Below are 115,343 nucleotides of genomic sequence, written 5' to 3' on the forward strand. Positions count from 1 at the left end.
GTCCCGCGAGGACGCTCGGCCCGGCGACTCAGCGAACGAAGTAGATCGTGGCGAACAACCCGATCCAGACGATGTCGACGAAGTGCCAGTAGTACGAGACGACGATCGCGGCGGTGGCCTGCGCGGGCGTGAACTTGCTGACCTTGGTGCGGATCAGCAGGAAGACGAACGCGATCAGGCCGCCGATGACGTGCAGGCCGTGGAAGCCGGTGGTGATGTAGAACACCGAGCCGTACGCGCTGCTCGAGATCGACGTGCCCTCGTGCACCAGGTGGTAGTACTCGTAGCCCTGGCCGGCGACGAAGAACGCGCCCATCAGGAGAGTGATGAAGTACCAGCGGCGCAGCCCGAACACGTCGCCCTTCTCCGCCGCGAACACGCCCATCTGGCAGGTGAACGACGAAGCCACCAGCACGGCCGTGACCGGCACGGCGAGCTTGAGGTTCAGCTCGGTCGGTTCCGGCGGCCAGTTCCCGTTGGCCTGGGCACGCGCCACGAAGTACATCGCGAACAGGCCGGCGAAGAACATCAGCTCGCTCGACAGCCAGATGATGGTACCGACGCTGACCATGTTGGGCCGGTTCAGCGAGTGCACACGCTGGGTAATGGCCGATCCTGGGGTCCCTACTGCGGTCGTCACAGGGGTAAGTATGACTCGTCGTAGTACGACGCGAGTACCCGGGTACGAAACTTGCCCGCCCGTGTCGGAATCGGCGGGCGGCGACCGGCTCTCGACGACGCGCCCCAGCTGCGGCGACGCCAGCATGACAGGCCAGGATGAGGAGAACCTGAGACGAGGAGAAGACGTGGCTGGGCGGATGTGGCGACGGCTGTTCGGGCGCGGCGGACCGGCCCCGCTCGACCCGGACCGGACGGACCTGGTGGTGCTCACCGAGAGCTTCGACGACGCCGAGGCGTGCTCGGCCGCGCTGGCGCGGGCGACCGGGCTGGACGCGGCGACACCGGCGGTGCTGCGCCATCACCTGCGGGTGCCCGCCGGACAGGTCGAGCGGGTGTGCGCGATCGCCGCCCAGGACGGCTACTCCCCCGCCGCCGCGCCCGCCGGACCCGGCCCCGACGGCCTGGTGCCGCTGCGGCTGCACCGCGTGCAGCCGATCGACGCGCTGCACTGTTCGCAGGAACGGTCGCGGATGGCCGGGCTGGCCCAGCGCCACGACGGGCACGCCGACGGCTGGCAGGTGCTGGCGCCCGCGCCGCCGGGGTGAGCCGGAGCGGCGGATATCCCACGACCGCGCGGGGGCGCGCCCACTAGGCTGCTGCACGGGACCGGCGCGCGGCGCCGGTGGAGACCCGACGTCGAGGCGCATGCGATTCCCGTGACGCGCGGGCGGGCATGCCGGAAGGATCTGGAGAGATGAGCGGTCAGCGACCGGAAGCGCACGCCACTGCCGATCACGAAGGTCGCGCGCGCAGCTGGCCGCAGGTGCTCGGCGCCCTCGCCGACGGCCGCGACCTGTCCGCCGCCGACACCGCGTGGGCGATGAACGAGATCATGTCCGACAACGCGACCTCGGCCCAGATCGCGGCCTTCGGCGTCGCGATCAAGATCAAGGGCCCGACGCCCGAGGAGCTCGGCGGCCTGGCCACCGGCATGTTCGAGCACGCGCGGCTGGTGAGCATCGACGGCGACGCGGTCGACATCGTCGGCACCGGCGGGGACCGCTCCGGGTCGGTGAACATCTCCACGATGTCGTCGATCGTGGTCGCGGCGGCGGGGGTGCCGGTGGTCAAACACGGCAACCGGGCCGCCTCGTCCAAGAGCGGCGGCGCCGATGTGCTCGAAGCGCTGGGCGTGCGCCTCAACCTCGGGCCCGAGGCCGTGGCGCGGTGCGTGCGCGAGGTCGGGATCGGTTTCTGTTTCGCGCCCGTCTTCCATCCGGCGCTGCGGTTCGCCGGCGCGGCGCGGCGCGAGATCGGCATCCCGACCGTGTTCAACATCCTCGGTCCGCTCACCAACCCCGCGCGCCCGCGCGCGGGGCTCGTCGGCTGCGCCTTCCCCGAACTGCTCGAGGTGGTGGCGGGCGTGTTCGCCGAGCGCGGGGCCAGCGCCCTGGTGGTGCGCGGCGCCGACGGGCTCGACGAGATCACCACCTCCGACGTCACCGACACCTGGGTGGTCTCCGGCGGGCGGATGCGCCGCACCACCATCGACCCGACCAGGCTCGGCATCGCCCGCGTGGACCTGGACGCGCTGCGCGGCGGCGACGCCGAGGTCAACGCCGGGGTGGCGCGGTCGGTGTTCGCCGGTACCGCGGGCGCGGTCCGCGACGCGGTGCTGGTGAACTCGGCGGCCGCGATCGTCGCCTACGACCTGTCGCGCGGGGTGGGCGATCCCGACGCCGACGTGCACGACGCCCTCGCCGCCGGCATGGCGCGCGCCGCGGCCGCCATCGACGGCGGCCAGGCCGCGGCGCTGCTGGAGCGCTGGGCGAAACTGTCCAACACCCTCGGCGACCGCTAGCGGTCGCTCACCCGCCGGTGCTCATTGCCCGGTGTTCACTCCCCGAGCGAGAAGCCGGCCTCGACGTCGGCGCGCGAATAGGACTTGAACGCGATGTGCGTGGTGGTGCGCTGCACACCGGGGGTCTTGTCGATCCGGCCGGTGACCACCTCGGCGATCTGCTCGTGGTCGCGCACCCGCACGATCGCGATCAGATCGACGTCGCCGGCGCAGGAGTAGACCTCGGCCACGCCCTCGGTGTCGGCCACGGCCTGCGCGGTTTCCGGGATGCGGGCGTTGTCGGCGTGGATCAGCACGATCGCGGTAATCATGGGGATCAGCCTAAGCGTTCGGCGTAGTCCGCCCCGTCGGGTCGGGCGCGCGCCGCCGCCTCGGCGGCGGCGACCCAGCCGGACCAGCGGCCCGCCCCGCAGCGCGGTTCGTGATAGCCGTGGCTGGTACGCACGATGCGCACGCCGGGCCGCTCCAGCCACCGGGCGATGAGGCCGACCTCCTCCGGTGGCGCGCCGAGCAGCGGCGGGCCCACCATCTCCGGGAGACCGGCCACCTCGTCATCCGGCACGCCGACACCGGCCACGCCGTCGGGCACCACCGTCTCGGCGGCGGCGACGATCTGCTCGACCACCGGCATCGGCGGGGTGCCGCGCGCGGCCACCCCCGCGCCGGCCAGCCTGCCGTACCGGACGACGGCGAACTCCCACCCGCCCGCGCCGTCGGGGTGGGCGGCGATCAGTTCGGCGATGCGGGCCAGCGCGGCCAGCCGCTGGGTGCGGCGCAGCGCCCGCACCACCGCGACCATGCGGTCGCGCAGCCGGGCGGCGGCCTCGAAATGCTCCGCGGCGGCGGCACTGTCGATGCGCGCGCGCATGGTGTGCAGCACGGCGTCGCAACGACCCGCCACCAGATCCCGCACAGCCGCGGGCGCGGGCGCGTATTCGGCCGCGCTGCACGGTGTTTCGCGGGCCGCCGGGCAGCCGCCGACCACCGCGGGCGGACAGTCGTGCACCGCCGACCGCGCCAGCCTGGTGGTGCAGGTGCGCAGCCCGGCGTGCTCGGCCAGCGTCGCGGCCACGTCGACGGTGTCCTGGCGAGAGGTGAAGGGACCCAGCGCATCCGGGGTGGGCGTGCGCACCACCGCGAGGCGCGGGAAGGCTTCGTCGGTCAGGGTGATCCACCAGACGCGCTTGGGAAATTTCGAGCGCCGGTTGTAGGGCGGCGCGTGCGCGACGAGCAGGCGCAGCTCGCGCACGCCCGCCTCCAGGCCGTGCGCGCACACCACGTGGTCGACCCGGGTGGCGAGCGCGACCATCTCCTTCATCCGCCCGCGGGTCTCGGAGCCGGTGAAGTAGGTGCGCACGCGGCGGCGCAGGTTCACCGCCGTCCCTATATAGAGGACTTCGTCGGACGGTCCACGGAACAGGTAGACGCCGGGGGCGGTCGGCAGCCCTGCCGCGAAGGATCGTTTGGCGCGCTGCCCGGCGCTCACGTCGGGCAGGTAGTCCATCAGCTCGGTGAGACTGTGCACGCCCTGGTTGCCCACCCGGGCGATGAGCGCGTGCAACACGTCGACGGTGGCGCGGGCGTCGTCGAGGGCGCGGTGGGTCGGTTGCGTGCTCGCGCCGAGCAGCCGGGCCAGCGACGCCAGCCGCACCGAGGGCGCCTCGTCGCGGCCCAGTACCCGGCGCGCCAGCTTCACCGTGCACAGCACCGGCGCGTCCGGCCAGGGCAGTGCGCAGCGGGCGGCGGCGGCCCGCAGGAACGCGGTGTCGAAGCGGGCGTTGTGCGCGACCAGCACCGCGCCTGCGGCGAACTCGAGGAATCCGGGCAGCACCGCCTCGATCCGGGGAGCCGCGTAGACCAGGGCCGTGGTGATGCCGGTGACCTGCACGACCGCGGGCGGGATCGCCCGGCCCGGATTGACGAGGGTGGCGAACTCGCCGAGCACCTCTCCCCCGCGCACCTTGACCGCGCCGATCTCGGTGATGGCGTCGCCCTCGGGGCTGGTGCCGGTGGTCTCCAGGTCGACGACGACGAAGGTGGTGTCGTAGAGCGGAGTGTCCAACTCGTCGAAGGCGAGCTGCCGCGCGGCGCGGGAGGGCTCGGGGGCGGGCACGGTCGGCAGCGTAGGCCGACGGTCCGACAGGTCCGTGCCGGCCGCAGCCGGCGAGGTTTGTCCGGAATCACCACGGTGACATTTCCGCCGTATTCGCGCGGATGATCTAGAAAAACCAAAAAGTGATCCGGTTCATATTTTTTCCGCCGAACTATCGGTATCCGGGCGTGTCGGCCACGGCCGGGCGGCACTCTTGCGCCGCCGACCGCCGTGGGATCCCGGACTTGTACGCTTGTCCAGAACGACACTCCGCAACCCGGCGCCGCGATGCTCGTGACCTGGGGAAATGTCGAAGAACCGACCGGACGGACGGATACTTCCCATCCACACGAGCGCAGCCGGCGACGTCGGTGGGGCGCCGGGGAAACCGGTGATTTATCGTTTCGTGATCGTTGTGAGATCTCTCGCAGATATGCGCGCGGCCGGCCAGTGGCAGCGCCCGATTCCCGAGTTCGCGGCTTTACAAACCGCCGTGATGCTTTCGTAACCTTTTCGAGACCTCACGGAGTCCGTCGCCCCGAACCGGTGCGACACCACGCAGTCCGCCGCACCACCGGGTGTGGCGTCGTGGGGCAGATAGGAAGTAACCGCATCATGGCGAACAACACCGTCAAGCGACAGGCGCAGCGTGTCGTTGCTGCCGGAGCCGTCGGCGCTGCCACCATCGGCGCGTTCCTCCTCCCCGCCGCGCCCGCTTCGGCTCAGCCGGTCACCATTCCCGGCGTCGGCACCTTCGAGGTGCCCAACGAGATCCCGATCCCGGCCGAGATCCCCGGCATCCAGCTCGGCCAGCCCGGCCCGCCGCCGTTCGTCGCGCCGCAGAAGACCGTCGGCGAGCTCGCCCTGGACGCGGCGCTGAGCAAGATCGGCTCGCCCTACGTCTACGGCGCCGCGGGCCCGAACGCCTTCGACTGCTCCGGCCTCGTGCAGTGGTCCTACCGCCAGGCCGGCCTCGAGCTACCGCGCACCAGCGGCGCCCAGCTGTCCGCGGGCAGCCCGGTGTCGCTGGACGACCTGCGCCCCGGCGACCTGGTCTCCTTCTACGGCGGCGGCCACTCCGGCCTGTACGCCGGTGACGGCAACGTCGTGCACGCCGCCACCTCCGGCAGCCCCGTGCACATCGCCTCGATCTCCTCGATGCCGGTCGCGGGCGCGCGCCGCTTCTGATCGGCACGCGCCGCCCGCGCGAGGGCACCCGCTCGGGTACCGTCGCGCGGGCGGTGCGTCGTGACCGGCTCGCGACCCCCTGGACACCGGTCGCGACCGTTTCGTAACCTGATCGAGACCAAAAGTGGATGCGGAGCAGAAGGAGAACGGCAGGCCGTGGTAGCTGATCACCGACCGCACCGCACCAGGCGGCTGCTCGGCGGCATCCTCGCCGCGGGTGTGCTGGCCACGGGAGTCTGCGCGAGCGGCCCCGCGATCGCCGATCCGGTGGCGCTGCCCGCCACGGCGAGCGAGGCGGTGCAGCGGATGATCGAGCTGTCCCGCCAGTCCGAACAGCTCAATCAGCAGGCGCTCGGCGCCCAGGCCGATCTCGACGCCAAGCTCGCCGCCCAGCAGGCCGCCGAGGCCGAACTGGCCACCCGCACCGCCGCGGTGGAGGCAGCTCGCGCGGAGGTCCGCCGCTTCCAGCCGGTGATCGACCGCACCGCCATCGCCGCCTATCAGGGCGCCCGCACCAACCGCATGTTCGCGGTCCTGGTGAGCGACTCACCGCAGCAGCTGCTCGACCAGATGTCCACCCTGGACGTGCTCTCCGCGCAGACCAGCGAGGAACTGCGCCGCTTCAAGAAGGCCGACGACGCGGCCGTCGCGGCCGAATCCGCGGCCAGAGCCGCCGCCGACACCGCGCGCGCCGCGGCCGCCGAGGCCGAGCGCGTGCGCGCCGATCTCGAACGCAAGCGCAGCGAACTCGGCGGCGCGATCGCGCAGGTGGTCCAGGCGTGGGGCGCGCTGTCCACCCGGGACAAGTCCGCGCTCGCGGGTTCGCCGTTCCCGCCCGGCTTCGACCGCGACACCCTGCTGCAGGGCCTGGTCCCCGGCAGCGGCACCAGTGCGCTGGCCGCCGGGCTCACCCGCGTCGGCGATCCGTACGTGTGGGGCGCGACCGGGCCGCACCAGTTCGACTGCTCCGGGCTGGTGCAGTGGGCGTTCAAGCAGGTCGGCAAGGATGTGCCGCGCACCAGCTCCGCGCAGGCGAGCTACGGCACGCCGGTCGCCAAGGAGGATCTGCAACCCGGCGACGTGGTGTTCTTCTACCCGGACATCTCCCATGTGGGTATCTACGCGGGCAACGGCCTGATGCTGCACGCCTCCACCTTCGGGGTGCCGGTCGCGGTCGCGCCGATGGATTCCACGCCGTATCACTCGGCCCGGCGATACTGAACTCCGTGAACGATTGGCGGCGGGCGCTGTCGTGGTGTTCGGCCCGTGGGCGCGCCCATTTCCTGCTCACCGTGCTCACGGTCGCGCTGTTGACGGGCGCCTGTTGCGCGCTGGTCCTGCTGCCCCGCGGGGCGGGCGCGGACACCGCGCGCCCGGTGGCGGGCGAGGTCGTCGGCAGCCGGAGCACCGACCCGCGGGTCGCCGAAGTCGAGCGGATCATGGCGCCGTTCGGTGCCGTGGAGGTACGCACCGCCGCGGGCGGCGGGCTGGTGCTGGCCCATCCCGGGCAGGCGGAGGCGGCGGCGACGCTGGCCGCCGAACTGCCCGCCGCCACCGCCGCCGTCACCGACCTGTGGGGCCCGGACTGGTCGCGCGAGGCCGTCGTCGTGGCCGCGGCCAACCCGTCGGAGTTCGCCGCGCTGCTGCGCGCCCCCGATCTGCTGCCCGCCGAGGTCGCCGCGGCCTCGGTGGCCGACCCGTTCCGCCCCGGCACCCGCCCCACCGGGCAGCGCGTGGTGTTCGCCCCGGACGCGGGCACGCGCCTGTCCCCCGCCGAGCTGCGCACCCTGCTGCGGCACGAGCTCACCCACGTGGCCGCCCGCGCACAGACCGTCGACGGCGCGCCGCAGTGGATGCTCGAGGGCTTCGCCGAGTACGCCGCACACCGCGGCCTCGGCTCGTCGTTCGCGGCGATCGCGCCGACCGTCCTGGCCGCGGCCCAGCGCGGCGACCTGCCCGCCGATCTGCCCGCCGACGCGGCCTTCACCGGCGCCGGTGCGGTACTCGCCTATGAGCAGGCATGGACGGTGTCGGCGTTCGTCGCCGACCGCTACGGCGAGGACCGGCTGGTCCGGCTGTACCGGGCCGTGGCCGCGGGCCGGTTGGACACCGCGGGCGAGGACCGGGTGCTGCGCGAGGTGCTCGGCACCGACCGGACCGCGTTCGTCGCGCGCTGGCGGGAGTGGGTCGCCGATCGTGCCCGCTGAGCTCGACCACCGCGGCGGCGCGGGGCGGGCCGGGGGCGGTGGGCACGGCACCAAGTAGGTTGGTCGGTATGGCCCGAACTCTGCTGGTTACCAATGATTTCCCGCCGCGGCCGGGCGGTATCCAGTCGTATCTGCAGGCACTGGCCGGACAGGTGCCCTCCGACGAACTGGTCGTCTACGCGCCGCGCTGGCGCGGTGACTCGCACGTGAAGTTCGACGCCGAGCAGAAGTTCCGGGTGGTCCGGCATCCCACCACGCTCATGCTGCCCACCCCCGCCGTGCTGCGGCGCGCCGCCCGGCTGGTTCGCGCGGAGCGCTGCGACACTGTCTGGTTCGGCGCCGCAGCCCCGCTGGCCCTGCTGGCCCCCGGCCTGCGCCGCGCGGGCGCACAGCGGGTGCTGGCCAGCACGCACGGCCACGAGGTCGGCTGGTCCATGCTGCCGGTGGCCCGTCAGGCCCTGCGCGCGATCGGCGAGACCACCGACGTGGTGACCTACGTCAGCAAGTACACCCGCGGCCGGTTCGCCGCCGCCTTCGGCCCGAACGCCGCACTGGAGTACCTACCCCCCGGCGTGGACCCCGAGGTCTTCCGCCCGGATCCCGCCGCCCGCGCGGAGCTGCGCGCCCGCTACGGCCTGGGCGAACGCCCGACCATCCTGTGCCTGTCCCGGCTGGTGCCGCGCAAGGGGCAGGACGCGCTGATCGTCGCCATGCGCGAGATCCGCACCCGCGTCGACGGCGCGGTGCTGGTGATCGCGGGCAGCGGCCCCTACGAGCAGAAGCTGCGCGCGCTCGCCCAGGCCCTCGACCTCGAGCGCGACGTCGTGTTCACCGGCCGGGTGCCCTCGGCGGAACTGGCCGCCCACCACACCCTCGCCGACGTGTTCGCCATGCCCTCGCGCACCCGCGGCGCGGGCCTGGACGTGGAGGGCCTCGGCATCGTCTACCTGGAGGCCTCCGCCACGGGTGTGCCGGTGATCGCCGGACGCTCCGGCGGCGCACCGGAAACCGTGCGCGAGGGCGAGACCGGCCGCGTGGTCGACGGCCGCCGGGTCACCGAGATCGCCGACGCCGTCACCGCCATCCTGTCCGATCCCGACGCCGCGGCCGCGATGGGCGCGGCGGGCCGGGCCTGGGTGCGCGAGCGCTGGCACTGGGACACCATCGGCGCCCGGCTGCGGCACCTGCTGCGCTGACCACGGCGGCAGCTCCTGCGCCGACCACGGCGGCGGGCCCATCTACTACGCTCAGCGGAGTGAGCAGTATTCAGGTCGCGGACCAGACGTTCATCGCCGCCCCCGGCGCTGCCGTCGCCGAGGTGCTGGCCGACCGGGGCCGGTGGCGCCGGTGGTGGCCGGACCTCATGCTCGAGGTCCGAGAGGACCGGGGCGACAAGGGCATTCGCTGGCTGGTGCGCGGTCCGCTCACCGGCACCATGGAGGTGTGGCTGGAACCCTCGCTGGACGGGGTGATCCTGCACTACTTCCTGCACTGCGAGCCCGAGGGCGCACCGGCACTGCCACCGCGCAAGCTCGCCGCGCTGAACCGCGCGCGCCGGGTGGCGGGCAAGGTGATGTCGTTCGAGGTCAAGGCACTGCTCGAGGCCGGGCGTCCGGCGGGCGTCACGCCCGCGGCATGATTCGGTACCGCCGCAGGCCGCGTCCGTGCCCGGCTCGGCCTCCCGCAACGTCGCTGGAAAGGAACCGTTGACCAGATGGCCGACCGCACGCAGAGGTCGATCCTCATCGAGGCCCCCGCACGCGAGGTGATGGCCGTCATCGCCGACCTCGCGTCCTACCCGGAGTGGGTGGCGGCGGCCAAGTCCGTCGAGGTGCTCGAGACCGGCACCGACGGCCGCGCCCGCACCGCCCGGTTCGTCCTGGACGCGGGCGTGGTGAAGGACACCTACGTGTTGTCCTACACCTGGCGCCCCGACGATCTCGCGGTGAGCTGGAAACTGGTCAGCGGCGAGTTGCAGAAGGCGCAGGACGGCAGCTACGTGCTCGCCGAGAAACCCGGCGGGGTCACCGAGGTGACCTACGAACTCACCGTCGATCTGAACATCCCGATGATCGGCATGTTCAAGCGCAAGGCCGAGAAGGTCATCACCGACACGGCCCTCAAGGAACTGAAGAAACGGGTCGAAGGCTGATCGCGCCGGAGCACGGGCCGGCGCCGCGGCGCACCCGGCTCGAATTGTTCGTCGGCAAGGGCGGTGTCGGCAAGACCACCCTGGCCTGCGCGAGCGCGCTCGCCTATGCCCGCGCCGGTCAGGACGTGCTGCTGGCCTCGCTGGACCAGGCGCATTCGGTGGGCGACGCGTTCGGTTTCCGCTTCCCGCACGACCCGGGCGCCGTGGCCGGGATCGTCCGGGTGGCACCGGGGCTCGACGTGATCGAGCTGGATTCGCTCGCGCTGCTGGAGGATCGATACCGCGAGGTGGTCCGGATGCTCTCGGCGGGCGGCACGCACACCCACGACCTCGGTCTCGACCCCGGCGCGCTGGAGCCCGCCGAACTCACCGGATTGCCGGGCGTCCAGGAGTTGCTCGCACTGACCGAACTGGCCGCCTTCGCCGACGAGGACGACTGGGACGTGCTGGTGGTGGACTGCCCGCCCTCGGCGGACCTGCTGCGCATCGTCTCCGCACCGCAGACGCTGCTGGACTATCTCGACCGGCTCTGGCCGCCGCACGCGCGCGCGATGAGCGCCGCCGGCCCGGACCCGCGGCGCGCGATCCTGGCCGCCACCGTCGCGCGGATCGTCGCGGCCGTCACGCGGGTGCGCGATCTGCTCGCCGACCACGACCGCACCGGGCTGCGGCTGGTGACCGTCGCCGAACGGGTGGCGGTGGCCGAGACCCGGCGGGTGCGTTCGGCGGCCGCGCTGCTCGGGCTGCGGCTGGACGCGGTGGTCGTCAACAAGATGCTGCCCGCCACCCCCGCGCCCGCGGGCCCGCTGGAGGCGGCTCATCCCGCCGTGCACTGGTACCGCAACCGCCGCGCCGAACAGCAGGCCGTCGTCGACCGGCTGCGCGCCGAGCTCGACGACGTCCCGGTGCTGCTGGCCCAGCACAGCGGCCCCGAGCCGGTCGGCGCCGAGGCCCTGTCGCTGCTGTCCTACGAGCCGCTGGACGCCCCACCGCCGGAACACACCGCACGGGAGAACGCCCGGAAACGGGGAATACCGGACGGTGAGCCGGACACCCGCGCCGAGTCGACGCGTGTCGGCGCGCGTTCGGGCGAGCCGGTGGTTCGATGGGAGTCGGGCACGGGCGTCGACGCGGTGTACGCGCTGCGGATGCGCCTGCCCGTCGTCGACGCGGCGACGCTGCGACTGGGACGAGTGGAGGACGATTTGATCGTGGGAGCGGACGGGGTGCGGCGCCGGGTGCGCCTGGCGCCGGTGTTGCGGCGGTGCACGGTCGAGGGCGCCGAGCTGGACGCGGGCCACCTGACCGTGCGGTTCCGGCCCGACCCGGCGCTGTGGCCGGCGGAGGGCCGGTGAGATGAGCTCCGAATCGCACGGGCGCGACGCCCGTTCCGGGGGACAGCCCGATTCGTTCGCCGAGTTCGCCGAGGAACTGCGCCTGCTCGCCGAGACCGTGCTCGAGCGCGTCGAGCCGGTGCTGCGGCGCAGCGCCGCCGAGGGACAGCCGGAGTGGTCCAGTTGCAGCTGGTGCCCGGTGTGCGCGGCCGCGGCGCTCGTGCGCGGAGAACACCACGACGTGCTCGCCGCCATCGCCGACCACGGCACCGCCATCGTCACCGTGCTGCGCGAGGCGCTGGCCGGCACGCCGGTCGAGCCGGTGCTGCCCACCGAGACCGACCCGGAAACCGGTGCGCGGCACGAACATGCCCCGCGCACCGGCGAGTCCGCGCGGAGCGGCGCAGCCGGGACGCGACCGGGTTATGTCGACATCCCCGTCACCGTCAGGTCGTGACGTGACCGCCGCGGCGCCCCTCACCGTCGGCATCGATGTCGGCGGCACCAACATTCGGGCCTCCGTGGTGGATGCCGCGGGCGAGGTGCTCGACACCGTCCAGGCCCCCACCCCGCACAGCGCCCGCGCGCTCGAGGACGCTCTCGACCGTGCGGTGCGCGAACTGTGCGCGCGGCACCGCATCGCCGCGGTGGGACTGGCCGTCGCGGGGTTCGTCGACGAGCACCGCGCGGCGGTCCGCTTCGCCCCGCATCTGCCCTGGCGGGATGCGCCGGTGGCCCGCCAGCTCACCGAGCGCCTCGGCCTCCCGGTGATCCTCGAGCACGACGCCAACGCGGCGGCCTGGGCCGAATACCGGTTCGGGGCCGCGGCGGGCGGGCACAACGTCGTCCTGGTCGCCATCGGCACCGGCATCGGCGCGGCGCTGCTGGTCGGCGGCGCGCTGTATCGCGGCACGCACGGTGTCGCCCCGGAACTGGGGCACCTGCAGGTGGTCCCGAACGGCCGCGCCTGCCCGTGCGGCAAACGTGGCTGCTGGGAACGCTATTGCAGCGGCACCGCCCTGGCCGACACCGCGATCGAGCTGCTGGCCACCGATCCGTCCGAGTCGACGGTGCTGGCCAGGGAGGTGTTCAGCGATCCTGGCGCGCTCACCGGTCGCCGCGTCGCCGGGGCGGCGCAGGACGGCGATCCGGTGGCGCTGGCCGCGGTCGCCGACTTCGGCCGCTGGCTCGGCCTCGGCCTGGCCTTCGTCAGCGACATCTTCGACCCCGATCTCATCGTGGTGGCCGGTGGGGTGAGCAGCTCGGCTCCGCTGTTCCTCGACGACGCGCGCGAGGAGTACGCCCGCGCGGTGACCGGGGCCGGGCACCGCCCGCTCGCCCGCATCCGCACCACCCAGCTGGGCGAGGCCGCGGGCATGATCGGCGCCGCCGAACTGGCCAGGGCGGTGCTGTCCGAACCTGCCGCACCGCCGTCGCGCCGGGTCGGCACGGGCCGCTGAGATTCGCACACACGTTCGATCTCGGGGCGGCTGTGACACGACCCACGCCACCCGGCGCGGCGAATGTGGCCGAGGGCCCCGTCGTGGTTGGATGTGATCTCCGACCAGCGGTAAAGTCGCACGTGTCGCAGGTTGCTCACCTCTATCCCGGTCCCCCTGGGGGAAGGACGTCATGTTCTACTGGCTGCTCAAATTCGTGCTCGTGGGGCCCTTCATCCGTGTCTACAACCGCCCGACCGTCGAAGGCGTGGAGAACATTCCGTCCGACGGCCCGGCGATCCTGGCGGGTAACCATCTGTCCATCGCCGACTGGCTCTTCGCCCCGCTGCTGAGCCCGCGCCGGATCAACTACCTCGCCAAGGCCGAGTACTTCACCACCCCGGGCATCAAGGGCCGCCTGCAGAAGTTCTTCTTCAGCGGCACCGGCCAGTACCCCATCGACCGCAGCGGCGCCGACGCGGCCGAGGACGCCCTCAACGCCGCCCGCAAGCTGCTCGACCAGGGCAAGCTCGTCGGCCTCTACCCGGAGGGCACCCGCTCCCCCGACGGCAGGCTCTACAAGGGCAAGACCGGCATGGCGCGCCTGGCGCTCGAGACCGGCGTCCCGGTCATCCCGGTGGCGGTGATCGGCACCGACAAGGTCGCCCCGCCCGGACCGTTCCGGTGGCGCCGCCACAAGGTGACCGTGAAGTTCGGCGCCCCCATCGACTTCTCCCGGTACGAGGGCATGGGCGGCAACCGCTTCGTCGAACGCGCCGTCACCGACGAGGTCATGTACGAGCTGATGCGCCTGAGCGGCCAGGAGTACGTCGACGTGTACGCGCACAGCCTCAAGGGCGTGCCCTCGGGCTCCAAGCCGGAGGCACCCCGCATCCCCGACACCGCGGCGAGCTGAGCACCGACCGACCCGCGACCGGCCCCGAGAACCCGTTTCCCGGGGCCTTTTTCGTGCCCAGACGAGATGACGTTGCTCACAAGCCAAGCCGTCGGCAAGATCTTCTTCAGCCGCGGCCGCCAGACTTCCCGGCATGTTCAAGAAGTTGCTTGCCGCGGCCGGGGTCGGCGGCGCCGAGGTCGAGACCCAGCTGTTCACTCCCGGCGTGCAGCCGGGCGGGGTGGTCGACGGAGTGATCCGGTTGCGCGGTGGCCAGGTGGCCCAGGACATCTCGCAGATCGCCGTCGAGTTCGTCACCCGGGCCGAAGTCGAGTACGACGACCACGAGGGCGTGCGCGAGATCGGTTTCGGCCGGGTCGGCGTCACCGGCCCGCTGCACCTGCCCGCCGGGGCGGTGCTCGAATTCCGGTTCGGCGCACGGGCGCCGATGGAAACGCCGATCACCTTCTACAACGGCAGGCACCTGCCGGGCACCACGGTCGCGCTGCGCACGATCGTGGAGATCCGCGGCGCGACCGACGCCGCCGACACCGACCCGATCGGGGTCGGCGCGCTGCCGGCCCAGCACGTGATCCTGGCGGCGGTGGAGCGGCTGGGTTTCCCGCTGCGCAGCGCGGACGTGGAATCCGGCCGGGTGCACAACACTCCGCAGACCCTGCCCTTCTATCAGGAGATCGAATTCGGTCCCTGCCCGCACTACCCGCGACTGAACCAGCTCGAGGTCACCTTCGTGCCCACCGAGAGCGGGATGAGCGTCGTGCTCGAGGCGGACAAGCGCGGCGGCTGGCTCGGCGAGGGCCGCGACGTCTTCGACGGGCTGTGGGTGGAACACCATCGCCTCGACGGCATCGACTGGGCGGGCGAACTGCACCACCGCATCGCCCGGCTGGCCGGCTGAGCCGGTCGAGGGGACTGGCGCCGGATCCCGCATCGATGCAGGTCGTCCCGGGTCGTCCGGGGGCGCTCGGATCGGGCTCGGCTTCGAGTGCGCACAAGTGGCTCGGCTGTGGTTAAGTTTCCTGCCATGAGCACGCCGCAGACTGTCTCCGCCGAAGAATATCTCCCCCGTGACACCGCGGATGTCGTTCGCACTGTGCGGGATTCGCGAGTGCGCGCCGAGCGTCTCACCGTCCGTGGCGGTGAGGCGTTCGAGGACAGCCTGCTGGTGCCCGACCACCGCGCGGTGGTCTCGCTGCGCCGGATGAACGCGGTGCTCGACATCAACCTGGGCAGGCGCACGGTCCGGGTCCAGGCGGGCGCCAAGCTGTCCGACATCGATCGCCGACTCGGCGCGCACGGGCTCGGCCTGCCGATCGTCGGCGACCACCGCGACATCACCGCGGGCGGGTTCGCCTCGGTCGGCGGCGTCAGCAGCGCCTCGCACCGCTACGGTCTGTTCATCGACCAGATCGTCGATCTGGAGTACGTGGACCCGGACGGGCGGATCGGCACCTGCGGCCGCAACCACCACACCGAGCGCTTCCATCGCATCCTCGGCGCGGGCGGGCGCGCGGGCATCATCACCGCGCTCACCCTCGACACCGTCGAGGTCGACAAGGACCACACCTGGCTCACCACCGACGCCGACCGGTTCCTGGACTTCGACTCCTTCGTCGAGCACGCCCATGCCGAGATCGTGCGGCCGGGCAACGCGGTGCTCCAGGTGGGCCGCTGGGTCGACACCGCGCCGCTGAAGGTCGCGCGGCCGGTCGGCACCGGGCACGTGCAGCTGGGCACCGTCCGCTTCGGGCAGTGGTCGAGCCTCTACCCCACCACCCCGACCCGGTCGCTGCGGGCCCGGCGCGAGGTCGGCACCCGCACCCGCAAATCGCTGGGCGCGATCGCCTCGCACGCGGGCGGGCGGGCGGGCATGCCGGTGCGCAACGCCGCCGCGGGTGCGCTGATGTTCGCGCCGAAGGTGCTCACCCTGCGCGACGCGGAGTACCTGGCCGACACCGTCATCAGTTCCTCCGAGCGCGGCCCCGCCTACCGGGTCGGCGTGTTCGCGCCGATGTCGACCTACGCCTCGGTGTTCTACCGACTGCACGATCTGTTCGCCGGGCATCGTGAGCGCACCGGCTGCTTCACCGTCATCTCCGCGATGACCTACGGTGTGCGGTCGAAGTACCTGCGCGCGGAGGCCTCGGCGCGCAACCTGCCGGTGGAGGACCACGGCCTGATCACCTTCACCTGCCGCCTGCGGCCCTCGGCGCTGCCGTCGGAGCTGCTGCGCGACATCGTGGCGGGTATCGACGAGATCTGCGCCTCCGAGCACGCCATGCGCTACGAATCGGCCCAGTAGGGCAGCCGGACGTCACAGCGGCCGGTCCGGGCATTCCGGACCGGCCGTTCGCCGTGCTCTGCGCGTGCCCCCCGACAACGCACAGCGCCCCACCGTTTCCGATGGGGCGCTGTATGTCGGAGTGTGAACCAGCTCAGTGCTTCTCGGGTCCGAGGTGGTACTCGAAGACCAGGCCCGCGGCGGCCGCGATCACGCAGATCACGCCGACGGCGATCAGCCACGGCTCGAAGAAGGCCAGGCCGAGGGCGGCCACCGAACCGGCGCCGGCCAGCAGGATGGGCCAGAAGCTGCCGGGCGAGAAGAAGCCCAAGTCGCCCGCGCCGTCCACGATCTCGGCGTCCTCGTAGTCCTCCGGGCGCAGGTCCAGACGTCGGGCGACGAACCGGAAGTAGGTGCCGATGATCAGCGACAGACCCGCGGTCAGCACGATGGCGGTGGTGCCCGCCCATTCGACGCCGGTACGCGACTGGGCGGTGAAGAAGCCGTAGACGACGCCGACGATGATGAAGAACACCGTCAGCAGTTCGAAGATGCGCGCTTCGATCCTCATGTCAGATCAATCCTCACTCGGCCTCGGGCGCGGCCGCGCTCTTGACAGTCCGGTCGGTGTTGAACGGGCGGGTGGAGGTCGCCACCGGGGACTCGCCGATCGCCTGCAGCGCCTCGGCGTTGGTCTTGCCCGCGCGACGCTCGTCCAGGTAGCGGGTGAACTTCTCCGGCGAGACCGCCCGGACCTCGAAGTTCATCATCGAGTGGTAGGTGCCGCACATCTCCGCGCAGCGGCCGACGAAGGCGCCTTCCTTCTCGATCTCGGTGATCTGGAAGACGTTGTCGGAGTGGTTCTCCTTCGGGTTCGGCATCACGTCGCGCTTGAACAGGAACTCCGGCACCCAGAAGGCGTGGATGACGTCGGCGGCGGCGAGCTGGAACTCGATGACCTTGCCGGTCGGCAGCACCAGGACGGGGATCTCGGTGCTGGTGCCCACGGTCTCGACGGTGTCGTAGTGCAGGTAGGAGAGGATGTCGTTCTCCGGCTTGCCGTGCACCGGGCCGGGCTGCGGGTGGCCGTGCTCGGTGTCGACCCGCTCCTCGTACTCCTTCAGCTGCGCCTGCGCGGCTTCCTCACGGGCGGTGTCGATGCCGTTGAACTGGTAGCCGCCGTCCTTGAAGTCGACCTCGCGGTAACCGAACTTCCAGTTCCACTGGAAGGCGGTCACGTCGACGGTGACGTCCGGGTCGGCCACCTTCTCGTGCACGTAGTTCTGCACGACGACGGTGAAGTAGAACAGCACCGCGATGATGACGAACGGGATCGCCGTGTAGGTCAGCTCCAGCGGCACGTTGTAGCCGGTCTGGCGCGGGAACTCCGGCGAGTCCTTCTTCTTGCGGTGGAAGACGACGGTCCAGAAGGTCAGACCCCAGACCAGCACGCCCATCGCCAGCGCGGCGATGATCGACCAGGTCCACAGCTCCCGCATCCGGGTCGCCTGCGGCGTGACGCCCGAGGGCCAGCCGAACCGCAGCCAAACATTGTCGATCGAGCAGCCCGAGACGAGCATCGCGGTGATCCCCAAGGACACCGCCAGCCCGGCCCGCCGAAGGATGCGGCCCTGCCGACCCCGAACGGGTCGTGCCCCGATCTCTTCGCTCGCCTTGTGCGCCACGCTCACGCCTTCCTGGTCGCCACACATTCCGACAGTGCGCCGCCGGGGCCGCGATCCGCCCTGACGACACGTTCCAAGCACGTTTCAGACCCTCCCCGGGCGGCGGCCACGACGGACACGCGGCGCCTGAGAACGACCTGAGTACTACGCAGCGTAGACCAAACTCGCGTCCGGTATGTCGCCGGGTCGGGTTCGACACTCGCCCACCGCCGGCTCGGGGCCGTCGCTGCGGCCGTCACCAGGGTATCGCCGCAGGACAGGGTGGGCGCGGCGCGCGCGGACCGCGCGTGCGGCATACTCGGACACAGTATTTCGGCCGCGCTGCCCGCGGCATCCCCACGACCGGAGAAACGAGGTTGCCGACACGTGTGCGGACTGCTCGGATTCCTGACAGCTGACGCGGCGACATCCGAGGTGGTGGACCAGGTCTACAACGCGCTGCACTGCATGCGCCACCGTGGACCGGACGAACGTGGCACCTGGCACGACGACCACCTCGTCTTCGGGTTCAACCGCCTGTCGATCATCGACATCGAGCACTCCCACCAGCCGCTGCGCTGGGGTCCGCCGGAGAACCCGGAGCGCTACGCGCTGACCTTCAACGGCGAGATCTACAACTACCTGGAGCTGCGCGAGGAACTCGCGGCCGCGCACGCGGCCAAATTCGGCGACGCACCCATGTTCCGCACCGAGGGCGACAGCGAGGCGATCGTCGCCGCCTACCACTACTGGGGCGCCGAGGCGGTGGCCAAGCTGCGCGGCATGTTCGGCTTCGCCATCTGGGACACCCAGACCCGCGAGCTGTTCCTGGCCCGCGATCCGTTCGGTATCAAGCCGCTGTTCCTGGCCACCGGCCCCGGCGGCACGGCGTTCGGCAGCGAGAAGAAGAGCCTGCTCGACCTGCTGCCCGCGCTGCGCCTGTCCGACGACCTGGACCCCCGCGCGCTCGAGCACTACACGGTGCTGCAGTACGTGCCCGAGCCGGAAACCCTGCACAAGGGCATCCGCAGGCTCGAGTCGGGCACCTACGCGGTGGTGCGGCCGGGCGCGGCGCCGCAGGTGACCCGCTACTTCACCCCGCGCTTCCCGGTGCGCCCGTTCGCTCCCGGCTCGGCGCAGACCCGCTACAACGAGATCGCGGCCGCGCTAGAGGACTCCGTCGCCAAGCACATGCGCGCCGACGTGACCGTCGGCTCGTTCCTGTCCGGCGGCATCGACTCCACCGCGGTGGCGGCGCTGGCCATGCGGCACAACCCGAACCTGATCGCCTTCACCACCGGGTTCGAGCGCGAGGGCTACTCCGAGGTGGACGTGGCCGCCGAGAGCGCCGCGGCGATCGGGGCGCGCCACATCGTCAAGGTGGTCTCCCCCGCCGAGTTCGCCGCCGCCATCCCCGAGATCGTGTGGTACCTCGACGACCCGGTGGCCGATCCCGCGCTGGTGCCGCTGTACTTCGTGGCCAAGGAGGCACGCAAGCACGTCAAGGTGGTGCTGTCCGGCGAGGGCGCCGACGAGCTGTTCGGCGGCTACACCATCTATCGGGAGCCGTTGTCGCTCCGGCCGTTCGAGTACCTGCCCAAGGGGCTGCGCCGACTGGCCGGGCGGCTGTCGGAGCGCATCCCGGACGGTACCCGGGGCAAGAGCCTGCTGCATCGTGGTTCGCTCACCCTCGAGGAGCGCTACTACGGCAACGCGCGCAGCTTCAACGACGCCCAGCTGCGGGCGGTGCTGCGCGAGTTCCGGCCGGAGTGGACCCACCAGGACGTCACCGCCCCGATCTACGCGCAGTCGCGCGGCTGGGATCCGGTGGCCCGGATGCAGCACCTGGACCTGTTCACCTGGTTGCGCGGCGACATCCTGGTCAAGGCCGACAAGATGACGATGGCCAACTCGCTGGAGCTGCGGGTGCCGTTCCTCGACACCGAGGTGCGCCGGGTCGCCGAGCAGCTGCCCTTCGACCAGAAGATCACCAAGCACACCACCAAGTACGCGCTGCGCCAGGCGCTCGAGGGCATCGTGCCCGCGCATGTGCTGCACCGGGCCAAGCTCGGCTTCCCGGTGCCGCTGCGGCACTGGCTGCGCGGCACCGAACTCTACGACTGGGCGCACACCCAGATCGCCGAGTCGCAGACCGACCACCTGCTGGACAAGGCCGCGATCACCGCGATGCTCGTCGAGCACCGCGCGGGCCGCGCCGACCACAGCCGACGCCTGTGGACGCTGCTGGTCTTCATGGTCTGGCACGGCATCTTCGTCGAGGACCGCATCAAGCCGGACATCCAGGAACCGGTCTACCCGGTCACCCTCTGACCACGGCCGCGAAACGCCGACGCCCCGGTCCGTGCCGGATCGGGGCGTCGGCGTTTCGCGCTCAGAGCAGGGGCTTGATGTCGGCGGCGGCGTCGGGGCCGTACGCCTGGGTGAGCCGGTCGAGGGCGTCGTCCTTGTTGAGCGTCCATTCCTGGGTGCCCATCGTCTCCAGGACGAGCACGGCGACCAGCGAGCCGAGCTGGGCGGCACGCTCGAGGCTCAGGCCCGCGGTGTGGCCGGTGAGGAAGCCGGCGCGGAAGGCGTCGCCGACACCCGTCGGTTCGACCTTCTCGCGCTCGGGCACCACACCGACGCGCACTTCGCTGCCGTCGGCGTCGACCACGAGCACGCCCTCGGCGCCGAGGGTGGTCACCCGGATGCCGACCCGGGCGGCGACCTCGGCCTCGCTCAGGCCGGTCTTCTGCAGCAGCAGGCCCCACTCGTACTTGTTGGTGAACAGATAGGCGGCGCCGTCGATGAGCCGCACGGCCTGGTCGCCGTCGAGGCGGGCCAGCTGCTGGGACGGGTCGGCCGCGAACGGAATGCCCAGTTCCCGGCACTCGTCGGTGTGGCGCAGCATCGCCTCGGGGTCGTTGGCGCCGATCAGCACCAGATCGAGTTGCTTGCTCCCGGCCAGTTCGGCGATGGAGATGTCGCGGGCCTCGCTCATCGCACCCGGGTAGAACGAGGCGATCTGGGCCATGTCGTCGTCTGTGGTGCACACGAACCGGGCGGTGTGTGCCCGGTCGGAGACGTGCACGGTGGAGCAGTCCACGCCGTGCTTCTCCAGCCACGCCCGGTACTCGCCGAAATCGGCGCCGACCGCGCCCACGAGCAGCGGCGAGCGATTGAGCACGCCCATCGCGAAGGCGATGTTGCCCGCGACGCCGCCACGGCGGATCTGCAGATCGTCGACGAGGAAGCTCAGCGAGACATGGTCGAGCTGGTCGGCCAGCAGCACATCGGCGAACCGTCCGGGAAAGCGCATGAGGTGGTCGGTCGCGATGGACGCGGACACGGCGATAGACACGAGGCGGGGCCCCTTCAGCGGTAGGCGGCAGACGGTGCGGGCCCGGACGCACCGGGCCAGGCCCTCACCGTATCAACACCGGCCGCCCGGAAGGAGCCGCCTCGTGGCCGGAAACGGCCTCAGTTGAAGGAATCGCCGCAGGCGCAGGAGCCGGTGGCGTTCGGGTTGTCGATGGTGAAACCCTGCTTCTCGATGGTGTCGACGAAGTCGATCGACGCACCCTGCACGTAGGGGGCGCTCATCCGGTCGACGGCCAGGGTGACGCCGCCGAAGTCGGCGGTCAGGTCACCGTCGAGGCTGCGGTCGTCGAAGAAGAGCTGGTAGCGCAGACCGGCACAGCCGCCCGGCTGCACGGCGATCCGCAGCGCCAGGTCGTCGCGGCCTTCCTGATCCAGCAGCGCCTTGGCCTTGGCGGCAGCGGCGTCGGTCAGAGTCACACCGTGGGTGGTCGTCTCGTTCTGCACAGTCATGAACTCTCCTAAGGACAGCTGTGGTCAACCCGTGAACAGCGCACGGCTCGTGGAGTCAACGCCACTGCACGGGCTGCTATTCCCCATCTTGCCACCGTCGCGCGCGGACGCCGAGCCGGCCTCACCGGGAACCGACCACGTTGCCACGTGAGCTGTGACATCGAATAGCCTGGTGAACGTGAAGTTCTTCCGTCGCGGCCAGGCCGGCACCACCGACGCGACCGCCGAATCGACGGCGGACGCGACCGGCGGCCCGGCCGTCACCACCACGAAAACCAGTCCGACCACGACGCCCGGCAAGGGCCGCCCCACCCCCAAACGGCGTGAGGCGCAAGGCAAGCGGCGCGGCCCGGTCGCGCCCGCCCCGCTGACCGCGAAGGAGGCGCGGGCGCGACGCAAGGCCACCCGTGGCACCCGCGAGGAGCGCAAGGCCGCCGCCGCCGAGCGCAGGCTGGCCGCGCAGGAGCGGCGCGCCAGGATGCTGGCCGGCGAGGACAAGTACCTGCTGCCCCGCGATCAGGGCCCGGTGCGCGCCTTCGTGCGCGACATCGTCGACGCCCGGCGCAACCTGGTCGGCCTGTTCATGCCGATGGCACTGGTGCTGATCCTGTCGATGTTCGCCGCACCCGGCCTACAGACCATCGTGACGTTGGTCATGCTCGTGATGATGCTGTTCATGGCGATCGAGGGCGTGCTGCTGGGCAGGCTGGTCAACAACCGGGTGCTGGAGAAGTTCCCCGACACCACCGACACCGGCTTCAAGCTCGGCTGGTACGCCTTCGTGCGCGCCTCGCAGATCCGCAAGATGCGCGCGCCCAAGCCCCGCGTCGGGCCGGGCGATCCGGTCTGACCGCGCTCGATACCGCACGGCCGCTCGTCCACCCGGACGGGCGGCCGTCGCGTTGTGTCAGCGGTGATGGGTGAGGCGGCCCGCGATGGCGTCGAGTTCGGCGCGCACGCGCTGCGCGTCCCGGTCGACCACGGGAGAGGAACCGGAGAGCCCGTGCCCGAGGGCGAGCAGCAGGCCGAGGAAGCCGAGCGCCGCGAGGGTGAGAATCAAAGCCGTCATGGCAGTAATTTTGCGACCGTGCAGTTTTCACCAACAGTGGCAGCTCTGACATTGTTCGCAAATATCCGGCCAGAGCGGTTACGCTGGGAGAATGCTGTCGAAGGTCGCGGTCCCGCTGTTCGAGAAGCTGGCCATGTTCGAGTTCGGCGTGGTGTGCGAGGTGTTCGGCCTCGACCGCACCGCCGACGGCCTGCCGGGCTTCGACTTCAAGGTCTGCGGCGCCGAACCCGGCAAACCGCTGCGGTCCACCACCCCGGGCGTCACCGTCACCCCGGAATACGACCTGGCCGAACTCGCCCGAGCCGATCTGGTGGCGGTGCCCGCCGCGCCGGTCAGCGCGCTCACCGGCGACCTCGACCCCCAGCTGGTCGAGGCGGTCCGGGCGGCCGCGGACGCGGGAGCGACGGTGCTCACGGTGTGCTCGGGCGCGTTCGTGGCCGGCGCGGCCGGACTCCTGGACGGCCGCAAGTGCACCACCCACTGGCGCTACGTCGATCAGCTCGCCGCCCGCTACCCGAAGGCCACCGTCGACCCCGACGTCCTGTTCGTCGACGAGGGCGATCTGATCACCAGCGCGGGCACCGCCGCGGGCATCGATGCCTGCCTGCACCTGGTGCGCCGCGAGATCGGCAGCGCCGCCGCCAACGGCATCGCGCGCCGGATGGTGGTGCCGCCGCAGCGCGACGGCGGTCAGCGTCAGTTCATCGAACGCCCGGTCGCCGACTGCGAGGCCGACAGTCTGGGCGAGACACTGCTGTGGATGAGCGAGCACCTCGAGCTGCCGCACACCGTCGAGAGCCTGGCGGCCCGCGCCAGCATGTCGACCCGCACCTTCGCCCGCCGCTTCGCCGCCGAGACCGGCACCACCCCGGTCAAGTGGCTGACCAATCAGCGCGTGCTGCGCGCCGAGCACCTGCTCGAGGAGACCGATCTGGGCCTGGAGCAGATCGCGGCCCGCTGCGGCTTCGGGTCCGGCGCGCTGCTGCGCCACCACTTCCAGCGCCAGGTCGGCATCGCCCCCACCGAATATCGCCGCCGGTTCGGACGGCGACCCTCCTGAGCGTCCGCGCTCATTTCGGCCGCAGCGCTCATTTCAGTCGCAGCGGCAGGCCGGCGACGACCAGATACGCCTCCTCGCAGACGGCCGCGAGCGCCTGGTTGAGGGCGCCGATCTCGTCGCGGAACAGCCGTCCCGAGCGGGTCGCCGGGACGACGCCCATGCCCACCTCCGGGCTGACGATCACCAAGCGGCCCGGGTAGTCGCGCACCGCGGCCACCAGTGCGTCGGCCGCGGGGGCGACGGTGCCGCGCGGGGCGTCCCAGGCGTCGAGCGCGTCGATGCGCGCGGTCAGCCAGGTGCCGAGGTCGTCGACGAGTGTCGCCCCGGGAAAGCCCGGCTCGGCGGTGAGAACGGTTGCGGGATCGGCACTGTCGACCGTCGTCCAGTGCGCCGGGCGGCGGGCCCGGTGCCCGGCGACGCGGTCGGCGAAATCGGTGTCGGCCGGGTCGAGCACGGCGGTGGCCAGGTACCGCACCGTCGCCGATTCGCCCGCCAGGCGCTCGGCGAAGGCCGATTTCCCGGACCGCGCCCCGCCGAGCACCAGCGTCCGCCGCGTCACACCATCCGCCACGGCGAGCACGCTACCAACGCCGCGCGACCTGGTCGTGCGGGGTGCGCCGCCGGGTGCCGTGGCGCGCCCGTCCGCGCGCCGGGCAAGATTGGGCGCGACGACGCGCGGCGCGGACGCCGCTGCCCGACCCGAGAGGCTCGACTAGTGACACACGGATTCGGACCGGTTGCGCCCCCCGACGCGCGGATCCGCGCGGAGGCCGAACAGCGGCAGGCTCGCCTGACCAAACCGGCCGGGTCACTGGGCAGGCTGGAACGGCTGGGCAACTGGGTGGCGGCCTGCCAGGGCGTGTGTCCGCCCCGGCAGTTCGAGCGGGCCCGCGTGGTGGTGTTCGCCGGGGATCACGGGGTGGCCGGGCACGGCGTCTCGGCCTATCCGAGCGAGGTCACCGCGCAGATGGTCGCCAACTTCCTCGCGGGGGGCGCCGCGGTCAACGCGCTGGCCAGGGTCGCCGACGCCACCGTGCGGGTGGTCGACATCGCGGTGGACGCCGACACCGACCCGGCGGTGTCCGGCCACAAGGTCCGCCGCTCCAGCGGCCGCATCGACCGCGAGGACGCGCTCTCCGGCGAGGAGGTCGAGGCCGCGCTCGCCGCCGGTCGCGCCATCGCCGACGAGGAGATCGACGCGGGGGCCGACCTGCTGATCGCCGGGGACATGGGCATCGGCAACACCACGCCCGCGACCGTGCTGATCGCGACGCTCACCGACACCGAACCGGTCGCCGCCGTCGGCCGCGGCACCGGTGTCGACGACGCCGGGTGGATCCGCAAGGTGGCCGCCATCCGCGACGCGATGCGCCGGGCCCGGCCGGTGCACAAGGATCCCGTCGACCTGCTGCGCGTGGCCGCGAGCGCCGACATCGCGGCCACCGCCGGTTTCCTGGCCCAGGCCGCCGTGCGTCGCACTCCCGTCCTGCTCGACGGCGTGGTCGTCACCGCCGCCGCGCTGGTCGCCGAGGATCTGGCGGCCGGGGCGAGCGCCTGGTGGCTGGCCGGGCACCGCTCCACCGAGCCCGCCCACGCGCTCGCGCTGCGGCAGCTGCGGCTGGATCCGCTCATCGATATGGAGATGCGGTTGGGCGAGGGGTCCGGCGCGCTCACCGCGCTGCCGATCCTGCGCGCGGCCGTCGCCGCCCTGGCGGAGATGGCCACCTTCGACGAGGCGGGCGTCAGCACCGCCGCACCCACCGCGGCGGAATCCGCGCTGAACCTGCGCAAATGACCGCGCCGGGGCGGCGGGTGTCCTGGCCGGACGGGCTGCGGCTGGCGTTCTCCTGGCTGACCGTGCTACCCGTCCGCGGACCCGAGGAGGTCGACCGGGCCGGTGCCGCCCGGGCGATCGCGCTGGCCCCGGTGGTGGGTGTCGTGCTCGGCGCCGCGGCGGCCGGGCTCACCTGGTCGCTCGTCGCGGCGGGACTGAGCACAGGGCTCGCGGCCCTGCTCACCGTCGGCGCTCTCGCGGTGGCCACGCGCGGCATGCACCTGGACGGACTGGCCGACACCGCCGACGGCCTCGGCAGCTACGGGCCGCCGGAGCGAGCCAGGCAGATCATGAAGGGCGGCGACGTCGGGCCGTTCGGCGTCGCGGCGATCGCGTTCGCCGTCGGAGTGCCCGCACTGGCCTTCGGGACGGCCGCCGCCGAGGGGCGCTGGCTCGCGATCGGGCTCGCGGTGGCGCTCGGGCGGGTCGTCGTCGTGCTCGCCTGCCGCCGCGCCCCCGCCGCGCCCGGCACCGGCTTCGGCAGTCTCGTGGCGGCCACCCAGCATCCGGCGACCGGGGTGGTGTGGACCGTGCTCGCCGCGGTGTGCGCGGTGTTCGCCGTGCCGGGGCGGGCGTGGCTCGGGCCGCTGGTCGTGCTGGTCGCCGTCGCGGCGGCGCTCCTGCTGGTCCGGCACTGTGTGCGGCGCTTCGAGGGCCTGTCCGGTGACGTGCTCGGCGCCGCGATCGAGACCACGGTCGCCGTCGCGGCCGTCGGCTTCTCGATGGTTACGCACTGATCGATGCCGCACCCGGTGAGAACCAGCGGTCACATAAGCCCTAGATCCAACCGACCGGTATTTTATTGCCGCCGATGCGCCGACGCCGGGGTGCTGGCTCTAGGGTGAGCGTATGTCTTCCGACCGTCTCTACTTCCGGCAGCTGCTGTCCGGGCGCGATTTCGCCGTCGGCGACCCGATCGCGACGCAGATGCGAAACTTCGCCTACCTGATCGGTGATCGGGAGACCGGTGATTGCGTGGTGGTCGATCCGGCCTACGCGGCCGGCGATCTGGTCGACATCGCCGAGGCGGACGGCCTGCGGCTGACCGGCGTGCTCGCCACCCACCACCATCCCGACCACGTCGGCGGCACCATGCTCGGCTTCACCCTGCGCGGCGTGGCCGAACTGCTGGAGAAGACCAGCGTGCCCGTGCACGTGAACACCCATGAGCTTTCCTGGGTCGCCGACGTGACCGGTATCGCGCCCAGCGAACTCACCGGCCACGAGCACGGCGACACCATCGCCGTCGGCGCGATGACCATCGAGCTGCTGCACACCCCCGGCCACACGCCGGGCAGTCAGTGCTTCCTGTTCGAGGACCGGCTCATCGCCGGGGACACGCTGTTCGTGGACGGCTGCGGCCGCACCGACTTCCCGGGCGGCGACTCCGACGAGATGTTCCGCAGCCTGCGCTACCTGGCCGGGCTGAGCGGCGACCCGGTGGTCTACCCGGGGCACTGGTACTCCGAGGAACCCAGCGCCGCGCTGTCGACCGTGCGCGACAACAACTACGTCATGCGCCCGCAGACGCTCGAACAGTGGCACATGCTGATGCCGGGCTGATCCGGCCGGTGCGGTGGCGGGCAGGCCGCCACCGCACCCGGGATGCTCAGAGCCGCCGCATCCAGCCGTGGATGTCGGCGAAGGTGCCGCGCTGGATACCGGTGAGGGTTTCCCGCAGCGCCATCGTCACCTCGCCGGGCTCGCCGCCACCGATGGTGAATTCGCCCTCGGCCGAACGCACCCAGCCCACCGGGGTGATCACCGCGGCGGTGCCGCAGGCGAAGACCTCGGTGATCTCGCCCGACTGCGCCCCCGCGCGCCACTCCGCCACCGAGATCTTGCGCTCCTCCACCGGGTAGCCGGAGTCGGCGGCCAGGGTGAGCAGCGAGTCGCGGGTGATGCCGGGCAGCAGCGAACCGGACAGCTCCGGGGTCACCAGCCGCGCCTGCGAACCGGAGCCGTAGACGAAGAACAGGTTGTTGGTGCCCATCTCCTCGACGTAGCGGCGCTCGCACGCGTCCAGCCACACCACCTGGTCGCAGCCCTGCTCGGCGGCCTGCGCCTGGGCCAGCAGCGACGCCGCGTAGTTGCCCGCCACCTTCGCCTCGCCGGTACCGCCCGGGGCGGCGCGCACATACTCCGTCGACAGCCACACGCGCACCGGCTTCACCCCGCGCGGGAAGTACGCACCGGCAGGCGAGGCGAGCAGCAGGTAGGTGTACGCCGACGCGGGCTTCACGCCCAGGCCCGCCTCGGTGGCGAACATGAACGGCCGCAGGTACAGCGACTCCTCACCGCCCGCGGCGGGCACCCAGCGCTCGTCCACCTCGAGCAGCTGGCGCACCGACTCGACGAACAGCTCGTCGGGGAGTTCGGCCATCGCCATCCGGCGCGCGGAGCGGCGGAAGCGGGCGGCGTTGGCGTCGATGCGGAAGGTGGCGACACCGCCGTCGGCCTGCCGGTAGGCCTTGAGCCCCTCGAAGATCGCCTGACCGTAGTGGAACACCATGGTGGCCGGATCCATCTGCAGCGGGCCGTAGGGCTCGACCTTGGCGTTGCTCCAGCCCTGCGCCTCGGTGTACTCGATGGAGACCATGTGATCGGTGAAGTACCGCCCGAAGCCGGGTGCCGCCAGAATCTCCGCTACCCGCTGCGCCGGGAGCGGCGCGGGATGGGGAATTCGGGCGAACTGTGCGGCAACGGTCATGCCGGTGATCCTATCGGTGCCCGATTTCGGCCGTCGCGCGTGTCGGCCACGAGCCGGTTGCGACCGCCCGCTCAGGACGTGCGCGAGGGCACGAACGGCGGCTTGACGACCTCGCAGCGCAGCCGCCTGCCCCGCACGTCGACCGCCACCTCGGCGCCCGGCTCCAGACCCGCACCGGTGTCGAGCAGGGCGAGGGCGATGCCGACCTTCAGCGTCGGGGAGAAGGTGCCCGAGGTGGTCTCGCCGACGGGCTCGCCGTCACGCAGCACCGGCTGCCCCTGCCGCAGCACGCCGCGATCGATCGCCTTCAGCCCCATCAGGATTCGCCGCGGCCCCGCCGCCTTCTCCTGCTCCAGCGCCGCCTTGCCCCAGAACTGCGGCTTGCGCCAGCCGACCGCCCAGCCGGTGCGGGCCTGCACCGGCGAGATCTCCCGCGAGAGTTCGTGCCCGTGCAGCGGATACCCCATCTCGGTGCGCAGGGTGTCGCGGGCGCCGAGCCCGGCCGGTTGACCGTCGGCCGCGCGGACCTGCTCGAGCAGGGCGCGGAACACCGGCTCCGCGTCGGCCCACCGCGGCAGCACCTCGTAGCCGTGCTCGCCGGTGTAGCCGGTGCGGCAGACCCGGATCGGCCGCCCCTCCCACGCCGCGTCGGCGAACGCCATGTACTCCATCTCGGTCGGCAGCCCCAGCGCGGCGAGCACCTGCGCCGAACGCGGGCCCTGTACCGCGAACACCGCGTAGTCCCGGTGCTGATCCGTCACGGTGACACCGGCGGGTGCGGCGGCGGCCAGCTCGGCGACCACGGCGGCGGTGTTGGCGGCGTTCGGCACGAGGAAGATCTCGTCGTCGGCGACGTAGTAGGCGATCAGGTCGTCGATGACGCCGCCGTCGGCCGAACAGCACAGGGTGTACTGGGCCTTGCCGGGATGGATGCGGCCCAGATCGTTGGTGAGCGTGGCGTTCACGAACTCCGCGGCGCCGGGTCCGGCCACCGTCGCCTTCCCGAGATGGCTGACGTCGAAGAGCCCGACCGTGGTGCGCACCGCCTGGTGCTCGCCCACGGTGCCCGCGTAGGCCACCGGCATCTGCCAGCCGCCGAACTCGGCGAAGGTCGCCCCCAGCTCGCCGTGCAGGTCGTGAACAGGTCCGCGCAACAGGTCGGTCTCGGTCATCCGCCGAGCTTATCCGTTGGTCACCGTCGCTCCCGCCACGCCCGTGACCCCCGCTGCCGTGCCCGGACGGAACCACATCGGGCGCAGGACCGGCCCGTCCTCGGGCAGCGCGAGAGCCGCGCCGGTCGGTGTGAAACCGAGCCGGGCGTAGAGGGCGGCGGACCGCTCGGTGCTGGCCTCGAGGAACACCGGCTCGCCCGCCGCCGTGGCGGCCGCCAGCCGGTCGGCGATGACGGCCCCGCCCGCACCCGTCCCGCGGTGCTCGGGCACGGTGGCGATGGATTGCAGGTAGCGGTGCGGGAACTCGCGCGGATGATGGTCGGCCACCAGCGCGGTGAGCGTCGCGAGGCGAGCCAGCGGCCGCACCCCGGGGGCGGCGGCGGCCATCGCGGCGCTCTCCTCGGCCTCGGCGCGGTAGCGCTGCACCGAAGTCACCCGGTGCCACAGCGATACCGCCCAGACCGCGTCCCCGGGCCCGGCGATCCACACCTCGTCCTCGGCCACCGCCCGCTCGATGAGGCGCGGTGCGTGCTCGACCCGGAACGCCTCGACGATCTCGGCGCTCCCCGCGGTCACCCACGCCCAGACGGCCTCGTCCGCGGTCGCCGCGACATAGGCCGCCGCCACCGCCGCGACGTCCCCCGCCCGCGCCCGCCGCACCCGCAACTCCATGACCCGACCTCCCGTAGTGACCACGTGAACAGCGATAACGCCTGCCACGCTAGGCAGCGCCCGCATCGGCTTCCACGATTTCGTCACACTTGTTCGTGTGAGGAAAAGCGTGTGCCCCGTCTGCCGCCGTGCGGTACCGCAACCGCCACGCGGCCGGCCCCGCCGCTACTGTTCGCGCTCCTGCCAGGCCCGTGCCTACCGCTCCCGCCGGGCCGGACGAGCCGCGGGCACGCCCGTCGACCGGCCGCCGCGCCCCGCCCGCCTGACCCGCGTCGGGATCGCCCGCGCGGCCGTGGCACTGGCCGACCGCGACGGCATCGAGGGACTCACGCTGCGCCGCCTCGCCGGTGACCTCGGCGTCGCCACCGCCGCCCTGTACCGCCACTACCCCGACCGGGACGCCCTGCTGGGCGCGATGACCGAACTGGTCCTCGCCGAAACCGAACCACCGGAGGCGGATTCGCGCCCCGCCGACTGGCGGGCCGCCCTCACCCACGACGCGCTCACGGAGTGGCGCCGCTACCGCACCCACCCCTGGCTGCTGCCCGTCCTCGCCCGCATCCGACCACCGGCGGGCCCGGTCCTGTTCGATTCCCTGGAAGCCACCTTCGCCACCCTCGACCGCCTCGGACTGTCCGGTGCGCAGCTGCTGAACACCTACCTGGCCCTGTCCGGCCTGGTCCAAGGGCTCGCGCTGCTCTGGTACGCCGACCGCGGGCGACCGCCCGGCGCGCCGCCGCCGGAGCTGGTCGAACTCATCGATCCGGTCGCCCGGCCGACCCTGCACAAGGTCTTCGCGGGCGGCCCCGCCGAACCGGACGTCGAGCGGCTGATCGGCGACGCGGTCGACCTGCTGCTGACCGGTATCGAACACCGGCGCGAGCACGGCAGTCCGTAACGAGACCGGCGACCGCCCGGCCGACCTCCGTCAGACGCTCGCCGTGAGCGAGCCGGTCGCGGGTCGGTCCCGGTACAGCGCGAGCGCGATGTCCACCAGCCCCACCCGGTCGAGCTCGGTCACCGCATCGAGGTCGAACCACTCGGCGCGATCGGTGGAACCGCCCACCTCGTACCGCAACTCGCCGCCGACGATCTCGCCGGTGTAGACCACGCGCAGCCCGTGGAAGGCGGCGCCGTCGTCGTCGGTCAGGCGCAACGAGTCCATGCCGAGCAGCCGGGTCGGCCGGAATTCGTAGCCGGTCTCCTCGCGCACCTCGCGGATCACCGCGTCGTAGGGGTCCTCGCCGTGGTCGATCCCGCCGCCCGGCATCGTCCACCGCGGCGGGCTCCCGTCCAGCGGAACCCACCGGGCCAGCAGCACCCGCCCCGCCCGCACGCACACCGCATACGCCGCCACCCGCTGTCGCTGCGCCACCCCGGCCGTCGTCTCGGTCACGCGCTCCAGTCTCGCCCACCGCGGGCGCCCGCGCACGCCCGCCACCTGCACGCCCCCGCGCCGACCGAATAGCCTGTGCCCATGACCGCTGTTGCAGATCGCTCCCTCGGACCCGAATTGGCGCGCACCGAAACCCTCGGCCCGGACACCGACGTGCTGGTGATCGGCTTGACCTCGTCGGAGAACGGTCCCTCGATCGCGCCGGACGACATGTTCGGCGACGTGCTCACCGAGGACGTGCGCGCGGAGCTGCTCGACCAGCTCGGCGCCGTCGGCGCGAAGGGCAAGGCCGAGGAGCTGACCCGGGTGCCCGCACCCGCCGCACTCGAGGGCGTCACCAGCGTGCTCGCGGTCGGTCTCGGCGCACCGGACAAGCTCGACGCCGAGCAGCTGCGCCGCAGCGCCGGGGTCGCCGCCCGTTCGCTGACCGGCACCGAAGTGGTCGCCACCACCCTGGGCGGCATCGACATCGCCGCCGCGGCGGAGGGCTTCTACCTCGGCGCCTACACCTTCACCCCGTTCCGTTCGGCCAAGTCCGCACCCAAGCCCGACGAGCGGCCGGTCGCCAAGGTCGAGTTCCTGGTGCCCACCGCCGATTTCGGCGAGGAGGCGCTGTTCCGCGCGCAGCTGGTCGCCGAGGCCGTCGCCACCGCCCGCGATTTCGTCAACACCCCGCCGAGCCACCTCTACCCGGCGGAGTTCGCCGCGCGCACCCAGGTGCTGGCCGAGGCCGCCGGCCTCGACGTCGAGGTGCTCGACGAGAACGCGCTGGACGCGGGCGGTTACGGCGGCGTGCTCGGCGTCGGCAAGGGCTCCTCGCGCCCGCCCCGGCTGGTCCGCCTCACCTACGCGGGCGGGCCGAAGAAGGTCGCGCTGATCGGCAAGGGCGTCACCTTCGACACCGGCGGCATCTCCATCAAGCCCGCGCAGAACATGGAGAACATGACCTCGGACATGGCGGGCGCCGCCGCGGTCATCGCCACCACCCTGCTCGCCGCGCGGCTGAGCCTGCCGATCACGGTCACCGCGACCGTGCCGATGGCCGAGAACATGCCTTCGGCCACCGCGCAGCGTCCCGGCGACGTGCTCACCCAGTACGGCGGCACCACCGTCGAGGTGCTCAACACCGACGCCGAGGGCAGGCTGATCCTGGCCGACGCGATCGTGCGGGCCGGTGAGGACTCCCCCGAGTTCCTCATCGACGTCGCCACCCTCACCGGCGCCCAGATGGTCGCCCTCGGCACCCGCACGCCGGGCGTGATGGGCACCGACGAATTCCGCGACCGGGTCGCGCGCATCTCCCAGGAGGTGGGCGAGAACGGCTGGCCCATGCCGCTGCCCGCCGAACTGCGCGCCGACCTCAACTCCAAGATCGCCGACCTGGCCAACGTGACGCCGCACCGCTGGGGCGGCATGCTCTCGGCGGGACTGTTCCTCAAGGAGTTCGTGCCCGAAGGCGTGCAGTGGGCGCACCTGGACGTCGCGGGCCCGGCCTACAACACCGGCGGCCCGTTCGGCTACATCGGCAAGGGCGGCACCGGTGTTCCGGTGCGCACCCTCATCGCGGTGCTCGAGGACATCGCGGCCGAGTGAGCACCACCGGCGGCGGTCCCGGCGGGCCGCCGCCGGTCACAGATCGCGCAGTTCGTCTTCCAGCGCGCGGCGTCGCTCGATGCGCCTGCGCTCGTCGTAGTCGCGCATCCGTTGCGGGTAACCGGTCTTGGCGACGTCGTAGACCGGGATGCGCAAGTCGCTCGCCAGCCTGCGCGCGCCCGCCTCCCCCACCACGCGGCGCGTCCATTCGCCGTCGGCGGCCACCAGCACCACCGTCACGTCGGTCACCGTCGTCTTCGGCTCGACGAAACCCTCCACACCGGTGTGCGTGCGCACCCATTCGGCCAGGTAGCGCGCGTCTTCCGCGCGCGGGCCCGTCCCGCCGCCCCGGCTGACCGCGCCACGCAGGCGACCCAACAGACCCATTCGTGCCGACCTCCTCGTGCGGCGGCGGCACACCGCGCCACCGCTACCTTCCATAGTGCCAGCTCACGCTCAGATGACCGCCCTGTGCTACGCGCCACGCGGTCGAGTGCAAGGATGGTCGGCGGTACAAGAACCGCACCGATCTCCGGTGCCGCGCAGAATGTCGGCGTGGCTTCCGGGTTTTCGCCGCGACCGCGGTGACCGCCCGCTGGAAGATCAACTGTTGTAGAACCCGTCGAGCAGTCAGAGGAGTCAACGGACATGGCCTTCTCCGTCCAGATGCCGGCTCTTGGTGAGAGCGTCACCGAGGGAACGGTGACCAGGTGGCTGAAGCAGGAAGGAGACACGGTCGAGGTCGACGAGCCGCTGCTCGAGGTCTCCACCGACAAGGTCGACACCGAGATCCCGTCCCCGGCGGCGGGTGTGCTGTCGAAGATCGTCGCCCAGGAGGACGACGTGGTCGAGGTCGGCGGCGAACTCGGTGTGATCAGCGAAGCCGGTGAGGCGCCCGCCGAATCCGCCCCCGCCCCCGAAGCCCCCGCCGCCGAAGCTCCCGCCGAGGAGTCCGCGGCCGCCGAACCCGAGCCCGAGCCGGCCCAGGCCGAGCAGGCCCCCGCCCAGCAGCCCGCCGCGTCCGGCGACGCCGCCGAGGGCACCCCCGTGAAGATGCCCGAACTCGGCGAGTCGGTCACCGAGGGCACCGTCACCCGCTGGCTGAAGTCGGTCGGCGACCAGGTCGAGGTCGACGAGCCGCTGCTCGAGGTCTCCACCGACAAGGTCGACACCGAGATCCCCTCGCCGGTCGCGGGCACCCTGCTCGAGATCACCGCGCAGGAGGACGACGTCGTCGCCGTCGGCGGCCAGCTCGGCGTGATCGGCAGCGGCAAGCCCGCCGCCGCGTCGGCGCCCGCCCCGGCCCCCGCGCCGCAGACCAAGGCCGAGCCGAAGCCGGAGCCCGCACCGGAGCCGAAGCCCGAACCGAAGCCCGAGCCCGCACCGGAGCCGAAGCCCGAACCGAAGCCCGAGCCCGCACCGGAGCCGAAGCCCGCACCCGCACCCAAGGCCGAGCAGCCCGCGCCCGCCGCCCAGGCGCAGCCGCAGGCCCCCGCTCCGGCCGACTCCGGCGCCACGCCGTACGTCACCCCGCTGGTGCGCAAGCTGGCCGAGGAGCACGGTGTCGACCTGAACTCGATCAAGGGTTCCGGTGTCGGCGGCCGCATCCGCAAGCAGGACGTGCTCGCCGCGGCCGAGGCCAAGAAGGCTCCCGCCGCCGCTGCCGCGCCCGCCCCGGCCGCCGCCGCGCCCGCGGCGAAGGCGCCGTCCGCGCCCGCGCCCGCCCCGCAGCTGGCTCACCTGCGCGGCACCACGCAGAAGGCCAGCCGGATCCGGCAGATCACCGCCACCAAGACCCGGGAGTCGCTGCAGACCACCGCGCAGCTCACCCAGGTCCACGAGGCCGACGTCACCAAGATCGCCGCGCTGCGCGCGCAGGCGAAGGCGGCGTTCAAGGAGCGCGAGGGCGTCAACCTGACGTTCCTGCCGTTCTTCGCCAAGGCCGTCGTCGAGGCGCTGGGCGTGCACCCGAACGTGAACGCCTCCTACAACGAGGACACCAAGGAGATCACCTACCACGCCTCGGTGCACCTCGGCATCGCCGTCGACACCGAGCAGGGTCTGCTGTCCCCGGTGATCCACAACGCCAGCGACCTGTCGCTGGCCGGGCTGGCGCGCGCCATCGCCGACATCGCCGACCGGGCCCGCAACGGCGGCCTCAAGCCGGACGAGCTGGCCGGCGGCACGTTCACCATCACCAACATCGGCAGCCAGGGCGCGCTGTTCGACACCCCGATCCTGGTTCCGCCGCAGGCGGCCATGCTCGGCACCGGCGCGATCGTCAAGCGCCCGGTGGTGGTGACCGACGAGACCGGTGGCGAGTCCATCGGCGTGCGGTCGATGTGCTACCTGCCGCTCACCTACGATCACCGCCTCATCGACGGCGCCGACGCGGGTCGCTTCCTGACCACCATCCGGCACCGCCTCGAGGAGGCCGCGTTCGAGGCCGACCTGGGTCTGTAACTCCCGCCGATGAAGGTTGTGATCGCCGGGTCGTCCGGGCTGGTCGGGACGGCGCTGGTCGCCGCCCTGCGCCGGGACGGACACGAGGTGACCCGCCTCGTGCGCCGTCCCGTCGCGGCCCGCGACGAATTCCGTTGGGACCCCGCGCGCGCCGAGCTCGATTTGCGCGCGCTGCGGGGCGCCGACGCGGTGGTCAACCTGTGCGGCGCGAGTCTCGGACGGCGGCGCTGGACCGGCAGCTTCAAACAGGAGCTGCGCGACAGCCGCATCACACCCACCGATGTGCTGTCCGCCGAGGTGGCCGCCGCGGGCGTGCCGGTGCTGGTCAACGCCAGCGGCGTGCACTACTACGGCGGCGCCACCGGCGATCGGGTCGTCGACGAGAACTCCCCGGCGGGCACCGGTTTCCTGGCCACCCTGTGCCGGGACTGGGAGGCCGCCACCGAGCGGGCGCGCGCCGCGGGCGCGCGCACCGTGCTGCTGCGCAGTGCCGTCGTGCTCTCCCGGCACGGCGGCATGCTCGGCATGCTCACGCCGCTGTACAACCTCGGGCTCGGCGGCCGCCTCGGCAGCGGCCGCCAGTACCTGCCGTGGATCTCCCTCGACGACGAGATCGGGGCGATCGTCTTCGCCCTCACCCACGACGCCCTGCGCGGCCCGGTCAACCTGGCCGGCCCCGCCCCGGTCACCAACGCCGAGTTCAGCCGCGCGCTCGCCCGCGCCCTGCACCGCCCGTCCGCGCTGATGGTGCCCGCGTTCGCGCTGCGCGCGGTGGTGGGCGAGTTCGCCGACGAGGCGATCCTGCGCGGGCCACGGGCGATCCCGGCCGCACTGGAAGAGGCGGGGTATTCGTTCCGGCATCCCACGATCGGGACGGCGCTCACCGCGATCTTCGGGCCGGACGGACGGTAAGCGCTCGGCCGCCCGAGGCGACCCCATCCACCTCCGCACCGCACGGCGGGTTTCCCCGCGATGTCGGCGACCTCCTCCGCGCGCCACGAACGTGACCGATCCCGCATTGCCGCTCGCGCTGCCGACCGGCGATGATCGAGGAAGCGGCTGCTCGCGCCGCCCCGGCGGCGCGTCTCGCGCGAGCGAGGCCCCGCCCCCATTCCGCCGACGCCCGGAGAACCCGTTGACCGCGACGCACACCCGTCCCCCCGCCGTCATCCGCGACGCGACCGAGGACGACCTGCCCGCGATCCTCGAGCTCCACAACGCCAACATCGCCACCTCCACCGCGATCTGGGACGTCGAGCAGGTCGGTCTGGAGGATCGCCTGGCCTGGTTCGGCGACCGCACCGGCGCGGGCATGCCGATCCTGGTCGCGGAGGTGGACGGCGAGTTCGCCGGTTACGCCAGCTACGGCCGCTGGCGCCCGAAGGTCGGCTACCGCTTCACCGTGGAGAACTCCGTCTACATCGTGGACCGTTTCCAGCGCCGCGGCCTGGCCGCCGCCCTGCTCCGCGAACTGATCGACCGCGCCACCGCCTCGGGCCGGGTGCACGCGATGATCGCGGCCATCGAGTCGAGCAACACCGCCTCCATCGCCCTGCACGAGCGGTTCGGCTTCGTCGAGGTCGGCCGCCTGCCCGAGGTGGGCCGCAAGTTCGGCCGCTGGATGGACCTCACCCTGCTGCAGCTCACCCTGCCCGCGGAGGGCGACTGACGGCGGCTCGCGGCCGCCTCCGCAACCGTGTGGCGTCGACCACAGCGGGTCGTCGCCCCCGCTGAAATCACCGGGCGTAACGTCGTCCTCGTGAACGACACGCGCACCTCACGGTCCGCCCGCTTCGACACCACCCCTGTCGTCGTCGAGGATCTCGGTCTCATCGACTATCACGCCGCCTGGGAGCTGCAGCGCACCATCGCCGCCGAGCGCGCCGAGGGTGCCGGTTCCGACCGTCTGCTGTTGCTCGAGCACCCCTCCGTCTACACCGCGGGCCGCCGCACCGAGGACGCCGACCTGCCGATCGACGGCAGCCCCGTCGTCCAGGTCGACCGCGGCGGCAAGATCACCTGGCACGGCCCCGGGCAGCTCGTCGGCTACCCGATCGTGCGTCTGGCCGAGCCGGTCGACGTCGTCGACTACGTCCGCCGCCTCGAGGAGGCGCTGATCTCGGTGTGCACCGAGCTCGGCCTCACCGTCGGCCGGGTCGAAGGGCGCTCCGGCGTGTGGCTGCCCGCGACCGAGACCCTCGCCGAACGCAAGATCGCCGCCATCGGCATCCGCGTACAGCGCGGCGTGGCCTTGCACGGTATCTCGTTCAACTGCAATTCCGCCCTCGACGGTTTCCAGGCAATCGTGCCGTGCGGCATCCAGGACGCCGGCGTCACCACGCTGACCCGCGAACTGGGCCGCGAGGTCACCGTCGCCGAGGTCAAGCCGATGGTCGCCACCGCCGTGGTGCAGGCGCTCAACGGCGACCTGCCCGTCCGCGACCACGATCTCCCCCGCCCCGGCACTACCCCGGCGGCGCCGAATTCGACACGCGTAAGGTCGATGACGTGACCTCAGTCGACACCCCGACACCGCACGGCGGCACCCCCGCCCCGGCCCCCGCCACCGCGAACGGCCGCAAGCTCCTGCGCATCGAGGCGCGCAACGCGCAGACCCCGATCGAGCGCAAACCCAAGTGGATCCGCACGCGCGCCACCATGGGCCCGGAGTACTCCGAGCTCAAGGGCTTGGTCAAACGCGAAGGCCTGCACACCGTCTGCGAGGAAGCGGGCTGCCCCAACATCTTCGAATGCTGGGAAGACCGCGAGGCGACGTTCCTCATCGGCGGCGAGCAGTGCACCCGGCGCTGCGATTTCTGCCAGATCGACACCGGCAAACCGGCCGCCCTCGACCGTGACGAGCCCCGCCGCGTCGCCGAGTCCGTCCAGGCGATGGGGCTGCGCTACTCCACCATCACCGGCGTCGCCCGCGACGACCTGGAGGACGGCGGCGCCTGGCTCTACGCCGAAACCGTGCGTGCCATCAAGCGCCTCAACCCCGCCACCGGTGTCGAGCTGCTCATCCCCGACTTCAACGCCGATCCCGACCAGCTCGCCGAGGTGTTCTCCGCCCGCCCCGAGGTGCTCGCGCACAATCTCGAGACGGTGCCGCGCATCTTCAAGCGCATCCGCCCCGCCTTCCGCTACGAGCGCTCGCTCGCGGTGCTCACCGCCGCCCGCGAGGCGGGCCTGGTCACCAAGTCGAACCTGATCCTCGGCATGGGCGAGACCCCCGAAGAGGTCACCGAGGCGATGCGCGACCTGCACGAGGCGGGGTGCGACATCCTCACCATCACCCAGTACCTGCGCCCGTCGCCCCGGCACCACCCCGTCGACCGCTGGGTCAAGCCGGAGGAGTTCGTCGAGCACTCCCGCGTCGCCGAGGAGATCGGTTTCGCCGGCGTCATGGCGGGCCCGCTGGTGCGCTCCTCCTACCGCGCCGGCCGTCTCTACGCCCAGGCGATGGCGCACCACGGCCGTGAGATCCCGCCCGCGATGGCACATCTCGCGGAGGAAGGCACGGCCTCGCAGGAAGCCTCGGCGGTACTGGCCCGGTTCGGTAGCTGATTTCGCCGTGCTCGGTCGACGGCTTCTTCCGTCGACCGAGCACACCGCCCGCAAGCGACGAATCAGACCCTCCGAATACCTCATCACCGGCCCCGCCCACCGAGACCGTCGTCGCCCGCGGGCCCGGGCGCTTGCCAGCCGCGTCTGAGTCGCGCCCCGAGCCGCCCGATCCGCTCGACGTACTGCTCCGACGACAGCACCGCGATCTCGATCCCCGGCGTCGTCTGCTCGCCGCGCACATGCCGCAACGTCACCTCGTAGTGCGCCGCCACATACGCCGGATCCCGCATCCGCCGCCGCGATTCCACCACCAGCGCCCCGATCGCCGCTTCCCGCGTCGCCCCCGCCACGCTCCAGTCCTGCGACGGATACCGCGCCGAGAACGACCCGTCCGCCTCCCGAACCACCTGCGGCGCCAGCATCACCTGCACGATCGCCCCGGGCGCCGCCCGAGCCCCCGCATGCACCGGAATCTCCATCCGACCATCCGGGTGATGGGCATAGCAGGCATACCGCATCCGCGGCGGCCCACCAGCCCCGCGCACCCGGCCACCGGGCCGACCAACCAGCCCCGACCGCCCGTGGCAGTACCGCCCAGGCAACCGACGAGATTCCGACATCACCACGACTCCCCTTCCCCGCACGATCAGTTCGATACCGGGTTGGACGGCCCGTATCACGGTTCGGTTCCACCGATCCCCCACGATTCTCGAAACCCCTCTTGACGCTGAGCCTCCGCCGTAGCATCAGAAAATTAGCCACTCGCTTGCCGAGCACCCGATCCCGTCTCGAGGCACCACCATGCGCACCGCAACCACGCTCGCCCTCACCTCCGGCGCCGCCCTCGCCCTGGCCTTCACCGCGCCCCTGACCGCCACCGCCGACCCCCTCACCGACTTCCTCTGCACCAGCGGCTCCGCCCAGTTCTGCCCACCCCCACCGCCGGTCGCACCCCCGCCCCGATCCCAGGACTGCCACCCCTCCTACGACCCCTGCCTCCCCCGAGTCATCGACGTCGACTGCGCGGGCGGGTCCGGCGACGGGCCGGTGTACACCGGCCGAGTCCGCGTCATCGGCCCCGACGACTACGACCTGGATCGCGACGGCAACGGGATCGGCTGCGAAAGTTCCTGATCCACCAGCTCGTTCGCACCCCGGCCGGCCCGCGAAGACGCGGGTAGTTCACCGACCCAGAGCGAATCCGCGGCAATCGAGATCCAGCCGCCCCGACCGCTACCGTCACCACACGGAATCGGACCGGAACCTCGAAACCGACACCGCGCCGATCACGCACGGCGACCACGCCGAACGCGCCCCGACACCTGCTCGGTGCCACCACACCACCACCCGCGCCGCGCGGTGATCAGCGCACGTCTACCAGCCGCGGGCCCGACCACGGAACGTCCGGGCCGCGAGAACGAACGGGCGACGGCGGCGCGCACCGCGGACCTCACCAGATGTCCACCCAGGTCGGCCGCTCCGGAACATCGAACATCGCCGCGTTCCTCCGCACCACGACGGGAGCCGACACCCCCACACTCAGCCGATCCGCGAACCGCCGAGCGGCAGCCGCGCGAAACTGATGAAAGGAGTACTGCTTCCGCACCCGAACCTCACGTCCCGAGTCCGGATGCGAGAACCGAGCCTCCACCGTGACCTGCCACAGATCGAAATCGAACAACGCCCGCATCCGCTTACGCCGCACCTGCGACTCGACCACCGTCGCATCCGACACCGCCACCCCCACCCGCCGCAAGTACCTTCGCCGCAACCACCACGCCGCGCTCAGGACCACCGACCACGCGCCGATCCCCGCCACCGCGCTCACCGGGAGAAACAACGCCATCGCCACATCCGACCCGCTCCATCGCGCGATCGCCATACCCAGGTGCAGCACACCTGCCATGAACGCCAGCAACCCCACCACCACGACCAGCATCCACAGCAACACCATCGGGCTGATCACCTGCGTGACCCGCGCCATCCCACTCCTCTACCGACTATTGCCCCACCCGCACGACCGACATCCGCGCCCGAACATGATCCGCCGATCAGACCCGCCGTTTCATCCGTTGATGTCGCCGGAACCGGACTCCGAACCCAGCTCCGGCGGGCGCATCGGCCACGGAGGAGCGGAAATCACCTGTCCACTCCATTTGTCGACCGCCACCACCCGATAGCCGGGGTGTTCATGCCAGACGGACCCGTCCCAGAGAACTCCCTCACGGGTATACGCGCACGGGAGCCGTTCCGGCTGCCGGGCCGATGTGAGATTCCATCCGTTTTCGAATCCGAATCGAAGGTGACCGGACTTGAAGAAGACGGCCGAGAGAATGGGCGTCTCGAGGAGCTGCGCGACCTTTTGCTTGCTCCAGTACGTGATCGGATGCCGCCGCGGGTCGTCCTTGTGGAATACCGGGGACAGTCGAGCGTCGAGTCCGACAACAACGGCCAGGAACGGGTCGCAGATCAGCTCGACCCGATCGGACGCCCAACGGATCCTGCGGATGACCCGCCTCCGCAGCGGACGCACGATCCACCGATCGTCGTATTCGATCACCGGTTCATCAGTCCCGCCCATGGCGGCACCCTCCTGTCGCGCCGCGCCTGGTGCGGCCCCCCGTGGCGCGACACCCGCCGCGCAACGAACTGCGCTGTCCGTTCAGCGCATCGCGCTGATCTACGGCAACAAGGGCCCGTACGGTTTGTATCCGAGCGCCTGGATGACGGACCCTATCACCGGCGCGCACAGCAACGGATCCAGCACCGCTGCCGATCCGGTCGAGGAAGAGCCCGCCGGTACCGCGACCGGCACCGCCTGGACCGGCTCGGCAGCGGCGGCTCCGGCGGGCATCAGCAACGCGGCCGCCGACAACGCTCCTTCTCATGGACACGCTCCTCGGTGAAACACTATGCGCGACAGAGGGTATGCGCATCGACCCCACAACCCCCATCCCACCGGGCCGTCGAGACGGACCCGTCCGACCCGACGCGATGGCTTCGGCATCGAATCGCGGCCGATCAATCTCATTGCCACACAGTCGATCCCGAGCGAAATCGCCACCGCGCCGGTACCGTTGACCACGCCGGAAGGCCTCGAGGGGTGATGGGGGTTTCACGATGCCGGATATCCACCGCGAACGCCGTGTCCGCTGGGTCGAGCAACAACTCGCGCAGCTACCCGGGCTGGACGCCAAGCATCGAAGGTTCCTGTCCGTGCCGCTCATGGCGCGCGGCTGGCACCTGTTCGTCAGCCGTTCGGCTCCGTCGTCAGGGCACATCGCGGCGTTCGCGGTCGGCAGAACGGGGGCCTACGCACTCGTCTTCACCGACGACGTACCGGAACACGCTGCCCTGCGAAGCCTCCGCAAGCGCGCGGAGGAGACCTTCGGGGGGCTACTGGGCGGCCGCGCACAATTCGTGCCGCACACGGTGGAGGTCGTGTTGTTGATGCCGCGTGCCATCCGCACGGAAGCACACGACCTGTTCGTCGCCGCGGATGAGTCCACACTGCACACCGTGCTGACCGACGGCGAGCAACGCCTGTCGGCGAACAAGGTCCGCGAGGTCGCCGACGCGCTCGACCGCAGGCTCGACTGGTTCGACCGAATCTGCCCCGACGGCGCTCCGACCGCGGTCGACGTCGCCGCGGACACCCTCATCTCCGCTCGAGAACTGGCCGCGGAAGCACGCGAGGAAGCGCTGAAGCGGCCGTTCCGGGAGTGGATCACCTTCCTGGACCCGGACCAGCTGACCCTCGTCGACACGAATTTCACCGGCCCGGCCCGAATCAGCGGACCCGCGGGTACCGGAAAGACGGTGGTGGCCTTGCACCGGATGGGCAAATTCGCGAGGCACAACCCGGGCCGCCTGCTGTTCACCAGTTTCGTCAAGACCCTGCCCGCCTACCACGGTGCGGCATTCTCTCGGTTGGCGCCGCGCGCCGCGGACCGTGCGCAGTTCACCGGGCTGCACGCCTGGACCACCGCTTTCCTCAGGCGGCGCGGCGTCGGCTACAACCTGGACGAGGCGGCACGCGACTCCGCGCGCGCCAAAGCCTGGCAGGGTGCCAGAGAGGTGCTCGGCAGGGTCGAGGGCACCGACTTCGCCTACTGGACGGAGGAAATCGACCGGGTCATCAAAGGCAGGGGCATAGCGAAGCTCACCGAATATCAAAGCGTGCGGCGCACCGGCCGCGAGGGGATTCAACTGCACGGACCACGGCGCAAATACGTGTGGGAACACTGGTTCACTCCATACCAGGAGGCCATGAAAGCCAAAGGGGCGCACGACTTCAACGATGTGATCCGGCTGGCTGTCGACGAACTGCGCGCCCGTCCCCTCGACGACACCGAGGACTACGGACTGGTCGTGGTCGACGAGGTCCAGGACTTCACGCTCATGGAACTCCGCCTCGTCCACCAGATCGCGGGCGGCGGGCGCGACGCCCCGCTCCTGCTCGTCGGCGACGGACAACAGCAGGTCTACGCGGGTGGCTGGCGGCTCTCCGACGCCGGTATCCCGATATCGGGACGCGGTCGCGTACTTCGCACCAACTACCGCAACCGCCACGCGGTGCTCCAATACACCAAACGAATCGAGGCCGGCAACGTCGTCGACGATCTGGACGGCGGCCCGGGGGTCGTGCTCCGCGACAGCGAGACCACCTTGCCGGGCGGGACGGTCGTAGAGAATCAGCTACGCCGCCGTGATGTCGACGCCGAACTCGTTCGCGCTCTCACCGAATCGAACCGCCCGCTCACCGACACCGCCGTGATCGTCGGTTCGCTGAAGGACGCCGACCATTTCAAACGCATCCTCGACCGAGCCGGACTGTCCACGCTGCCCCTCGACAAGTACGACGGCACACAGGTCGATCCGATCAAGGTGGGCACCGTCCGACGCGCCAAGGGCATCGATTTCGCCGCCGTCTACTTCATCACCGAAGCGCCGGCTGATCCGGGCGGCCTCACCCCGGCAGCACGTGACCGCGCGGAGCTTCTGGCCCGGCAACGCCTCGTCGCCACCAGCCGTGCACGCGACCACTTGTGGGTGGCGTATGTATCGGGTTGACCAGGGGGCATGAGTGCCTCGACCGTGCAAGAATCGAATCGGCCGATTGGGAGGGACAGAATACGATGCCGAGCGAGGGGCAATCACCGCGGGCGTGGCTGGTCCGGTCCGGCCGCGGCGGCGAGCGTGAACGCAAAGCGCTCACCGAAGGGCTCACCATCATCGGTTGGCCCGAAATCGGTGATCTCAGCCGATATCGCACCTGGCAGGAGCTGAAGCAAGGTCTGCGCGAGGCGTATCCGGATGCGAGCCCGACCATGCTCGGCAACTGGGCGGGCCAGTTGTGGAAGTTCGAGACCGCCATCCAGGAAGGCGACTTGGTCGTGATGCCGCTCAAGACGAACTACGGCTTCGTTGCGGTCGGCCGAGTCAGCGGGGCCTACGAGTACCACGGGGACGAGCCGCCCGACTTCCGTCAGGTCCGGAAGGTCGACTGGCTGCGCACGGACATACCGTGGGAGAACATCCGCCCCGACCTACGGGCCAGTCTGGGCTCCTTGCTCACCGTCTGCGGTCTGACCCGCCACGACGCCGCCGCGCGGATCGAGCAGTTGGCCCGCGATGGCAGCGATCCCGGGTTCCACGGCGACGAAGAAGCGACCAGCTCGGCCGAGCTGTTGGAGGATGCGGCCGCACGAGACCCCTCGAATCCGCGACAGCTGACCGTTCGTAGCCTTCTGGAGCACTGGGGCGTCGAACGGCGGACCGCGGCGGCCGTGTCGATGATCAAGGCAGACCTGGCCGAGAACGGCTTGACGACGCGCCCGGCCTTCACCGAAGGCGGGCTCAGCGACGTCGTCGCCCTGGTGCCGCTCGGCAGCGAGCCCGGCGTCGACGCAGTGACGGGCGACACCGCAGACGTCGAGAATGTCACCGAGCCCGAGCCGATGTCGCGGCGCCTCGGCGACCTGCCCGCGCGCCTGGTGTCGATTCCGTCGACCGCCGACCTCACCTATGCGAAGACCGTGATGCTGCGGCATCAGTTCTCCCAGCTCGCCGTAATCGATGAGGACGGGACGTACCGCGGCGCGGTGACGTGGGAGTCGATTGGCCGAGCGCACATCGCCGGCGACCAGCCGGCGCTCGCCGACGCGACGGTCCCCGCTCCCGTCGTCGACCACGACGCGCTCCTGCTCGATCAGATCGACGTCATCTACGACCGGGGATTCATCTTCGTCCGCAGCCCGGACCGGGTCAGAGTCACCGGCATCCTCACCGCCGCGGACCTGACTCGCCAGTTCGGGACCCTCGCCCGGCCCTTCGTGCTCATCGAGGAGGCGGAGAACCGGCTTCGACGCGCCGCCGACGATCACCTCGACCTCGACGATATGAAGAACGCTGTCAAGCCGTACCAGCGATCACGCATCAAGTCGGCAGCCGACCTCACTTTCGGCAACTACGTTCATCTGCTGGCCGACCCGGATCGCTGGCACAAACTGGGCTGGCGACTGGACCGGAACCAGGTGGTGGAGCTGCTCGAACTGGTGCGCAAGGTCCGCAACGACCTCATGCACTTCGCCACCGACCCACTGTCGGAGGAGAAGTTCGCCGCGGTCCATGGGCTGCTGCAACTCCTGCGGACCGCCGAACCCAACCCGTAACTCCGCAGGCCGAGCGGTGCGGCATACAGTCCGGGCCATCGAACTCGGCGTCCGCACCGTACATGCGTCCCCCACCACGGAGGTTGGGCAATCACTCTAAGATGCTGAGACGAACAGGCGACCGGGATGCCGTGTACGGCCGGGGGCGCGGGGGTGACCGAAGCGAGGAGTTGCGCGGATGGCGCTGGTGGTGCTGGCGACCAACAACAAGTCGATGCCCAAGCTCGACGGATCGATCAAGAACAAGGTCTACGACTTCTTCGAGAAAGTCCGCGCCGATGACACCCTCCCGGGGCTGCACATCGAGCCGATCAAGGGCGCTGTCGACCCTCGCGTCCGGACCGGACGGGTCGATCTCAACTACCGAGCGATCATGTTCCGCATCGACGGCAAGTCGGTCGATACCACCTACATCTATCTCGGCACCTGGAAGCATGATGTGGCGAACAAGCTCGCCGAGAAGTCCACGCTGCGGGTGAATCCGGTGAACGGTGTCCTCGAGGGCATCGTCGGCGAGCTGGACGGGCGCGCGGACCGTAAGAAGCGGACCGTGGTGCCGGATCCGACCGGGGAACTTGCCCGCCTCGCATCCCGGCCGACGGCCGGATATCTCGGTCACATCGGGTTCACCCTGGCAGATCTGACCGATCGCCTCGGTCTGGATCCCGATGTGGCCGAACGCGCCCTTGCGGCGCCGGACCAGGACGCCGTGCTGGCTGTCGCGCAGACGACCGATGTCGCCTGGCAACAGAATGCCCTGCTGGAGCTGGCGGTCGGCCGGGCGATCGATGATATCCGCGACACCCTCGGCTTCACCGAGCAGCCGGTCGACGAGAGCCTCGACGAGAACGAACAAATCCTCGCCGCACTCGAACATCCCGCGACAAAGATGCAGTTCACCTTGGTCGACGACAACGCCGAACTGCGGCGGGTGATCGAAGAAGGGGATTTCAAGGCCTGGCGCACCTTCCTGCATCCGAATCAGCGACGCTACGTCGAGAAAAGCAATCGTGGCGCCTTCCGGCTCTCGGGTGGTGCGGGAACCGGGAAAACCGTCGTGGCACTCCATCGGGCGCGGTACCTCGCCGAGTTGAATCCCAACGCGCGAATTGTGCTGACAACCTTCAACAAGACCCTGGCATCCACCTTGGAGGCCGATCTGCGTGCGCTCGATCCGACCCTGCCGATCGCGAGCCGCCCCGGAGATCCGGGAGTGTATGTGGCAGGACTGGACAGCCTTGCCCAGGCCGTGGTCTCGAAGGCAGCCGAGCACCACTACCAGGCCGCCGCGGAGCGGGTGCTCGGCTTCGGCGCCGGTGGCAGACGACGCCGCAGGACCGGCGACGACAAGGGCTGGCCGGAAGCCGTGCGTGCTGCGGGTGACGGTCTCGATCCTCGCCTGCGGCACAGCTCGTTCCTTGCGCCGGAATATGTGGGCGTGGTCCTCGGTAACGAGATCACCACCGTGGAGCAGTACGCGCGAGTGCCGCGGGCCGGTCGGGGTGTGCGATTGTCGAGAGCGCAGCGCACCGCCGTGTGGCGGGTGATCGAGGAGTACCGCAAACTCAACAGGGTCAACGGCACGCTGAGTTATCCCGAGGTGCTGGCCGTGGCAGCGGCGTTGCTGCGGCTGCGCGCGGAGAACGAGAATCGTTACCTGGCCGATCACGTGATCGTCGACGAAGCCCAGGACCTGCACGCGACCCACTGGCGGCTACTGCGGGCCCTGGTACCGGAGAGTCCGGACGACCTGTTCATCGCCGAGGACTCCCATCAGCGCATCTACGGCCAGCCCGTGGTGCTGAACCGCTTGGGGATCAACATCCGTGGCCGGTCCAGCCGGTTGACCCTGAACTATCGAACCACCGCCCAGAACCTGCAGTTCGCCGTCGGCATTCTCGAAGGCGCGGACTACCAGGATCTGGAGGCCGAGGCGGAGACCACCGCGGGCTATACCTCCGCCCGTCTCGGGCCGAAGCCGCGCTTGATCGAATGTGCTTCCGCCGCGCAGCAGTATGAGGCCGTCGCCTCGACGGTGCAGCAGTGGCTGGACCGCGGCGACGTGCAGCCGGGCAGTGTCGCGGTGCTCACCCGTGGCCTGCACGATCGCGACGACTTCGTCGACGAGTTGCGCCGCCGCGGCATCCCCGCCGCACCGTTGGACAAGGAGCACGCCACCGACGACTCGGTCCAGGTGCTCACCATGCACCGTGCCAAGGGCATGGAGTTCCGCTGCGTCGTCCTCGCCGGGGTGGACAGCGACCATGTACCCGCCAAGGTGGCGGTTCAGGTACCCGAAGAGGAGCAGGCCGAGGCCCGCCAGCGGGAACGCTCGCTGCTGTATGTCGCGGCGAGCCGCGCCAGGGACGAGTTGGTCGTCACCTGGTGCGGGACTCGGTCGGAGCTCCTGCGCTGACCGGCGGCGCTCAACGCGCCGACAACAGCTCGCCCAGCTCGGCCGCGTTGGTGGCCTCCAGTGCGACGACGTGGAAGCCGTCTGCAGCCAAGCCGGTGTCCCGGTCGTCGTCCTCGCCGCTGACGACAACGACCTTGGCCTCGGGCCAGACGATGTCGACAGGCCAGTAGTAGCGCCCGATCTCGGTGTCCACCTCCGGTTCCGGAACGCCGTGGCGCAGCAGCTCGGCCAGTAGGTCGCGCACCGTGTCCGACGCGTGCACGGCGTTCGGAGACCAGGTGGGCTGCAGCGGTTCGGCCCGCCCGGCCAGGTCGAGCTGCTCGAAGACCTCCAGCGCACCGGCGCGGCTCAGTTGAGGATGGAACCGCTCGTTACGGTAGGAGCGCAGACAGCCGTAGCAGGAGGTCTCCGGGCCACATTCACACCGGGCCACCCGATCGGCCGCGTATTTCAGGACCTTGTCGAGCTCGGCCGCGATCTGCTTGGCCGCACCGGCACCGGCCGGGACGGTGTCGAACAACACGATGCTGCGGGCGCCGTCGGCGCTCCAGGCGAGGGTGCCGTCGATGTCGTCCCGGCTGATCTCCAGTGCCTCGGACGCCCCTTCGAGGAGCGCGTAGAGGACCGAGAGCCACTTGGATTCGGACTCCCTGTCGTAGTCGAAGTCGGAGAAGGTGAACTCGGCGACATCGGTCTCGTATTGGTGGGCCAAGGAGACCACCGACGGCTGGCCCGTGCACGGCGCACCCGTGACCGGATGATCGTGCTTGGACGCACCTGCGCCCGCGACATGCGGGTCGGCCCAGCCGCACCACGGACACAGCAGGAACCCTGCACCGGCGCCCTCGCCGATCACCATCATTCTGGCTCTGGTGCCCGCTCTGGCCCGCACCTCGACCCCACCGGCGGATTGCCAGGGGAACACATCCGAGCTCTCTCCGATGGATTGGACGTACGTCGCTCCGGACCAATTCCTTTGTGGTACTTCGGAGCGGACGTCATGCGGCCGCCGGTCGGCGACGAAGCCGAACTCGGGGAACACACATTTGCGGATCTGTCCGAACTGCTGGTCGCAGTTCGGACACAGCGCAGCAGGGTCGAGGTCGTGTCCGCATTCGAGATGCTTGCACTCCCGGCAGACCCGATAGCGCAATTCGACCAATTCCCGCTTGGGCAACTTGTGCAGGCCACGCGAGGTCCAGACCTTGCCACCGGCCACCACTTGGTTGCCCGGAGCGTAGTCGAAGATGGCTTGACCGAGGTCGCGAGCGAGTTCGAGCTTCGCTCCGAGGTCTGTATCGCAGTGCGCGGTACGCAATTCCACAGTATCGACCGGAAATCCGTACTTCGGCAGCACGTTCTTGTTGGCCAGGTAGCCGAGCAGCTGCCGCTGCCGGATCGTGCGCAGTGTCTTCTGCAGTCGCGCACTGAGTTCGAATCGGCGTTGGCTCACGGCCTCCTCGATCAGGGAGTCGAACATGGTGATGTCGGTGACGATCTCCTGCTCGGCCAGCGACAGTGACGCGCAGAGCGTGTCGACCCATCGGTCGTCGTCGACCCCGATCTCGGCAGCGGTGGTCGGTGGGAGGACCGCACGCAGCGACCGGCGGACCCGTTCGGGTACGGGAGTGAGGAACCTGCGAACCGCCGCGGCGGCGGATTCTCCGCTCTCACCCGATTCGAAGAACTCGCCGGCATGGCGCCACTCCGATCGGTCGGTGTCGTAGCGGTCGCGGAAGTAGGCGGCCAGCGCGATCGAATGGGCATGCCGTCTCCCGATGCGAGGGTTGTCGATCGGAATCCACGGGATGCGCATGACGCCCGCGATCATGGCTGACGGGTCCTGGAATTTCGAGAGGTCGTGGGAGCTGCGCTTGGCGTAGGTGACCACGAGTGCCGCCGCGGCGGCGCGTCGCCCGGCCCGGCCCGCGCGCTGGACGTAGTTGGCTGTTTTGGGTGGCATGTTGCGGAGCATCACCGCCTGCAACTCGCCGACGTCGACGCCGAGCTCGAACGTGGTCGAACACGACAGTACGTTCACCTCTCCGGTCACGAAACGGCGCTGCACGGCGGCGGCTTCCATCGCCTCCCACTGGGCGGTGTGCTCCTGAGCGCTCAACGGAACCTTGGCCAGCGTCCGATACAGCATCCGGTAGTGATTGGTGTCCGCCCCGGTGTCCGGCACTGGGTACGGGACGAGCCGGCCCGTGCACGAGCCGTGCGGGCACACTCCGCGGATGTCGTGAATCGTGAGCCGTCGGCAGATGGTGCACCGATACCAGTCGGAGGCCCGGCCGGGACGAAGCCGCAGCCGCTCGTGCGAGAGCTGATAGACGACGCCTGCACTCTTGTCGTGTTCAGCCTCGAAGTACCCCGCTTTCTCCAGGAAGTCCCAGCACGCGTCGAGGACTTTGTCCGCGGGAGCCTGCGAGCCGATCGCGGCGAGCGCCTTTCGGACCAGCAGAAAGCGATTGTTGGTGGTGCCCGGCTTGCCGCCGGGCCGCCAGCTGATGATGCGTTTGCGATGGTCGGAGTCGGCCGACCGAAGCCGGATCCGAGCGTTGCGCGGCTCGAACAGCGGGTCGGTGATGTCGACGTCGGGCAGCAATGTCAGCGCGCCTTGCAGACGTACCGTTTTCACGAGCTCCGCCAACAGCCCCCACAACTCGTCTTCGGAGAACCCCAGCCGGACCAGGCCGGACGGCAACGGCGTCTTCCGAGTGCGCAGCAGTGACACCGACAGCAGCCCCAGTCCCTCGAGCGACTGCCGCTGATCCATCGTCATCAGCTCGGCCATCACCCAGGGATTCACTTGCCGCAACTTGCTCGACCGCGTCGCATCCTCGTCGAAGTGCTGCGCCCGGTCGGCGACCATGCGTACCTCGGCCGCCAGATCCTCCACGGACAGGGGCTCTCCCGCATTGCGCGGGTCGTGCAGGGCCTCAGTGATGTACCTCCGGGTCAGCACGCTGCCGTAGGTGCTGGACAGATAGGGCGCGGCAAAGGCGGCAGCCTGCCGAGAATCGGAGAACATCAACAGCTTGCGGCCTCCGCCCACGCGATCGCCCGCCTCGCCCTCGGCGGCGGGCAGATGCTGGTACAAGGCTGTGGCGATAACGGCGGGGGCGGCGTTGACGTCGGTGTGCAGGCGGCGAACCACCTGGCGGGCGAGAGCACCGCACTCGGTACAGGTGCTCATGACCCGACGGGCCGACCGGTGCTCACGCACCGTCAGCGTGGGCCCGCCCGGGCAACGCAGCGTGCAGGCAGAGCCAAGGATGCCGCATCCGGTGCACAAGGTCTGCCGACCCGTCTCGGCCGGGTTCGCACCGTCCTCGGCCAGCGTCGCCTCGTCCTCGTCGACGACCGCCCCTGCGCCGGTGTCCGTCAGCACCAGCCAGCGAACCGCGGCGTCCTTCTTCGCGGGCCGGAAGTACGCGGCGCCGTCCTCCACGATTCGTTCTCCCGCCAGATGCACTGCTCCGCACCGTTGACAGGTGCCGAATTCGAATACCGCTCGGCCTGTCACCGGATCGATTTCGTGCCTGCTGAGAAACACCCGCGGACCGGAATCGGCGAAGCTGACGAACGCGCCCTCGGTGGCCCGGACGAACAGGTGATACCGCGCCGACAGCACCGGGTTGCCGCGTGTGTCGACCACCCTGGAACCGAGCGCGACCAGAGCCTCCAGCTTGCGCTGGGCCGCGTCGTCGTCGGGCCACAGTTTGTCGGCCAGGGTGCCCACGTCGGTTGGTCCGGCGTGCGCGTGCCGCTTCAGGTCGGCGATCCTCCGCTCGGCGTGCAGGGCATCGGCCACGTCACCGGAGGGTGCGTGTTCGCCGATGTCGGTGAGGTCGGCATCCGGTCCGGCGAGCCGGAGCAGGTCCGTGTCGGCGATGGTCCAGGTGGGCTCGTCCCGGCGCCGCATTCGGGTGGCGGTCACCAGATCCTGTCTGTCCGGGTCTTCCGGGACGAATTCGAACTCGGCGTCGAAGAGTTTGCGGGCGAAGTCGGTCGCCTCGATGCCCTGGCTCGCCTCGGAACGGCCGGAGAGCGATGCCGAGGTCGCGATGCACTGCAGCGGACGGTCGGGTGCGACGCGGTCGCGGAGTCGTCGCAGCAGCAGGGCGACCTCGCTGCCCTGCGCACCGTCGTAGACATGCGCCTCGTCCAAAACGACGAATCTCCAGGTATCGCTGTACTCGCCATCGAACAACTCGAGATCGCGCGGGCGCAGCAACAGGTATTCGAGCATTGCGTAGTTGGTCAGCAGGATGTGCGGCGGCGCCGCCCACATCTCCTCCCTGCTCAGCAATTCGTTCGGTAGTCTGTCCACGCCCGGGTGCATCTGCGCGAAGGCCGATTCCGCGTCGGCTCGCCGCTCCTTGGTCTCCCCGGTGTAGCGCCCGAAGGTGATATCCGGGGTCGCGGCGAGCAGTTCTCGCAGGCGCTTCAACTGATCGTTGGCCAGAGCGTTCATCGGGTACAGCAGCAGTGCCCGCACACCGGGACCCAGGGTTCCCCCCGCCTTCTCGGCCACCAGTGCGTCGAGGATCGGGAGCAGGAAGCTCTCGGTCTTGCCCGAGCCGGTCCCGGTGCTCACCACCAGGTTCCGCCCGGCCGCCACCTTCCGGATGGCGGTTTCCTGATGCCGGTAGAGCGGACGGTCCAGTGCCATCGTCGCGCCGAACTCCGCGAACCCCGGGTGCAGAACGCCCTCTGCGATCAGGTCGCGCAGCGCGGCGCCGGGCTCGTAGGGGGGTGTGAGTTCCAGCAACGGGCCCTTGGTGAGCAGCGGCGTGTCGTCTACTTCCCGGTCGAACGCCTCGGCCAGTTCGGGTTCACGCGGGGCGATCAGGGTCTTGAGGTACCGCTTGTAGCTTGCTTCGATCGCGGCGCTTGCCGCGAGCGGGTCCAATCGGTCGGTCACGTCGGTTCTCCGATCAGATCGGGCTCGAGGTCGTATGCCGCCAGGGCGTCGGCGATCAACAGGTCGGTGCACACCATCGCCGGACACAGCTGCGCCAGCCGCGCCCAGTCCGCGCGCAGTGCGGGCGTCAGTGGTGCGGCCAGGCGACGACGGGCCGCGAACCGGGCCACGACGGCCAGCAGCAACGACTGCATCGACATCAACATCCACGGCAGTTCGCTGGTGTCCACCCCGTCCAGCGCCTCGTTGCGGGCGACGATCTGGTCGTAGGCGAACCGCGACACCCGGCGCACGGCTGCGAGCAACGGGTGTGATCCGGTGGTCAACCGCGACCGTGCCACATCGTCCTGCCAGACCAGTCGTTGCTCGAAGGCCTCGAACATCGCAGACGCGCGGGTGTCGGTGTCGAGCAGCGCAGCGGGGACGATGTCGCACGCGGCCTTCAACTCCTGGACGCGGTGCGGGTCGAACCGGTGCAACCGCACCGCCGAGATGTCGAAGATGCCCTCCCGCGGATCACCGATCTTGCCGGCCAGCAACTGGGGAAGGCGCTCACCTCCCGCTTCGCGCAACCGGCCGACCACCTCGCGATAGGCGGCCGAACTCGGGTCGGACGCGATCATGGGAAGGTCGGCGATGTCGAGCAGGCAGCCGATCCAAGGGTCGGCCGGCACCACGGTGCGGATGAGCGAGGCGAATTCCCGCTCGGCGAGCCCGGAGCCGATGAGCAACGCGGGAAAGCGCGCCGGCGGAATCGTGGTGTAGGACAGCGCCTCCAAGGCGGAACGCGGGTCGCACGTCAGCACCTCGTACAGCGCGGCACATATCGGTTGATCCGCGCCGAGCGCGGCAAGCGCGGCCCACACCTCCGGCAGCGCGTCGCCGCCGGCCGGCGCAGGGCCGTACCCGGCGAGGAAACGGGACAGCGCCGTCCGGGTGGAGTCCGGGTCGGAGAACCAACCGTCCTGCTCGACGTGCAGGGCATCGTCACCGGGCCGCTCCGGCACGATCGTCACCGACCAGGGATCATCGACGAACACCTGCACGGTGAGCGGACCGGCAGCGATCATGTCCTGCGGCAGGGAGGCCCGGGCATCGACGAGCGTCAGCTGCTCGGGCTCGCGCCAGGGCGCGGTGTCGGCCCAGACCAGTGCGGCCAGATCGGCGCCGGACACTCCGTCGAACACCAGGATGCCGCCTTCCACCCGAGCACCCGTGCACAGCACCGGCGGCCGGATCCTGGCCAGCGTGACCCGGTGTGTCCGGCCGTCGGCCGTGTCGATCCGGGCTACCAACACCGCGACACCGAGCGCACGGGCAGTGTCGAGAAAGGTACGCGTGGACAGTTGGAAAACGTTGTCCGGCAGCACCTTCGGCACTTCTGCCTGCCGAATCCGGCCGGTGCGGTCGAGGAGCGCCACGTCGACTTCCACCTCCCCGGGCACTCGCACCGCGACCGTGGCGTGCTCGGCGAGCTGGTCGACCGACAGCGTGGCCGCGGCCGTACGCCACTGCGCCACACCGCCCACCCCGTCGACACGCAGCTCGACGTGCGGAGGACGAACGAGCAAGCGTTCGCTGTGCTCGCCGGACCGCACCCGGATCTCCGCATCGCGGACCGTGGCCGCGAATTCGAGCCGGGCGGTGTCCGTGGCCAAGGGCGAGCGGCAGGCGATGACGCAGGAGGTGGGCGCGAGACCGTCGCCCTCGGGTAGCCGGAACTCGCCGTCGTAACGCACCGCCAGTCCCTCGGCCAGGAATACCGAATGCCGCAGATCCGATCCGAGCGGGCCGCTGACCACGACGTCGAACAACCCCAGCAACCCCACGGGTACACCGTCGAACGGGTCCAGTTCGGTTGCCTCGGCACTCGACTCCCAGTCCTGCTCGGTCAGCCAGTCGACGGTGCCCGCGCGGCGGGTACGCACCCGCCACAGGCTGGGCGCACTCGTCGGCGGCAACGCGACGGCCGGCCGTTCGGGGTACACCGACAGGCCGTTGCGGGTGGTCACCCCCTCGAGGGGGGCCGCAGGTTCGAACCGGGCGGCGGCACTGGCTCGCACCTGCCGCACCGGTCCCAGATGTTGCCGACGGCGCCAGCGGATCCCGGTCGTCTCGCTCAGGTCGTATGTTCGCGCCCGCCAGTCCGGCCAGCCGATCGGTGACACTTCGTCGACGGCGTCCAGCGGCACGTCGCTGTGCACATCGATCAGCGCCGCATCGTGCGGACACACCGCGATGACGACGTCGCGCGGCAACGCCAGATGCCGCGACAAGGCGCGCCCGGAACCGTCGAACAGCAGCAGCGGGTCGTCCTTGTCCACCAGCGGGATCCGGATCATGCCGGCCACGGATTCGTGTTCCAGAACGATCTGACGGACCGGGCGCGGAACCGGAACCGGCGTCGGTGGCTGCGTCCGTTCCTCGGCACTACCCCATGCGCGTTCGGCGTACACGGTGTGCGGCGCCCCGTCGAACCGCACGCGCCACGGGCTGTCGGGCGCGGTCCCGGGGTACGGCACCTCCACGACGATCTGCTGGTCGAGCGGCGAATAGGCCACACCCGGTTGCCTGGTGCGCGCGACCGCACTCGGTTCCCGGGGTCCGGACCCCAACGGCCGTTCCTGCAGACGATCGATCAGCGCGTCCAGCAACAGGTTCGGCAACCCGGTGGTCGCCGTGTCGAGATCGAGGTCGTTGGCGGCTTCCGGGTGTTCGGCGAAGTACTCGGCGAACTCGATGATCCGGTCCACGATGTCGACGGCGACCTCGCCGCCGAACCGGAGGAAATTGCGCACCGGCACATCGAGCGGATTGAGCCGGTAGGCCATACCCGGCGCGGTCAGCCATTCGAACACCGCGGCACCGGTTGCCTCCCGACCGGCCGCGATGTGCTGGTCGATCACGTCGACCAGGTCGTCCAGGCAATGTACCGGGATGCCGGCGTGGACTGCCATCACCTGTACGTATTGATGCCCGAGTTCCGGGAACTCACGCAGCCGGAATTTGGCGAGCAATTCGCGCAGGGCATCGCGCAGCACCGACTCGAAGTCCGGGTCGCGCGGAAGGCCGAGTTCTTCCCAGAAGCTGTCCCAGTAACGGTTTCGGTCGTAGTACAGGCCGGCGTGTCCGATCAACGTGGTCAGCGTCAATGCCGGGAACTTCGTCACGATCCACTCCGGTCCCCGCGCGCGGTGATACCGGCGGATCATCTGGGCGTACAGATCGGTGCTGCGGGCGATCTCGTCGGCGTCGAGATTCAGCTCGACGAAAAGCGACACCCGGCGCAATTCCTCGGCGCGCGCGAACTCCACATCACGCGCCTGCTGGACCAAGAACGACTCCGCCATCGCACGGACCCCCTCCTCACCTCTCACCGCACCGAGCCGGACGCCGCGAACTCGCCGGATGCCTGAACATCTTCCCATCAGGAAGAACCCGCGACCACCGGACCGTCCGCTGTCCTGTCTGTCGTCCGGCGGATCCCACACGCTACTGCGCGGTTTGCGGGTCCGTGCCGGTTCGGGAACCGAACCGGACATAATTCGTGTATCACGCCGATCACGGTCGGCGACCGAGCAGGTCGTGGTGCACGGGAGGTACGCAGTGCAGGAGTCGTTGGTACATCGAATCCGCGAACTGCTCCGCGCCGAAGGCCGCTTGACGGCGCGGGAGCTGACCGAGACCATCGATGATCCGACGGTCACCCGAACGGTTGTCAACCGCCTCCTCCATGCCCGCCAAGATGTCTTCGGCAAGTCCGACGACACCCCACCGCTCTGGTCGCTGCGCGGGTCCGGCGGCGGTGGCGCATCCTCGCCCCCGGCGGGGACCATCTCGGCGCGTCAGAGCACCTCGCGCGGACCCGCCGCCGCCCCGGGGAAACGGAAGCCGGGCCCCGGCTCCCGGGGCTGGCAGGAACAAGCACTCGCCGCTTGGCGGGGACTCGGTCACCGAGCTATCGTCGAGGCGGTCGAAGGGGCGGGCAAGACCTCCCTGGGCATCGCCGCCGCCGCGGAAGCCACCCGAGCCGGGCGTCAGGTGGTGGTGCTGGTCCGGGACAGCGAGGACCAGCACCGCTGGATCGAGGCGCTGCGCGGCGCACTGCCCGACCGCAGCATCGCAGGGTCCGCTCCGCACCCGCTGCCCGCGCACGGTGACGTCACCGTAGTCACTGCCCGCGGCGCCATCCAGGACCGGATGATCGACAGGCAGGCCGACCACCCTCCGACGGTACTGATCGTCGACGACGTCCACGATTACAGCGCGGGCGCGTACGCCAAGGCTCTGCTGCCCGCCTTCCAGTGGCGACTCGCGCTCACCTGCGGCGCGGAACGCGGTGACGGCCTGATGGAGTCGGTCGTCCGGCCGTATTTCGGCGAGATCGTCGCCGGCTGCGATTACCTGCACGCTGTCCAGCACGGCCTGCTCCCCCGCATACGGCTGGCCCAGGTGCCGGTGCGGCTGACCGCGAGCGAAGAGCGGATCCTGCATACCGCCGAAGACCGGGCCGAACAGGCACTGGACACACTCGTCGGCACCTATGGCGCGCCCGACACTCGCTCAGCCGCCGAGGGATTCGCGCGAGCCCAGCTGGATGCGCGAGGGCCTGCCGCGGTCTTCGCACGACGCTACCTCGATGCGCTCGGTAAACGCAGTGAACTGCTCGCCGGATGCCAGGAGAAGCTGGCCTTGCTGCGCAACCTTCCGGTCCCCGCGTTGACTCGCACCCAAACGATCTTCTTCACCGACCGGCCCGCCACCGCCACCCGTCTCGTCCAGCTCCTGGGGCAGAGCGACCTGGAGATCGCCCGCGTCGGCGAGGATCTCGCCGCCATCACTCGCGACGAGGTCCACCGGCGGCTCCGCGAGCGCAGCCTGCACGCCGTCGTCGAGCACCGCGGACTGGATCCGGCGCTGACGGTGCCGTACGTCGGCATGGGTGTGTTCGTCTCCCCCGACCTCACCGAGCGGCAGTTGGCGCACCGGCTCGGCCGGGTGATCCACCCCGATGCCCCGCAGGCGCCGGTGGTACTGCTGGCTTTCGTCGAAGGTTCCTCCGAAGACCCCAAACATGTCGGGGCCCACCTTCGTAGGCTGAGACAGATCGCCGAGGAGGAGATCACGACCGACATCGCCGGGCTGCCCGGCCTGCTCGACCGGTGGCTTGCCCACCCCGGGCCGAACCGGCACCCCGGTGCGGTCCACCCGACACCCGCACCGGGGGCGCCGAACCCCGGTCCCGCCGCTTCCGAACCGAAAGCCGAGGCCGTGATGACAGAACTCAGCGACCAGCTCCTCGCCCAGGGTGGGATCGCTACCGCCGACGAACTCGGCGATCTCCTGGGGCTCACCGACCCCCGGGAGATGGCCGCCGCCGTCACCGCGGCCGCCGGGGCGGGCCTGCTCGACTTCCGTCCGGTCGAGGACGGCACCGAGGAACTGGTGTTGCTGGCGGCCGACGTCGGCGGCAGCGCGGATCAGCGCGGTGCCGCGCTGGAGCGGATCACGCGGTGGGCAGCGCGCTCGGCGGACCCGATCGAGGAATTCCCTGGGCTCGTCCGCGCGGTGGCTCCGCTGCGGGTGCCGCGCCACCGGCTCGTCGGCATCGCGGCGTTCCTGCGCGGCACCACCCCCGCCGGTCTGCTCTGACAGTTCGCGACAGGGCCTGTCGGCAAATCACTCGACGGTCCCTTCGCGGGCCAAGGGCAGCGCCAGCGCCAGCGCCGCGACAGCGCGGTCGGTGATCTCGGGCTGCCCCAGCGTATGCAGGGCTCGCCGCAGCAGCTCTCTGCGGTCGCCCCAACCGGTTTCGGCCGCGGCCGCCGCGATTGCCGCGGCGAGTTCCCGAATCGGCACCTGGTCTATCGCTCGGGGGCCGAGCGTGCGGCGGGCCGTGAGCGGCTGCTCCGGCGTGCGAAAGGTCCGCGCGGCGGAGTCGCCCGTCGGGACCGGATCGTCGACGAGCAGATCACCGCTGTCGACAGCCGCGTCGAGCAGTCGTTCGACCATGTCCGCGATACCGGCGTCGGCAGCCGAGCCCGCGGACCTCGAATAAGCGGCCAGTACCCGGGAGCCGGTCACCGGCCCCTCGACGTCGACGATCCGCACCAGGTCTTTGGTCACCGTGCTCGGCGACGCGACACCGGGCGCGGCGAGCGGTTCGGCGAACGCCCGATAGGGGACCACCACTTCGGCCCCGGACTCCGTGGGAGGGGGCGGTTGCTCCGCCTGTGGCACCCCGATCGGCTCGTCGATGGGCACCGCCGGCGCGTCCGCATCGGTGTGCGACGAATAGGACGCGGCCTCTTCGTCATGGTCTGCGGCCCGCGGCCGCACGGTGTCGTCCGACCGTTCTGCCACCACCGGCGCGAGCTCGGCCGCCGTGGCCGCCGAAGTCGTTTCCTCCTCGCTGACGGGCAGGAGGCCGAGTTCGTCGAAGGTGGCCCACAGCGGCGCCAACGCCGCGTCCGGGTCGCGCAGGAACTGTGACTGTCGGATGCGCACGAACGGCCATCCGCACCGTTGCAGGTCGCGCTGCCGCGCCAGGTCGGCGTCGAACGCCGTCGGACCGTCCCAGCGGTCGCCGTCGCACTGGACCGCCACCCGCGCCTGCGCGCCGGTCACGACCATGTCGATGTCGTAGCCCGTCGCGTCGTAGTGCGCGCTGACGCGATAGCCGCGTTCGACGATCCTGTTGAACACCTGCTGCTCGAACAGCGATTCGAACGGCGCGACCACGCGGTCCTCGGGTACCGGCTCCGGCCGCTCGCCGATCTGCTCGGCATCCTGCCGCCACGTCTCGAGGCAGTAATCCAGCAACCGATATCGCATGTCATCGGGATTGCGCAGGTCATCAAGAGTGACCGAGTGGAACAACCAGAGTTGGTCGCGGGCCCGGGAGACCGCGACGTTGTAGCGCTGGATCGCCTCTTCCCGGTTCTGTGCCACCAGCCGTGACTCGCCACCGCGAGCCTTGACCATCGACAGAAAGATGACGTCGCGTTCGGCGCCCTGGAAGTCGGCGGCGTCGCCGCAGCGCAGTTGCCTGCGGGTCAACTCCTCCGGCTGGAATCGCGTGAGCAGCTTGTCCCAGACGAGTTTGGCCTGCTGGACGCCGAGCAGGGAGATCACGCCGAAGGTCTTGCCGTCGTAGGCAGGATCTTCGATGCAGCGTGCGATCTGCTCCACGATCCGGTCGGCCTCGGCGACATTGGTGTTGATCTTGGGAGGATTCGTGCCGTCGGGCACATACACCGTGCGGATGGGCGGCAACCGATCGGCACCGAACATTCGCACCGGTATCAGGCGCACGTTGTGCGGCTCGTAGGCGATCTTGTTGGAGAAGCCGATGATCTCCGGCACGCAGCGCCGGTGCTCCACCAAAGTCAACCGGGCCGGGAACCGCATGGTGGCCTCGTCGAACAGGCTGCGCTTGGGTTCCTGCCAGGTGGCTCGGTATTTGTCGTCGAACAGGTACTGGCCGGCGAGCTTCTCCAGCTCCTTCTGATCGACGCCGACCGCGGACGGCGACACCTGCTTGTCGTCGCCGATCACCACGATGCGCGGCGCGAGGTACTGCAGGAACACCGATTCCAGCCCGGCTTGAGATGCCTCGTCGACCACGACCACGTCGAACATGTCCTGCTCGATGTCGAGCTGCTCGACCACGCGGTAGATCGGCATGATCCACACCGGAACCGCCGAGCGACAGCGCGCCAGCGTCTGCTTGATCTCCGCGCGTCGCCTGTTGGCATGGACGCCGGTGCCTTTGCCGAGCTTGCGGACCAACTGAACGTACTGGCGCAGATCCGCGCGCGAGCTGTGACTCAACCGTCCTGGCCCGACCGCCCGGTCCCACGCGCGTGTCACGGCCAGTTCGGTCGCCTCCGCACGCAGGCGGTCCTCGATCGAATCGAGTTCCAGGAACAGGTCGTTGACCTGCTCGTCCACCCGCTCGTCCAGCCAACGGCCCGCCGCCGCCCATCCCCATGCGGCGGGCAAGGTCGCCAGTCGCGTCTCCCACTCCGGATCGCCGATGGTCTCCAGAATCCGCGAGTGCAGAGCGGGCACGGTGGCAATCCGTGCGTCGAGGTCCCGCCGCTGGGCGTATCTGGCACGCAGCTCACGGAGTTCGGCCAGTCGCGCATGGGCGCGGTGATAAGAACGGGTGTCCGCCCGCTCGACCGTGGCGCGCAGTTCGTGCAGGTTCGCGGTGGCCCGGGGGTGATTGCCGAGGGTGGTGAGCTTGGCGAGAAGTTCATTGATGGGAGCTTGCGCGGCGTGTAACTCGTCGAGCGCTGTCACCGCATCGAATGCCTGCACCATCCGCTGCACCGAGACCGGGTCCGCCCAATCGGGTTCGGGCAGGCCGTAAGTGCGCAGCTTCGCACCGGCGGCCTGCAACTGTGTGCCGAAACCCAGGATGCCCTGCAACCGCTGATGTCGTTCCCGATGCCAGGCCAGCCGCCACCCCGGCGCGCCGGCCTGCGGCTGCGCGAGGCCCTGCCACGCGGCATCGAGCTGGTTCAGCAACCGGCTCGCTTGCTCGTACTGCCGGAACTTCTCCAGCTGCTCGGCGGTGGTAGGAATCCGGCCGTCCACACGCACGGCGTCGAACAGCGGCTTGGCGTCCTTGATGACCTTGGCCGCGGTGAGCCCCATCTTCGGCGAACCGTCGGCCTGGATCTTGAGTTCGCCCTTCTTGGCGATGTGCGCCTGCACCGCTTCGGCGAGCGCCACCAGAGGCGCGAGGTCCGTACTGGTTACGGTGACCTCGCTGATTCCGACAGCCGTGACCGCGGCCTCCGCATGGGTGAGTAGTTCCGCGATGCGCTGGGCCCTGGTCTGCCACTCCATCGGCCGTCCGGCACGGACATCGAGCAGGGCATCGCGGATCCAGGTCTCGCGGTGATCCACCAGCTCGGCCGCCGCCCGGTCCTGGCCCTGCACCAGTTCACGCAGCTCGGCACGTGTGGCCAGGGCCAACGTCACGATCCGGCGGACCCATTCGGTCTGCCCGACCTCCTGGTATTCGCGGCATCGCTGCTGGGCAGTGGCGCGGCGGGCGAACCACTCGTCCACCTGGGCCGGCGGCGGCAATTCGGCGGTGGTGACCAGCTGGGGCGCCTGTGCCTCCGGGTCGCGCAGCGAGTCGTCCAGCACCAGCTCCCGCCACAGCGTGTACTCCTGCGCGGTCGCGGGCGGCGCCTCGGCGGCGCCGGGGGCGACGAGCCCGGCGATCCAGCCGTGTCGTTCCCGGTCTGCGCGGTGCTGCGCCACGATATCGGTGAGGGTGCCACGGTACCCGGCGACGTCGTAGCCGCGCACTTCGGCTTCCCGAGCGGCGCGCAATCTGCGCAGGAGGTCGGCGCGGCGCTCCCGCAGCTCGTCGATGCGGCGTTGCGCGGCGGTGATCTGACGCTCGCATCGTGCCGGGTCGTGCTCGGCGGCGGCTTCGGAGATGCGTTCGACGGCCACTTCGAGATCGGCGAAGGAGTCCCGCGAGGTGCCGACGACGGCGACCGACAGCGGCTTGATCTCGTCGGGCAGCTTGCCGCGCACCTCCTCGAGCGCGCGATCGGTATGCGCGGTGACCAGTACTCGTTTGCCTTGTGCCAGCAGATGCGCGATCAACGCCGCGGCGGTGTGGGTCTTGCCGGTGCCGGGCGGTCCCTGCACGATCGTGTGGGCGCTCGAGTCGACATGGTCGAGGATGCGCAACTGCACCTCGTTGAGCGGCATGGGCAGGAAGCTGTCCGCACCGTCGCGCACGACAGCGCCCTCGTCGCTGGGCTTGTCCCGGCGGGGCACGTAGTCGGGATCGACAAGGTTACGAATGCCCTCCGGCACCTCGTCCTGTTGTCGGATCCGCTGGGCGATCGAGTCCAGCACGCGCACCAACCCGCGTTTCCCGCGTGAACGCAGGATCACCGCGGGCGCGTAGGCGCCGGTCGGCTCCCGTCCGGGTGCGGGCACGGTCATCTGGTCGAGATAGTCGGCGCCGTAGTGGATGCAGTTGATCACCCGCCGGACCAACGCCCCCACGGCCGACTGATCGAACGGGTCGACCGCTTCCCGGCGCGCGAACTCCTCGGCCTCGTGCAGGTGCGTGGCACTGCTGAGATGGCTGTGGTCGAGGAAGTCCATCAGTTCGACCGATACTCCGCCACCGCCGCTCTCGACCGAAACGGCAAGGGCACCGGAGTCGGTGTCGAAGTCGATTTTGACCGGAACCGTCAGCACATGCCTGCGCACGGTGGCGCCGGACGGCGGCTTCCAGCTCAGGCACCCAAGTCCCAGCACGGCCTCGGTCGTCTCCGATGCCGCACTCAGCCGGGTGTAGACGTCGTAGAGCTCGCGATAGAGGCGGTGGGCGAGCAGATCACGGCGGGCTTTCAACGACCACGGCCGCCACCTCGTCATCCAGGCATTGAATCCTTCGACCACCTCCGGGTGATCGGCCAGCGACTCCGCACCGTGGGGACCGACACGAGTCTCACGCAGTTCCGGCTCGACCTCGGGGTCGTCGAGGCGTCCCGGTGCCAGCCACTCGCGCACCCGCGCGTCGTGCAACTCGGCCGCGGGCTCGACCCGCACCTTGGCGACCACCAGGAACGGCTCGCCCGCTGCCTCCGGCTGGTAGGTCACGGCCGGATGGACCGGCAGATCCGCCAGCCAGAGCACCGTTCCGAGGTCGGCCACGTCGGCGATCTTCGTCATGCCGATGTCCTGGACACGGGCCAGATAGTGGAACAACCGCGCTCCGCGGTCGGCCAGCGGCGCGCCCCCGCCCGTCATTCCCGCCACCGCAGTCCTCCTACTGTCCGTTCCCGCAACTGTCGATCGCGCGGGTCGATCCTCCGCGCTGTGCCCGGTGTCCCGAACGCTATCGCCAACCGAGAGCCGCGTGCTACAGCGGCTGAGGTCAGGTCCATCGGCGTAGATCCCCGACAAGCTCGCGCACTTCCGATACCCGGCGATCCGATGGCCCGTACCGCGCCTCGAGTTGGGCCTGCAACCTCCGGAAGCGCTCCATCGCGTCTTCGGAATGCCCCAGCTGCAGCAGACACTCGGCGAGGCGCCGTTGGCAGAACATGACCTGGTCGTCGTAGGGCCCCCGCTCGGCGGTGAGGTCATCGATCAAGGTGCGGTAGAGATCGGCGGCCTCGTCGAACGCACCCGATTCGAACCGCAAGCCCGCCAGCTGGATCCGGGCGTCGACGATATCGGCGTCACGGGCGCCGAGCAGCGGGATGGCGGCCTGCAGGGCCGTGTGCAGGTGGCGCACCGCCGGATGATAGCGGGATTCGTCAGCCAGGCGCCTGGCCTTCTCGATGGCGCGGTGCAGGTCGCCGCGGCTGAGATCGTCCGTCGGGACGACCACCGTTTCCGCGGCGGCCGTCGGCGGGATCACCGGGTCGGGCACCGGCGCGATCATCGTCGGCGCCGTTCGGCTCGATCCGGGCGCGCTGACGGCCACGGCATACATACGAGCGGGGCTGTCGACGTCGTCGATCAGTTCGGCGATGTCGCAGGCGTGACGCATCAGTACCGCGTGCACGGCGGCCGCACCCGCCGGCCGGCTCTCGGGCTTCTTCTCCAACATGCACATGACCAGGCCGGCCATGTCCGCGGGGATACCGGGGCATTCCACGCGAATGTCCGGCGGCGGGGTCGAAACCTGCTGGGACCACACGCTGAACGCGTTGGTGCCGGTGAACACACGTTCACCGGTGAGCAACTCGTGCAGGATGAGCCCCAGGGCGTACAGGTCGGTCTGGGGGCTGATCTCGCGCGACTCGATCTGCTCCGGCGCCATGAAGGCCGGGGTTCCGATGGTCTGGCCGGTGGAGGTGTACCGGCTGCGGTCGGCATCCAGGGCGACGGCGAGTCCGAAGTCGAGCACCTTCAGCGTTCCGTTGTCACAGAGCATCAGGTTCGACGGTTTGAGGTCCCGATGGTAGATCCGATGCCGGTGGGTGGCCGCCAGTACCGCGGCGGTCTGCGCGCCGAGCGCGGCGACGATCCCGATCGGCAGCCGCCCACGGCGGACGAGCAGGTCGTCGAGGGTCACCCCGTCGACGAATTCCATCACCAGATAAGGCCGGAACGGCTCGGTGTCGGTGAGCCCGGCATCGTAGATCGCGGGCGTGCCGGGATGGCTGACGGTGGCCATCAGCTCGGCTTCCCGCAGAAAGCGTTTCGTCCACTCACTGTCGGATTCGAGATCGGCGTGGGTGAGTTTGACGGCCACCCGCCGTTTCAGGTTGCGATCGAATCCCTCGAACACCTGCCCCATACCACCGGCCCCGACCTGGCGGATGAGGTCGTAGCGTCCCCCGACCTGCACCGGTCACCTCCGTGCTTCTCGACTACCCACCCAGATCACCGGTGTCGGCCGGACGCAGCCGCGCCGTCGCCAGACCGCGGTATCCGATCCGGACCAGCGCTTCGATGGTCGCGCGACGCTGCAGCCAGTCCTCCTCGAGCTTACGCAGCCGGGCGAACGCCCGCGCATACCGGCGCTGGTCGGCCGGGGTCAGGCGCGGCAGTGCGACCTCGTAGAGATCGATGCTGCCACGGGACCCTTCGACCGCCGCGCGCAGCACACCGGCGAGGAACTCCGGGTCGAGCACCTCGGGGTCGGCGCGCACGAGTTCGATGCCGGGACCGAGCAGCACACCTTCTCCCTCCCGGAACACCCGTACGATCCGATCGGCCATCACCGCGACCACATCTCCCGGACGCACCGGCACCGCTCCCGGAGCCTGCTCATCGCCCAGGCGCGACGGCGGGCGGCCCAGCCGGACGTCCTTGGCAGTCCACATCGGGACACCGGTCTCGGCACGGACCGTCGGGGGCGACTGATGGAAGCTCACCATCCCTGCCTCGGCCAGTTCGCCGAGGGTGACAACGCCCGCCGCGGGTTCTGCCGGCGCCAGCGCGGGTGCGGTCTCCAGCGGCGATTCGGAGAGCGTTGCCAGCAGGTCCGGGTATCTGTCGAGCTCGGTGGTGCCGGGGTCGGCCGGCGTCAGATCCACGCGGTCGTCCAGCCGATCGATGACGCGGACCGCGTACCCGGCCGCATCAGGGTGTGTGGGATGGTCGCGGAACGCCCGCCACGCTGTCGCCACCCGTGTCGGGTCGCCCGCGGCATCAATGAGCAGGACATGGTCAGGACGTTCGCCGTCGGTGCCGGACAGCACCCACAGGTGCCGGTCGGCGTCCAGGCCCGCCACGAGCGCGCGCAGCACACCCTTGCGCAACGACACTCCGCGCAGCGTCCGCGCCTGCCTGCTCGTCGCGGCGGACACCGGCATCGGCACCGCGACCAGGCCCGTTTCGGAAACCTGGGTCAGGCATTGGTGCAACCACGCTTCCGCACCGTCCGCCGACGTCCAGCGCCGATCGCCGTCGTCGCCGTACAGGCCGGGGTCGTACAGGTTCGCCTCGAAAGTCTGCTCGGCGAATTCATGCCACATGCCGGATCCTCCCGCCTGGTTCGTCCGGACGGACGCTATCGCCCGTCGCTCGATCCGGCATCGCCGAACGGTTCTCCCGCACTCTCCTCCGCGTCACCGGCCGGGGCGATCCCGCCGGTCGTCAGCCCGGCCACGACCTTGTCCGCGAGGTCGTCGACCGCCGCCGCCGCCTGCGCGGCGGCGCTGCGCAACCGGAACAGTCTGCGCAGCAACGCGCCGTAACGCTGCTGCTCGGCCAAGGTCAGCACCGGGACGCGCAACCGGCCGGGATCGAAACGCATCGTCGTGGCCCGGGCCGCGGAGCTGTTGCCCGCGAGCAGGAAGCCCGCCAGGAACCAGGGATCGAGCCGATCCGTGTCCACCCGCAGGGTGTGCAGATTCGGCCCGCGCGCCGCAGCCACGTCGTCCGGTCCGGCAACCCGGACGGCGCGCCCCCCTTGCCGGTCGCCGCGCGCAGTCGCCAGCAGGACGTCACCGACCTCGATCCCCACGTCGTCACCGCTCCCCGGACCCGTCACGGCGCTCTCACCACCGGTACCGGAGTCCTCTCGCGCCGCTGACTGCGCGCGGATCCATTGCAGCCAGCCGTGACCGGCGAGTTCGGCGACTGTAACGTGCCGCCAGGTACGCGCGGCTCCCTCGAGCCAGCCGTCGAGCGACGCACGGACCGCCTCGAGTTCGTCACCGGCAGCTGCCAAGCGGTGGGCCGTCGATTCCAGCTGACCGGTGAGCGCGCCGGTGTCGACCACCAGGTGGACGTAGCGGGACGGGGTCAGATCGACCGATTCGTCGAGCACATCGATGGACCCGACCGCTGCGGCGGCGTCGGCCTCGGCGCCGGGATCCCCGCCTTCGTCGAATGCCCGCCAAGCTCGCGTCACCTGATCGGTGACAAGCTGCCAATCGGTGCTCTGTTCCCCCTCACCGATCGCGCCCATCAAGGTGGTGTCCACGAAAAGCACGTGGTCGGCCGGGCGCACATCCGGCAGCGGCCGTTGCAGCACCCAGATCTGGAGTCCCACGTGCCAGGGCAGTGCGGCACCCGGCGGTAACGCGATGACCGCGCGCAGAATGCCCGCACGTACCAGGTTGGCTCGGATCTTGCGGCCGGAGGGCCGGGCGGCCACGGCGGGCGGCAACAGCACCGCGGCGACGCCCCCGGGACGCAGATGTGCGACCGCGTGCTGCACCCAGGCCAGCTCCGATTCCATCCGCGACGGCAGCCCGTACTGCCATCGGGTGTCGAATGCCAGCTCGGCGGCGCCCCAGTCACGTTGACCGTAGGGCGGATTGGTGAGGACGACGTCGGCGGTGAGGTCGGCGAAGGCATCGGCCTGCAGGCTGTCGCCCAGGCGGATGTCGGCCTCGAGCCCGGTTTCCGCCGATACCGTCAGCCGCGCCCGTTCCACCTGCACCGGTAGCGCGTCCTGGCCGTGGAGATCGACGACGCCCCGTGCGGCGGCCGCCAGCAGCAGCGCGCCGCTCCCGCAGGCCGGGTCGAGTGCCGTACGCACCCGGGGTCCGGCCGCGGTGACGGCCAGTTCCGCCATCAGTGCCGCGATGGGATCGGGCGTGCGATGCACACCGGACGCCAGCGCCTCCTCCAGCGCGCGGTCGGCGAGCGCGTCGACCGCCGCCCGCGCGCCGTCCTCCTGGCGGACCCGCTCCAGCAGGGCGACCGCGCGTCGCGCGAACTCGGTGTCGACCTCGTCGTCCGCCTCGACCGCCCACCCGGCGTCGGCCGATCGCAAGCTCCGCATGAAGCGGGCCACCGCCTGCGGGGCGGCATCGCTGCGTAGCCAGGTCCGCAGTTCCGTCAGTGGTGCTTCCGAGGTCGCGATGTCGTGCTCGGCCAGCCAGGCGCGCACCTGCGCGAGGTCGAAGACCGGGCGAGCCTCGCTGCCGCCCACCGGCTTCGGGAAGTCGGTGTGCCTGCGGCGCCAATTGCTGACGGTGGCCCGCGTGACGCCGGCGAGCCGGGAGAGCTCGGCGGCGCTGATCGTGGACACAGTCTTGGACATGGTCCTCCTCTCCGGTCCGATTGCTCCACCCTGCTGCATCTGTGAGCAAAAATCAACTGCCGAAGACGTATTGACATTGCTTTCATAGAAAGCATACGGTGTCAAAGCAACGACGCCCACCGTGGTTGGTGGCCTCCACGGCGGCCGCGACCACTCTCGACTCTCCGGGGGAATCCCATGCTCACCACTCGCACACTCGCTTCCGTGCTCGCGCTCGGTGCCGCCGCCGCGATCGTCGCGGCGCCCACGGCCACCGCCGCTCCGTCGTCGGGATCCGCCGGCGGCTCGTCGTCGAGCGGATGCGGTCCCCGCTCCGGCTCGGACCATCTCTTCCTCGCCGAATCGCACTACGACGACGAGTCCTGTGGCGTGCAGGACGCCGCGATCCAGCTCGCGCACAGCAGCTGCCGCTGGCTCGACGCACACGGCGGCACCGCCCGCAACCGGATCACGCTCGCCGAAGAGCTCAGCGACACCGTCGACTACCCGTACCTCTTCGTGCGCGCCGCCACCCTCGCCTACTGCCCGCGCTACGCGCGCTGAACCAGGAGCCATCATGTCCAGCAACCACATCGGCCTGCGTGAACACGACGGCCTCGACCAGGCGCTGGCCGCGGCGTCCGCCGACGCCGCAGCCTCGGGCGCACGAGTCTTCCCCTGCACGGTGTTCCGCCAGGGCAGGCGCACGATGATCTCGACGTCTTTCCCGTACGCGTTCCTCGCCCGCCAGGTCGTCGCGGAATCGGTGGACAAGGGCGGCGATCCGGCCAACACCACCAATCGCCCGCTGATGACCGACCACGTGCGCAACATCAATACCTATGTGAGAGAGAACCGCGAGGACTACATCCTGCCGCCGGTGACGCTCAATGCCCGGCAGCTGCCCGCCCTGCACTTGCCGCGCGGCAACTTCAAGAACCGGCTCGGCTTCATGGTCATCGGCGACGAGGTCCGCTTCTACGTCACCGATGGCCAGCACCGCATCACCGCGATCCGCGGGCACGGCTCCGGCCGCTCGGCGATCCCGAGCCTGGTCGACCTCGACGACGGTTTCGAAGACGACAGTCTCGCGGTGCTGATCGTGGTGGAGGAGGACCTCAAGCGCATCCACCAGGACTTCGCCGACGCCGCGCAGACCAAACAGATCCCCGCGAGCCTGCTCGCCGTCTACAACACCCGCGAACCGGTCAACGGCGTCCTCGCCGACCTGGTCGAACGCACTCGCTTCTTCCGGGGGCGGGTGGATGCCACCTCCAAGACGCTGCCGAAGGCGTCGCAGGCGGTGTTCCTGCTGAACCAGGTGCGCCAGTTCGTCAAGGAGCTGCTTTTCGCCGACTACGCCCTGTCCGAGGATTCGGTGGCCCGGCAGAGTTCGCGGCTGATCGGCGACAAGCAGGCCAGGGACGAGCTGGTCGAGGACGCGATCGTCCTCGTCGAGACGCTGTCCGAGCACATGGATCCGTGGCGGGAGATCTGTTCGCTGCCCACCAGTGGCGGCCCGGCCAACCGGGTGGCGGACTTCCGCCAGCGCTATATCAACATGACCGCCACCGGCCTGGTGGTCATCGGCCGGGTCGCCTACGAGATCCGCAAGAGTACTGATCTCGCGTGGCGGCAGGACGCCTACAAGCGCTTGGCCACCGAGATCGATTGGCGCAGAGATGCCCTGATCTGGAGAGGCAGCATCGTGTCGCCGGACGGGAAGATCAGCACCCAGCGCGGGCCGGTGCGCGAGGCCGCCGACCGCGTCAAGCGACAGCTCGGCCTGGCCACCAGCGGACAGCCCGGCTGAGCGGGTGCCCGGCCGGGCGCGGCGCGGCCGGATGAGGTCGATCGGCTGGTCGCCGCGCCGAGCGGGCTGTACCTGGTGGAACTGAAGGCCTGGCACGGTGAGGTCGTCGCCACGAAGCGCGGGTGACTGCCGACCGATGCGGCGGGCGAACGTATCCAGCACGGCCGTCCGGTGCAGGTGACCTGGCACAAGTGCGGCGCGCTCGCCCGCCTGCTGGATCGGTTGGGCGAGCAGGTCTACATCCGCCCGCTCGTCGCGTTCTCCCGGCAGGGGCTGCGCCTGTTCCTCCCCGGCGGCGAGCTGCGTTGTGTGGTACCCGTCGACGCGCTCGTCAACCGGCTGTCCCGCCCGTCCCACAACGTCCGGGACCGGATGCCCGCCGAGCGCGTCGCACGGATCGCCACGGCGCTCGAGAACGCCGGAATCGTCGCACACGACGGTCCCAGCCCGCAGAATGAACCGACGGGGGGAGCCGACGGCCGATAGGGGAAACATGTCGATCCCCCCGCACGGTACTAAGTTGATCTGTTCGACCGTCCAGAGACCAGGAGCAGCCTCGATGACCTCCGCGCACCCCCGTGCCGACCTCAACGTCGCCCCCGGCTCGATCGTCGTGGTCCGCGACGAGGAATGGCTGGTGACCTCCGCGGAACAGGGTTCCGATGGCTGGCTGCTTCGGGTGCGCGGGCTCTCCGAACTGGTGGCCGACACCACGGCCACCTTCTACTCGTCCCTGGACGACATCGAGGTGCAGGACCCGGCGGCCGCCGAGATCGTGCCCGACGGTTCCTCCGGCTACCGCGATTCCCGCCTGTGGCTGGAGGCGCTGCTGCGCAAGACCCCGTTCCCCTACGGGGACCAGACGCTCACCGTGTCGACCCGGATGCTGGCCGACTCGCTGGGCTACCAGCGGGCCGCGGTGGCCAAGGCACTCGACCCGCGACTCATCCGCCCGCGCATCCTGCTCGCCGACGCGGTCGGTCTGGGGAAGACACTCGAGATCGGCATGATCCTGTCCGAGCTCGTGCGCCGTGGCCGCGGCGAGCGCATTCTCATCGTGACGCCGCGGCACGTGCTCGAACAGATGCAGCACGAGCTGTGGTGCCGCTTCGCGCTGCCGTTCGTGCGGCTCGACTCCGCGGGCATTCAGAAGGTGCGCCAGAAACTCCCTGCCACGCGTAACCCGTTCACCTACTACAAGCGCGCCATCATCTCCATCGATACCCTCAAGAGCCCTCGCTACAAAGCGCACCTCGAGCGCCAGCACTGGGACGCCGTGGTGATCGACGAGTCCCACAACCTCACCAATGTCGGCACCCAGAACAACGAGCTCGCCCGCGTGCTGGCCCCCAACACCGAGGCGCTGATCCTCGCCTCGGCCACGCCCCACAACGGCCGTGCGGAGTCCTTCTCCGAGCTGTTACGCCTGCTCGACCCGACCGCGGTGGCCCCGGACGGCTCGTTCGAGAAAACCGATGTGCAGACGCTGCTGATCCGCAGGCACCGGCATCACGACGAGGTCGCCGCCGAGGTGGGCAGCGACTGGGCCGAGCGCGCCGAGCCCGTGCACCGTCTCGTGCAGCCCTCCGCCGCCGAAGACGCGGTGGCCCGCGAACTGTCGCAGGTGTGGCTGCATCCGGCATCCGGCTCGTCCCCCTACTCCGGGGAGACCAAGGCGCTGTTCCCGTGGACGCTGGCCAAGGCGTTCCTGTCCTCCCCCGCCGCGTTGCGCGAGTCCATCGACCAGCGCCGCGCCAAGCTCACCGAGGGCGGACCGCGCACCCCGGAGGAGCGCGCCGAACTGGCCGCGCTGGACACCCTTTCCGATCTCAACGACAAGGCGTTCACCGAGGCGGCGGGCAAACAGGCGGCCCTGGTGCAGCGTTTGCGGGAGATCGGGGTCGGCCCGAAGTCCGACATGCGCGCGGTGGTCTTCGCCGAACGCATCGCGACTCTGAAGTGGCTGACCGAGCTCCTGCCACCCGCCCTGGGACTGAAGCCCGAGAACGTCGTGATGCTGCACGGCGGCCTCTCCGATGTGGAGCAGCAGGAGATCGTCGACAGTTTCAAACTGGAGACCTCGCCGATCCGCGTGCTCGTCACCGGCGATGTCGCCTCCGAGGGCGTCAACCTGCACGCCCAGTGCCACCACCTCATCCACTACGACATCCCGTGGTCGCTGATCCGCATCGAGCAGCGCAACGGCCGCATCGACCGGTACGGCCAGCGCCGCCCACCGGTCATCTCCTCGCTGATCCTCGAGCCCTCCGACCCCGACTTCTCCGGTGACCTGCGGGTGCTCTCGCGGCTGCTGGAGAAGGAGAACGAAGCGCACTCGGCGCTCGGTGACGTCGCCTCCTTGATGGGTAAGCACAGTGTGGGCGAAGAGGAATCGGCGATCCGGGACGTGCTGGCCCGCAAATCCACCCTCGACGAACAGGTACGTTCGATCGACGAGATCCTCGGCGGCGAGGACATCGATGCGTTCTTCGCCCAGCTCGACATGCTCGACGACGAGACCCCGGAGCTGCCCGAACTCCCCCATCAGAGCCTCTACCCCGACGACATCACCTTCCTCGACGAGGCATTGCGAGCCGCCTTCGACGACGTCCCGCACGCCGATCCCGCCGCGGGCGGCGTCGGCTGGACCGTCCACGCCAACCACAGCATCGCCGAGCTGGTCCCGCCACGCGACCTGCGCCAGCGTCTGAACCAGCTACCGCAGAACTACCTGCAGCACGGTCGGGTCTTGGAACGCCTCAAGCTCGCCACCTCACCCCAGGTCGGCGACGCCCAGTTGCGCGCCGCCAAACAGGGCAAGGGCGTGAACGGAACCACCTGGCCGGAGGCGCATTTCCTCGGCCCCCTGCACCCGGTGCTCGACTGGGCCTGCGACCGCGCGCTGAGCGCACTCGGCCGCAATCAGGTGTTCGCCATCCGCGGCGCCCTGCCCGCGCCCACCGTACTGCTGATGGGCACCCTCATGAACCGCCGCGGCCAGCTGGTCTCCCGCGTCTTCGCCACGGTCGTGTTCCCTGCCCCGCAGAATCCCGCGTTCTCCCTGGTGGAAACCCATCAGGATCTCGACTTCCTGCTCACCGACACGGGTTTGCGGCCCGGCACCGCCAATCCCGGCCCGCTCGACGACATCGAAGAGCTGCGCCCGCTCATCCCGCTCGCCGTCGAGCAGGCGGCCCAGTCGATGAAGATCATTCTCGACCAGCAGGAAAGCACGGCCACCGAGCGTCTGCGGGCGTGGCGCCGCCGCGCCGACCGATGGTATGCCGCCGCCGAGCAGCTCGAGCTGTTCGGCAGCCAGAAGTCCAAGGTGGACAAGCTGTCTCGCCGCATCGCCGAAGAGCAGCGGCTGGCCGAATCTCTCGCCCCCACCCAGCAGTTGGTGCGCCCGCTGCTGGTGATCGTCCCGGAAAAGGATCGGTGACCATGCCTTCTTTCGACTCCATCGTCGTCGGCGAGGACTGGATCAGCGAGCACTACTTCACCACCGATTCGGTGAAGGAGTCCTTCCACGGCAAGGTCACGGAACTGCGCAAGGCCTGGGACGCCGAGGCCAAGGAGGGCCGCCCCACCGTGCGAAGCGCCCTGCTGGCCGCCGCCCGCGACCTGCAGACCGGCCTCGCCGGCCTCACCGAGAACCCCGAGGCCGCCCCCAAGGTACACGCCCTGGTCCGCACCGTCTTCGGCTACGACGGCGAACTCACCCCCTTCACCGCCGAACGCGCCGGCACCGACCTCCACATCCCCGACGCCCAGCTCCCCGGCACCGACAGCGTCCTGTTCCTGCAAGCCCAGCCCGTCGACACCCTCGAAACCCTCCTCGACCCGGAGACGGGCCACCTCCTCATCCCCGCGATCGAAGACGGCAAACCTCTCGAGTCCGTCTCCAAAGCCGTATCCGCCGCCTTCCGCTCCGACACCCCACCCGCCTTCGTCGTCGTGCAGGCGGGCCAGTGGCACCTGCTCGCCGAGGCCGAACGCTGGGCCGAGGGCCGCTACCTCGCCGTCGACCTGCTCGTCGTCGTCGAACGCCGCCACGAGGCCCGCGGCGGCGAAATCGACCGCGCCGCAGCCATCTTCGGACACCACGCCCTGAAACCCGACGCCGACGGGAACATCTGGTGGACCGGCGTGCTGGAGGACTCGGTCAAGCACACCGTCGGCGTCTCCAAGGACTTGCGCGAAGGCATCCGCCTGTCCATCGAGATCATCGCCAACGAGGTCGTGCGCCGCCGCCGCGAACAAGGCCTGACGATGGACGGCGTCGACGCCAACGAACTCGCGAAGCACTCACTGCGGTTCCTGTATCGAATCCTGTTCCTGCTGTATGCCGAGGCATCCCCGGAATTGCAGGTGCTGCCCATCGGCGCCGCCGAATACGAGGAGGGCTACGGCCTCGACCGCCTCCGCGAACTCACCCTCACCGAACTCGTCTCCCACCGCGCCCGCACCGGCACCCACCTCTACGAGTCGCTGAAGAAACTCTTCGATCTCGTGGACAAGGGCCACACCCCCGCCGCTCGGGAGAACGTCACCGACGACCCCGCCCCCGGCCTGGAGTTCAACCCCCTCCGCGCCGACCTGTTCTCCCCCCGAGCCACCGCTCTCATCGACGAAGTCGGCCTCGGCAACGAAGCCACCCAGCAGGTCCTCGAACACCTGCTGCTCACCAAGGAGAGCAAGTCCCGTAAGGGCGCCGACCGCGGCTTCATCAGCTACGCCGAACTCGGCATCAATCAACTCGGCGCGGTGTACGAGGGGCTGATGTCCTACACCGGCTTCTTCGCCGAAGAAGACCTGTATGAAGTCGCCAAGAACGGTGACCCGGAGAAGGGCTCCTGGGTGGTCCCGGTGGACCGTGCCGACCACCTCTCCGAATCCGACTTCGTGCGCAAGGAAGACCCCGACACGCACGAACTCAAGCCGGTGGTCCACCGCAAGGGCACCTTCGTCTTCCGCCTCGCCGGCCGCGAACGCCAGCAGTCCGCCTCGTACTACACCCCGGAGGTGTTGACGAAATTCGTGGTCTCCCAGGCGTTGGAAGAGCTGCTCGATCAGGACGACCAGCGGACCACACCCGAGGAAATCCTCCAGTTCACCATCTGCGAGCCCGCCCTCGGCTCCGGTGCGTTCGCCATCGAAGCGGTGCGGCAGCTCGCGGCCGAGTACTTGAAACGCAAACAGGAAGACCTCGGCGAACTCATCCCCGCCGACAGGTACCCCGTCGAGTTGCAGAAGGTGAAGGCGCACATCGCCCTTCACCAGGTCTACGGCGTCGACCTGAACGCCACCGCCGTCGAACTCGCCGAAATCTCCCTGTGGCTCGACACCATGGTCGCCGGTTTGCAGGCCCCGTGGTTCGGCCTGCACCTGCGGCGCGGCAACTCCCTCATCGGAGCTCGACGGGCGGTGTACCAGCCCAGCCAGCTCGCGAAGAAGGCGTGGTTGAAGGCCGTGCCGACGGATGTGCCGCTCGGTGCCGAAATCGGCGCGGGAATCCACCACTTCCTGTTGCCCGCCGAGGGGTGGGGGGCGGTGGTCGATACCGCCGAGGCGAAGACGTATGCGCCGGAGAAGCGGGAAGAGCTGCGGCTGTGGCGGAACGAGGTTCGGAAGTCGCCGTCGAAGACCATCGTCAACCGGCTCGCCGGATTGGCGCAGCGGGTGGAGACGTTGTGGGAGTTGACGCTGCGACGGCTGACCATTGCGGAGTCGGCGATTCGGCGGGATCTGCATCTGTGGGGTGGGGACGCGGTAGAGCCCGGCCCCGCCGTCACCCGGGAACAGATCGAGGCGGTGCTGCACGACGAGAACGGCGCCTATCGACGGCTGCGACGGGCGATGGACGCATGGTGCGCGTTGTGGTCGTGGCCCGTCACCACCGAGGTACCTGCGCCTGACTGGGATCAGTGGGTCGGCGGGCTCGAAGCAGTGCTCGGCGTGCAACCGAAGGCCGGGAAGTTCGAGAAGCACGGGCAGATCAGCATCGCGGGCGATCTGAGCTGGTATGACCTCGACATCGCCGAGGATACCGACCGCACCTTCGCCCAAGCGCAGCCCATCGACACCGCCCTGCGGTCGTACCCCTGGCTGGAAGTCGCCGCCCGGATCGCCGGCGAGCAGGGGTTCCTGCACTGGGAGCTGGATTTCGCGCCGGTGTTCGAGGAGAAGGGCGGGTTCGACCTGCAGGTTGGTAATCCGCCCTGGGTGCGGCCGGACTGGGATGAAGCCGCGGTATTGGCCGACTTCGATCCGTGGTGGCAGTTGGCGCACAAGCCGTCGGAGGGGGTGAAAAGGGAGAAGCTCGCCGAGGCGATGGGGTCCGATGTGGTTCGGGCGGTGTATCTGAATGAGCGGGCCAAGCAGGCGGGGCAAAGTGCGCATCTGGGGTCGGGGGTCGATCGACCGGTGCTCGCCGGTCTACAGCCAGACTCATACCGCTGCTTCATGGATCGGACTTGGCGCTCGAGCGCATCGGGCGGGATCGTCTCGCTGATCCATCCCGAAAGCCATTTCACCGAAGCCCGCGCGAGCACACTCCGCCGCGAGTGCTACCACCGCCTCCGCCGACACTGGCAGTTTCGCAATGAACTCAAGGTCTTCGGGGAAATCAACCACACTCGCCTTTTCGGCGTGCACGTCTACGGCGGCAACGCACCAGTCCGCTTCCTGCAAGCCGCTGCCATCTACCAGCCCGAGGTGGTGACCCGCTCCCTGGGGCACGACTCCAGCGGTGCCGCTCCCGGCGTCAAGGACGCGGATGGCCGGTGGGATGTGCGTCCGCACGCCGAACGCATCATCGAGGTCACCGAAGACGACCTCACTGGTTGGGCACACCTGATCGACGAACCCGGAACACCGGCAACCGAAGCCCGCATGCTGTACCCGGTGAACCGCGCCAGCGCCGAAGTACTGGAGAAGATCGCCGCCGCCCCCCGCCTCTCCGAAATCGGCTTCCAATGGACCGCAGGCTGGCATGAATCCGCCGACCGCAAGCTCGGCTACTTCGAGTCCCGCTCAGCCATCCCTGCCCGTTGGTCCGACGTCATCCTGCAAGGCCCCCACCTCACCGTCGCCACCCCGCTCTACCAGCAGGGCAACCCGAGCATGCGCAGCAACGTGGACTACTCACCACTCGATCTGGAATCCCTGCCCGAAGATTTCATCCCCCGCACGAACTACCAGGTGGCACGGCCAGAGGCTGAGTATCAGACTGCCTATCCACGTTGGAACGGCGAGCCGAGCTCGAACTTCTACCGCCTGGCCTGGCGCGAGATGTGTGACACCGCCACCGTCAGGACACTGCAGTCAGCGATGCTGCCGCCCGGACCGACGCACGTCCACGCTGTTCATAGCTTCACAACCGCCGGCGACAACCGCCGATTGACGGTAATCGCCGGTATAAGCCACTCCCTCATTGCTGACTTCATGATCAAAGTCATCGGAAACGCTCACATCAACGCGTCAACATGGCTCCAGCTTCCCTGCCCAATAGGTCACCCACTCGAAGAAAACTTGACCCTCCGGACACTACGCCTCAATTGCCAGGTAGCTCAATTCTCGAGCCTGTGGAGTGAGTTGTATCGCGACGCATGGAAACATGATTCATGGTCATCGTATGATTCCAACGGTATTCTCGCCCCGATCGGTCGAATCGATGAGAGGTGGGCATCCACCACACCACTCCGCTCAGCGATTGCCCGGCGACAAGCCTTGATCGAGATCGACGCAATCGTCGCCGTCATGCTCGGAATCACCGCCGAAGAACTCCTCACCATCTACCGCACCCAATTCCCCGTCCTCCAGCGCTACGAACGCGAGGCCCGCTACGACGCCAACGGCCGCCAACTCCCGACCAAGGTCGCTTCCGAACTCCGGAAGGACCCCACTCTCGGCCGCACCGACATCACCGTCGACGGCATCACCTACGCCGCCCCCTTCACCGGCGTAGACCGCGAACGCGACATGCTGCTGGCCCACGAACACTTCACGGCGATCGCCGCAAGGGCGGCCCGATGACCTCACGGCCCGACCTGACATGGGTTACCACATCACGCGGATCGAACATATTGCCTCGATGATCGAACATGGCGTGCTGAGCGACCGCTTGGCAACTGAGCGCGGGGCTAGCTCGATCTCCATCGCTCACTCACATCTCGAGGAGAGACGCGCCAGGCGCACCCCGTGCCAGTCGACCCGTACGGCACGCTGGCGGACTACACACCGTTCTACTTCGCAGCGCGCAGCCCCATGTTGTTCGCCATCCAATGGGGAAGGTGCATGGTCACGGAAGGGCTGCGATCGGATCGTGTACTTGGCGTCGACAGTGCAACATTTGCGGCGCCGCGGACTTCAGGTACTCGGAACCGACCGGCACGCCGTCGTCCCCTACGCCCAGTTCACTGCCAATGACTCGGTCCTGACAGGCTTCGTCGACTGGGAACTGATGAAGGAGCGCTACTGGTGTGACATACCGGAGTACCCCGACCGATCTGAGCGGCGGCAGGCTGAACTCCTCGTCCACGAACGTGTCCCGTGGGATAGCATCCTGGGTGTAGCTACCCGGACCGAGCCGGTCGAGAACGAGCTACGTCACATCCTCGACACGGCTGGCGCGTCCACTCGGACCGCGGTCCGGTCACATTGGTACTTCTGAGGATGGAGGGCGTCATGATTCGAGAGGAGCACGGCAACCTCCTCCGCGCGGACGTCGATGCCTTGGTGAATACCGTCAACACTGTGGGCGTGATGGGCAAAGGAATCGCCCTCCAGTTCAAGCGCGCATACCCCGACATGTTCAAGGAGTACGAACGCGCGGCTAAAGCGAACCGCATCCACGTCGGTGAGATGTTCGTATGGGAAACCGGCGCCCTCGACGGACCCAGATTCATCGTCAACTTCCCGACCAAGAGGCATTGGCGCTCGGCGAGTCGTCTCGATGACATCGCGCTCGGTCTTCGTCACCTGGCGGCGGTCATCGATTCGCACGGGATCCGTTCGATCGCAATCCCCCCACTCGGATGCGGGAACGGCGGACTGGACTGGGCCGAGGTGGCCCCACTCATCTGGGACGCACTACGTCCGCTGGCAACCGATGTGGAGATCCTGGTTTTCCCACCCGAGGGCGCTCCACCAGCCGTGGATATGCCCACTCGAACCACGGCCCCGCGGATGACTGCCGCTCGTGCGGCGGTCGTGAAGCTCCTGAAAGCCTATGAGGAGTACTCGTTCCACGAGGCGACGCTGATCGAAGTTCAGAAACTGACCTACTTCCTGCAAGCCGCGGGCGAGAATCTTCGTTTGGACTTCGTCAAGGGCAGGTATGGTCCCTACGCAGACGACCTGCGCAAAACCCTGCGCGAGATCGAAGGCCATTTCATCGTGGGTTTCGGCGACGGGAGCGCGCAGGTGATGTCTGCGGAACCACTGCAGGTGATCGATGCCGCTGCCGGCCGTGCCGAACAGTTACTGGCGACGGACCCGCGCACAGCGGCACGCGTCGAACGAGTGATCGAGCTGACCGACGGCTTCACCAGCATGTACGGGCTGGAACTACTCGCGACAGTGCACTGGGCCGCAACTCGGGAACCTGCTCGGCGTCATGGCGACGTGGTGCGCATTGTCCAGAGCTGGACCAAGCGCAAGAAATCGCTGTTCACCGAAAACCACATCGACAATGCTCTCGATCGACTGAGCACGCACAATTGGATTCCACCGTTCGCAGCGTAAGATGGGGAATCCTCGCGGATGCAGGATGCGACTGGCCACGCGTGACGTCGCGCCGATCGGTTCGCCATGATGGTATCTGATGCGAGCAGCCTGGACGACTGCCGTTCCGACTGCGCTCATCGCATCTCGCCTCCCGAAGAGATATTCTCACCATTTCTTCCTCGCAAATTCCCACGCGGGCCACATGATTTCTGGGCTGCCAAGGGCTTGTAGTCGCGCATGATCAGAGCCTGCCGATTGCGCCTCACCCGCACACGTCGCCCGATCGCCCGCGCCGCGACCTCGATGGACAACCCGGCCTCCTGCCGCATCCCGCGCAGACACCGGCCGAGACTGCGGTGTGGAACGCCCGCCGTCCCCCGAACGTCTGCGGCGAGCTGCGGTGCCACCGCCCGCACATCCCTGTCCCGGATGCAGTGTGCTCCCGTCTGTGGAATCCGTCCGTCACCGGAACTGGAAGATAGTGAAACATGTTGTGGGAGAGATGATTTTGATCTCGCGAGCTCCCATTATGCGGATCCGCTGGAAGCAGTCCAGGCTATTCACCGCTTTCCCCCACGACTTTCCCGGGACAGACCGGAACCGCGCCGTTCCGCTGCTCCACTGGGAGCGTGATCGACGACAAACACGCTCTCGTTCAGCGCCGGCACGGAACGGGCGAGTGGATGAGTCCGCAGCGCGTACCGCTCGCCCCGCCCTGCGCGTGTTACATCGCGCTCCCCCTGCACCTGCTGACACGCTACGCCACTTCCGACACGCTGGAACCCGCCCGGGATGGGGCTGCCCGCACCGCACGCGTGGCCCCGCCGGCGAGCGGGGTGAACCTGTCCGCCTCGAACCCGCCTGCCCGGTCCGCAAATTCAGTTGAGCTGCTCGCCCTGACCCGCCAGGGATTGGCCGGTTTCCTGGTCGACGACCTCCAGCTTGCCTATTGCGGCGAGGTAGGCGTCGCGCATCGTGGTGACGATCTCGATGTGCTGGTCGATGCGGGCCAGAGCGTTGTCATCAGGATGATGGGGCGCCCCGCCGACTGCCTTCTGCTGGAACTTCACCCGTAGGTCGTTGGCGGAAGGCAAGCCGCCGTAACCGGAGAGGAATTCGAGCTGGACGATGTCGGATCTGATGTCCTCGAGTGCGAGGCGGAGTTGTTCGCAACGGCCGGAAAGGGCGTTGCCGATCTCCGTGTCCATCGTGAACTGCCCATTGATTCCTTGCTCTTTCAGCGCTCGCCAGGTCTCGAGTTGCGCGGCTGCGTCGTCGGACATTTCGGCCTCCTTGCTGAGCTACTTCGGGAGATACGGCTCGAGGTCCGTGGCGTGGTCGACAGCGATCTCGCAGTAGTCGTTGGGCACGGTGGGATTCTGCCAACCGACGGAAATCTGGAACATGCCCTGTTGTGCGGGGAGGGCGACGTAACAGATGCGACGATCGTCCGATTTGTGCTTATGGAGGAGGCCGTGCCGTTGGCCGATGGTGATCTCTCGAAGGATCTCGTGCGTCTCGTCGGCTCGAACTTCGTCAACGGTGTGACTGGTCGACAACACATCGATTCGGTACGGCCTGCCGTCCAACGGCTTCCACCCGCAAATCCGCCATGCTGACACATCGGCCGGGTTGACGATGTTGCGCTCGGTCGACGGGTCCAGACCGGTCTCGATCAACCACTCGTCGGCGATATCGGTACACGGATCGAGCAGGTTGTCCATCGCCGGCTCGGCCGCCGTGGGCGTACCCGGCTCCGAACCACCGAGACCCCCACCCGAACACGCCGTGACCAGACCCAACACGGCCACCCCCGCGATCACACCCCGTGCGGCATCGACGGCGCGCATGTCCCTCCCTGATTCCGACAGCCCAGCCCACGATATCGGACGCGGCGGCACGCCGTCGGTTCGCTGCTGTCCGCGACCTGCCAGCAAGGACTAAGGTTCGGGCTCCGACGACGAGACGATCGCCTGCTGGCCGCCGACCTCCGCACGATTCCATCCGGAACCAGCAATCCCGCGAGTGCATGCGCATGGCGATCACCCGTGCGATAGCGTCGCTACACGGCGACACCGACGCCACGGGGATCGAGCCATCAGCCTAGGAGCAGATACATGGGGGCACTCCTGCCGACCTTGCAGGCCAACCACCTGCGAGAGGGACTGACCGACTACCTCGCGACGACGTTCGCGCTCACCGATCCGGACGCCCAAGCCGCCCTGATCGACTTCGTCGAAGACCCCCGCAGCGGCATGTTCAAGGGCCCCTATGTCCGCCTCCGCCTCCCCTTCGCGCCCGCCCGCGGCAACTGGGGAATGCACCTGGACTGGCTGCCGAAGGGCTTCGTCCCCTACGGCCACCAGGCGAAGGCGTTCGAGCGGTTGTCCACGAAGTTCCAGCAGCGCCCGCAACCGACCCTCGTCACCACCGGCACCGGCTCGGGCAAGACCGAGTCGTTCCTGATTCCCATCCTCGATCACGTGCTGCGCGCCAAGAAGCAGGGCGTCGCCGGCATGAAGGCGCTGATCATCTATCCGATGAACGCGCTGGCCAACGACCAGGAGCAGCGGCTCGCGCGCCTCATCACGCAGAATCCGGAGCTGGCGGGCGTCACCGCCGGTCTCTACACCGGGGAGCAGTCCTCCGGCGGCCGGACGATGGTGTCGGCGGAGGGTCTGATCACCGATCGGCGGCTGATGCACGATTCGCCGCCCGACATCCTGCTCACCAACTACAAGATGCTCGATCATCTGCTGCTGCGGCCGGATCGGGCGGCGATGTGGCGGCAGTCGGCGGAATCGCTGCAGTACGTGGTGCTCGACGAGTTCCACACCTACGACGGTGCGCAGGGCACCGACGTGGCGATGCTGCTGCGGCGGTTGGGGCTGGCGGTGAAGTCGTACTGGACCGAGGGCACCGAGGTGAGTGCCGCGGATCGGGCGCGGCCGCTGGGGCGGATCACGCCGGTCGCGACCTCGGCGACGCTGGGTGGCAAGGGTGAGCCCTCGGCGATGCTCGACTTCGCGCATACGGTGTTCGGGGAGGCATTTTCCGACGATGCGCTGGTCGGGGAGACCCGGCTCGGGCTGGACGAATGGCTGGCGCATCGGCAGACCGAGTTGGATCGGTTGTATGTGCCGGTCGCGCCGTCGGTCGACAAAGCCGTCGAGTTCCTCGACGGGCTGAAGCAGGCGTCGGCGAGCAACGCGCATCTGACGGCGGCGGTGCTGGCGACGCTGTTCGAGCGCACCGGCGACCAGCATCCCGAACTCGACGAACTGACCTCGGAGCTGCGGCGCCTCGACGAGGAAGAACAGCTGGACCTGCTCAAGAAGCACCACCTGTTCGTCCAGCTGGTCAAGCGCTCCGCGGAGGCGGTGTCGCTGGCCGAGCTGGCCGCCGCCGTGCTGCCACCGCCGTCGGGCGGACGAGAGAATCCACGCACGCAGTGGCGCCGGCAGCACTATCTCGACTTCGTGTTCGCGGCGCTGTCGCATCTGCGCGCCGAGATCGGCCGCGCCGCACTGAACGTCGATGTGCACCTGTGGGTTCGGGAGCTCTCCCGCATCGACCGGGCTTTGGCGGCCTCGACGATGTTCCGCTGGGCCGACGACGGCGCAGCCGAAGGTACCGACATCGAGTTCCAGCCCGCGCTCTACTGCCGCCACTGCGGCCGCTCGGGGTGGGGCGTGCGGATGGCGCCGACCGGCAACTGGCTCGACCCCGATCAGGATTCGGTCCGCACCCTGCATCTCTCCGGCGACCCGAGGATTCGGGCACTGATCTCCGCCCCGCTGGAAGCCCAGCTCGACACGCCGGTCGAGGGGCTGCGCTGGATCCGGCTCGAGGACCGCGAACTCACCGACGAGATGCCCGACCCCGAAAGCCCGGAAGTGCTCGAGGGTCGCGCGCTCCCGGTGTTGGTGCTGCACGGGCCGGGCGCCGAAGAGGATTCGCAGAAGGATGTGTGCCCGGCATGCAACACCGCCGACGGCATCCGCTTCCTCGGCAGCGCCGTCGCCACCCAACTGTCGGTGGCCTTGTCGAACATGTTCGGCGACGCCGACCTCGACGCCGACGAGAAGAAGGCGCTGATGTTCACCGACAGCGTGCAGGACGCCGCCCACCGAGCGGGGTTCGTGCAGGCGCGATCGCACACCCTCAGCCTCCGTTCGACACTGCGTAACGCCCTCGGCGCCAAGGCCTCCGGGACGTCGATGCTGACGCTGACTGAGCTGTGTGAGGCGGTGCTCGACCGGGCGGGTGACGATCCCGCCCGGCGCTACCATCTGCTCGCCCCGGACATCGTGGAACGCGACGAGTTCGTCGCCTACTGGCAGAGCGACAAGCCGGCCACGGAACGCCGCAAGGCGTTGCGCAAGGTCAAGTGCCGCGTCCAGTTCGACATCGACCTGGAGTTCGGCCTGCAATCCCGGCTCGGCCGCACCCTGGAACTGACCGGCAGCGTCGTCGCCGAAGTCGCGCTCGGTTCCGGCGAGCGGGTCGCCGCGCTGGGCCGACAGGCGCTCGACGGCGCCGAGCATCAGCTGTCCTTCGCCGAGCCCGACACGACCGCGCTCAGCCAGTGGGTGCGCGGAACCGTGGAGCGGATGCGCATGCAAGGCGCCATCCGGCACACCTGGCTGGACAAGTTCGTGGAGCGTGACGCCAACCGGCGCTGGGTATGGGGCGGACGACCACGCGGCGAAGGCATGCCCGCGTTCCCGAAAGGACGCCCGGCGCCCGCTTTTCCGGCCCTCGGGGCCCGTACGATCCCGGAGGGCTTCGACCCGATCACCGCGCCTTCGTCGTGGTATGCCCGGTGGGCCGCACGGTGCCTCGGCGTTTCGCCGTTCGAGGGCGGCTTTCTGGCCCGCTCCTTGTTCACTGTGCTGGCCGAGCAGCGGATTCTCACCACCGTCACCACCGAGAAGTCACTGACCGCCTACCAGCTGAGCGAGGACGGCGTACTGGTCGGCGCGCCGGCACAGGCCGATCTGGAGGCGGGCAGGCATCTGCTGGTGTGCGGGGTGTGCCAGACGCAGAATCCCGGCAGCGCCGCCGTAGTGGATCAGCTCGAGGGCGCGCCATGCCTGCTCACCCGCTGCCCGGGCACGCTGCACCGGGCGTTCCGGGGTGAGAACTTCTATCGCAAGCTCTACGACCGGTCGGAGATGAAACGGGTCGTCGCGCGCGAGCACACCTCGCTGCTGCCGACCACCACACGGTTGACGTACGAGACGAAGTTCAAGCAGGCCGGCACCGATCCGACGGCGCCGAATGTGCTCGTCGCGACCCCCACCCTGGAGATGGGTATCGATATCGGCGACTTGTCGACGGTGATGCTCGGTTCCATGCCCCGCACCGTCGCCTCCTATCTGCAGCGCGTCGGCCGAGCCGGGCGCCTCACCGGCAACTCCCTGGTGCTGGCCTTCGTGCGCGGGCGCGGCGAGCATCTGCCCAAGCTCTACGATCCGCTATCGGTCATTTCCGGTGAGGTTCGCCCGCCCGCGACCTTCCTGTCCGCCGAGGAGATCTTGCAGCGCCAGTACGTGGCGCACATCGTGGACCGGCTGTCCCGCCGGCCCGGCGCACAGGACCCGATCGATGCGCGGGCGGTGCTCGGCAGTCTGGACGAGAACAGCTGGATGGCGCGCCTGATCCAGACCGCCGAGGCGAAATCCGACGAGCTGCTCGACGGCTTCCTCACGCAGTTCGGCGACCTGCTCGACGGCGCGGCACGCACGGCCCTGCGCGCCTGGGCCACGCCGGGAGAGAGCGGCGAGGCGAGCGGGCTGACGCAGCACTTGCGCGAGGCGGTGCACCGCTGGAACCGCGACGTCGCCGAACTCTCCGAGCGTCACACCGCCGTCGATGCCGCCATCCCGGAGTTCGAGCAGCGCGCCAACTCCCCCGCCGCCACCGACGACGACCGGCGGGCTCTGCGGTCCGCGCGCGGCACCCTGCGGCTGATCGGCAAACACATCAGCGATCTCACCAACGAACACTGGGTGGGCGTGCTGGAACGCTACGGCGTGCTGCCGAACTACACCCTCCTCGACGACTCGGTCACGTTGGACGTCGGCATCACCTGGATCGACCCGGAAACCAACGAGTACCACGGCGATACCGAGACCTATCAGCGCGGTGCCCGCGTCGCGCTCACCGAACTGGCCCCCGGCGCCACCTTCTACGCCCAGGGCCTGGCCGTGCGGATCGACGCCATCGACCTCGGTTCCGGCCAGGCGAACATCCACACCTGGCGCCTGTGCCCGACGTGCGGGTGGGCCGACATCAGCGCAGGCGGCGAGGCGCCCCGGCACCGGGGCAACTGCCCGCGCTGCGGCGAAGCGGCCATCGCGGACGTGAGCCAGCAGCTACAGGTGGTGGAGATGTCGAAGGTGTCGGCGGAGGTGCGCCGCGACGAGGCCGCGATCACCGATTCCCGCGACGAACGCCACCGCGAGGTGTATTCGGTGGTGACGGCCGCGGACGTGAACCCCGACAACATCACCCGGCGCTGGTTCGCCGCCGACCACGACTTCGGCGCGGAATACCTGCGCCACATCGACATTCGATGGCTGAACATGGGCAAACGCACCTCCCAGGGCAGCAAACGCACCATCGCCGGCATCGATGTCACCACCGGTTTGTTCCGGGTGTGCTCGGGCTGCGGTCAGCTCGACCGGGTGGCCGGACGCAACGAAGCCTACGAGCACCGCAGCTGGTGCCGGTACCGCAAAGCGACGGACGAGGCACATGTGCGCGACATCGCTCTGGCCCGCACCCTGCGTACCCAGGCGGTGCTGCTGCATGTGCCGCCCGAGCTGCGCTACGACTACTTCGCTTATCCGAGCCTGAGCGCGGCCATCCTGCTCGGCCTGCGGCAGGTGATCGGCGGCGCGCCGGAACACCTGGACGTGGTCGCGATCCCGGACGCCCTGCATGCTCCTAACCAACAGGCACTGCTCATCCACGACACCGTGCCCGGCGGTACCGGCTATCTCGCCGAGTTCGCCGATCCACGGAAGGTGTGGTCGGTGCTGGTCGCGGCCCGGGCGGTGCTACGGGACTGCTCGTGCGCCACCGAATCGCGACTGGCCTGCCACAACTGCCTGCTGCCCTTCACACCGCCGAACGAGCTGGACAAGGTTTCGCGCAAGACCGCCGTCAAGATCCTCGACAGCATCCTCGACGCCCGCGATCGTGAACCGTCGTGGCCGGAGTGGTCGCACTCGATCGAGGAGGAAGCCCCCGCGAAGCCGCCCGTCAGCAAGGAATCACCGCTCGAGCGCCGCTTTTATCAAGCGTTCCTGGACCGGTTGCGCACACTCGGGGCGACGATCAAGGAGACGCCGGGCACCTATGCCAACAAGGCGACCATCACGGTGCCCGGGCACAAGACACGCACCTGGACGCTGACCCCGCAGATGCAGATGGGCAACAGTGTGCCGGACTTCGAGCTCAAGACCAGCGATCCGGAGATTCCGGTCATCGCGATCTTCGCCGACGGGCGCCGGTACCACGCGGTTCCGGAGAACAATCGGATCGCCGACGACGCGCACAAGCGGGAGATCCTGCGCTCGGGTGGGGTGATGGTGTGGTCGTTCTCCCACGAGGACCTCGAACGGTTCGAGGCCAGGAAACCCGGTACACCGTCGTGGTATTCGACGCAGATGGCGCAGCAGATCCTCCGCATCGGCACCCTGCGCCGGGCGATCGTCGACCTGTTGCCGGCCGACCCGATCACGCAGTTGTTCCATTTCCTCACCGATCCCGACGTCGAGGAATGGGCGAAGGTCGGGCACTGGCTGCCGCTGATGTTCATGCGCGGTGAGCGGATCAAGGGGGACAGCGCCGCGCTGGCCGAGTGGGCCCTGGCCCTCCTCGACGGACGCGACCCCGAGATCCCCGACGGCAACCACGTGTGCGCGCCCTACTCCGATGGCCCGATGGCGATCATCGCGGCTATGCGGCCCGACCCGATGACCATCACTGCGGTGCTCGTCCTCGACGACCGCGACCACGCACTCGAGTCCGACAATGGCGCCGGTTGGCGGGAATGGCTGCGCCTGTCGAATTGGTTCGGCCTGCGGGACAACCACGTCGTGACCGCCCGTAGCCTGCTGGCCCACGACCCCACCGCGCCCGACCTCCGATCCGACACCGTGGCCGACGACCTGCCGCCGGAATGGCAGCGGCTCGTCGACGAGAGCATCTCCGACGCCGAACGCGCCCTCATTCGCGACCTCTCCGGGGCCGGCGTGCCACTGCCCGCCCAGGGCTTCGAGACCGACGACGGTGAGGTTGTCGATCTGGCGTGGCCCGGTGCGCGTGTCGGTGTGCTCTTCGACCGCGGTGCGATCGCCACGAATACATTGACCGATCAGGGGTGGACGGTCTGCCCGCCGGAGATGACGCCGATCATCGCGGCACTGACTGCGAACGGAGTGATGTGATGGCCAACATCGTCATGACGAATCAGAGCGACTCGCTCGACAAGGTGGACGGGTCGTTGGTGCCGCGGGTCTTCAGTTTCCTCGCCAAACTCCAGGCCGACGACACCGCACCCGGCCTGCACATCGAACCGATCAAGGGCGCGGTGGACCGGCGGGTGCGCACCGGACGAGTCGATCTCAACCACCGGGCCGTGCTGTTCCGGGTCGACCCGAAGGAAGGCGGCACCACCTACGTCTACATGGGGACGTGGAAGCACGACGTGGCAAATTCTCTTGCCGAACGGGCCATTCTGCGCGTCAACCCCGTCAACGGCATCCTCGAGGGCGCCTTCACCGATCCCGTCGAGGTGCCCGCTCCCGTACCGGGGAAGCGCACCGCCGATGCCGCGCAGGCACCGCAGCAGCGCGGGTTCCTCGCGGAAGCGGGTTTCACCCTCGAAGAGCTGACCGACCAGCTCGGACTGGATGCCACCCTGGCAGGCCGCGCCCTCGCGGCCGCCGACGATTTCGAACTCAACGACATCGCCGCGAGCGCCGTCGGCTGGCAGGCCGACGCGTTGCTCGAACTGGGCTGCGGTACCAGCATCGACGACATCCGCGACAAATACCGTTTCACCGAAGCGCCGGTCGATACCACCGTGGACGAGGACGACCGGATCATCGAGGCGCTCGAGCGTCCGGCTTCGAAGATGCAGTTCACCTACATCGAAGGCAGCGAGGAACTCCGCCGGGTCATCGAAGGTGGCGATTTCGCGGCGTGGCGTGTCTTCCTACATCCCGAGCAGCGCGAATACGCCGAGAAGGACTACAGCGGCCCGTTTCGCCTCTCCGGAGGCGCGGGCACTGGGAAGACCGTGGTGGCGATCCATCGCGCCCGAAACCTGCTGCGCCGCAACCCCAGCGCCCGCATCGTCCTGACGACCTTCAACAAGACACTCGCGAAGAACCTGGAAACCGACCTGCGGGCACTCGATCCCGGCATCAAAATCGCCAAGCGCTTGGGCGAGCCGGGTATCTACGTCGAAGGCATCGACAAGCTCGCCAACGACGTGGTGCGCCAGGCCGAGGACATCGGGTCGGCAACCGAGGCTGTGCTCGGGACACGCACGGAGGTGCCCGTCGCCCGCACCAAGAAGGACCAGGTGTGGCGCGAGCTTGTGCACTCGATCGACAGCGGTCTCGAACCGCGGCTGGCCTCGGCCTGGTTCCTCGACACCGAGTACACCTCGGTCGTGCTCGCCAACAAGGTCACCACACTCGAGCAGTACGCGCGGGTCGCGCGAGCTGGTCGGGGCGTGCGGTTATCCCGTCCGCAGCGGATCGCGATCTGGAAGCTGGTGGAGGCCTACCGCCGCCGCAGCCGGATGGACGAAACGCTCAGCTTCCCGGAAATCCTCGCCATCGCGGCCGAGTACTTGCAGCAGCGGGCGAACACCGACGCTGAGCGTCTCGCCGATCACGTGATCGTCGACGAAGCGCAGGACCTGCACGCCACCCATTGGTTGATGCTGCGCGCGCTGGTCGCCGAGGGACCGAACGACCTGTTCATCGCCGAGGATTCGCACCAGCGCATCTACGGCCAGCCGGTCGTGCTCGCCCGGCTCGGCATCAAGATCGTGGGCCGCTCCCGTCGCCTGACCCTGAACTACCGCACCACCGCGCAAAACCTCGCTTTCGCGATCGGTGTGCTCAGCGGCGCCGAATACCATGATCTGGAGGAGGGCAGAGAGTTCGCTCTCGACTACCGATCGGCCCGCACCGGCCCTAAGCCGATTCTGCGCGAATGCCATTCTGCTGCTGAAGAACTGGAGGTGGTGGCGAGCCAGATCGGCGCATGGCTGTCCGATCCCACCGTCGAGCCCTCGACCATTGCCGTGCTGACCCGCGGTGTCGGCGATCGCAGCCAGCTGGTGCGCGCCCTCGCCGAACGCGGCATCAGCGCCCGCGCGCTCGACGACAACCAGGCGATGCCGGGTCATGTGCAGGTGCTGACGATGCACCGCTCGAAGGGGATGGAGTTCTCACGAGTGATCCTCGCCGGAATCGACGAAGCCCACGTGCCCGCGAAGGCCAGCCTGCACGGAGTTCCGGAGGAGGAGCTGAACGAGGCCAGGTTGCGGGAGCGGTCGTTGCTGTATGTTGCGGCGAGCCGGGCGCGCGATCAGGTGGTGGTGACGTGGAGCGGTCGGCGTTCGGAGTTGCTCGGCAGCTGACCGGGCTCGCCGACGCGTGCGGATCAGGGCTGTTCGCTCACCGACGTCCGCCACCGGTACCAGCGGGGGTGGTGTGCCGAGTCGAAACACGATCAGCCTCACCGCCGAACTCGCGCGTGCAGCCGTACGTTCCCTCGGCGGTGAAGCGGCGAACCACGGGATCGCCCGCTCCCATGTGGTGGCCGGTTTCCGGGCGCGTGACGCTGGTGCCGTCCTACCCGGGGGCGGTACGGGTCCAACGGGAAAGGTGACCTTCCAACATCGGCGCTGAAGGCGTTGCCCGACTCCTAGGACACAACCTTCAGGTAGCCCTGGCTCGTCTGCGTGGCCGACTGTACGGGCGGGACCGGCTCGAGCAACGAATCCGGGTGCAGCATACGGGTATCCGACGAGGTCTTGAACAGCGGGCTGTGGGTGGTGGCCCGGACCGCCTGACGCGGCGTCGCTCCGTCGATGAAGACGTAGAAGACGGGATGCTCGCCTGCGTCGAAATCGTGGCGCGGAAGGTCCGGCCAACAGAAGCCGGGAAGGCCGGCGGCCTCGTTGAGCCGTTCCCGCTCGGCGCCGGCATGCACCGGGATCATCCGGTCCCATTGGTTACTCCAGCCGGCTGCGGTCGTCACCTCCGCCAGCGACACCTGGCCGGCGACCGTCGACCGATCCCGGACGGCGGTCACCAAAGCCGATGACGGGCCCAGCGGTTCCCCCGCGGACTTCACCGAAAAGGTACCGGCGCAGTCGGCTCCGGCGTCCTGTCTGCCGCCGCACGCCATTGAGACGGCCGCAGCCAGCACGACTAAGGCAATGACACATATCCTGCGCATCGTCACTCCTTCGTGGGCAGGGAATGTCGACCGATCTCTGCACCCTCCGAGGTCGGCGCGGCAAGGATGCCAGCAGCCAGCGGGATCAATGCTCGAACTGCGTCACCGTCCCCTGACGGTCTCGGCCATCTCCCGAGCCTTCGGCGGACACGGGTCGAGGTCGCGCATCGGCCCCCCTCATATTCATGCGACGTAACGAGACGACCTTACCGGGTGATGCCGAGACGACGGAATCAGCTGCCTTCCTCAGCACCTGGCTCGCGCGGCGCCGTGTCGTCGCCGACCGCCGATGTCCACGTGGCGCGCTATACCAACCCGCCTCGATGGCGCCAGTGAGCCGAGCGCCTGAATTCCGGCACGCAGTGGGAGCGGACCGAAGGCGGCCACATTCGGTCGTCGCGGCGACGGGACGACGAGAACCGGCGATCAGTGGTGTGCGGAGCCGGAGTGGAGGTAGGTCAGGAATTGGGTCACCTTGTCTCGTTCGCCCGGGTCGGCACAGGGGCCGTCGACCGCGGCGTCGTCGCCGCTGCCGGTGTTCGCTCCCGGGGAGAACAGGCTCAGCGCCATGAGTGTCACCTCGGCGGCCATCGACGCGGCGCTGTCCAGCGTGGCCGAACCGGTGCCATGGAACAGCACCATGGGACCGTTGTAGCACTCGGGGACGACCTCGGTGCTACCGGTGCTCGGACTGTCGACGAGAGCCAATCCCTCGGCCTGTGCGGGGGCTGCGGCGACGGCGGTGGTGGTGGTGGCGAGGGCGACGAGTCCGGTGGTGAGAAGCCGTTTCATGCGTATTCCTTTGCGACGGAAGCGCTTTACCTGCGCGATCGATGCACACACTAAACAGGGTCAGCGTTGAAACGGATATGTTTCAGACATCACTTGTAGTGATGCGCGTCACACGATAACCGCGCGTTATCCCTGCTCCGGTCTCAGGAACGCCCGGCGGTTCTCGGGCTGCTTCACGAAACGCTCCGCCATCGGCCGGGCCGGGGATGCCCGGCCGAGAACGTCAGGGACGGTCGAACTCTCCGGCACGCGCACCCGCGAGGAAGGCATCCCACTCCGAGGGCGTGAACACCAGCGCCCCGCCTGCGGGGTTCTTGGAGTCGCGGACGCCCACATATCCGCCGTCCAGATGTGCGATCTCTACGCAGTCCTTTCCTGCTGAACTGCGAGTGCTCTTGAACCAGTGCGCTCCGGATAGGTCAACGGACACAGTCGAACTCCTTCGCTACATGGCGCAACAGACGCTTGCTGTCGGGCGCATTCAACGCTACCCGCCGCATGGCTTCCACTCCAGCTCGATACTTGCGGACCGTGCTGTCGCGCTCCAGGTACAGGTCTCCGGTATAGCTCTCGACGTAGACAACCGAGGGCTCGGTCGGCCGACCATCGCGGTCTCTCGTGAAGTCGAGAATGGTGAACGGACCGGTCGACGTTCCGAGCGGGAAACCGGCACGGAACGGCAACACATGTACGCGGACGTTCGGCGGCAGGTCCGCCAGGTGACGCAGTTGCGCGGACATCACTCGCGGACCGCCGACCACCCTTCGTATCACCGCCTCATCGAGCACCAGCTCCGCTGTAAGCGGCGCGAGTTCTCGTGTAATCAGCCGCTGACGGTTGCGGCGGACCCGGACGCGACGCTCGAGATCCTCGACCGTGTCCTCAGGAAAGAACGCGCGGTCCAGGGCCCGCGCGTAGTCGGGTATCTGGAACAAACCCGGCAACAGGTCGGGACGGTAGCCCGTCAGCTTCGTGGCAGCAGCCTCCATCTGCAAATATGCGTTGAACGTCGGGTGTACCTGATCGGGGAATTCGTCCAACCACGACGGCGACTTCCCCTGCGCCGCGAGCGACTTCAGCACCGGCAACATCTCCACCTGCTGATACAGCTTGCACAGCCGCCGCAGGTCCTCTTCCCGGACCACCACGTTCGGCGCACCCGTCTCCAACCGGTGCAACGTCCCCACCCCTCGCCCGATCGCCCGCGCCGCGACCTCGATGGACAACCCGGCCTCCTGCCGCATCCCGCGCAGACACCGGCCGAGACTGCGGTGTGGAACGCCCGCCGTCCCCGGAACGTCTGCGGCGAGCTGCGGTGCCTCCGCCCGCACATCCCTGTCCCCCATGCAGTGTGCTCCCGTCTGTGGAATCCGTCCGTCACCGGGACTGGAAGATTGTGAAATATGTTGTGGAATAGATGATTTCGATCTCGCGAGCTCCCATTATGCAGATTCGCTGGAAGGTGTCCAGGCTATTCGCCGCTTTCCGCCACGACTTTCCCGGGACAGGCCGGAACCGCGCGGTTCCGCTGCTCCACTGGGAGCGTGATCGACCCCCACACGCACCGCGGCGCTCTGCCGCAGCGGATACCGCTCGACCGTCCGCGCACTCGCCACACTCCGCCACCCCTGCACGTACTGACCCGTTACGCCGCCGCGTTACGCGAGTGGGCGGGTCCGCGAGAACGTCCCGGAGGCGGGGTGCCCACCTCTCCCCCGCCTCCGGTGACCCCCACCGAAACCGGGTCGTGACCGGACCCATGCGCGCCCGCCGAAGGAGGTCCTGACCGGTGCGCCGGTACTACGTCAAAGTCCACTGCTGCGGACCGCACTGGCTCATCCACGTCCCCGCCGTCGACCGCTGGACCGTGACCACCGACAAGAAGTCGATCCGGTCGGCCGCCCGCCACATGATCGCGGCGGCGACCGGTCGTGACGCCACGTCCTTCGAGTTGGATCTGGTCGCCGGTCGTGCCGTGCGCGACGCCGACGAGTTCGCGGTGGGTAGCACACTGCTGCGGCGGTGGGATCCGAGCCCGGACGACCTCGGCCGACAACCACCGGTCAGCTGAGCCCAGTCGCCCTGGTCCGCCCGTGGACGATGAGGGCAATCGAACCACGGGGCACCGGTGGCCACGACGATCGAAACCGTCACTCGGTGGACGGGCGGAGGAAGGGCTCGGCTCCTGCGATGTGTACCGGAGTCAGGAGGGTGGACGGATGAATGACGCTCCTGCGCGGCCGCAGGAAATCGAGCGCACGGTCGCTCGGATAGAACCAGTGAATTGCTTGGACGGGCTGTCCCCCCGCGACGAACAAGTAGTACGCGGTGTGCGGTGTGTCGTCCCCGTAGGTGCCGGGCAGGTTCGCCCAGCAGACGCCGGTGGTGCCCGCGTCGGAATTCAGCGTGGCTTCCGAGGTTCCGGGAAAGACCACCACCATGCGGTCCCACTCGTCGGTCAGGCCTGCGGCGCTGGTCAGGTCCTGCATCGTCACGGGGTCCGATCCCCGAGCGGCCGTTCTGGCCGCGTTCGACAGTTCTGCACCATCGCCGAGAGGTGCAGGCGAGGATGCGAAGTCGAATGTCGTCGGGCAGTTCGGCTCGGCTCGGGAATGGTCGGTTCCGCAACCGGTCGTCATTGCCGCGCAGGCGAGGAATGCGGCGGTCGACAGCACCACCGACTCGGTCCGGCTTCGCATGTCATGTCTCCTGGGCATCGACTGCCGACGGCGGGAAGCGGCATGACCCGCGATCGGGCCATCTCGGACGCATGCCGCTCGCCCTACACCGGTTCCGGTGCTGCCAGATCGTCCGGGTCGCTGATCAACAGCACCGTGATCGGCACGGCCAATCCCAACAGTCCCATCACGAATACCGGGAACAGGAAGGAGAACACTTCGGCCCCCTCGGGTACCGGGATGCTCTGGTCCACGGTGACGCTGACGGCGGCCATGCCGGTGTAGTGCATGCCGACGACGGCGACGCCCATGACGAGGCCGCCGAGCAGGCGCATGAGGACCGAGTCGAGGATGAGGGTGAACAGCAGGGCGACGGTGGCGGCGACGACGGCGATGAGTACCGACAGGGCGACCAGCCAGCGGTTGTAGTGGATTTCGCCCTGGAAGCGGACGGCGTTCATGCCGGCGTAGTGCATGATGTTGACGGCCAGGCCGGTGATCAGGCCGCCGGCGAGCAGGCGCGGGGCGCTGACGCTGGTGCCGACGACGAGGAGGCCGGCGAAGACGGCGACGATGGCCAGGACCGCCGAGCCCGCGGTCCAGGTCATGTCGTAGCGCAGCGGCACGCCGGGGACGGCGAAGCCGAGCATGGCGATGAAGTGCATCAGCCAGATGCCGACGCCGCCGATCGCGACCGCCGACATCCACAACCAGCCCAGGCGTTGCCCGTCGGTGCGGGCCGACAGGGAGCGGCGGGCGGCGGCCAGGCCGACGATCGAGCCGATGACCGAGACGAGGTAGGCCAGCCACATCAGCCATGCGCCCATCTCGAAGTGGTGGACGTGGTGGTGCATGGGTGTTCTCCGAATTCGTTGGGAGGAAATACTTTCAGAGGGCGCGCAGGCCCTGCAGGGTGTGTTCGAGCAGGTGCATCCACTGCTCGCGGGAGGCGTCGGCGGTGATGGTCTGGTGGCGGCGGACGATGCCCTCGACGAGCAGGTCGCCGATGAGCACGCGGGCGACGCCGAGGGCGAGGTCGAGTTCGGCGGCGATCTCGGCGACCGAGAGCGGGGTGTGGCACAGTGCGACGATGCGGGCGTGCGCGACGTGGAAGGCGTCGAAGCCCACGTCCCGGCAGGTCTCGATCATCGCCTCGAGGGGCAGGTCGACGGCGGATTCGGTGCGCCGCGGGTGACGGCGTAGGGGCGGGCGAGCCGGGGCCCGGTGTCGTCGAGATAGTAGGGCTCCTCGCTCATGGCGACCTCAGCGTCCCGCGCCCGTCTGTTCGTCGTGGCTGCCGTTCCCGCGCCGGGCGCGGTCCACTCCCGAGCGCAGTTGCGACAGTTGGCTTCTGATGTGGTCGGGGTCGCGGGCGGGGACCGCGCCCGGGGTGGGTCGTTCCCAGCCGGTGGTGTCGGTGGCGCGGACCCGCCGCGGGAGGGCGGGGCGGCCGGGGTCGGGCACGGGAGCCGCCTGCTGGCGCAGCGCGTGGGCGCCGCTGCCGCGAACGATCCTGGTGGACAGCGGATTTCCGTGGTCGAAGGCGGTCGGGGCGACGGTCTGCACGACCAGCGCCTGGGCGGGCACGCCGACCGCGGCGGTGACGCCGCCGCGCACGGTCTCGGGGCTGGTGCGGCGCAGGGCCACGGTGACACCGTGGCGTTCGGCGAGCCGTCCGACGACGAAAAGGCCCATCCGGCGGGCGGTTTCGACGCTGATGGCGCCGCCGGCGGCGACGGTGCGGTTGGCGCGCTCCATGTCCTCGTCGGACATGCCGATGCCGGTGTCGACGATCTCGATCACGATGCCGCCGCTGACCGAGGCCGCGACGCTGAGATCCACGGCGGCATCGGGCGGGGAGAAGCGCAGGGCGTTGTCGAGGAGTTCGGCCAGCAGGTGCACGAGATCGGGCGCGACCGCTCCGGCGATCTCGACGTCCGGGCCCGACAGCAGCCGCACCCGGTGGAAATCCTCGACCTCCGACATCGCGGCCTGCAGCACCTCGGCCAGGTCGACCGGCACGGCGCGGTTGCGGCGGACCCGGGTGCCCGCGAGCACGAGCAGGTTGTTGCCGTTGCGGCGCATGCGGGTGACCAGGTGGTCGAGCCGGAACAGGCTGCGTAGCCGGGACGGGTCGGCCTCGTCGTGCTCGAGTTCCTCGATCAGGCCGAGCTGCTGGTCGATGAGGGCACGGTTGCGACGTGACAGGGTCTCGAACATGTCGTTGACCTGGCGGCGGGTGGCGGCCTGCTCGCCCGCCAGCCGGATGGCCTGGCCGTGCAGCTGGTCGATGGCCTGGGCGAGTTCGTCGAGTTCTTCGCCGGTGCCCAGCGCGAGCTTCGTGTTCGACTCCCCTTCCGGGGCCGCGCCGGCGCGGATGCGTTCCAGTGCGGCGGGCAGGTCGCGGCGGGCGGTGTGCAGGGCGCCGAGGCGCAGCCGGCGCAGCGGCGCGATCAACGACTGGGCGACCAGCAACGCGAACGTCAAGGCCGCGAGCAGCGCGCCGATGACCCAGGCGGTGTCGCGCAGGGCGGCGGCGCGGGCGGCCGCGGCCTGCGCGTCGGCACTGTCGACGAGTTCGGTGGCGATCCCCGCGAGCAGGGTGTCGTAGTGCCTGGCGGCGGCGGTGACGGACTCGGTGTAGTGCGGAGCGCGCACCGGGTCGGCATCGCCGAGAAACATGTTCTGGCGCACCTGAATCGAATCGGCGACCAGTGCGACGTCGGCGGCTGCCGAGTCGGCGGCGAGCCGTTCGATGGCGGCGGCTTCGGCACCGAGCGGGAAGGTGAGCCGGACGCGGGCCGCGGCATCGTCACCGACCGTCTCGGCCAGGATGCGCTGAGTAGTCAAGGCGCGCCGGGCATCCCACGCGTCGGTGAACTGCTCGGTGAAGCGGTCGATGTTCTCCGCGCCGTCCACCGCGACCGCCCGCGTCACGGCCGACAGCAGCGCGACGTGGATCGCCTCCACGCGCGTGGCCAGATCGGCCGGCGGGGTGGCGATCATCAGGCGGTCGCGGAGCATGCCGACGGCGGCCAGCGGCTCGTCGAATTCCCGGTGGTCGCGGGCGGATCTGTCGAGCAGGCGCGCCAGTTCGTCGGTCGCGGTGTCGACCTCGTGGGCGGCCGCGCTCGGATCGGTGGCGCCGAGCCGGGTGAGCGCCAAGGTGTCGACCGCGGATCCCAGGTTCACGACCGCGGGTACCACCTGCGCGGTTTCGGCGGCGGCGCCGAATTCGGCGGCCTGCGCCAGTTCGTGCTGGATGCGGGTCGCGGCCAGCACGGCGGCCACGCAGACCGGCAACGCCAGCACCGCCGCGACTTTCCAGCGAAGCCGCCACCGGGCGAGAACGCCGACGATGCCACCGAACGCGCCGAGAGGGCTCTTGCGCTTCAGGTCATTCACAAGAGCACTCCGGACACTCACAATCGAAAAACAAGCAATTTGCCAGCAACTCGGCTGCGGCGAAATGCACCATAACCGGACATGGACGAGCGCTCAACAGGGTGCCCGCCGTCCGGAAGTGATAAAGGTCACTGGGCCAGCCGAATTGACGAGGCAGACGTTGTGTGCGTGTCCAATGCCGTCCTGGAATACGCGACGACCTGGCCTTAAGCCGTAGAACCGTCCTGTATTTACGCGTACAACTGGAGGATTGGTTGAAGATTGTAGTTAATGATCAGCAGCCACCCCGCGAGCGATAGCCGACAACCAGGCGAATCCGGTCCGAAGTTCATTCCACAATGAAGTAATCGGATGGTTGCCCGAGCGGTGACGACTCGTGGCCGAATTCTCCCTGCCGTTCCGGACGCTCCTGTCGGTCGCTGTGCCGGTGGACGTCGACATACCCGCGGGTACGGCAGGCACCGGTACGGCTACGGCATCGGGCGAACGCCCGCGGTGGCCTGCGATTCGGTGACGGGGGCAGGCTGAGGCGCGTCGACGGCACTGCGCGGCGGGGCCGAGCAGGCCGTGGACAACAGCCAGATCGTGCCGAGCAGCGCGGCGATGAGGGTCAGCGCGGCCGCCTGCTGGCGGCGGTGCGTGCTCTGCTCGGACGCCGGCGGCAGGGAGTCCGCGACGGACCGGGGTGATCCCGGAGGCATCGCGGACGGGCGGGTTCGGGGGTCGGCGGGCACCGGATGCGCCAGTGGTTGCGGGGCTGCGGCTGTGACAGGTAACAGCCGCTGGGGGTTCACCGGGGGTGTTGGGCGGCGCCGGGTCGGTGTGCGGTCCGTCAGGAGCCGGGCTCGGGCCGTCATCGCGTGGAGCACCGCGCGGGGAGACGGAGGACGCGAGACCCCCACCGGGCCGGTGCGCGGCGGCGTGGGTGTGCTCGGCGTGGGTGGGGTGAGGCGGTCGCGCGGGGCCGGGCGGGGCATGGCTGTCGCGGTCGACAACCACGCGGGCCTTTGCGGCGGGGTCGGAGGTGGGCTGTCGTGCACCGTGCGTGCGGGGGCGATGAGTCGCAGCGCCCGCTGTCGAACGGTCGGGGTGGTCGGTGGATTTCCCCACGGACGACCGTCCGGAACCCCGCCGAGGGGCCGCACGCCCGCTTCGGCCCGCGGGGCCTCGATCCAGGACGACCAGTCGTCGGTGAAGAACGCCTCGCCGTCCGGTTCGGGCAGAGCGGGCAGCGGCGTTTTCGGGCCGCGCACCACGAGCTCGTCCGCCGCGCCCACCGGGTTCCGATCGGATCGTTGCCTCGCCTCGCCTGCCGGTTGCGGCGTGCCCGGCCTCGGATTCGGGCCGCTCCCGGGAGCTGCGGTGTTTCCCGGCTCGTCGGGCGCGGCGTCCAGGCGAGCTTGCGGGCCTGCCGGTTGCGGCGTGCCCGGCTTCGGATCCGGGCCGCTCCCGGGAGCTGCGGTGTTTCCCGGCTCGTCGGGCGCGGCGTCCAGGCGAGCTTGCGGGCCTGCCGGTTGCGGCGTGCCCGGCTTCGGATCCGGGCCGCTCCCGGGAGCTGCGGTGCTTCCCGGCTCGTCGGGCGCGGCGTCCAGGCGAGCTTGCGGGCCTGCCGGTTGCGGCGTGCCCGGCTTCGGATCCGGGCCGCTCCCGGGAGCTGCGGTGCTTCCCGGCTCGTCGGGCGCGGCGTCCAGGCGAGCTTGCGGGCCTGCCGGTTGCGGCACACCCGACTTCGGATCCGGGCCACTCCCGGGAACTGCGGCATCGCCCGGCTCGTCGGTCGCGGCGTCGGGGCGAGCTTGCACTGCCGGATGGGTCACGCGGCGCTCGGAGTCAGCACGCCCCGCCGGGGCGGTGGGGTCGGGCAGGGGGTTCACGGCAACCAGCTCGCGGGGAGTGCCCGTCGATGGCCCAACAGCGTCACGCGAGCCCGCCACACCCCCGCGAGCACCCGCCCACGGCATCGCCGAACCATCCGCGCACTCCCCGTTCGCGACGCCGGATCGAATCTCCGCGAGGGGCGCTGAGCGATCGGCCACGGGCTCGCCGCTCCGCGGTGCGACATCGGCAGTGCTATCCACTCCGCCCTCGGCTCCCCTGGCCGGGGCGGCTGCGAACGAACTCGCCGAGTAGGGACGACCGGGTGGGTCGGCCACGAGCCCGGCCCGGAGGTGGGCGAGGTCGCCCGGCCGCAGGACCGCACGTTCCTTCGCACCGTGCCCGCCGGGCCGCCGCGCGGCCGACTCGGCTGCCGCGTATTCCGGGCTCGCCAGATACCGCAACCGTTTGCGCGTCGGGAATCCTTCGGCCGCGAGGTCGTCGACGCTCACCGCCTCGCCCATGCCGAGGTCGGCGAGCAGCCCGTGCGCGTCCTCGGCGCTCCACACGAGGCGGCGACCGGCGGTGCGGTGGAACCATGCCCGCAGGTCCGCGGAATCCTCGGCCACCACCACGCCGCAGCGCGGCCGTCCCGATCCGGCCGTCACCCTGATATCCGATTCCCCGGGCGGGACCACGACGACCAGTCCTTCGACGCGGGCGTCGGGGGCGTGCCGGTGCGCGAGTTCGGCGAGAGTCGCGACGTGGCCGGAGACCCGGTCGAACGCGTCGGTGGCCGGTTCGTCGGCGGGGATCGGGTCGCCGTCGTAGCCGGACAGCCGCCACCGACCGTCCGCGCGCACCGAGAGCACGCCGTCCCTGGCGTCCGGTGCGGTGCCGCGGACCTCCATGACCAGGGTGAGGCGTGGCGTGAGGACGACCAGGTCGCCGCGGTGGCCGTCGAGCCGGCCGTGCAGCCGGTCGCCGGGGACGGCCAGACCCACGATGACGAACTGTCCGGTCCAGGTGCGCATCCAGTCGAGCACGAGCTGCCCGGCCGCCGCGATCGTCGTGTCGTCGTCGATGACCAGCATCGCGGCCACCCTCCATCGCCGTCCCACTATCGACCGGTCAACGGTACGCGGTCCCGCATCGCCCGTTTCGCCGAAAGGCACTGTAGCAGCGGTGGTTTGGCGACGCAGGGGCAGTCACCGGGCGGCGCGGCGGCAACGGATCCGGCGATCCGGGCCCCGGCGGCAGCGATCTCGTGGCACACTGTTCGCCGCTGTAACACGATTGGAGCACAATGCGTTTCGCTGTAACCCTCGGCGCGTCCGCGGTCGCCGCCGCGGCCTTCGTCCTCACCGCCCCCGCGACCGCGTCGGCCGAGCCATCCAACTGCCACCCCTCCTACACCCCCTGCGTCCCCATCACCAGCGACGTCGACTGCGTGGGCGGCAGCGGAAACGGCCCCGCGTACACCGGCCGCGTCACCGTCATCGGACCCGACGAGTACGACCTCGACCGCGACGGCAACGGCATCGGCTGCGAGAACAGCTGATCAGCGCGGCGCCGACGCCGGTTTGCGGAGAATCCGCCCGGCGTCGGCCCGGCACCCGCAGCCACCGCCGAGCGCACCTCGCGCGAACCACAGTTCCGGTGTTATCGCACGGCTGATCACACGGCCGGTCGACCTGGCACCGCCATCGCACTGCCGTTGTCCGTGCCGACCGCGACCTGGCCAGGCTCTCCGGCCCGACCACGCAATGTCGCACCGAGCCGACCACGGGCCACGAAGTCCACCAACCGCCCACCTTCGCGGCACCGCCGAACCTCCACCTTCGCCGACCGCAACCATCGAAAGTTCGCGGCCATCCCTCACCCCCGGCGAAACGAACTCCCCTCCCCCACCGACACACCCGTCGACTTGTTCCGTGGCATCACCTCAGACGAGGAGCTCCGATGAACCGATCCCTCACCCGGCTGGCCTGTCTCGCCGGAGCGCTCGTCGCGCTCCCGCTGCTCGCGGCCGGGCCCGCGCAGGCGCAACCCGGGGCCGTGCATTTCAGCATGGGCGGGCTGAACTGCGCGATCTTCGACAACGGCACCGTCGGCTGCGATCTGCCGACCGCCACGCCGTTGCAGTACGGCCAGCTGCCGTTCGCGATCCCGGTGCACGAGATCGTCATGGACATCCCGTGGTTGCCCGCGCACCCCACGTTCGATCCGGGCACCCCCTACACGCTGCCCGGCGGCAATCCGCCCATCGACCAGGTGAAGACCGGTGACGGCCAGTGGGGCCCGTTCGTCGAGCACGCGGGCGTGCACTGCTACGTCGGTTTCCACGGCAGCGTGGGCTGCACGGCGGGTGGGCGCGGCTGGAGCATGTGGTCCGGCCGGATCTCCGCCTGACCTGGCGAGTTCGCCCGATCGCGGGACGTGCGGCCCGCCGTGGTGGGAAGCTCGATGTACCGCGGTGTCGAGGCGAGGAAGCGTGCCATGGTGGACGTCGACGTGGTGACGGTGGACCGGCCGGAACGCATTCGGAATGTGGCACTGGTCGGCCACAGCGGCGCGGGAAAGACCACGCTGGTGGAGGCGTTGGCGCTGGCCACCGGCGCGGTGAATCGCGCGGGCCGGGTGGAGGACGGCACCTGTCTGTCCGACTACGACGAGATCGAGCAACGCCAGCACCGGTCGGTGCAGGTGTCGGTGGTGCCGGTGGGCTGGTCGGACACCAAGATCAACCTTGTCGACACCCCCGGTTACGCCGATTTCGTGGGCGAGCTGCGCGCGGGACTGCGCGCGGCGGACGCGGCGCTGTTCGTGATCTCCGCGGCGGAGGGGCCGCCGGGGGTGGGCGGTGCGACGCGGGTGGTGTGGGCCGAATGCGAGGCGGCGAGGATGCCGCGCGCGATCGTGCTCACCCACCTCGACGCCGCCCGCGCCGACTTCGACGAGATGGTGACCGCGTGCGCGGACATCCTCGGCGACGGCGCGGCGGAGAAGATCCTCCCCCTGCACCTGCCCCTGTACGGCGCGCCCGGCGCGGACGGGCACCGCCCGGTCACCGGACTGATCGAGTTGCTGCCGAACTGCGTGGTCGACTACGCCTCCGGAGAGGCGGTGCGGCGCGAGCCCACCCCGGCGGAGGCCGAGGTGCTGCTCGAGGCGCGGAACCGGTTGATCGAGGGCATCATCGCCGAGAGCGAGGACGAGTCGCTCATGGACCGCTACCTCGACGGCGAAGACCTCGAACTGGCCACGTTGACCCCCGACCTGGAACGTGCCGTCGCGCGCGGCAGCTTCCATCCGGTGCTGTTCGCGGCGCCCGCACCGGAGGGCGCGCGCACCGGGCTCGGCACCCTGGAACTGCTGGACCTGATCGTCGGCGGCTTCCCCACCCCCGCCGAGCACGTGGTGACGGCCGCACCGGCCACGAACGGCTCGGGTCCGCGGCCGCTGTCCTGCGATCCGGACGCGGCGCTGGCCGCCGAGGTGATCCGCACGTCCTCGGACCCCTACGTCGGCCGCGTCAGCCTGGTGCGGGTCTTCTCCGGCACCCTGCACGCCGACGACACCGTGCACATCTGCGGTCACGGCCTGGCCGATCGCGGCCATCCCGACCACGACCTCGACGAGCGGGTCGGCGCCCTCACCGCGCCGTTCGGCAAACAGCAGCGCCCGCTGCCCCAGGCCATCGCCGGTGACATCGCCTGCGTCACCAAGCTCGGCCACGCCGAGACCGGCGACACCCTCTCCGGCACCGGCGCGCCGCTGTTGATCGAGCCGTGGCCGATGCCCGACCCGCTGCTGCCCATCGCCCTCCGCGCGCACAGCAAGGCCGACGAGGACAAGCTCTCCACCGGCCTCACCCGGCTGGCCGCCGAGGACCCGGCGCTGCGGCTCGAGCACAACGCCGACACCGGCCAACTGGTGCTGTGGTGTCTGGGCGAGGCGCACCGGGACGTCGCGCTGGAGCGGTTGCGCACCCGGTTCGGCGTGCAGGTCGACCTCGAGGAGTACCGGGTGGCGTTGCGGGAGACGTTGGCGCGCAAGGCTTCCGCGCGGGGCAGGCATGTCAAGCAGTCCGGCGGGCACGGGCAGTACGCGGTGTGTGAGATCGAGGTGGAGCCGCTGCCGACCGGGTCGGGCATCGAATTCGTGGACAGGGTCGTGGGCGGGGCGGTGCCGCGGCAGTTCATCCCGTCGGTGGAGAAGGGGGTACGGGCGCAGGCGGCACGCGGCATCGTGGCCGGCTATCCGCTGGTGGACGTGCGGGTGACGCTGTTCGACGGCAAGGCGCACTCCGTCGACTCCTCCGACGCCGCCTTCCAGACCGCCGGCGCGCTGGCGTTGCGCGAGGCCGCCGAGTCGGCGGGCATCGTGCTGCTCGAACCGGTCGACGAGGTGTGGATCGTGGTGGCCGACGACTACCTCGGCACCGTGCTCGGCGACCTGTCCGGCCGCCGCGGGCGCGTGCTCGGCACCGAACCGCACGGGGCGGGACGCAGCCGCGTGCACGCCGAGGTGCCCGAGCTGGAACTGCGCCGCTACGCCGTGGACCTGCGCTCGCTCTCGCACGGCAGCGGTGACTTCAGCCGCGCCTACGCCCGTCACGAGCCGATGCCCGCGCAGGTCTCGCGCGGCCTGCTCGACACCGCGGGCTCCTGAACTCCGGGTCCGCGGTCGTCCCGGCATCGGCGGGTCCGCCGCGACCACTATCCTGAGTGGCATGGCAGCAGGTAAGGGCGGCAAGCCGTCGAAGGAAGCGAAGGCCGCGGCGAAGGCGGCGCGCAAGCAGGCGTCGAAGGAGCGGCGTCAGCAGCTCTGGCAGGCGTTCCAGATGCAGCGCAAGGAAGACAAGCTCCTGCTGCCGCTGATGATCGGCGCGCTGGTCGGCATCACGGCGCTGTTCCTGGTCATCGGTTTCGTCTTCGGCATCCCGTGGTTCCTGCTGCCGATCGGCATCCTGCTCGGCGCGCTGGTCGCCTTCATCATCTTCGGCCGCCGGGTCCAGCGCAGCGTCTACGCCAAGGCCGAGGGCCAGGCGGGCGCGGCCGCCTGGGTGCTGGACAACCTGCAGGGCAAGTGGCGGGTCAGCAACGGCGTGGCGGCCACCACCCAGCTCGACGCGGTGCACCGCGTGATCGGCCTGCCCGGCGTCATCCTCATCGGCGAAGGCTCGCCGCAGCGGCTCAAGGCGCTCATCGCGCAGGAGAAGAAGCGCACCGCGCGACTGATCGGCGACACCCCGATCTACGACTTCGTGATCGGCAACGAAGAGGGCCAGGTCCCGCTCAAGAACCTGCAGCGGCACCTCACCAAGCTCCCGCGCAACATCGACACCAAGCGCATGGACCTCATCGAGGGCAGGCTCTCGGCGCTGAGCCGCCGCACCGGCCCGGCGCTGCCGAAGGGCCCGATGCCCGCGGGCGCGAAGATGAAGGGCATGCAGCGCACCATCCGCAGGCGCTGAGCCCCGACCCGCTCAGCGGGCGTTGACCAGGGCTGTTCCGGTGGCGCGGTCGTGCATGCCGCGGCCGTCGCCGTCGGTGAACAGCGCGGGCACCACGAACACCAGCAGCACCTGCCTGGCCAGCGCCCGCACGAAACCGACCGGCACGGGCGCGTCGATCCGCACCGTCCGCAGGCGCAGGAAGTACTGGCCCGGGGTGAAGCCGAACAGGGTGACCGCCGCGATGCCGATGACGAACCAGATCAGCAACGGCAGGTTCGCGTTCACCCCGCGCGCGATCATCAGCGAGATACCGACCGCGATCAGCCAGTCCACGAACATGGCCGCGACGCGCCTGCCCATCGAGGCCAGCGAGCCCGCGCCCTCACGCGGCAGGCCCAACTGCTCCCCGCGATACTCGGAGGCGGCCGGATCCCCCGGGTCCGCCTCGGGTCCGGTGAGCCAGGATCCGGTGATGCGTGCCATGGCCTCCAGTGTAGGCAGCACACCGCCAGCACCAGGACTAGCATGCTGATAGGACCCGGGTGGGCAATGCCACCCTGTCGGCCGTACGTGTAACACCGGCGAAACACAGGCTTGATTGCTGGGAAACACCGGCTACTTAGCGTCGTCCCGACGAACCCACGCAATCCACACTTGGCTGGGACCGATCCGTAAGGAGAACAAGTGACGTTCAGCACGGCCGATGAGGTCATCCAGTACATCAAGGAGCAGGACATCGAGTACATCGATATCCGCTTCAGCGATCTTCCCGGTGTGCAGCAGCACTTCTCGATCCCGGCCAAGGCCTTCACCGCCGACCTCGCCGAAGAGGGTCTGGCCTTCGACGGCTCCTCGGTTCGTGGCTTCCAGTCGATCGACGAGTCGGACATGCTCCTGCTCCCCGACTACAGCACCGCGCGGATCGACCCCTTCCGTGCCGCGAAGACGCTGAACATGAACTTCTTCGTGCACGACCCGTTCACCCGCGAGGCCTACTCCCGCGACCCGCGCAACATCGCGCGCAAGGCCGAGGAGTACCTGCGCTCGACCGGTATCGCCGACACCGCGTTCTTCGGTCCCGAAGCCGAGTTCTACATCTTCGACTCGATCCGTTACGAGTCGAACATGAACGGCGCCTTCTACGAGATCGAGTCCATCTCCGGCTCCTGGAACACCGGCGCGGAGTTCAACCCGGACGGCACCCTCAACCGCGGCTACAAGGTCCGCAACAAGGGCGGCTACTTCCCCGTCGCGCCCTACGACCACTACGTCGACCTGCGCGACAAGATCTCGACCAAGCTGCAGGACGCGGGCTTCGAGCTGGAGCGCGGCCACCACGAGGTCGGCACCGCGGGCCAGGCGGAGATCAACTACCGCTTCAACACCCTGCTGCACGCCGCCGACGACCTGCAGCTGTTCAAGTACATCGTGAAGAACACCGCGTGGCAGGAAGGCAAGACCGTCACCTTCATGCCGAAGCCGCTCTTCGGTGACAACGGCTCGGGCATGCACGTGCACCAGTCGCTGTGGAAGGACGGCAAGCCGCTGTTCCACGACGAGGCCGGCTACGGCGGCCTGTCCGACCTGGCCCGCCACTACATCGGCGGCATCCTGCACCACGCGCCGTCGCTGCTGGCGTTCACCAACCCCACCGTGAACTCCTACCACCGCCTGGTGCCCGGCTACGAGGCCCCGATCAACCTGGTGTACTCGCAGCGCAACCGCTCCGCGGCGGTCCGCATCCCGGTCACCGGCAACAACCCGAAGGCCAAGCGCATCGAGTTCCGCGCGCCGGACTCCTCGGGCAACCCGTACCTGGCCTTCGCCGCCATGCTGATGGCCGGCCTGGACGGCATCAAGAAGAAGATCGAGCCGCTGGCCCCGGTCGACAAGGACCTCTACGAGCTCCCGCCGGAGGAGGCCAAGAACATCCCGCAGGCCCCCACCAGCCTGGCCTCGGTCATCGACCGGCTCGAGCAGGACCACGAGTACCTCACCGAAGGCAACGTCTTCACCGAGGACCTCATCGAGACCTGGATCCAGCTCAAGCGCGACAACGAGATCGCCCCGGTCAACCTGCGCCCGCACCCGTACGAGTTCGAGCTGTACTTCGACGTGTAAGCCTGACCTGCGAGAATGGGCTTAATTGGCCCGTTCCGTACGCAGTGGGTACGCAGTAGCCGGTATCGAGTCCACCCGTTCGGTGATCACAGCCGCGATCACTCGGCGGGTGGACTCGTCCGCGTCCGGCCACAAATGGCCGTAGGTGTCGAGCGTGGTTTTCGCCGTCGCGTGCCGCATCCTGGCCTGAACGACCTTGATGTTCGCGCCATTGGCGATCAGCAACGACGCCAGGTAGTGGCGCAAATCCTGGAACCCGAACTCCTCGGGCAGCCCCACCACCTCCGCGCGTACCGCCCGCAACGCCCGATCGATCTGCCACGGCGGCACCGGCTTGCCGTCGTCATCGGTCAGAACCCGTTCCCCCGGCCGTTGCTGAACTGCCGAAGCCAACATCAGCGCCAACTCACGCGGGATCGGAATCGGAGCTGCCGAGCCGTCCGTCTTCAGTTCGCGCGCGGGCCACTGCTGCTTCGGGTGGACGACGCCCCGCACGAAGTCGACATCCTGGACCCGAAGCCCACACGCTTCAGAGATACGGAGGCCAGCAAACGCCCCGAGCAGAATCGCGGGCCGCAAATGCTCGGGCATCAGCTCATACAGCGCCCATACCTGTTCGGTAGTAGCGCAGTAGACCTTCTGCTTGCCCATCGGCGGAGCCGTTCGCCTCGAGCACGGGTTGCGCGCCAAAACGCCATCCAACACGGCATCGCTGAGAATCTGCGACAAGCGACTGTGCAACGCGTAGATGTAGCTGGGCTCATGACCACGTGCCTTGAGCTTGGCCGTCCACGTCTTAATTGCCGAGGGCCGGATAGCCGCCAACGGAACGTTGCCGAACTCCGCGTTGATCTGGGCGATGTGGACACGGGCCTGGCGCACCGTACCGTCCCGATTGTTGGCGTAGCCCTTGAGCCACAGGTCACACCATTCCGAGACGGTACGACGCATGTCGCGGGGAGCCACGTGTGCGCCCTGCACGAGCGAGGACACCTGAGAATCAAGCCAGGTCTGCGCATCGGTCTTGCGGGCAAAGCGCTTCGTGTGCTCCTGCCCGATGTCGTCGACATACCTTGCGCGCCAACGCTTTCCCTTGCCATGCAGCTTGGAGGGAACGCGCTGCACCGTGCCATCGGGGCAGCGTTCTTCCTTGGTCCAGAGGTCTTCGACACCCGCCCGCCGGTTCCGCCGAACAGCCATCAGGCAGCCTCACCGGTACCGGTCAGCTGTTCCTGCTCAGCGATCCACGCCAGGACCACCGACTTGCGCCACACCCGACGACGCGGCCCGAGCTTGAAGCTCGCCGGCCCCTTGCCCACGTGCGCCCACCACCGCCAGGTGGCTTCCGGAATGCCGGTCAACGCCTCGCAGTCCTTCGCCCTCAAGAACTTCTCGTCGGCCATTTCAACCCCCTCCTACGCCGCGTTCCCGGCGCTCGAATCATGCTGTGCTACAGCAATTTCTGCGATGATCGCGCCGTCTGGTGCGAGTTGGGCGCGGGTGTATTCGGCGTGTTGGGTGATCTTCTGGGCGACCATCGCCATGATCAGGTGCTCACGCGGTGGCACGTTCGGGTCACCGGGTTCGGCCGGTGTGATCTGCATCCGGGCGATGTCGGGTTTGGCGATCCCGGCGGCGGCAAGGACCTGGCGGACGTGTTCGGCGCGGTCGGCGCGATGGTCGGCCAAGTCTTTCCCGGTCCACTTGCGCGAGACCAACACCCGACGACCCCGCAGCCCGAGGGTTTCGCGGCGGTGCGCCTTGCCCTTGCACACACCGGGCACCGTCTTGGCGGTGGCGCCCTTGGGAACCACGCCGTAGCGGAACCACAACCCGCACCGCGGCGAGCACGGTGTCTTGCACAGCTCAGCGTGCAGGCGGTCGTAGTGCTCGGCCGCCGCCTGCGACTTGGGTTCGATGACTTCGCTGATGGACTTGGTCAGGTACTTGGTCAGATAGCCGATGTGCCGGTCGGCTTCCGGGGTACCGGCCAGGATGCCCTTCACATCCACTTGGGTGCCGAAACGCACCACGTGCGCTGGTTCCAGCTCATCTACCGAGTCCATCAGGTCGAGCACTTCGGTCCAGGTGGGAACCGGCTCGTTCGTATCGGGGTCGGTGAAGCAGGCTTGGGTGTAGTCCCACTGCGGCAGCCGGCCGGGCTCGTAGACCTCGCGGTCGTGGTGCGGCCACCACACCTGATGGTAGGTCGCTGCCGCCAGCTGACGAATCAGCGCGCGCGGGTCCGAGCCACGGATACCGACATGGATGTGCGGGGCACCCCGGCGCTGGGGTTCGACCGTGGCGAAGTACTGGACATCGCGGCCGGTGGCGCGGCGGTAGTTCTGGATGAACCGGTCGAACAGCGCCGAGAAATGGATGATGTCGCGGGCCGCGCGGGTGTAGTCGTAGGAATCCGGGTCCAGCGGGGCACCGTCCGGACCGACCCGCCCGTAGCTGGGCAAGGTCAGGGTCACAAACATCGAGGGCCGGTACTTGCCCGCGTACTGGCGGCCCACCGTGGTCTTGGCGACCTTCCGACGCGGCAGGTCCGGTTGCTCCTGACGCCGCCGAGTCGAGCGCTTCCGCACCGGCTTGGCCTCCGGGTCCAGGGCGGGCAGCTTGCCGCGAATACCGGTAGCCCGCAACTCGACATCGATCTCGGCCACCATCTCCGCGATGCCCTGGGCGGCTTCCTCGTCACCGTCGGCGCGTGCCTTGGCATACTCGTCGGCCAGGATGGCGCGCGCGTCGAACAGCTCGGTTTGCTGTGCGGTCGGCGGCTGCTTGTCGATCACTGGTTCCTCCTCGATGTGCCAGCCCTCCCGGCACTGCTGAATCCGCACCACCCGCGCCCGCGCCGCACACGCCGGACACACACACTCCAACGTCGACTTACACGGCGCACCAACGTATTTCGATTCACCGGTATCCGGGTCGGTCGACAGCATCGGCAGCGGGCGACGGCACACCCCATGCTGCTCAGCAGCCGCCGCCGCCAACTCCACAAGATTCAGTCGCCCACGCCGATCCGCCGCCGTCACACGAGCCGAAACCCCACCACCACCAGCAGGGCTGGCCTGCGGCACGCTCATGCGGCCTCCTTGGTCCAGCCGAGCCCACCGTCGATGTGGGGCAGGTCCACCGGGGCGGCCAAGGCATCGCCGTAGCGGAAGTTCAGTTCGATCACGCCGGGGCCGTCCACACGCACCCGGCATTCGTCGGCACCGAAAGCGTGCGCCAGGCGGTCGGCGCGGTTTTCGAAGTCCTCGGGGCACTGACCCGGCAGCATCCGCACCAGCACGAGGTCATCGGCCTCGCCTATCCACACTTCCAGCCAGCGCGGCACCATCACCCGCTCCCCCTCACGCACCACGAGATTGCAAGCAGTCATCAGCGCCACCCACCGACGCCGGTAGCGGAACCAGGCCAGGGCCCGGGCGCGGGCGCGGGCGGTGAGCCAGCGCTCGAAGGTCTCCGGACTCCTGCGTCGCCAGAGCACCATCCCCGCGACAGCCCCACCGGCCACACCCACACCCGCCCACGGGTGCACGAAAACGCCGGCCGCGACCGCCGCCACGATCGGGAGCGAGACCATCGGGAACAGCACCGCCCACGACAAGGCCAAGAACGCAGCAGTGAGCAGGCCGGAGACGATCTTGACCACGGCCAGGCCGAGCACATCCATCAGGTCACGCTCGGGATTGCGGGTGCTCGTGTTGGTGGTCATCGCAGGTCCTTCGGGTCGAAAAGGGTCAGCTGATCGGGGCAGGGAGCGTGCAGGTCGGTCGGCGTGCGCCGCTTGGTCCGTGTGACCTTCTCAGCGGCAGCGCGCACGATCGGGTTCACCTGTGGCGCAGCGGGTTTCGGCTTGCGGGTCATGCCGCCCACCCGCCGTCACCGTCGTCGTCGTAGTCGAAGCCGTCGACGGTCCAGGCCGGGGCTGTGCCGGTCTCGACCAGGAGCCGGACCGCGACCGCAGCCGGGTCCAGGCCGCGGGCTTCCCACCGGCAGCGGCGGCGGGCCGCGAGGTCGATCACGGTGGAGTCGGTCTCAGTCGAACGGTGGTTGCTCATCACAGAACCTCGGTTTCGTTTTCGGGGACGCCGCAGCGGGTGCAGGCGCGGGTATGGGTGGTCTCGCCCAGCGGCCACACGGTCGTGGTCCAGCGGGCCGGGAAGTCGTGGCCGTGGTCCTGGCACTCGCGAGTGGCCAGGCAGGCATCGCAGATCACGCGGTCACCGTCATAGACCCAGCCGATACCGGCGCGGCGGGTCAGGTAGCCGATGGCCTCGCTCGTGGTGGCGAAGCAGGTCAGGGACCCGCCCCGCTCGGTGTAGACGTCACCGCAGATGTCGCAGTAGACGACCACGTGAGATTCGGTCTGGAAGCCGCGCTTCATGCCGCCGCCGCCCCGTCCTCGCCAGGGATGTAGTCCGGATCGAACTCGCTGTAATCCTCTGTGGGACCGGTGATTTCGGGGGCAGGCGAGTAGGCGTCCACGATCGCGTCGGCGGCCTCGTCGGAGACCCAGAACGCTCGCACCCGCACGAACTCCGCGGTGCCGTCTTCGCCGACATAGCCGACACCGGGCGTGCGCTCGCTGATCTTGTCGCAGCGTGCCCCGCGATCACGGGCGCCCTGGCCGTGGACCATCGCCACCTGCGTCGGCTCATCCAGGCGCAGCCCGATCCGGATCGGGAAAAGCTGCCGGTTGGGCATGGTTTCCTTGCTCGGGTCCTGTAGCGCCGCGACCATCGAGACCGCAACCGCGCGGCCCTGCGACAGGATCAACCCGGTCAGGCGGCGGAACTCCTTGACCTGGTCAGGCTCGGCATAAGCCGACAACGCCGCCGCCTCATCGATGATGATCAGGATCAACGGTTGCTCGGTGGTCGGGCGATGCTTGCGAATCCCATTGGCACGCATGAACGCTCGCCGTTCCCGCATCACCTCCACCAGCTCACGCAGCATCTCCAGGATCGAATCCACATCGGTGGCGAACCTGACGAACAACCTGTTCTCACCACGCCCGAACTCGACCCCGCCCTTGGGGTCGGCCAGGTACACATCCACCAGGCCGTCGCGGATCGCCGGGCCGACACCGGCCAGGATCGACCACAGCACCGAGCCCTTACCCGACCCCGTCGCACCCGCGACCAGGATGTGCCCGTAGAGCACCCGCAACCGCCACACGTCATGGGCCTCGGTCACACCCACCGGGACCGCCTCCAAGTCCACCCCGTGATGGACCACGCCCGGCGCCGGTGCCGGAGCCTCCAACGTGTCGAACACGCGGAGATGGAGACGGACCCAACTCGGAGCGGGCGACGACACTGTCACCTCGGGCACCGAGAAATAGGTAGCGAACTGGGCAAGGGTCCGGTCGTTGGACCAGTCCGAGAACGACTGACCGCCCAATATCATCACGTCGACATCGACGCCGTGATCGGCGTAGTCCCAGCGGTCCACGAAGGGAAACCCGCCCTCGACAGAGCCCAAGCCCAACGCCGAGAACATGAGATTCGTCTGGGCACGGTCGCCCAGAATCAGGGCCGCCGGCCGCAGCTCGGGCGGGGCAGCGGCCACGATGTCATCCACACTCACCGGGCGCGGGCCGGTACCCAAATGGCGCATCCAGGCCAGCCAGCCCGCCCCAGCCAGCGCACCGCCAGCAGCAGCAATCGTTGCAACAGTCGACATTTCAACTCCCGATAGGAAGTGCGATCGGCAACATGTCCTGCACCGGTCGCGAAGAACGAACAGGTCGTTTGACCGGCGCAGCCACCGGACGCGGAACCTCCACCGACGCGGGCATCGGTTCCCGCTCCGGCTCAGGCTCGGGCTCGGGCTCGGGAACCACAGCCATCACCGGCGCAGCCTCAGCCTCAGCCTCAGGCTCGGCGGGCGGCTCGGCCGGAGCCGGAGCAGCGAACGACGATCCCTCGTCAGACGAATTCCGTTGCGCTGCACGGAAAAGGAGCGCAAGCCCGTGCGTGTCGGCCAGCAGGGACACCGGAGCGATCGCGGCCACCAGAGCCGACGCCCACGCCGGGAGCGGCTGACCGTTGGCCACCGCGTGCAAACTGTTACCCGCCACCGAAACCGCCGAGCCGACCACCAACACCGACAGGAAGAACCGGCGCTCACGGCCGGGGCACACCAGCACCCCGGCAGTGGCCAGCAGGATCGTGCCGTCCACGATCAGCGGGAACAGCCAGGCGTCCCGGGCGGGAATGTGCGCCAGGACCGCCAAGTCCTCCAGGGTGGAATACGACAGCCGAAACGCCGCCACCCCCACCCCCAGGATGATCGCCGCGGCGAACCAACGCGCATAACGCATCCCCGCCGCCTGGCCCGCCGCCCGCATCACGCCGCCTTACCCGACGACGGACGCCCCGCGCCCGGATCGGCCGGCGCCTGCTTGGCACCGGAGGTGTCACCCTTGATGCCCGCCGCCCGGATCATCCACCCGATCGACTTGAACTCACCCGAGCCCTGGATCTTGGGCTTGATCTCCAAGCCCTCCAGCTCGATCGGGGTCATGCCCGGCACGATCTCCGCGACCGCGGGAACCGGCTGGTGCGGGGACGCGAAAATCACGTCATAGCTGGCGGACTTCGCGTTCGGCGCGTCCGGGTCGGTGACGGTACCCTTCCACAGCCTGCGACCGGTGCCGTTACCGTCCGCGTCGAGCTCCTGCTTCTGAATCTTCGGCGCGTTCCGGTCCTTGTTGAACTCGATCACCGGCTCGATCTCACCCAGCAGGAACAGACCCTTCGGGAACGCCTCGTGGAAATCAGGGGTGAACCACACATCCTTCAACGCCATCTCAATCACTCCTTGAAGTAGGCCGAATTGCTTGACAACCAGTACTTTCCGGTAATCCAGGCGTCGTCAGGACCACATACGTGGACATCTAGGGACGTCCGAGGTAACGTGAAGACGTCCCTAGTAGTCCCAATTCGGTGGGAGACGAGATGGCGAACGAGCGACTGCGTGAAGCGCTGCTGAAGAACGGGCTCGACATCAGCCACGTTGCCGAAGTGACCGGCGTCGACCAGAAAACCGTCGAACGCTGGATCACGAAGGGACGCGTTCCCTACCCCCGTCACCGGCACGCGGTCGCCGCACTGGTGAAGGAAACCGAGCGCTACTTGTGGCCTGATGCCATCGCACCCGAACGGCGCGAGGCGATTGCCGAGTCAGAAGTGGTGAAGGTCTACCCGCACCGCCACTCGGTGCCGAGCGACTTGTGGCTTCGCCTGCTCTCCAACGCCAACGATCGGATCGAAGTCTTGGTGCTGGCCGGACTCTTCATCGCCGAAGATCCCTCGTTCGCAAAACTGATCCGCCAGAAGGCAGCGGCAGGCACATCGATCCGGTTCCTGTTCGGCAACCCGG

General features: G+C 69.5%; 96 protein-coding genes (1 of these 96 running past the window's edge). 51 read left to right on the top strand and 45 right to left on the bottom strand.

Annotated elements, in window-relative coordinates; translation table 11 throughout:
• Window positions 1-28: 28 nt before the first annotated feature.
• Complete coding sequence (gene ctaE, locus AMO33_RS11685; protein WP_011208257.1) at window positions 29-640, bottom strand: aa3-type cytochrome oxidase subunit III; 612 nt, start codon at window positions 638-640, stop codon at window positions 29-31.
• 124 nt (window positions 641-764) lie between these two features.
• On the opposite strand from ctaE, the gene AMO33_RS11690 reads away from it, so the two are divergent.
• A complete protein-coding gene (locus tag AMO33_RS11690; RefSeq protein WP_082668722.1) occupies window positions 765-1,226 on the top strand; it encodes a hypothetical protein in 462 nt (153 codons plus the stop codon).
• A 149-nt stretch (window positions 1,227-1,375) separates the two neighbouring features.
• A complete protein-coding gene (gene trpD / locus AMO33_RS11695) occupies window positions 1,376-2,482 on the top strand; it encodes an anthranilate phosphoribosyltransferase (RefSeq protein WP_050767983.1) in 1,107 nt (368 codons plus the stop codon).
• A gap of 35 nt (window positions 2,483-2,517) precedes the next feature.
• On the opposite strand, the gene AMO33_RS11700 is transcribed toward trpD, so the two are convergent.
• Window positions 2,518-2,793, bottom strand: coding sequence for an Lrp/AsnC family transcriptional regulator (locus AMO33_RS11700; RefSeq protein WP_011208254.1), 276 nt, complete (start codon window positions 2,791-2,793; stop codon window positions 2,518-2,520).
• Window positions 2,794-2,798: 5 nt separating this feature from the next.
• The gene (locus AMO33_RS11705; RefSeq protein WP_060592562.1) at window positions 2,799-4,595 is read right to left on the bottom strand and encodes a DEDD exonuclease domain-containing protein; all 1,797 of its coding nucleotides are present in this window, start codon (window positions 4,593-4,595) and stop codon (window positions 2,799-2,801) included.
• A gap of 594 nt (window positions 4,596-5,189) precedes the next feature.
• On the opposite strand from AMO33_RS11705, the gene AMO33_RS11710 reads away from it, so the two are divergent.
• From AMO33_RS11710 to AMO33_RS11765, 12 genes are all read left to right on the top strand, one after another.
• Window positions 5,190-5,762, top strand: coding sequence for a C40 family peptidase (locus AMO33_RS11710; protein WP_011208252.1), 573 nt, complete (start codon window positions 5,190-5,192; stop codon window positions 5,760-5,762).
• Between the two features lie 156 nt (window positions 5,763-5,918).
• The gene (locus AMO33_RS11715) at window positions 5,919-6,983 is read left to right on the top strand and encodes an NlpC/P60 family protein (RefSeq protein ID WP_098083079.1); all 1,065 of its coding nucleotides are present in this window, start codon (window positions 5,919-5,921) and stop codon (window positions 6,981-6,983) included.
• Window positions 6,984-6,988: 5 nt separating this feature from the next.
• Window positions 6,989-7,969, top strand: coding sequence for a peptidase MA family metallohydrolase (locus AMO33_RS11720; RefSeq protein WP_011208250.1), 981 nt, complete (start codon window positions 6,989-6,991; stop codon window positions 7,967-7,969).
• A gap of 68 nt (window positions 7,970-8,037) precedes the next feature.
• Window positions 8,038-9,165: a glycosyltransferase family 4 protein gene (locus AMO33_RS11725; RefSeq protein WP_060592564.1), complete on the top strand. Its 1,128-nt coding sequence runs from the start codon at window positions 8,038-8,040 to the stop codon at window positions 9,163-9,165.
• Between the two features lie 59 nt (window positions 9,166-9,224).
• Complete coding sequence (locus tag AMO33_RS11730; protein ID WP_011208248.1) at window positions 9,225-9,608, top strand: SRPBCC family protein; 384 nt, start codon at window positions 9,225-9,227, stop codon at window positions 9,606-9,608.
• 75 nt (window positions 9,609-9,683) lie between these two features.
• Complete coding sequence (locus AMO33_RS11735; RefSeq protein WP_060592566.1) at window positions 9,684-10,121, top strand: SRPBCC family protein; 438 nt, start codon at window positions 9,684-9,686, stop codon at window positions 10,119-10,121.
• A gap of 44 nt (window positions 10,122-10,165) precedes the next feature.
• Complete coding sequence (locus AMO33_RS11740) at window positions 10,166-11,476, top strand: ArsA family ATPase (protein ID WP_060592567.1); 1,311 nt, start codon at window positions 10,166-10,168, stop codon at window positions 11,474-11,476.
• 1 nt (window position 11,477) lies between these two features.
• Window positions 11,478-11,912: a hypothetical protein gene (locus tag AMO33_RS11745; protein WP_060592569.1), complete on the top strand. Its 435-nt coding sequence runs from the start codon at window positions 11,478-11,480 to the stop codon at window positions 11,910-11,912.
• The gene (locus tag AMO33_RS11750) at window positions 11,881-12,915 is read left to right on the top strand and encodes an ROK family protein (RefSeq protein WP_041559995.1); all 1,035 of its coding nucleotides are present in this window, start codon (window positions 11,881-11,883) and stop codon (window positions 12,913-12,915) included. Before AMO33_RS11745 ends, AMO33_RS11750 begins: the two co-directional genes overlap by 32 nt.
• Window positions 12,916-13,087: 172 nt before the next feature.
• Window positions 13,088-13,810, top strand: coding sequence for a lysophospholipid acyltransferase family protein (locus AMO33_RS11755; RefSeq protein ID WP_011208243.1), 723 nt, complete (start codon window positions 13,088-13,090; stop codon window positions 13,808-13,810).
• Between the two features lie 133 nt (window positions 13,811-13,943).
• Window positions 13,944-14,708 (top strand): sporulation protein, encoded by a 765-nt coding sequence (locus tag AMO33_RS11760; RefSeq protein ID WP_060592571.1) that lies wholly within the window; start codon window positions 13,944-13,946, stop codon window positions 14,706-14,708.
• Between the two features lie 210 nt (window positions 14,709-14,918).
• Complete coding sequence (locus AMO33_RS11765) at window positions 14,919-16,112, top strand: FAD-binding oxidoreductase (protein ID WP_229434945.1); 1,194 nt, start codon at window positions 14,919-14,921, stop codon at window positions 16,110-16,112.
• A 133-nt stretch (window positions 16,113-16,245) separates the two neighbouring features.
• Here AMO33_RS11765 and AMO33_RS11770 read toward each other — a convergent pair whose 3' ends face one another.
• Window positions 16,246-16,662: a cytochrome c oxidase subunit 4 gene (locus AMO33_RS11770; protein WP_011208240.1), complete on the bottom strand. Its 417-nt coding sequence runs from the start codon at window positions 16,660-16,662 to the stop codon at window positions 16,246-16,248.
• 13 nt (window positions 16,663-16,675) lie between these two features.
• Window positions 16,676-17,776: an aa3-type cytochrome oxidase subunit II gene (gene ctaC, locus AMO33_RS11775; RefSeq protein ID WP_060593448.1), complete on the bottom strand. Its 1,101-nt coding sequence runs from the start codon at window positions 17,774-17,776 to the stop codon at window positions 16,676-16,678.
• A 366-nt stretch (window positions 17,777-18,142) separates the two neighbouring features.
• On the opposite strand from ctaC, the gene asnB reads away from it, so the two are divergent.
• Entirely contained in the window at window positions 18,143-20,086 is a 1,944-nt protein-coding gene (asnB, locus tag AMO33_RS11780; RefSeq protein WP_060592573.1) for an asparagine synthase (glutamine-hydrolyzing), read from the top strand.
• 61 nt (window positions 20,087-20,147) lie between these two features.
• Here the strand turns inward: asnB and AMO33_RS11785 are convergent, their stop codons facing one another.
• The gene (locus AMO33_RS11785) at window positions 20,148-21,116 is read right to left on the bottom strand and encodes a carbohydrate kinase family protein (protein WP_011208237.1); all 969 of its coding nucleotides are present in this window, start codon (window positions 21,114-21,116) and stop codon (window positions 20,148-20,150) included.
• Between the two features lie 119 nt (window positions 21,117-21,235).
• Window positions 21,236-21,586, bottom strand: coding sequence for a HesB/IscA family protein (locus AMO33_RS11790; protein WP_011208236.1), 351 nt, complete (start codon window positions 21,584-21,586; stop codon window positions 21,236-21,238).
• 178 nt (window positions 21,587-21,764) lie between these two features.
• Between AMO33_RS11790 and AMO33_RS11795 the strand changes: the two genes are divergently transcribed.
• Window positions 21,765-22,436, top strand: a complete 672-nt coding sequence (locus AMO33_RS11795) for a DUF3043 domain-containing protein (protein WP_041560805.1) — start codon at window positions 21,765-21,767, stop codon at window positions 22,434-22,436.
• A 57-nt stretch (window positions 22,437-22,493) separates the two neighbouring features.
• On the opposite strand, the gene AMO33_RS31440 is transcribed toward AMO33_RS11795, so the two are convergent.
• A complete protein-coding gene (locus AMO33_RS31440) occupies window positions 22,494-22,655 on the bottom strand; it encodes a hypothetical protein (protein ID WP_011208234.1) in 162 nt (53 codons plus the stop codon).
• Window positions 22,656-22,746: 91 nt separating this feature from the next.
• Here AMO33_RS31440 and AMO33_RS11800 point away from each other — a divergent pair, with 91 nt between their 5' ends.
• Window positions 22,747-23,715 carry a helix-turn-helix domain-containing protein gene (locus tag AMO33_RS11800; protein ID WP_011208233.1) on the top strand — a complete coding sequence of 323 codons (969 nt, stop codon included), beginning with the start codon at window positions 22,747-22,749 and terminating at the stop codon, window positions 23,713-23,715.
• Window positions 23,716-23,743: 28 nt separating this feature from the next.
• Here the strand turns inward: AMO33_RS11800 and cobU are convergent, their stop codons facing one another.
• Window positions 23,744-24,286, bottom strand: a complete 543-nt coding sequence (cobU, locus tag AMO33_RS11805) for a bifunctional adenosylcobinamide kinase/adenosylcobinamide-phosphate guanylyltransferase (protein ID WP_231857958.1) — start codon at window positions 24,284-24,286, stop codon at window positions 23,744-23,746.
• 144 nt (window positions 24,287-24,430) lie between these two features.
• On the opposite strand from cobU, the gene cobT reads away from it, so the two are divergent.
• From cobT to AMO33_RS11820, 3 genes are all read left to right on the top strand, one after another.
• Window positions 24,431-25,510, top strand: a complete 1,080-nt coding sequence (gene cobT / locus AMO33_RS11810; protein WP_060592575.1) for a nicotinate-nucleotide--dimethylbenzimidazole phosphoribosyltransferase — start codon at window positions 24,431-24,433, stop codon at window positions 25,508-25,510.
• Window positions 25,507-26,286, top strand: a complete 780-nt coding sequence (locus AMO33_RS11815; RefSeq protein ID WP_060592577.1) for an adenosylcobinamide-GDP ribazoletransferase — start codon at window positions 25,507-25,509, stop codon at window positions 26,284-26,286. Before cobT ends, AMO33_RS11815 begins: the two co-directional genes overlap by 4 nt.
• 112 nt (window positions 26,287-26,398) lie before the next feature.
• Window positions 26,399-27,112, top strand: coding sequence for an MBL fold metallo-hydrolase (locus AMO33_RS11820; RefSeq protein ID WP_060592579.1), 714 nt, complete (start codon window positions 26,399-26,401; stop codon window positions 27,110-27,112).
• 46 nt (window positions 27,113-27,158) lie between these two features.
• Here the strand turns inward: AMO33_RS11820 and AMO33_RS11825 are convergent, their stop codons facing one another.
• The 3 genes from AMO33_RS11825 to AMO33_RS11835 all read right to left on the bottom strand — a co-directional run bounded on the left by AMO33_RS11825 (window position 27,159) and on the right by AMO33_RS11835 (window position 30,103).
• Complete coding sequence (locus AMO33_RS11825) at window positions 27,159-28,259, bottom strand: branched-chain amino acid aminotransferase (RefSeq protein ID WP_060592580.1); 1,101 nt, start codon at window positions 28,257-28,259, stop codon at window positions 27,159-27,161.
• 71 nt (window positions 28,260-28,330) lie between these two features.
• Entirely contained in the window at window positions 28,331-29,431 is a 1,101-nt protein-coding gene (gene gcvT, locus AMO33_RS11830; RefSeq protein ID WP_060592582.1) for a glycine cleavage system aminomethyltransferase GcvT, read from the bottom strand.
• A 9-nt stretch (window positions 29,432-29,440) separates the two neighbouring features.
• Window positions 29,441-30,103 (bottom strand): GNAT family N-acetyltransferase, encoded by a 663-nt coding sequence (locus tag AMO33_RS11835; protein ID WP_060592584.1) that lies wholly within the window; start codon window positions 30,101-30,103, stop codon window positions 29,441-29,443.
• 97 nt (window positions 30,104-30,200) lie between these two features.
• Between AMO33_RS11835 and AMO33_RS11840 the strand changes: the two genes are divergently transcribed.
• Window positions 30,201-31,001 (top strand): TetR/AcrR family transcriptional regulator, encoded by an 801-nt coding sequence (locus AMO33_RS11840; protein WP_240327485.1) that lies wholly within the window; start codon window positions 30,201-30,203, stop codon window positions 30,999-31,001.
• A 30-nt stretch (window positions 31,002-31,031) separates the two neighbouring features.
• On the opposite strand, the gene AMO33_RS11845 is transcribed toward AMO33_RS11840, so the two are convergent.
• On the bottom strand, window positions 31,032-31,499 hold the full coding sequence (locus AMO33_RS11845; protein ID WP_261307333.1) for an NUDIX hydrolase: 468 nt from the start codon (window positions 31,497-31,499) through the stop codon (window positions 31,032-31,034).
• Between the two features lie 81 nt (window positions 31,500-31,580).
• Between AMO33_RS11845 and AMO33_RS11850 the strand changes: the two genes are divergently transcribed.
• Window positions 31,581-33,092: a leucyl aminopeptidase gene (locus tag AMO33_RS11850; protein ID WP_060592588.1), complete on the top strand. Its 1,512-nt coding sequence runs from the start codon at window positions 31,581-31,583 to the stop codon at window positions 33,090-33,092.
• Between the two features lie 36 nt (window positions 33,093-33,128).
• On the opposite strand, the gene AMO33_RS11855 is transcribed toward AMO33_RS11850, so the two are convergent.
• Entirely contained in the window at window positions 33,129-33,479 is a 351-nt protein-coding gene (locus AMO33_RS11855; protein ID WP_011208222.1) for a hypothetical protein, read from the bottom strand.
• Window positions 33,480-33,740: 261 nt separating this feature from the next.
• Here AMO33_RS11855 and sucB point away from each other — a divergent pair, with 261 nt between their 5' ends.
• The 5 genes from sucB to lipA all read left to right on the top strand — a co-directional run bounded on the left by sucB (window position 33,741) and on the right by lipA (window position 39,122).
• A complete protein-coding gene (gene sucB, locus AMO33_RS11860; RefSeq protein ID WP_060592589.1) occupies window positions 33,741-35,555 on the top strand; it encodes a 2-oxoglutarate dehydrogenase, E2 component, dihydrolipoamide succinyltransferase in 1,815 nt (604 codons plus the stop codon).
• 9 nt (window positions 35,556-35,564) lie between these two features.
• Entirely contained in the window at window positions 35,565-36,467 is a 903-nt protein-coding gene (locus AMO33_RS11865; protein ID WP_060592591.1) for a TIGR01777 family oxidoreductase, read from the top strand.
• Between the two features lie 223 nt (window positions 36,468-36,690).
• A complete protein-coding gene (locus tag AMO33_RS11870; RefSeq protein ID WP_011208219.1) occupies window positions 36,691-37,224 on the top strand; it encodes a GNAT family N-acetyltransferase in 534 nt (177 codons plus the stop codon).
• Between the two features lie 90 nt (window positions 37,225-37,314).
• The gene (gene lipB, locus AMO33_RS11875) at window positions 37,315-38,067 is read left to right on the top strand and encodes a lipoyl(octanoyl) transferase LipB (protein ID WP_011208218.1); all 753 of its coding nucleotides are present in this window, start codon (window positions 37,315-37,317) and stop codon (window positions 38,065-38,067) included.
• The gene (lipA, locus tag AMO33_RS11880) at window positions 38,064-39,122 is read left to right on the top strand and encodes a lipoyl synthase (protein ID WP_060592593.1); all 1,059 of its coding nucleotides are present in this window, start codon (window positions 38,064-38,066) and stop codon (window positions 39,120-39,122) included. The genes lipB and lipA overlap by 4 nt, the downstream gene beginning before the upstream one ends.
• 83 nt (window positions 39,123-39,205) lie before the next feature.
• Here the strand turns inward: lipA and AMO33_RS11885 are convergent, their stop codons facing one another.
• Window positions 39,206-39,589, bottom strand: a complete 384-nt coding sequence (locus AMO33_RS11885) for a hypothetical protein (RefSeq protein ID WP_139337569.1) — start codon at window positions 39,587-39,589, stop codon at window positions 39,206-39,208.
• Window positions 39,590-39,923: 334 nt separating this feature from the next.
• Between AMO33_RS11885 and AMO33_RS11890 the strand changes: the two genes are divergently transcribed.
• Window positions 39,924-40,256, top strand: coding sequence for a hypothetical protein (locus AMO33_RS11890; protein WP_060592595.1), 333 nt, complete (start codon window positions 39,924-39,926; stop codon window positions 40,254-40,256).
• Between the two features lie 316 nt (window positions 40,257-40,572).
• On the opposite strand, the gene AMO33_RS11895 is transcribed toward AMO33_RS11890, so the two are convergent.
• Window positions 40,573-41,106 carry a hypothetical protein gene (locus AMO33_RS11895; RefSeq protein ID WP_060592597.1) on the bottom strand — a complete coding sequence of 178 codons (534 nt, stop codon included), beginning with the start codon at window positions 41,104-41,106 and terminating at the stop codon, window positions 40,573-40,575.
• A gap of 81 nt (window positions 41,107-41,187) precedes the next feature.
• The gene (locus AMO33_RS11900) at window positions 41,188-41,703 is read right to left on the bottom strand and encodes a hypothetical protein (RefSeq protein WP_139337570.1); all 516 of its coding nucleotides are present in this window, start codon (window positions 41,701-41,703) and stop codon (window positions 41,188-41,190) included.
• On the opposite strand from AMO33_RS11900, the gene AMO33_RS31445 reads away from it, so the two are divergent.
• The 4 genes from AMO33_RS31445 (at window position 41,702) to AMO33_RS11920 (ending at window position 48,212) form a co-directional block, all read left to right on the top strand.
• On the top strand, window positions 41,702-42,028 hold the full coding sequence (locus AMO33_RS31445) for a hypothetical protein (RefSeq protein WP_139337571.1): 327 nt from the start codon (window positions 41,702-41,704) through the stop codon (window positions 42,026-42,028). The two genes, AMO33_RS11900 and AMO33_RS31445, sit on opposite strands and share 2 nt — an antisense overlap.
• A gap of 214 nt (window positions 42,029-42,242) precedes the next feature.
• On the top strand, window positions 42,243-44,195 hold the full coding sequence (locus tag AMO33_RS11910; protein WP_076574028.1) for a UvrD-helicase domain-containing protein: 1,953 nt from the start codon (window positions 42,243-42,245) through the stop codon (window positions 44,193-44,195).
• Window positions 44,196-44,260: 65 nt separating this feature from the next.
• Window positions 44,261-45,796, top strand: a complete 1,536-nt coding sequence (locus AMO33_RS11915) for a CBS domain-containing protein (RefSeq protein WP_060592604.1) — start codon at window positions 44,261-44,263, stop codon at window positions 45,794-45,796.
• A 178-nt stretch (window positions 45,797-45,974) separates the two neighbouring features.
• Window positions 45,975-48,212: a 3'-5' exonuclease gene (locus AMO33_RS11920; protein WP_060592605.1), complete on the top strand. Its 2,238-nt coding sequence runs from the start codon at window positions 45,975-45,977 to the stop codon at window positions 48,210-48,212.
• A 10-nt stretch (window positions 48,213-48,222) separates the two neighbouring features.
• Here the strand turns inward: AMO33_RS11920 and AMO33_RS11925 are convergent, their stop codons facing one another.
• Both AMO33_RS11925 and AMO33_RS11930 read right to left on the bottom strand, forming a co-directional pair.
• Window positions 48,223-53,229, bottom strand: a complete 5,007-nt coding sequence (locus tag AMO33_RS11925; RefSeq protein WP_307584128.1) for a DEAD/DEAH box helicase — start codon at window positions 53,227-53,229, stop codon at window positions 48,223-48,225.
• On the bottom strand, window positions 53,139-56,831 hold the full coding sequence (locus AMO33_RS11930) for a hypothetical protein (RefSeq protein WP_159033814.1): 3,693 nt from the start codon (window positions 56,829-56,831) through the stop codon (window positions 53,139-53,141). The genes AMO33_RS11925 and AMO33_RS11930 overlap by 91 nt, the downstream gene beginning before the upstream one ends.
• Here AMO33_RS11930 and AMO33_RS11935 point away from each other — a divergent pair.
• Window positions 56,761-58,794 carry a DEAD/DEAH box helicase family protein gene (locus tag AMO33_RS11935; protein ID WP_147296527.1) on the top strand — a complete coding sequence of 678 codons (2,034 nt, stop codon included), beginning with the start codon at window positions 56,761-56,763 and terminating at the stop codon, window positions 58,792-58,794. The two genes, AMO33_RS11930 and AMO33_RS11935, sit on opposite strands and share 71 nt — an antisense overlap.
• Before the next feature lie 27 nt (window positions 58,795-58,821).
• Here the strand turns inward: AMO33_RS11935 and AMO33_RS11940 are convergent, their stop codons facing one another.
• The 4 genes from AMO33_RS11940 to AMO33_RS11955 form a co-directional block, all read right to left on the bottom strand.
• Window positions 58,822-63,942 (bottom strand): AAA domain-containing protein, encoded by a 5,121-nt coding sequence (locus AMO33_RS11940; RefSeq protein ID WP_060592614.1) that lies wholly within the window; start codon window positions 63,940-63,942, stop codon window positions 58,822-58,824.
• A 127-nt stretch (window positions 63,943-64,069) separates the two neighbouring features.
• Window positions 64,070-65,494: a serine/threonine-protein kinase gene (locus tag AMO33_RS32570; protein ID WP_240327488.1), complete on the bottom strand. Its 1,425-nt coding sequence runs from the start codon at window positions 65,492-65,494 to the stop codon at window positions 64,070-64,072.
• Between the two features lie 22 nt (window positions 65,495-65,516).
• Entirely contained in the window at window positions 65,517-66,626 is a 1,110-nt protein-coding gene (locus AMO33_RS11950; protein ID WP_060592615.1) for a DNA methyltransferase family protein, read from the bottom strand.
• A gap of 35 nt (window positions 66,627-66,661) precedes the next feature.
• Window positions 66,662-68,647, bottom strand: coding sequence for an N-6 DNA methylase (locus AMO33_RS11955; RefSeq protein ID WP_060592617.1), 1,986 nt, complete (start codon window positions 68,645-68,647; stop codon window positions 66,662-66,664).
• Between the two features lie 204 nt (window positions 68,648-68,851).
• Here AMO33_RS11955 and AMO33_RS11960 point away from each other — a divergent pair, with 204 nt between their 5' ends.
• From AMO33_RS11960 to darG, 9 genes are all read left to right on the top strand, one after another.
• Window positions 68,852-69,190 (top strand): DUF732 domain-containing protein, encoded by a 339-nt coding sequence (locus AMO33_RS11960; RefSeq protein ID WP_159005568.1) that lies wholly within the window; start codon window positions 68,852-68,854, stop codon window positions 69,188-69,190.
• 13 nt (window positions 69,191-69,203) lie between these two features.
• A complete protein-coding gene (locus AMO33_RS11965) occupies window positions 69,204-70,439 on the top strand; it encodes a DNA sulfur modification protein DndB (protein WP_060592620.1) in 1,236 nt (411 codons plus the stop codon).
• 66 nt (window positions 70,440-70,505) lie between these two features.
• A complete protein-coding gene (locus AMO33_RS32985; protein WP_390502229.1) occupies window positions 70,506-70,565 on the top strand; it encodes a hypothetical protein in 60 nt (19 codons plus the stop codon).
• Between the two features lie 45 nt (window positions 70,566-70,610).
• Window positions 70,611-70,925: a hypothetical protein gene (locus AMO33_RS11970; RefSeq protein ID WP_060592622.1), complete on the top strand. Its 315-nt coding sequence runs from the start codon at window positions 70,611-70,613 to the stop codon at window positions 70,923-70,925.
• A gap of 73 nt (window positions 70,926-70,998) precedes the next feature.
• On the top strand, window positions 70,999-73,881 hold the full coding sequence (locus tag AMO33_RS11975) for a helicase-related protein (protein ID WP_060592623.1): 2,883 nt from the start codon (window positions 70,999-71,001) through the stop codon (window positions 73,879-73,881).
• Between the two features lie 2 nt (window positions 73,882-73,883).
• Window positions 73,884-78,476 (top strand): Eco57I restriction-modification methylase domain-containing protein, encoded by a 4,593-nt coding sequence (locus AMO33_RS11980; RefSeq protein ID WP_060592625.1) that lies wholly within the window; start codon window positions 73,884-73,886, stop codon window positions 78,474-78,476.
• Between the two features lie 165 nt (window positions 78,477-78,641).
• On the top strand, window positions 78,642-78,869 hold the full coding sequence (locus AMO33_RS32990) for a DarT ssDNA thymidine ADP-ribosyltransferase family protein (RefSeq protein WP_390501803.1): 228 nt from the start codon (window positions 78,642-78,644) through the stop codon (window positions 78,867-78,869).
• On the top strand, window positions 78,766-79,113 hold the full coding sequence (locus tag AMO33_RS32995) for a DUF4433 domain-containing protein (protein WP_060592627.1): 348 nt from the start codon (window positions 78,766-78,768) through the stop codon (window positions 79,111-79,113). Before AMO33_RS32990 ends, AMO33_RS32995 begins: the two co-directional genes overlap by 104 nt.
• Before the next feature lie 14 nt (window positions 79,114-79,127).
• Window positions 79,128-80,186, top strand: coding sequence for a type II toxin-antitoxin system antitoxin DNA ADP-ribosyl glycohydrolase DarG (gene darG / locus AMO33_RS11990; protein WP_060593451.1), 1,059 nt, complete (start codon window positions 79,128-79,130; stop codon window positions 80,184-80,186).
• An 860-nt stretch (window positions 80,187-81,046) separates the two neighbouring features.
• Here the strand turns inward: darG and AMO33_RS11995 are convergent.
• Both AMO33_RS11995 and AMO33_RS12000 read right to left on the bottom strand, forming a co-directional pair.
• Complete coding sequence (locus AMO33_RS11995) at window positions 81,047-81,451, bottom strand: hypothetical protein (protein WP_060592629.1); 405 nt, start codon at window positions 81,449-81,451, stop codon at window positions 81,047-81,049.
• An 18-nt stretch (window positions 81,452-81,469) separates the two neighbouring features.
• Entirely contained in the window at window positions 81,470-82,018 is a 549-nt protein-coding gene (locus AMO33_RS12000) for a DUF3558 domain-containing protein (protein WP_060592630.1), read from the bottom strand.
• Window positions 82,019-82,285: 267 nt separating this feature from the next.
• Between AMO33_RS12000 and AMO33_RS12005 the strand changes: the two genes are divergently transcribed.
• On the top strand, window positions 82,286-88,630 hold the full coding sequence (locus AMO33_RS12005) for a DEAD/DEAH box helicase (protein WP_060592632.1): 6,345 nt from the start codon (window positions 82,286-82,288) through the stop codon (window positions 88,628-88,630).
• Window positions 88,630-90,843, top strand: coding sequence for a 3'-5' exonuclease (locus tag AMO33_RS12010; protein ID WP_060592634.1), 2,214 nt, complete (start codon window positions 88,630-88,632; stop codon window positions 90,841-90,843). The genes AMO33_RS12005 and AMO33_RS12010 overlap by 1 nt, the downstream gene beginning before the upstream one ends.
• 287 nt (window positions 90,844-91,130) lie before the next feature.
• Here AMO33_RS12010 and AMO33_RS12015 read toward each other — a convergent pair whose 3' ends face one another.
• The 4 genes from AMO33_RS12015 to AMO33_RS12025 all read right to left on the bottom strand — a co-directional run bounded on the left by AMO33_RS12015 (window position 91,131) and on the right by AMO33_RS12025 (window position 93,685).
• Entirely contained in the window at window positions 91,131-91,667 is a 537-nt protein-coding gene (locus AMO33_RS12015) for a hypothetical protein (protein ID WP_139337572.1), read from the bottom strand.
• 426 nt (window positions 91,668-92,093) lie between these two features.
• Entirely contained in the window at window positions 92,094-92,459 is a 366-nt protein-coding gene (locus tag AMO33_RS12020) for a hypothetical protein (protein WP_060592638.1), read from the bottom strand.
• A 223-nt stretch (window positions 92,460-92,682) separates the two neighbouring features.
• Window positions 92,683-92,889 carry a DUF397 domain-containing protein gene (locus tag AMO33_RS30320; RefSeq protein ID WP_076574032.1) on the bottom strand — a complete coding sequence of 69 codons (207 nt, stop codon included), beginning with the start codon at window positions 92,887-92,889 and terminating at the stop codon, window positions 92,683-92,685.
• Window positions 92,879-93,685 carry a helix-turn-helix domain-containing protein gene (locus AMO33_RS12025; RefSeq protein ID WP_041560800.1) on the bottom strand — a complete coding sequence of 269 codons (807 nt, stop codon included), beginning with the start codon at window positions 93,683-93,685 and terminating at the stop codon, window positions 92,879-92,881. The genes AMO33_RS30320 and AMO33_RS12025 overlap by 11 nt, the downstream gene beginning before the upstream one ends.
• A 563-nt stretch (window positions 93,686-94,248) precedes the next feature.
• On the opposite strand from AMO33_RS12025, the gene AMO33_RS12030 reads away from it, so the two are divergent.
• On the top strand, window positions 94,249-94,530 hold the full coding sequence (locus AMO33_RS12030; protein ID WP_060592642.1) for a hypothetical protein: 282 nt from the start codon (window positions 94,249-94,251) through the stop codon (window positions 94,528-94,530).
• Window positions 94,531-94,609: 79 nt separating this feature from the next.
• Here the strand turns inward: AMO33_RS12030 and AMO33_RS31450 are convergent, their stop codons facing one another.
• From AMO33_RS31450 to AMO33_RS12055, 5 genes are all read right to left on the bottom strand, one after another.
• Window positions 94,610-95,158: a hypothetical protein gene (locus AMO33_RS31450; RefSeq protein WP_139337573.1), complete on the bottom strand. Its 549-nt coding sequence runs from the start codon at window positions 95,156-95,158 to the stop codon at window positions 94,610-94,612.
• Between the two features lie 83 nt (window positions 95,159-95,241).
• A complete protein-coding gene (locus tag AMO33_RS12040) occupies window positions 95,242-95,991 on the bottom strand; it encodes an MHYT domain-containing protein (RefSeq protein ID WP_060592644.1) in 750 nt (249 codons plus the stop codon).
• 34 nt (window positions 95,992-96,025) lie between these two features.
• Window positions 96,026-96,286, bottom strand: coding sequence for a DUF742 domain-containing protein (locus tag AMO33_RS12045; RefSeq protein ID WP_086844832.1), 261 nt, complete (start codon window positions 96,284-96,286; stop codon window positions 96,026-96,028).
• A 114-nt stretch (window positions 96,287-96,400) separates the two neighbouring features.
• Window positions 96,401-98,542 (bottom strand): sensor histidine kinase, encoded by a 2,142-nt coding sequence (locus AMO33_RS12050; RefSeq protein WP_060592645.1) that lies wholly within the window; start codon window positions 98,540-98,542, stop codon window positions 96,401-96,403.
• A 470-nt stretch (window positions 98,543-99,012) separates the two neighbouring features.
• Entirely contained in the window at window positions 99,013-101,451 is a 2,439-nt protein-coding gene (locus tag AMO33_RS12055) for a nuclease-related domain-containing protein (protein WP_159005570.1), read from the bottom strand.
• Between the two features lie 212 nt (window positions 101,452-101,663).
• Between AMO33_RS12055 and AMO33_RS12060 the strand changes: the two genes are divergently transcribed.
• The 4 genes from AMO33_RS12060 to AMO33_RS12075 all read left to right on the top strand — a co-directional run bounded on the left by AMO33_RS12060 (window position 101,664) and on the right by AMO33_RS12075 (window position 105,836).
• The gene (locus AMO33_RS12060; RefSeq protein WP_011208203.1) at window positions 101,664-101,918 is read left to right on the top strand and encodes a hypothetical protein; all 255 of its coding nucleotides are present in this window, start codon (window positions 101,664-101,666) and stop codon (window positions 101,916-101,918) included.
• A gap of 401 nt (window positions 101,919-102,319) precedes the next feature.
• Entirely contained in the window at window positions 102,320-102,769 is a 450-nt protein-coding gene (locus AMO33_RS12065; protein ID WP_011208202.1) for a hypothetical protein, read from the top strand.
• Window positions 102,770-102,856: 87 nt separating this feature from the next.
• Entirely contained in the window at window positions 102,857-105,031 is a 2,175-nt protein-coding gene (locus tag AMO33_RS12070) for an elongation factor G-like protein EF-G2 (RefSeq protein WP_060592647.1), read from the top strand.
• A 61-nt stretch (window positions 105,032-105,092) separates the two neighbouring features.
• Window positions 105,093-105,836 carry a DUF4191 domain-containing protein gene (locus tag AMO33_RS12075; RefSeq protein ID WP_011208200.1) on the top strand — a complete coding sequence of 248 codons (744 nt, stop codon included), beginning with the start codon at window positions 105,093-105,095 and terminating at the stop codon, window positions 105,834-105,836.
• 12 nt (window positions 105,837-105,848) lie between these two features.
• Here the strand turns inward: AMO33_RS12075 and AMO33_RS12080 are convergent, their stop codons facing one another.
• The gene (locus tag AMO33_RS12080) at window positions 105,849-106,301 is read right to left on the bottom strand and encodes an RDD family protein (protein ID WP_060592648.1); all 453 of its coding nucleotides are present in this window, start codon (window positions 106,299-106,301) and stop codon (window positions 105,849-105,851) included.
• Between the two features lie 201 nt (window positions 106,302-106,502).
• Here AMO33_RS12080 and glnA point away from each other — a divergent pair, with 201 nt between their 5' ends.
• Window positions 106,503-107,939, top strand: a complete 1,437-nt coding sequence (gene glnA, locus AMO33_RS12085) for a type I glutamate--ammonia ligase (protein ID WP_011208198.1) — start codon at window positions 106,503-106,505, stop codon at window positions 107,937-107,939.
• Between the two features lie 21 nt (window positions 107,940-107,960).
• Here the strand turns inward: glnA and AMO33_RS12090 are convergent, their stop codons facing one another.
• From AMO33_RS12090 to AMO33_RS12130, 10 genes are read right to left on the bottom strand one after another with little or no spacing between them, the layout of a single operon-like run.
• A complete protein-coding gene (locus tag AMO33_RS12090) occupies window positions 107,961-109,139 on the bottom strand; it encodes a tyrosine-type recombinase/integrase (RefSeq protein WP_060592649.1) in 1,179 nt (392 codons plus the stop codon).
• Window positions 109,139-109,342 carry a helix-turn-helix transcriptional regulator gene (locus tag AMO33_RS12095; protein ID WP_060592650.1) on the bottom strand — a complete coding sequence of 68 codons (204 nt, stop codon included), beginning with the start codon at window positions 109,340-109,342 and terminating at the stop codon, window positions 109,139-109,141. Before AMO33_RS12095 ends, AMO33_RS12090 begins: the two co-directional genes overlap by 1 nt.
• Window positions 109,343-109,354: 12 nt before the next feature.
• A complete protein-coding gene (locus AMO33_RS12100; protein ID WP_307584126.1) occupies window positions 109,355-111,034 on the bottom strand; it encodes a replication initiator in 1,680 nt (559 codons plus the stop codon).
• The gene (locus AMO33_RS12105) at window positions 111,031-111,669 is read right to left on the bottom strand and encodes a hypothetical protein (RefSeq protein ID WP_060592651.1); all 639 of its coding nucleotides are present in this window, start codon (window positions 111,667-111,669) and stop codon (window positions 111,031-111,033) included. The genes AMO33_RS12100 and AMO33_RS12105 overlap by 4 nt, the downstream gene beginning before the upstream one ends.
• Window positions 111,666-111,821, bottom strand: coding sequence for a hypothetical protein (locus tag AMO33_RS32075; RefSeq protein WP_167547510.1), 156 nt, complete (start codon window positions 111,819-111,821; stop codon window positions 111,666-111,668). The genes AMO33_RS12105 and AMO33_RS32075 overlap by 4 nt, the downstream gene beginning before the upstream one ends.
• Window positions 111,818-112,015, bottom strand: a complete 198-nt coding sequence (locus AMO33_RS12110; RefSeq protein ID WP_060592652.1) for a hypothetical protein — start codon at window positions 112,013-112,015, stop codon at window positions 111,818-111,820. Before AMO33_RS12110 ends, AMO33_RS32075 begins: the two co-directional genes overlap by 4 nt.
• Window positions 112,015-112,341, bottom strand: a complete 327-nt coding sequence (locus tag AMO33_RS12115; protein ID WP_060592653.1) for a hypothetical protein — start codon at window positions 112,339-112,341, stop codon at window positions 112,015-112,017. Before AMO33_RS12115 ends, AMO33_RS12110 begins: the two co-directional genes overlap by 1 nt.
• Window positions 112,338-113,642, bottom strand: a complete 1,305-nt coding sequence (locus AMO33_RS12120; protein WP_060592654.1) for an FtsK/SpoIIIE domain-containing protein — start codon at window positions 113,640-113,642, stop codon at window positions 112,338-112,340. Before AMO33_RS12120 ends, AMO33_RS12115 begins: the two co-directional genes overlap by 4 nt.
• Window position 113,643: 1 nt before the next feature.
• A complete protein-coding gene (locus tag AMO33_RS12125) occupies window positions 113,644-114,309 on the bottom strand; it encodes a DUF2637 domain-containing protein (RefSeq protein WP_060592655.1) in 666 nt (221 codons plus the stop codon).
• Entirely contained in the window at window positions 114,309-114,770 is a 462-nt protein-coding gene (locus AMO33_RS12130) for a hypothetical protein (RefSeq protein ID WP_060592656.1), read from the bottom strand. The genes AMO33_RS12125 and AMO33_RS12130 overlap by 1 nt, the downstream gene beginning before the upstream one ends.
• A 149-nt stretch (window positions 114,771-114,919) precedes the next feature.
• Between AMO33_RS12130 and AMO33_RS12135 the strand changes: the two genes are divergently transcribed.
• Window positions 114,920-115,343: the 5' portion of a DUF5919 domain-containing protein gene (locus AMO33_RS12135; RefSeq protein ID WP_060592657.1), read on the top strand. It continues 338 nt past the right edge of the window; only the first 424 of its 762 coding nucleotides appear in the window; it begins with the start codon at window positions 114,920-114,922; its stop codon lies beyond the right edge, outside the window.

The sequence above is a fragment of the Nocardia farcinica genome (genome assembly GCF_001182745.1).
GTDB classification, from domain to species: domain Bacteria; phylum Actinomycetota; class Actinomycetes; order Mycobacteriales; family Mycobacteriaceae; genus Nocardia; species Nocardia farcinica.

Bases quoted from the DNA above. Each gene is read 5' to 3' on its own strand.
- AMO33_RS11690 (WP_082668722.1), top strand. From the start codon at position 765: ATGACAGGCCAGGATGAGGAGAACCTGAGACGAGGAGAAGACGTGGCT.
- trpD (WP_050767983.1), top strand. From the start codon at position 1,376: ATGAGCGGTCAGCGACCGGAAGCGCACGCCACTGCCGATCACGAAGGT.
- AMO33_RS11700 (WP_011208254.1), bottom strand. From the start codon at position 2,793: ATGATTACCGCGATCGTGCTGATCCACGCCGACAACGCCCGCATCCCG.
- AMO33_RS11710 (WP_011208252.1), top strand. From the start codon at position 5,190: ATGGCGAACAACACCGTCAAGCGACAGGCGCAGCGTGTCGTTGCTGCC.
- AMO33_RS11725 (WP_060592564.1), top strand. From the start codon at position 8,038: ATGGCCCGAACTCTGCTGGTTACCAATGATTTCCCGCCGCGGCCGGGC.
- AMO33_RS11735 (WP_060592566.1), top strand. From the start codon at position 9,684: ATGGCCGACCGCACGCAGAGGTCGATCCTCATCGAGGCCCCCGCACGC.
- AMO33_RS11745 (WP_060592569.1), top strand. From the start codon at position 11,478: ATGAGCTCCGAATCGCACGGGCGCGACGCCCGTTCCGGGGGACAGCCC.
- AMO33_RS11750 (WP_041559995.1), top strand. From the start codon at position 11,881: ATGTCGACATCCCCGTCACCGTCAGGTCGTGACGTGACCGCCGCGGCG.
- AMO33_RS11755 (WP_011208243.1), top strand. From the start codon at position 13,088: ATGTTCTACTGGCTGCTCAAATTCGTGCTCGTGGGGCCCTTCATCCGT.
- AMO33_RS11760 (WP_060592571.1), top strand. From the start codon at position 13,944: ATGTTCAAGAAGTTGCTTGCCGCGGCCGGGGTCGGCGGCGCCGAGGTC.
- AMO33_RS11770 (WP_011208240.1), bottom strand. From the start codon at position 16,662: ATGAGGATCGAAGCGCGCATCTTCGAACTGCTGACGGTGTTCTTCATC.
- AMO33_RS11790 (WP_011208236.1), bottom strand. From the start codon at position 21,586: ATGACTGTGCAGAACGAGACGACCACCCACGGTGTGACTCTGACCGAC.
- AMO33_RS31440 (WP_011208234.1), bottom strand. From the start codon at position 22,655: ATGACGGCTTTGATTCTCACCCTCGCGGCGCTCGGCTTCCTCGGCCTG.
- AMO33_RS11800 (WP_011208233.1), top strand. From the start codon at position 22,747: ATGCTGTCGAAGGTCGCGGTCCCGCTGTTCGAGAAGCTGGCCATGTTC.
- AMO33_RS11815 (WP_060592577.1), top strand. From the start codon at position 25,507: ATGACCGCGCCGGGGCGGCGGGTGTCCTGGCCGGACGGGCTGCGGCTG.
- AMO33_RS11820 (WP_060592579.1), top strand. From the start codon at position 26,399: ATGTCTTCCGACCGTCTCTACTTCCGGCAGCTGCTGTCCGGGCGCGAT.
- AMO33_RS11825 (WP_060592580.1), bottom strand. From the start codon at position 28,259: ATGACCGTTGCCGCACAGTTCGCCCGAATTCCCCATCCCGCGCCGCTC.
- gcvT (WP_060592582.1), bottom strand. From the start codon at position 29,431: ATGACCGAGACCGACCTGTTGCGCGGACCTGTTCACGACCTGCACGGC.
- AMO33_RS11835 (WP_060592584.1), bottom strand. From the start codon at position 30,103: ATGGAGTTGCGGGTGCGGCGGGCGCGGGCGGGGGACGTCGCGGCGGTG.
- AMO33_RS11850 (WP_060592588.1), top strand. From the start codon at position 31,581: ATGACCGCTGTTGCAGATCGCTCCCTCGGACCCGAATTGGCGCGCACC.
- AMO33_RS11855 (WP_011208222.1), bottom strand. From the start codon at position 33,479: ATGGGTCTGTTGGGTCGCCTGCGTGGCGCGGTCAGCCGGGGCGGCGGG.
- sucB (WP_060592589.1), top strand. From the start codon at position 33,741: ATGGCCTTCTCCGTCCAGATGCCGGCTCTTGGTGAGAGCGTCACCGAG.
- AMO33_RS11865 (WP_060592591.1), top strand. From the start codon at position 35,565: ATGAAGGTTGTGATCGCCGGGTCGTCCGGGCTGGTCGGGACGGCGCTG.
- AMO33_RS11890 (WP_060592595.1), top strand. From the start codon at position 39,924: ATGCGCACCGCAACCACGCTCGCCCTCACCTCCGGCGCCGCCCTCGCC.
- AMO33_RS11895 (WP_060592597.1), bottom strand. From the start codon at position 41,106: ATGGCGCGGGTCACGCAGGTGATCAGCCCGATGGTGTTGCTGTGGATG.
- AMO33_RS31445 (WP_139337571.1), top strand. From the start codon at position 41,702: ATGGCGGCACCCTCCTGTCGCGCCGCGCCTGGTGCGGCCCCCCGTGGC.
- AMO33_RS11900 (WP_139337570.1), bottom strand. From the start codon at position 41,703: ATGGGCGGGACTGATGAACCGGTGATCGAATACGACGATCGGTGGATC.
- AMO33_RS11910 (WP_076574028.1), top strand. From the start codon at position 42,243: ATGCCGGATATCCACCGCGAACGCCGTGTCCGCTGGGTCGAGCAACAA.
- AMO33_RS11915 (WP_060592604.1), top strand. From the start codon at position 44,261: ATGCCGAGCGAGGGGCAATCACCGCGGGCGTGGCTGGTCCGGTCCGGC.
- AMO33_RS11920 (WP_060592605.1), top strand. From the start codon at position 45,975: ATGGCGCTGGTGGTGCTGGCGACCAACAACAAGTCGATGCCCAAGCTC.
- AMO33_RS11930 (WP_159033814.1), bottom strand. From the start codon at position 56,831: ATGGTCTCGGTCAGCTCCCGCGCCGTCAAGCGGCCTTCGGCGCGGAGC.
- AMO33_RS11940 (WP_060592614.1), bottom strand. From the start codon at position 63,942: ATGACGGGCGGGGGCGCGCCGCTGGCCGACCGCGGAGCGCGGTTGTTC.
- AMO33_RS11950 (WP_060592615.1), bottom strand. From the start codon at position 66,626: ATGTGGCATGAATTCGCCGAGCAGACTTTCGAGGCGAACCTGTACGAC.
- AMO33_RS11955 (WP_060592617.1), bottom strand. From the start codon at position 68,647: ATGTCCAAGACTGTGTCCACGATCAGCGCCGCCGAGCTCTCCCGGCTC.
- AMO33_RS11965 (WP_060592620.1), top strand. From the start codon at position 69,204: ATGTCCAGCAACCACATCGGCCTGCGTGAACACGACGGCCTCGACCAG.
- AMO33_RS11975 (WP_060592623.1), top strand. From the start codon at position 70,999: ATGACCTCCGCGCACCCCCGTGCCGACCTCAACGTCGCCCCCGGCTCG.
- AMO33_RS11980 (WP_060592625.1), top strand. From the start codon at position 73,884: ATGCCTTCTTTCGACTCCATCGTCGTCGGCGAGGACTGGATCAGCGAG.
- darG (WP_060593451.1), top strand. From the start codon at position 79,128: ATGATTCGAGAGGAGCACGGCAACCTCCTCCGCGCGGACGTCGATGCC.
- AMO33_RS11995 (WP_060592629.1), bottom strand. From the start codon at position 81,451: ATGTCCGACGACGCAGCCGCGCAACTCGAGACCTGGCGAGCGCTGAAA.
- AMO33_RS12000 (WP_060592630.1), bottom strand. From the start codon at position 82,018: ATGCGCGCCGTCGATGCCGCACGGGGTGTGATCGCGGGGGTGGCCGTG.
- AMO33_RS12005 (WP_060592632.1), top strand. From the start codon at position 82,286: ATGGGGGCACTCCTGCCGACCTTGCAGGCCAACCACCTGCGAGAGGGA.
- AMO33_RS12010 (WP_060592634.1), top strand. From the start codon at position 88,630: ATGGCCAACATCGTCATGACGAATCAGAGCGACTCGCTCGACAAGGTG.
- AMO33_RS12015 (WP_139337572.1), bottom strand. From the start codon at position 91,667: ATGCGCAGGATATGTGTCATTGCCTTAGTCGTGCTGGCTGCGGCCGTC.
- AMO33_RS12020 (WP_060592638.1), bottom strand. From the start codon at position 92,459: ATGAAACGGCTTCTCACCACCGGACTCGTCGCCCTCGCCACCACCACC.
- AMO33_RS31450 (WP_139337573.1), bottom strand. From the start codon at position 95,158: ATGCGAAGCCGGACCGAGTCGGTGGTGCTGTCGACCGCCGCATTCCTC.
- AMO33_RS12040 (WP_060592644.1), bottom strand. From the start codon at position 95,991: ATGCACCACCACGTCCACCACTTCGAGATGGGCGCATGGCTGATGTGG.
- AMO33_RS12045 (WP_086844832.1), bottom strand. From the start codon at position 96,286: ATGATCGAGACCTGCCGGGACGTGGGCTTCGACGCCTTCCACGTCGCG.
- AMO33_RS12055 (WP_159005570.1), bottom strand. From the start codon at position 101,451: ATGCTGGTCATCGACGACGACACGACGATCGCGGCGGCCGGGCAGCTC.
- AMO33_RS12060 (WP_011208203.1), top strand. From the start codon at position 101,664: ATGCGTTTCGCTGTAACCCTCGGCGCGTCCGCGGTCGCCGCCGCGGCC.
- AMO33_RS12065 (WP_011208202.1), top strand. From the start codon at position 102,320: ATGAACCGATCCCTCACCCGGCTGGCCTGTCTCGCCGGAGCGCTCGTC.
- AMO33_RS12070 (WP_060592647.1), top strand. From the start codon at position 102,857: ATGGTGGACGTCGACGTGGTGACGGTGGACCGGCCGGAACGCATTCGG.
- AMO33_RS12075 (WP_011208200.1), top strand. From the start codon at position 105,093: ATGGCAGCAGGTAAGGGCGGCAAGCCGTCGAAGGAAGCGAAGGCCGCG.
- AMO33_RS12080 (WP_060592648.1), bottom strand. From the start codon at position 106,301: ATGGCACGCATCACCGGATCCTGGCTCACCGGACCCGAGGCGGACCCG.
- AMO33_RS12090 (WP_060592649.1), bottom strand. From the start codon at position 109,139: ATGGCTGTTCGGCGGAACCGGCGGGCGGGTGTCGAAGACCTCTGGACC.
- AMO33_RS12095 (WP_060592650.1), bottom strand. From the start codon at position 109,342: ATGGCCGACGAGAAGTTCTTGAGGGCGAAGGACTGCGAGGCGTTGACC.
- AMO33_RS12100 (WP_307584126.1), bottom strand. From the start codon at position 111,034: ATGAGCGTGCCGCAGGCCAGCCCTGCTGGTGGTGGTGGGGTTTCGGCT.
- AMO33_RS12105 (WP_060592651.1), bottom strand. From the start codon at position 111,669: ATGACCACCAACACGAGCACCCGCAATCCCGAGCGTGACCTGATGGAT.
- AMO33_RS32075 (WP_167547510.1), bottom strand. From the start codon at position 111,821: ATGACCCGCAAGCCGAAACCCGCTGCGCCACAGGTGAACCCGATCGTG.
- AMO33_RS12110 (WP_060592652.1), bottom strand. From the start codon at position 112,015: ATGAGCAACCACCGTTCGACTGAGACCGACTCCACCGTGATCGACCTC.
- AMO33_RS12115 (WP_060592653.1), bottom strand. From the start codon at position 112,341: ATGAAGCGCGGCTTCCAGACCGAATCTCACGTGGTCGTCTACTGCGAC.
- AMO33_RS12120 (WP_060592654.1), bottom strand. From the start codon at position 113,642: ATGTCGACTGTTGCAACGATTGCTGCTGCTGGCGGTGCGCTGGCTGGG.
- AMO33_RS12125 (WP_060592655.1), bottom strand. From the start codon at position 114,309: ATGCGGGCGGCGGGCCAGGCGGCGGGGATGCGTTATGCGCGTTGGTTC.
- AMO33_RS12130 (WP_060592656.1), bottom strand. From the start codon at position 114,770: ATGGCGTTGAAGGATGTGTGGTTCACCCCTGATTTCCACGAGGCGTTC.